The 114,461-nt window shown below is 71.5% G+C and carries 99 protein-coding genes, 1 tRNA gene and 3 riboswitches (2 of these 103 only partly in view); of the genes, 38 read left to right on the top strand and 62 right to left on the bottom strand.

All coding sequences use genetic code 11. The annotated features are described in order from the left end of the window. The 9 genes from AB0I28_RS18615 to AB0I28_RS18655 form a co-directional block, all read right to left on the bottom strand. Positions 1–430, bottom strand: partial view of a lactonase family protein gene (locus AB0I28_RS18615; RefSeq protein ID WP_357494753.1) — the start only. Its footprint begins 539 nt before the window's first position; the window shows 430 of its 969 coding nt (coding positions 1–430); the start codon lies at positions 428–430; its stop codon lies beyond the left edge, outside the window. A gap of 28 nt (positions 431–458) precedes the next feature. After that, positions 459–1,184, bottom strand: a complete 726-nt coding sequence (locus AB0I28_RS18620) for a hypothetical protein (protein WP_357494755.1) — start codon at positions 1,182–1,184, stop codon at positions 459–461. Continuing rightward, positions 1,181–2,803 carry a serine/threonine-protein kinase gene (locus AB0I28_RS18625; protein WP_357494757.1) on the bottom strand — a complete coding sequence of 541 codons (1,623 nt, stop codon included), beginning with the start codon at positions 2,801–2,803 and terminating at the stop codon, positions 1,181–1,183. The genes AB0I28_RS18620 and AB0I28_RS18625 overlap by 4 nt, the downstream gene beginning before the upstream one ends. 444 nt (positions 2,804–3,247) lie before the next feature. Next, positions 3,248–3,332, bottom strand: a tRNA-Leu gene (locus AB0I28_RS18630). A gap of 159 nt (positions 3,333–3,491) precedes the next feature. Further along, on the bottom strand, positions 3,492–5,186 hold the full coding sequence (gene aspT, locus AB0I28_RS18635) for an aspartate-alanine antiporter (protein WP_357494759.1): 1,695 nt from the start codon (positions 5,184–5,186) through the stop codon (positions 3,492–3,494). Between the two features lies 1 nt (position 5,187). Then, positions 5,188–6,837, bottom strand: a complete 1,650-nt coding sequence (locus tag AB0I28_RS18640; RefSeq protein ID WP_357494761.1) for a bifunctional aspartate transaminase/aspartate 4-decarboxylase — start codon at positions 6,835–6,837, stop codon at positions 5,188–5,190. Between the two features lie 431 nt (positions 6,838–7,268). Continuing rightward, positions 7,269–7,418, bottom strand: coding sequence for a hypothetical protein (locus tag AB0I28_RS18645; protein ID WP_357494762.1), 150 nt, complete (start codon positions 7,416–7,418; stop codon positions 7,269–7,271). Positions 7,419–7,615: 197 nt separating this feature from the next. Further along, positions 7,616–8,140 carry a hypothetical protein gene (locus AB0I28_RS18650; protein ID WP_357494764.1) on the bottom strand — a complete coding sequence of 175 codons (525 nt, stop codon included), beginning with the start codon at positions 8,138–8,140 and terminating at the stop codon, positions 7,616–7,618. 22 nt (positions 8,141–8,162) lie between these two features. Continuing rightward, a complete protein-coding gene (locus AB0I28_RS18655) occupies positions 8,163–8,768 on the bottom strand; it encodes a hypothetical protein (RefSeq protein ID WP_357494766.1) in 606 nt (201 codons plus the stop codon). Positions 8,769–8,848: 80 nt separating this feature from the next. Between AB0I28_RS18655 and AB0I28_RS18660 the strand changes: the two genes are divergently transcribed. Beyond that, on the top strand, positions 8,849–9,757 hold the full coding sequence (locus tag AB0I28_RS18660; protein WP_357494768.1) for an NAD-dependent epimerase/dehydratase family protein: 909 nt from the start codon (positions 8,849–8,851) through the stop codon (positions 9,755–9,757). Positions 9,758–9,780: 23 nt separating this feature from the next. Further along, a complete protein-coding gene (locus tag AB0I28_RS18665; RefSeq protein WP_357494770.1) occupies positions 9,781–11,037 on the top strand; it encodes an erythromycin esterase family protein in 1,257 nt (418 codons plus the stop codon). A gap of 28 nt (positions 11,038–11,065) precedes the next feature. Here AB0I28_RS18665 and AB0I28_RS18670 read toward each other — a convergent pair whose 3' ends face one another. From AB0I28_RS18670 to AB0I28_RS18685, 4 genes are all read right to left on the bottom strand, one after another. Beyond that, on the bottom strand, positions 11,066–12,859 hold the full coding sequence (locus AB0I28_RS18670; protein WP_357494772.1) for a bifunctional UDP-sugar hydrolase/5'-nucleotidase: 1,794 nt from the start codon (positions 12,857–12,859) through the stop codon (positions 11,066–11,068). Between the two features lie 93 nt (positions 12,860–12,952). Further along, the gene (locus AB0I28_RS18675) at positions 12,953–14,122 is read right to left on the bottom strand and encodes an ROK family protein (protein ID WP_357494774.1); all 1,170 of its coding nucleotides are present in this window, start codon (positions 14,120–14,122) and stop codon (positions 12,953–12,955) included. A 62-nt stretch (positions 14,123–14,184) separates the two neighbouring features. After that, positions 14,185–16,557: a polysaccharide lyase 8 family protein gene (locus AB0I28_RS18680; protein ID WP_357494776.1), complete on the bottom strand. Its 2,373-nt coding sequence runs from the start codon at positions 16,555–16,557 to the stop codon at positions 14,185–14,187. Positions 16,558–16,654: 97 nt separating this feature from the next. Next, positions 16,655–17,770, bottom strand: coding sequence for an ionic transporter y4hA (locus AB0I28_RS18685; RefSeq protein WP_357494778.1), 1,116 nt, complete (start codon positions 17,768–17,770; stop codon positions 16,655–16,657). A 127-nt stretch (positions 17,771–17,897) separates the two neighbouring features. On the opposite strand from AB0I28_RS18685, the gene AB0I28_RS18690 reads away from it, so the two are divergent. The 3 genes from AB0I28_RS18690 to AB0I28_RS18700 all read left to right on the top strand — a co-directional run bounded on the left by AB0I28_RS18690 (position 17,898) and on the right by AB0I28_RS18700 (position 20,541). Then, positions 17,898–19,145, top strand: coding sequence for an AI-2E family transporter (locus tag AB0I28_RS18690; RefSeq protein ID WP_357494780.1), 1,248 nt, complete (start codon positions 17,898–17,900; stop codon positions 19,143–19,145). Next, positions 19,037–20,041 carry an ATP-dependent DNA ligase gene (locus tag AB0I28_RS18695; RefSeq protein ID WP_357495139.1) on the top strand — a complete coding sequence of 335 codons (1,005 nt, stop codon included), beginning with the start codon at positions 19,037–19,039 and terminating at the stop codon, positions 20,039–20,041. The genes AB0I28_RS18690 and AB0I28_RS18695 overlap by 109 nt, the downstream gene beginning before the upstream one ends. A 110-nt stretch (positions 20,042–20,151) precedes the next feature. Then, a complete protein-coding gene (locus AB0I28_RS18700) occupies positions 20,152–20,541 on the top strand; it encodes a VOC family protein (RefSeq protein WP_357494782.1) in 390 nt (129 codons plus the stop codon). A 178-nt stretch (positions 20,542–20,719) separates the two neighbouring features. On the opposite strand, the gene AB0I28_RS18705 is transcribed toward AB0I28_RS18700, so the two are convergent. The 5 genes from AB0I28_RS18705 to AB0I28_RS18725 all read right to left on the bottom strand — a co-directional run bounded on the left by AB0I28_RS18705 (position 20,720) and on the right by AB0I28_RS18725 (position 25,825). Further along, positions 20,720–21,223 (bottom strand): flavin reductase family protein, encoded by a 504-nt coding sequence (locus AB0I28_RS18705; protein WP_357494784.1) that lies wholly within the window; start codon positions 21,221–21,223, stop codon positions 20,720–20,722. Further along, a complete protein-coding gene (locus tag AB0I28_RS18710; RefSeq protein WP_357494786.1) occupies positions 21,220–23,289 on the bottom strand; it encodes a tetratricopeptide repeat protein in 2,070 nt (689 codons plus the stop codon). Before AB0I28_RS18710 ends, AB0I28_RS18705 begins: the two co-directional genes overlap by 4 nt. Beyond that, on the bottom strand, positions 23,286–24,458 hold the full coding sequence (locus tag AB0I28_RS18715) for a hypothetical protein (protein ID WP_357494788.1): 1,173 nt from the start codon (positions 24,456–24,458) through the stop codon (positions 23,286–23,288). The genes AB0I28_RS18710 and AB0I28_RS18715 overlap by 4 nt, the downstream gene beginning before the upstream one ends. A gap of 699 nt (positions 24,459–25,157) precedes the next feature. After that, positions 25,158–25,280 carry a hypothetical protein gene (locus AB0I28_RS18720; protein ID WP_357494790.1) on the bottom strand — a complete coding sequence of 41 codons (123 nt, stop codon included), beginning with the start codon at positions 25,278–25,280 and terminating at the stop codon, positions 25,158–25,160. Between the two features lie 416 nt (positions 25,281–25,696). Next, positions 25,697–25,825: a hypothetical protein gene (locus tag AB0I28_RS18725; protein ID WP_357494792.1), complete on the bottom strand. Its 129-nt coding sequence runs from the start codon at positions 25,823–25,825 to the stop codon at positions 25,697–25,699. A gap of 299 nt (positions 25,826–26,124) precedes the next feature. On the opposite strand from AB0I28_RS18725, the gene AB0I28_RS18730 reads away from it, so the two are divergent. From AB0I28_RS18730 to AB0I28_RS18745, 4 genes are all read left to right on the top strand, one after another. Beyond that, positions 26,125–28,890 carry a BTAD domain-containing putative transcriptional regulator gene (locus AB0I28_RS18730; RefSeq protein ID WP_357494794.1) on the top strand — a complete coding sequence of 922 codons (2,766 nt, stop codon included), beginning with the start codon at positions 26,125–26,127 and terminating at the stop codon, positions 28,888–28,890. 142 nt (positions 28,891–29,032) lie between these two features. Continuing rightward, the gene (locus AB0I28_RS18735; RefSeq protein ID WP_357494795.1) at positions 29,033–30,280 is read left to right on the top strand and encodes an MFS transporter; all 1,248 of its coding nucleotides are present in this window, start codon (positions 29,033–29,035) and stop codon (positions 30,278–30,280) included. Positions 30,281–30,341: 61 nt separating this feature from the next. Next, positions 30,342–40,820, top strand: a complete 10,479-nt coding sequence (locus tag AB0I28_RS18740) for a MupA/Atu3671 family FMN-dependent luciferase-like monooxygenase (protein WP_357494797.1) — start codon at positions 30,342–30,344, stop codon at positions 40,818–40,820. 32 nt (positions 40,821–40,852) lie between these two features. Continuing rightward, a complete protein-coding gene (locus AB0I28_RS18745) occupies positions 40,853–41,569 on the top strand; it encodes a GNAT family N-acetyltransferase (RefSeq protein WP_357494799.1) in 717 nt (238 codons plus the stop codon). On the opposite strand, the gene AB0I28_RS18750 is transcribed toward AB0I28_RS18745, so the two are convergent. The 3 genes from AB0I28_RS18750 to AB0I28_RS18760 all read right to left on the bottom strand — a co-directional run bounded on the left by AB0I28_RS18750 (position 41,566) and on the right by AB0I28_RS18760 (position 43,394). Continuing rightward, entirely contained in the window at positions 41,566–41,844 is a 279-nt protein-coding gene (locus tag AB0I28_RS18750) for a DUF2277 domain-containing protein (protein ID WP_357494801.1), read from the bottom strand. The genes AB0I28_RS18745 and AB0I28_RS18750 overlap by 4 nt on opposite strands. Positions 41,845–41,908: 64 nt before the next feature. Then, positions 41,909–42,382 (bottom strand): hypothetical protein, encoded by a 474-nt coding sequence (locus tag AB0I28_RS18755; protein WP_357494803.1) that lies wholly within the window; start codon positions 42,380–42,382, stop codon positions 41,909–41,911. A gap of 46 nt (positions 42,383–42,428) precedes the next feature. Next, entirely contained in the window at positions 42,429–43,394 is a 966-nt protein-coding gene (locus AB0I28_RS18760; protein WP_357494805.1) for an acetylxylan esterase, read from the bottom strand. Positions 43,395–43,531: 137 nt separating this feature from the next. Between AB0I28_RS18760 and AB0I28_RS18765 the strand changes: the two genes are divergently transcribed. After that, complete coding sequence (locus AB0I28_RS18765; protein WP_357494807.1) at positions 43,532–44,776, top strand: helix-turn-helix domain-containing protein; 1,245 nt, start codon at positions 43,532–43,534, stop codon at positions 44,774–44,776. Positions 44,777–44,782: 6 nt separating this feature from the next. On the opposite strand, the gene AB0I28_RS18770 is transcribed toward AB0I28_RS18765, so the two are convergent. The 6 genes from AB0I28_RS18770 to AB0I28_RS18795 form a co-directional block, all read right to left on the bottom strand. Then, positions 44,783–45,667, bottom strand: coding sequence for an SGNH/GDSL hydrolase family protein (locus AB0I28_RS18770; RefSeq protein ID WP_357494809.1), 885 nt, complete (start codon positions 45,665–45,667; stop codon positions 44,783–44,785). A 92-nt stretch (positions 45,668–45,759) separates the two neighbouring features. Next, positions 45,760–46,896 carry an alkaline phosphatase PhoX gene (locus AB0I28_RS18775; protein ID WP_357494811.1) on the bottom strand — a complete coding sequence of 379 codons (1,137 nt, stop codon included), beginning with the start codon at positions 46,894–46,896 and terminating at the stop codon, positions 45,760–45,762. A gap of 107 nt (positions 46,897–47,003) precedes the next feature. Next, positions 47,004–47,279 carry an Ada metal-binding domain-containing protein gene (locus AB0I28_RS18780; protein WP_357494813.1) on the bottom strand — a complete coding sequence of 92 codons (276 nt, stop codon included), beginning with the start codon at positions 47,277–47,279 and terminating at the stop codon, positions 47,004–47,006. Then, the gene (locus AB0I28_RS18785; RefSeq protein WP_357494815.1) at positions 47,266–47,997 is read right to left on the bottom strand and encodes a 2OG-Fe(II) oxygenase; all 732 of its coding nucleotides are present in this window, start codon (positions 47,995–47,997) and stop codon (positions 47,266–47,268) included. The genes AB0I28_RS18780 and AB0I28_RS18785 overlap by 14 nt, the downstream gene beginning before the upstream one ends. Before the next feature lie 15 nt (positions 47,998–48,012). After that, a complete protein-coding gene (locus AB0I28_RS18790; protein WP_357494816.1) occupies positions 48,013–48,471 on the bottom strand; it encodes a methylated-DNA--[protein]-cysteine S-methyltransferase in 459 nt (152 codons plus the stop codon). A 119-nt stretch (positions 48,472–48,590) separates the two neighbouring features. Continuing rightward, positions 48,591–49,979: an AlkA N-terminal domain-containing protein gene (locus AB0I28_RS18795; RefSeq protein ID WP_357495141.1), complete on the bottom strand. Its 1,389-nt coding sequence runs from the start codon at positions 49,977–49,979 to the stop codon at positions 48,591–48,593. A 145-nt stretch (positions 49,980–50,124) separates the two neighbouring features. Here AB0I28_RS18795 and AB0I28_RS18800 point away from each other — a divergent pair, with 145 nt between their 5' ends. Further along, positions 50,125–50,748 (top strand): FMN-binding negative transcriptional regulator, encoded by a 624-nt coding sequence (locus AB0I28_RS18800; RefSeq protein WP_357494818.1) that lies wholly within the window; start codon positions 50,125–50,127, stop codon positions 50,746–50,748. Position 50,749: 1 nt separating this feature from the next. On the opposite strand, the gene AB0I28_RS18805 is transcribed toward AB0I28_RS18800, so the two are convergent. The 3 genes from AB0I28_RS18805 to AB0I28_RS18815 form a co-directional block, all read right to left on the bottom strand. Further along, entirely contained in the window at positions 50,750–51,883 is a 1,134-nt protein-coding gene (locus AB0I28_RS18805; RefSeq protein ID WP_357494820.1) for a winged helix DNA-binding domain-containing protein, read from the bottom strand. 44 nt (positions 51,884–51,927) lie between these two features. Continuing rightward, a complete protein-coding gene (locus AB0I28_RS18810) occupies positions 51,928–53,412 on the bottom strand; it encodes an MFS transporter (protein WP_357494822.1) in 1,485 nt (494 codons plus the stop codon). Between the two features lie 157 nt (positions 53,413–53,569). Next, positions 53,570–54,856 (bottom strand): Gfo/Idh/MocA family oxidoreductase, encoded by a 1,287-nt coding sequence (locus tag AB0I28_RS18815; RefSeq protein WP_357494824.1) that lies wholly within the window; start codon positions 54,854–54,856, stop codon positions 53,570–53,572. Between the two features lie 82 nt (positions 54,857–54,938). Between AB0I28_RS18815 and AB0I28_RS18820 the strand changes: the two genes are divergently transcribed. Then, positions 54,939–55,994 carry an ROK family transcriptional regulator gene (locus AB0I28_RS18820; protein ID WP_357494826.1) on the top strand — a complete coding sequence of 352 codons (1,056 nt, stop codon included), beginning with the start codon at positions 54,939–54,941 and terminating at the stop codon, positions 55,992–55,994. Between the two features lie 33 nt (positions 55,995–56,027). Here AB0I28_RS18820 and AB0I28_RS18825 read toward each other — a convergent pair whose 3' ends face one another. Then, complete coding sequence (locus tag AB0I28_RS18825; protein WP_357494828.1) at positions 56,028–56,687, bottom strand: hypothetical protein; 660 nt, start codon at positions 56,685–56,687, stop codon at positions 56,028–56,030. Positions 56,688–56,757: 70 nt separating this feature from the next. Further along, positions 56,758–58,062: an amidase gene (locus AB0I28_RS18830; RefSeq protein ID WP_357494830.1), complete on the bottom strand. Its 1,305-nt coding sequence runs from the start codon at positions 58,060–58,062 to the stop codon at positions 56,758–56,760. Positions 58,063–58,180: 118 nt separating this feature from the next. Between AB0I28_RS18830 and AB0I28_RS18835 the strand changes: the two genes are divergently transcribed. Further along, entirely contained in the window at positions 58,181–59,389 is a 1,209-nt protein-coding gene (locus AB0I28_RS18835) for an MFS transporter (RefSeq protein WP_357494832.1), read from the top strand. On the opposite strand, the gene AB0I28_RS18840 is transcribed toward AB0I28_RS18835, so the two are convergent. Further along, positions 59,386–60,336: an EamA family transporter gene (locus tag AB0I28_RS18840; protein WP_357494834.1), complete on the bottom strand. Its 951-nt coding sequence runs from the start codon at positions 60,334–60,336 to the stop codon at positions 59,386–59,388. The genes AB0I28_RS18835 and AB0I28_RS18840 overlap by 4 nt on opposite strands. Positions 60,337–60,488: 152 nt before the next feature. On the opposite strand from AB0I28_RS18840, the gene AB0I28_RS18845 reads away from it, so the two are divergent. The 3 genes from AB0I28_RS18845 (at position 60,489) to proC (ending at position 62,644) form a co-directional block, all read left to right on the top strand. Next, on the top strand, positions 60,489–61,130 hold the full coding sequence (locus AB0I28_RS18845; protein WP_357494836.1) for a hypothetical protein: 642 nt from the start codon (positions 60,489–60,491) through the stop codon (positions 61,128–61,130). A 78-nt stretch (positions 61,131–61,208) separates the two neighbouring features. After that, entirely contained in the window at positions 61,209–61,739 is a 531-nt protein-coding gene (gene def / locus AB0I28_RS18850) for a peptide deformylase (protein WP_357494838.1), read from the top strand. Positions 61,740–61,837: 98 nt separating this feature from the next. Beyond that, positions 61,838–62,644 carry a pyrroline-5-carboxylate reductase gene (proC, locus tag AB0I28_RS18855; protein ID WP_357494840.1) on the top strand — a complete coding sequence of 269 codons (807 nt, stop codon included), beginning with the start codon at positions 61,838–61,840 and terminating at the stop codon, positions 62,642–62,644. 160 nt (positions 62,645–62,804) lie between these two features. Here proC and AB0I28_RS18860 read toward each other — a convergent pair whose 3' ends face one another. Further along, positions 62,805–63,317 (bottom strand): GNAT family N-acetyltransferase, encoded by a 513-nt coding sequence (locus AB0I28_RS18860; RefSeq protein ID WP_357494842.1) that lies wholly within the window; start codon positions 63,315–63,317, stop codon positions 62,805–62,807. A gap of 328 nt (positions 63,318–63,645) precedes the next feature. Here AB0I28_RS18860 and AB0I28_RS18865 point away from each other — a divergent pair, with 328 nt between their 5' ends. Further along, positions 63,646–64,374, top strand: coding sequence for a hypothetical protein (locus AB0I28_RS18865; RefSeq protein WP_357494844.1), 729 nt, complete (start codon positions 63,646–63,648; stop codon positions 64,372–64,374). Between the two features lie 1,835 nt (positions 64,375–66,209). Next, positions 66,210–66,365, top strand: a complete 156-nt coding sequence (locus tag AB0I28_RS18870) for a hypothetical protein (protein WP_357494846.1) — start codon at positions 66,210–66,212, stop codon at positions 66,363–66,365. Between the two features lie 116 nt (positions 66,366–66,481). Here AB0I28_RS18870 and cydB read toward each other — a convergent pair whose 3' ends face one another. Then, positions 66,482–67,480, bottom strand: coding sequence for a cytochrome d ubiquinol oxidase subunit II (gene cydB, locus AB0I28_RS18875; protein WP_357494847.1), 999 nt, complete (start codon positions 67,478–67,480; stop codon positions 66,482–66,484). 11 nt (positions 67,481–67,491) lie between these two features. Continuing rightward, on the bottom strand, positions 67,492–68,910 hold the full coding sequence (locus tag AB0I28_RS18880) for a cytochrome ubiquinol oxidase subunit I (protein ID WP_357494849.1): 1,419 nt from the start codon (positions 68,908–68,910) through the stop codon (positions 67,492–67,494). On the opposite strand from AB0I28_RS18880, the gene AB0I28_RS18885 reads away from it, so the two are divergent. After that, on the top strand, positions 68,909–69,751 hold the full coding sequence (locus AB0I28_RS18885) for a lysophospholipid acyltransferase family protein (protein ID WP_357494851.1): 843 nt from the start codon (positions 68,909–68,911) through the stop codon (positions 69,749–69,751). The genes AB0I28_RS18880 and AB0I28_RS18885 overlap by 2 nt on opposite strands. A 48-nt stretch (positions 69,752–69,799) precedes the next feature. Next, positions 69,800–70,447 (top strand): hypothetical protein, encoded by a 648-nt coding sequence (locus AB0I28_RS18890; RefSeq protein WP_357494853.1) that lies wholly within the window; start codon positions 69,800–69,802, stop codon positions 70,445–70,447. Positions 70,448–70,501: 54 nt separating this feature from the next. On the opposite strand, the gene AB0I28_RS18895 is transcribed toward AB0I28_RS18890, so the two are convergent. Then, positions 70,502–71,032 carry a LuxR family transcriptional regulator gene (locus AB0I28_RS18895; RefSeq protein WP_357494855.1) on the bottom strand — a complete coding sequence of 177 codons (531 nt, stop codon included), beginning with the start codon at positions 71,030–71,032 and terminating at the stop codon, positions 70,502–70,504. Beyond that, positions 71,029–73,554: a LuxR C-terminal-related transcriptional regulator gene (locus tag AB0I28_RS18900; protein ID WP_357494856.1), complete on the bottom strand. Its 2,526-nt coding sequence runs from the start codon at positions 73,552–73,554 to the stop codon at positions 71,029–71,031. Before AB0I28_RS18900 ends, AB0I28_RS18895 begins: the two co-directional genes overlap by 4 nt. Before the next feature lie 280 nt (positions 73,555–73,834). Here AB0I28_RS18900 and AB0I28_RS18905 point away from each other — a divergent pair, with 280 nt between their 5' ends. The 10 genes from AB0I28_RS18905 (at position 73,835) to AB0I28_RS18950 (ending at position 86,914) form a co-directional block, all read left to right on the top strand. Further along, entirely contained in the window at positions 73,835–75,343 is a 1,509-nt protein-coding gene (locus AB0I28_RS18905; RefSeq protein WP_357494858.1) for a dynamin family protein, read from the top strand. Positions 75,344–75,373: 30 nt separating this feature from the next. Next, positions 75,374–75,949: a nucleotide exchange factor GrpE gene (gene grpE / locus AB0I28_RS18910; protein WP_357494860.1), complete on the top strand. Its 576-nt coding sequence runs from the start codon at positions 75,374–75,376 to the stop codon at positions 75,947–75,949. Between the two features lie 3 nt (positions 75,950–75,952). Next, on the top strand, positions 75,953–77,860 hold the full coding sequence (locus AB0I28_RS18915) for a dynamin family protein (RefSeq protein WP_357494862.1): 1,908 nt from the start codon (positions 75,953–75,955) through the stop codon (positions 77,858–77,860). A gap of 3 nt (positions 77,861–77,863) precedes the next feature. Further along, positions 77,864–78,523 carry a hypothetical protein gene (locus tag AB0I28_RS18920; protein ID WP_357494864.1) on the top strand — a complete coding sequence of 220 codons (660 nt, stop codon included), beginning with the start codon at positions 77,864–77,866 and terminating at the stop codon, positions 78,521–78,523. 20 nt (positions 78,524–78,543) lie between these two features. Then, complete coding sequence (locus tag AB0I28_RS18925; protein ID WP_357494866.1) at positions 78,544–78,957, top strand: hypothetical protein; 414 nt, start codon at positions 78,544–78,546, stop codon at positions 78,955–78,957. Positions 78,958–79,096: 139 nt separating this feature from the next. Then, positions 79,097–80,386 (top strand): DnaJ domain-containing protein, encoded by a 1,290-nt coding sequence (locus tag AB0I28_RS18930; protein WP_357494868.1) that lies wholly within the window; start codon positions 79,097–79,099, stop codon positions 80,384–80,386. An 85-nt stretch (positions 80,387–80,471) separates the two neighbouring features. Beyond that, a complete protein-coding gene (locus AB0I28_RS18935) occupies positions 80,472–81,908 on the top strand; it encodes an IucA/IucC family protein (protein WP_357494869.1) in 1,437 nt (478 codons plus the stop codon). Then, positions 81,905–83,689, top strand: a complete 1,785-nt coding sequence (locus AB0I28_RS18940; RefSeq protein WP_357494871.1) for an IucA/IucC family protein — start codon at positions 81,905–81,907, stop codon at positions 83,687–83,689. The genes AB0I28_RS18935 and AB0I28_RS18940 overlap by 4 nt, the downstream gene beginning before the upstream one ends. Before the next feature lie 73 nt (positions 83,690–83,762). Then, positions 83,763–84,968, top strand: a complete 1,206-nt coding sequence (locus tag AB0I28_RS18945) for an alanine racemase (RefSeq protein ID WP_357494873.1) — start codon at positions 83,763–83,765, stop codon at positions 84,966–84,968. 251 nt (positions 84,969–85,219) lie between these two features. Continuing rightward, positions 85,220–86,914 (top strand): substrate-binding and VWA domain-containing protein, encoded by a 1,695-nt coding sequence (locus AB0I28_RS18950; RefSeq protein ID WP_357494875.1) that lies wholly within the window; start codon positions 85,220–85,222, stop codon positions 86,912–86,914. A 93-nt stretch (positions 86,915–87,007) separates the two neighbouring features. On the opposite strand, the gene AB0I28_RS18955 is transcribed toward AB0I28_RS18950, so the two are convergent. Further along, on the bottom strand, positions 87,008–87,211 hold the full coding sequence (locus AB0I28_RS18955) for a DUF5999 family protein (RefSeq protein WP_203687042.1): 204 nt from the start codon (positions 87,209–87,211) through the stop codon (positions 87,008–87,010). A 122-nt stretch (positions 87,212–87,333) separates the two neighbouring features. Between AB0I28_RS18955 and AB0I28_RS18960 the strand changes: the two genes are divergently transcribed. Next, the gene (locus AB0I28_RS18960) at positions 87,334–88,503 is read left to right on the top strand and encodes a chorismate-binding protein (RefSeq protein WP_357494877.1); all 1,170 of its coding nucleotides are present in this window, start codon (positions 87,334–87,336) and stop codon (positions 88,501–88,503) included. Between the two features lie 169 nt (positions 88,504–88,672). Here AB0I28_RS18960 and gcvP read toward each other — a convergent pair whose 3' ends face one another. The 18 genes from gcvP to AB0I28_RS19050 form a co-directional block, all read right to left on the bottom strand. Then, the gene (gcvP, locus tag AB0I28_RS18965; RefSeq protein ID WP_357494879.1) at positions 88,673–91,534 is read right to left on the bottom strand and encodes an aminomethyl-transferring glycine dehydrogenase; all 2,862 of its coding nucleotides are present in this window, start codon (positions 91,532–91,534) and stop codon (positions 88,673–88,675) included. Between the two features lie 49 nt (positions 91,535–91,583). Then, a riboswitch (glycine riboswitch) is annotated at positions 91,584–91,674 on the bottom strand. Next, positions 91,675–91,772: riboswitch (glycine riboswitch) on the bottom strand. A gap of 92 nt (positions 91,773–91,864) precedes the next feature. After that, complete coding sequence (locus AB0I28_RS18970) at positions 91,865–92,458, bottom strand: HhH-GPD-type base excision DNA repair protein (protein ID WP_357494881.1); 594 nt, start codon at positions 92,456–92,458, stop codon at positions 91,865–91,867. 2 nt (positions 92,459–92,460) lie between these two features. Next, the gene (locus AB0I28_RS18975; protein ID WP_357495143.1) at positions 92,461–92,952 is read right to left on the bottom strand and encodes a MerR family transcriptional regulator; all 492 of its coding nucleotides are present in this window, start codon (positions 92,950–92,952) and stop codon (positions 92,461–92,463) included. 249 nt (positions 92,953–93,201) lie between these two features. Beyond that, entirely contained in the window at positions 93,202–93,666 is a 465-nt protein-coding gene (locus tag AB0I28_RS18980) for a bifunctional nuclease family protein (RefSeq protein WP_357494882.1), read from the bottom strand. Between the two features lie 64 nt (positions 93,667–93,730). After that, positions 93,731–94,351: a MerR family transcriptional regulator gene (locus AB0I28_RS18985; protein ID WP_357495145.1), complete on the bottom strand. Its 621-nt coding sequence runs from the start codon at positions 94,349–94,351 to the stop codon at positions 93,731–93,733. Positions 94,352–94,410: 59 nt separating this feature from the next. After that, entirely contained in the window at positions 94,411–94,851 is a 441-nt protein-coding gene (locus AB0I28_RS18990; protein WP_357494884.1) for an FHA domain-containing protein, read from the bottom strand. Positions 94,852–95,041: 190 nt separating this feature from the next. Beyond that, positions 95,042–95,422, bottom strand: coding sequence for a glycine cleavage system protein GcvH (gene gcvH, locus AB0I28_RS18995; protein WP_357494886.1), 381 nt, complete (start codon positions 95,420–95,422; stop codon positions 95,042–95,044). 32 nt (positions 95,423–95,454) lie between these two features. Next, positions 95,455–96,294, bottom strand: coding sequence for a DUF881 domain-containing protein (locus AB0I28_RS19000; RefSeq protein WP_357494888.1), 840 nt, complete (start codon positions 96,292–96,294; stop codon positions 95,455–95,457). Positions 96,295–96,345: 51 nt separating this feature from the next. Beyond that, positions 96,346–96,678 (bottom strand): small basic family protein, encoded by a 333-nt coding sequence (locus tag AB0I28_RS19005; RefSeq protein WP_357494890.1) that lies wholly within the window; start codon positions 96,676–96,678, stop codon positions 96,346–96,348. After that, positions 96,675–97,544, bottom strand: coding sequence for a DUF881 domain-containing protein (locus tag AB0I28_RS19010; protein ID WP_357494892.1), 870 nt, complete (start codon positions 97,542–97,544; stop codon positions 96,675–96,677). Before AB0I28_RS19010 ends, AB0I28_RS19005 begins: the two co-directional genes overlap by 4 nt. Next, entirely contained in the window at positions 97,541–98,173 is a 633-nt protein-coding gene (locus AB0I28_RS19015) for a CDP-alcohol phosphatidyltransferase family protein (protein WP_357494894.1), read from the bottom strand. The genes AB0I28_RS19010 and AB0I28_RS19015 overlap by 4 nt, the downstream gene beginning before the upstream one ends. A 76-nt stretch (positions 98,174–98,249) precedes the next feature. Next, on the bottom strand, positions 98,250–98,930 hold the full coding sequence (locus tag AB0I28_RS19020; protein WP_357494896.1) for a GntR family transcriptional regulator: 681 nt from the start codon (positions 98,928–98,930) through the stop codon (positions 98,250–98,252). Between the two features lie 74 nt (positions 98,931–99,004). After that, positions 99,005–100,006: a proline racemase family protein gene (locus tag AB0I28_RS19025; protein WP_357494898.1), complete on the bottom strand. Its 1,002-nt coding sequence runs from the start codon at positions 100,004–100,006 to the stop codon at positions 99,005–99,007. Then, complete coding sequence (locus tag AB0I28_RS19030) at positions 100,006–100,977, bottom strand: dihydrodipicolinate synthase family protein (protein ID WP_357494900.1); 972 nt, start codon at positions 100,975–100,977, stop codon at positions 100,006–100,008. The genes AB0I28_RS19025 and AB0I28_RS19030 overlap by 1 nt, the downstream gene beginning before the upstream one ends. Then, a complete protein-coding gene (locus AB0I28_RS19035) occupies positions 100,974–102,320 on the bottom strand; it encodes an NAD(P)/FAD-dependent oxidoreductase (RefSeq protein WP_357494902.1) in 1,347 nt (448 codons plus the stop codon). The genes AB0I28_RS19030 and AB0I28_RS19035 overlap by 4 nt, the downstream gene beginning before the upstream one ends. Then, positions 102,317–102,562, bottom strand: a complete 246-nt coding sequence (locus AB0I28_RS19040) for a (2Fe-2S)-binding protein (RefSeq protein WP_357494904.1) — start codon at positions 102,560–102,562, stop codon at positions 102,317–102,319. Before AB0I28_RS19040 ends, AB0I28_RS19035 begins: the two co-directional genes overlap by 4 nt. Beyond that, positions 102,559–103,707, bottom strand: a complete 1,149-nt coding sequence (locus AB0I28_RS19045) for an FAD-binding oxidoreductase (RefSeq protein WP_357494906.1) — start codon at positions 103,705–103,707, stop codon at positions 102,559–102,561. Before AB0I28_RS19045 ends, AB0I28_RS19040 begins: the two co-directional genes overlap by 4 nt. A 19-nt stretch (positions 103,708–103,726) precedes the next feature. Continuing rightward, positions 103,727–104,482 carry a 2-phosphosulfolactate phosphatase gene (locus tag AB0I28_RS19050; RefSeq protein ID WP_357494908.1) on the bottom strand — a complete coding sequence of 252 codons (756 nt, stop codon included), beginning with the start codon at positions 104,480–104,482 and terminating at the stop codon, positions 103,727–103,729. 63 nt (positions 104,483–104,545) lie between these two features. On the opposite strand from AB0I28_RS19050, the gene AB0I28_RS19055 reads away from it, so the two are divergent. From AB0I28_RS19055 to AB0I28_RS19065, 3 genes are read left to right on the top strand one after another with little or no spacing between them, the layout of a single operon-like run. After that, entirely contained in the window at positions 104,546–105,457 is a 912-nt protein-coding gene (locus AB0I28_RS19055) for an aminoglycoside phosphotransferase family protein (RefSeq protein WP_357494910.1), read from the top strand. 9 nt (positions 105,458–105,466) lie between these two features. Further along, the gene (locus AB0I28_RS19060; RefSeq protein ID WP_357494912.1) at positions 105,467–105,955 is read left to right on the top strand and encodes a glutathione peroxidase; all 489 of its coding nucleotides are present in this window, start codon (positions 105,467–105,469) and stop codon (positions 105,953–105,955) included. A 43-nt stretch (positions 105,956–105,998) separates the two neighbouring features. After that, a complete protein-coding gene (locus tag AB0I28_RS19065; protein ID WP_357494914.1) occupies positions 105,999–106,589 on the top strand; it encodes a 3'-5' exonuclease in 591 nt (196 codons plus the stop codon). 21 nt (positions 106,590–106,610) lie between these two features. On the opposite strand, the gene AB0I28_RS19070 is transcribed toward AB0I28_RS19065, so the two are convergent. The 4 genes from AB0I28_RS19070 to AB0I28_RS19085 form a co-directional block, all read right to left on the bottom strand. Continuing rightward, on the bottom strand, positions 106,611–107,372 hold the full coding sequence (locus AB0I28_RS19070) for a dienelactone hydrolase family protein (protein WP_357494917.1): 762 nt from the start codon (positions 107,370–107,372) through the stop codon (positions 106,611–106,613). Positions 107,373–107,492: 120 nt separating this feature from the next. After that, the gene (locus tag AB0I28_RS19075) at positions 107,493–108,098 is read right to left on the bottom strand and encodes a DUF305 domain-containing protein (RefSeq protein WP_357494919.1); all 606 of its coding nucleotides are present in this window, start codon (positions 108,096–108,098) and stop codon (positions 107,493–107,495) included. Positions 108,099–108,165: 67 nt separating this feature from the next. Beyond that, positions 108,166–108,534: a hypothetical protein gene (locus tag AB0I28_RS19080; protein ID WP_357494921.1), complete on the bottom strand. Its 369-nt coding sequence runs from the start codon at positions 108,532–108,534 to the stop codon at positions 108,166–108,168. A gap of 96 nt (positions 108,535–108,630) precedes the next feature. Then, positions 108,631–109,632, bottom strand: coding sequence for a hypothetical protein (locus AB0I28_RS19085; protein ID WP_357494923.1), 1,002 nt, complete (start codon positions 109,630–109,632; stop codon positions 108,631–108,633). Between the two features lie 7 nt (positions 109,633–109,639). Next, positions 109,640–109,786, bottom strand: a riboswitch (cyclic di-AMP (ydaO/yuaA leader). A gap of 189 nt (positions 109,787–109,975) precedes the next feature. Between AB0I28_RS19085 and AB0I28_RS19090 the strand changes: the two genes are divergently transcribed. Next, a complete protein-coding gene (locus AB0I28_RS19090) occupies positions 109,976–111,088 on the top strand; it encodes an MBL fold metallo-hydrolase (protein WP_357494925.1) in 1,113 nt (370 codons plus the stop codon). A gap of 19 nt (positions 111,089–111,107) precedes the next feature. Further along, complete coding sequence (locus tag AB0I28_RS19095) at positions 111,108–111,968, top strand: DNA-formamidopyrimidine glycosylase family protein (RefSeq protein WP_357494927.1); 861 nt, start codon at positions 111,108–111,110, stop codon at positions 111,966–111,968. Here the strand turns inward: AB0I28_RS19095 and AB0I28_RS19100 are convergent. Next, on the bottom strand, positions 111,961–112,638 hold the full coding sequence (locus tag AB0I28_RS19100; protein ID WP_357494929.1) for a hypothetical protein: 678 nt from the start codon (positions 112,636–112,638) through the stop codon (positions 111,961–111,963). The genes AB0I28_RS19095 and AB0I28_RS19100 overlap by 8 nt on opposite strands. A gap of 109 nt (positions 112,639–112,747) precedes the next feature. Between AB0I28_RS19100 and AB0I28_RS19105 the strand changes: the two genes are divergently transcribed. Together AB0I28_RS19105 and AB0I28_RS19110 are read left to right on the top strand one after the other, a co-directional pair. Continuing rightward, the gene (locus AB0I28_RS19105) at positions 112,748–113,395 is read left to right on the top strand and encodes a flavin reductase family protein (protein WP_357494931.1); all 648 of its coding nucleotides are present in this window, start codon (positions 112,748–112,750) and stop codon (positions 113,393–113,395) included. A 165-nt stretch (positions 113,396–113,560) separates the two neighbouring features. Beyond that, positions 113,561–114,461, top strand: partial view of a hypothetical protein gene (locus AB0I28_RS19110; protein WP_357494933.1) — the 5' portion only. Its footprint extends 353 nt past the window's final position; 901 of the gene's 1,254 nt are visible here — the first part of the coding sequence; its start codon is at positions 113,561–113,563; its stop codon lies off the right edge, out of view.

Consider the following 114,461-nt stretch of genomic DNA (forward strand, 5'->3'; position numbering starts at 1 on the left):
CGGCCAGTACCCAGCGGCCGGAGGGATCGACGACGATCTGGTGGACGTGCGGGCCCTCCTGCCGGTCGGCGTTCGGGCCGGAGCCGATGTGCGCGATCGCCTCGTGCAGGGCGCCCAGGCCGCCGTCCTCGTAGACCGGCAGGACGCCGACGGTTCCGCTGCCGTAGTTCGCGGTGAACAGCCAGTGCCCGCCGGGATGCAGCGCGAGGTGGCACGGGGCCACTCCCCCGCTGGACTCCTCGCCCAGGACGGTCCCGTCGGGATGCAGGGCGAGGACGCCGCCGGTCACGTCGTCGCGTTCGAGGGCCGCGTACAGGACGCGCCCGCCGGAGCCTGAGACCACGTAGGACGGACGGTCGGCCGCGACCACCCGGACGGCACCGTCTTCGACGAGGCCGACGCCTTCGCCGTAACCACCAAGAACGAGCATGCGCAGATCGTACGGGACGTGCGGCCTCTCACGACCGGTCCTGCGCGGCCCGGCGGACCTTGAGCCACTCAAGGTCGCCGGGGGTGAGGACACGGGTGGCCAGCAGCCACTCGCACAGGGCACGGCGGGCGTCGAGCTCCTTCTCCAGTCCGAGGACGCCCGCCTCGACCAGGTCGAGACGGACCTGTTCGATGCGTTTGACCACCGTGGACTTCGCCAGCCGAAGCTCGTCGGCGATCTCCTGGTAGGTCCGTGGCCTGGGGTCGTAGTACGGGTAGGGGCGCAGGTAGCCGGCGGTCATCGCGACGAGCACCTCGCGGCGCCGGTCGGTCAGCTGCGGAAGCTGCGTGCGGGTGCGGTTCTCGTCGATGGGCGCGAAGATGTCGCCGGTCGGGTCGCCGGGATCCAGCCGCAGCACCAGCGCGTAGGTCCACGCCTCCCCCACCACCAGCACCGTCAGCGGCGAGGCGTCCACGGAACGGCGGCTCGGCGAGCCGTGCTCGGGAGCCACCGGCAGTGGCACGCCGAACCCGGCCGGGTCGACGATGTGCAGCGGCCGCTTGCGGCTGAGGTTGGTCACGGCCCAGCCGCTCCCGGTGGCCGACAGGCGCCCGGCGATCCGGCTGACGCCGAGGTCGGCGCTGTCCAGGCACAGGTCGCAGGAGGCGTCGCGGCCGAAGGTGAGCGCCTCGGCGGAGGTGAGCACCCGGCTGGTCCCGTCGTACTCGACGATCAGGTCGGCGAGACCGCTCATGACAGATAGCCGTCCACGATCCCGCAGGTGCCGCCGGTCGCCTTGGTGACCTCGACGCGCAGCGTGTTGGCCTCCCGCAGGCGCAGGTGCCAGTCGAAGCGCTCGCCGGCGCCGACGGTGGTGCTGGCGACCTCCTCGCCGTCGAGGAACACGGTGAACAGCGCCGTCGAGCCGCTCGGCGAGTCGTCGCCCATGGCGATGACCAGGTCGACCCACTCGTAGTCGCCGACGAGGGAGAAGTCGCGGCTGGGCAGGGTGGTGCAGGCGGCGGCGACGAAGGTGTCGAAGTTCTGGCCGGAAACGACGAGCGGGTCCGACTCGGCGACCGACTGGGACGGGTCGGGGACCAGCCCGGTCGGCGGCGGGTCGTCGGGGCGCCGTTCGCCGTTGCCGTCCTCGTTGTTCACGTAGTAGGGGTCACCGGAGTAAGGGGCGTCGCTGTCGCTGTTCAGCGCCACGGTGAGCAGACCGATGAATCCGCAGATGAGCAGGACGGCCATGATGCCGACGACCCACTGCCAGCTGTCGATACGCCGTCGCCTCTTCGGGGCCTTCCCGAGCGGGAGCGGGCCGCCGGGACCGGGTCCGACCGGGCGCACCGGCGCGGGACCGACAGCCGGGCGCGCGGTGACGGGGTCGCGCCACATGGTCGGGCGCTGCACCGGCGGGATGGGGCCCAGACGCGGCGGCTTCGGCGGCGGGAGGGCCTGCCCGGGCGCCTGCGCGGGCATCGGCGCGGCGTGCGGGGCGACCGTCGAGGAGTGCTGGCGCAGCAGCCGGATCCACTCCCCCGCCGAGGGGCGCAGCGCGGGCTCGTCGGCGAAGATCAGCGCGAGCCGGTCGGCGTCGGCGACGCCCCCCGGGTCGATCGCCTCGGCGACCTCCAGGCGCAGAGTCTCGGCGTCGGCGGGCGGCGACTGCCCGGTGAGGACGAAGTAGGCGAACGCACCGAAGGCGTAGCGGTCGGAGGCGGGGCTGTACTCGCCGGCGATGAGGATCTCGGGGGCGCTGTAGCCCTGTGTGCCGGCCGAGGGGTGGGTCTGGGCGGTGGCCATGCGGAAGAGGCCGAAGTCGACGAGGACGGCTTGGCCGTCGCTGTTGACGATGACGTTGCCGGGGCTGATGTCGCCGTGGACGACCGGCCGGCCGGAGGGGGTGGCGCGGCCTTCGTGGAGCCAGTCGAGGACGTCGGCGACCTGGATGAGGTGGCGCAGGGCCGCGTGGCGGTCGCCGGCGTTCTCAGTGACCCACTGGCGCAGGTCCAGGCCCTCGACCCAGTTCATGACGAGGTAGTGGGTGCGGCCCTCGGCCTCGTGCGGGGTCTCGCCGGCGAGGTGCATGCGGGCGCCCTCGAAGTACGTGTGGACGCCGACGACGCCCGGGTGGCGCATGAGACGGAGCAGTTCGGTCTGCTCGGCCCAGCGCTCGCGCCAGGTCTCGATGTTGACGGCGTGCTGGTCGCGCAGGATCTTCACCGCGACGCGCTCGGCCTCGCCGGAGACGGTGAGCTCGGCCTCCCAGAGTTCCGCTTCCCCGCCTCCGCCGACCTGGCGGCGCAGGCGGTACTTGTCCGGCGCGTCGTCGGGTCCGACGACGTACGGACGGGTCTCGGCGCTCATCGGTCTCCCCATTGCTCGTGCCGGGCACATAATCTTCCATCACCAGAATGGTGCGATCCGGGCGGTCCGTCCATGGGGAGGTCTCCCCTGCCCTGCCCGGGCGGGTTCGCGTTGCCGGTCGCGAGGATTTCGGGGCGGCGGCGCGCCCTGTCGGATGGAATGCGCCACCCATGATCCCGCTTCGGTCGGGTCCTGTTCCCGCGCCCCGTTCGGCGGGCTTCGGGCACTGCGGACGGGGCGGGCGGCAAACGGCCGCGAGGCGGCACTTGGACCCGCCGCGGCTGTTCGAGTCGCGACCGAGCTACCGCCACCTCGGCGGCTCGCTGACCGACGGCCGGCCCGACCTCGGCCTCAAGGCGAACAACGGGAGAGCGGGAAGGCCCCGAACAAGAGAAAACCCCTGGTCGGCCGGGGTTTCTCCCGGTCGGCCAGGGGTTCGCAGAGTGTCGAAGGGGGGACTTGAACCCCCACGTCCGATAAAGGACACTAGCACCTCAAGCTAGCGCGTCTGCCATTCCGCCACTTCGACTCGCACGACCCACTTTACCTGGTCCACCGGCCGCTTTCGCGACCCGTTTTCCGGGTGACTCGCACGAGGCATGACAGTACACGATGGTCGTCGGGGGCTCGTTCGGGAGGGTCCGTGCCGGAGGGGCGACCGTCGTCGGCCACCCCTCCCCGGGTGCGGTCATCCGAGGGCGCGGGCCATGGCGACCACGACGGGTCCCATGAGCGGGAGCGCGACGTTGGACAGCGCGTAGACGATCGTGTACGCCATCGTCGGGGTGGAGTTGCCGGCGGCTTGCTGGACGGCGGTGATGCCCGGCGTGCTGCACTGCTGGCCGGTGATGGCGCCCAGGGTGAGGGGAGCTGGCAGCTTCATGAGCTTCCACGCCACGAACAGCGAGACGGTGGCCGGCAGGAGGGTCATCAGGATGCCGGCGACGGGGAGCCCGAAGCCGAACTCCTCGACGAGTTCGACCGCCTGCGGCCCCGACGAGAGTCCGACGGCGCAGATGAAGGTGGCCAGGCCGAGGGTCTTGATGACCTCGGCGGCGGCCGGGTGGTACTGCCCTACCTTCGGGTCGCGGGCCCGGAACCAGCCGAAGGCGAGCCCCGACAGGAGGCAGCCGCCGCCGGTCCCGAGCGACAGCGGCACGTCCCCGAGCTGGAGGACGAGCTTGCCGATCAGGAAGCCCAGCACGACGCCGATGGAGATGAACACGAAGTCGAACTTCACGCCCGGGTCGATCCGGAACCCGACCTTCGGCGTGAACGCCGCCAGGTCGGCCTTGGTGCCCGTGAACCGCACCGTGTCGCCCTTGTGGATCTCCGTGCCGTTCTGGACCGGCAGCTCGTGATCCATACGGGTGATCGCCGACAAGAACACCCCGTGCCGCTGCTGCGGCGGGATCTGCGCGCGCAGCTCGCCGAGGGTCCCGTTGCGGAAGCCCTTGGTGTTGACGATGACGTCGGCCACGTCGAGGTCGAGGTCGGCGGTTCCCCGTGTCGGGGCGACCTCGGGTCCGATGAGCTTGTCGCCGGCGAGGACTGCCTCACGCGGGCCGACGAGCATCACGATGTCGCCCAGCAGGAGCCGGGTGTCACCGGTACCGCCGACGGTGTCCCCGCCGCGCAGGACACGCTCGACGGTGGCGCCCCTGCCCAGAGCGGTCTCAAGCTGGTCGACGGTCTTGCCGTCGGCGGCCACGACCTGGTGGGCGCGGCCGACGAGACCGGGCAGCGCGGGGCTGGCGTTGTCGTCGGTGGTCCCGCCGCCGAGCTTGCGCCACAGCTTCTCGGCCTCGGCCCGCAGGTCGATGCGCATGATCAGCGGGAACACCTGGCTCGACATCAGCACGATCGTGATCAGGCCGCAGATGTAGGAGATCGAGTACGCGGTGCCGACGTTGGCCTGCAGCGTGGCGATCTGGTCGGCCGGCAGCGGCAGTTTCGCGATCGAGTCGGTGGCGGTGCCGACCACCGCCGACTCGGTCGCACCGCCCGCCATCAGGCCGGCCGCGGTGCCGACGTCGAGGCCCATGATCAGCACGGCGAGCGCCGTGATGCCCAGGACCATGACGATCTCGATCAGGGTGAACACGCCGTACTTGAGACTCGCCCGGTTGAGGCTGGCGAAGAACGACGGTCCCGACAGGTACCCGAGGGTGAAGATGAACAGCGCGAAGGCGATGTTCTTCACCTGGTCGTCGAGCTGCACGTCGGCGAACATCCCGACCACGATCGCCACGATCAGCGTCCCGGCGACACCGCCGAGCGAGAGCTTCCACACTTTGACCGAGCCCAGCGCGAAACCCAGTGCCAGGCACAGGAACAGCGCGATCTCGGGTGTGGACTGGATGATGTTCTTCGCCCAGTCCATCTCAGCCGCCGTTGACCTTGTCGAACTCGTCCTTGTACTCCCGGCCGATCTCCCACAGCCAGGTGCCGATCTTCTCGTAGGCTTCCATGCGCAGGTTCGCCAGTGAGACGCGCACCGACCAGTCCGGCCCGTCGAAGCCGCCGCCGTTGAGCAGCACGACCGAGCCCTTCTCGGCGAGGCGGAAGATCGGGTCGACGGGCTCGAAGTTCGCCTTCATCCAGGTGGCGAACTCCGCGCCCCAGTGGTGCTCGGCCCACGACAGGAGGTCGAGTTCGACGTAGTAGTGGGCGGCGAGCGGATCGGCCGGCAGCGGGACCCCCAGGCCCTTGCTGAGGGCGTCGAGCCGGCGGGCGATGATCGACTGGCAGATCTTCTTGTAGGAGTCGTCCTCGTCGAGCAGAGCGAAGAGGCTGAACAGCGCCATCTGGGTCTGCTGCGGCGGGGAGAGGCCGGCGGTGTGGTTGAGCGCGACCTGCCGGGAGTCGGCGACGAGGCGGTCGATGAAGCGCAGTTTCTCCGGTTCGAGGGTGATCGTGCCGTAGCGGCGGTCGAGCAGTTCCTTGGTCCCGGCGTCGAGGGAGGCGAGTTTCTCCTCGAAGATGTTGTCGCTGTGCACGGCGATGACGCCCAGGCGCCAGCCGGTCGCGCCGAAGTACTTCGAGAAGGAGTACACGCCGATGGTGTTGCGGGGGACGGCCGACATCAGTGAGCGGAACCCGTTGACGAAGGTGCCGTAGACGTCGTCGGTGATGACGGTCAGGCCCGGGTTCTTCTCGGCGACGATCGAGGAGATGCGTTCAAGGGTCTCCGGGGCCAGCATCACCGAGGGCGGGTTGCTGGGGTTGACGCAGAACAGCGCCTTGACCGACGGGTCGGCGAGCCTGTCGATCTCGGCGTCGGGGTACTGCCAGGTGTGGAAGCCGTTCTCGCCGACCTTGGAGGCCCGGAGTTCGACGACCTCGAAGTCGTAGCGTTCGAGGTGCGGGATCTCCAGGTAGGGCGTGAAGATCGGGGTCATGATGGCGATCTTGTCGCCGGGGATGAGCAGCCGGTTGATGACGGCGCTGTCGAAGATGTAGCACATGGCGGCGGTGCCGCCCTCGGTGGCGAAGAGGTCGTAGTTGCCGCCTTCGGGCTCCTGGCCTGCGCACATCTCCTTGATGACGTACTCGTGGACGACCTTCTCGACGTGCGTCAGCATCCGGTCGGGGACCGGGTAGTTGTCGCCGATGACGGCGTCGGTGAGTTCGTGGACCCACGCGTCGGCGTCGAAGCCGAGCCGGTCGACGCCGTAGGCGACGCCGTCGTGCAGCAGCTCGGCGCCGGCGTTGTCGCCCTGCTCGTCGAGGAAGGTCGCGAAGCGGCCGGCGATGCCGGGTTTTGCGGGCATCCCGCCGACGGTGTCCCATTCGCTCCAGTCGCGCTTGGACTCCTCGATGCCGAAGTTCAGCAGCATCGCGAAGGCCTGCCGGGGGACCGTGGCGATCCAGTTCGGGTTGCCGCGCCCGGCGTTGAGCATCTGCTCGGCGCCCGCGGTGACGTTGTCGTCGGCGAGGTCGATCAGCTTGTTCTTGATCTCGAACGGGCTGAGCTGGAGGAGCCGGTGCTCCTCGTCCCTCGACGTGTGCGGTCGCGGTTCGATCGTGGTCATGATCATTTCCCCCGTGAGTTCACGCCGGCGACGCGACGATGATCGTTCCCCGGACGGTGAGCAAGGTGTTGCCGGATCGCGTACGGCACCGTGTGGCCGATCACCGGGATCTGGCTCTTGGTCGCGTCGGTGATGGCGCCGATGCCGGAGAAGCCGTCGCGTCGGAGCCCCGGTCGGGGTGGCCGGGGGCGCGGGTGGCGGACAGGTTGTTGACGCAGACGCGCGGGGCGCGCTCGGCGTGGTCCGCCAGGGCGTCCTTGAGCCGGCCCATCCATCCCCCCGTGTCGGCAGCCATGCAGCGTCAACTTATAACGGCCTAAAACGGCAGTTCTCGGGCTTTGCGGAATTGACTCCGCTCACGCTCGGCTCTTCGCCCCGCAGCCCGTTCCTCGGTGAGCTGCAACGTGATCGGACGGAGGTGGGCCGGTTCGTCAGGCACCCGCGACGGCGAGGCGATTAACGGCCTGGGGGATCCGGTGGGCCGCCAGATAGAGGTCGGCGGCCGGCTGCCCGAGCACGGCGGCGAAGTTGCGGCGGTGCTCGAACGAGACCAGGGGTTTCTTTCGTTCCCGTGCCGCCATCACCGCGTCGTCGGCGCACCCACCCCAAAAAAGCCTCCCCGCGCGGGGTTAAGCCGCCGCGAATCCGGGAATGGTCCATGAACGTCTCCTTTCTCTTGGGTGATTCGGCGCCGCCGGGATTGGGCCCCCGGCGGCGCCGATGTGTCACCCGACCCCCGCCGCTCCTCTCGCCGTTTCGCTCCCGCTTGCCGCCGGCGTCAGCCGCCGATCGTGGTGAGGGCCGCTTCGAGAACCGCGACGATCTCGCCGGAGACGTCGACCTCCCCCCGGAAGATGCACCGGGCGTGGACGATGACGTTGCCGTCGCGCGCGAGTCCCTCACCGGCGGTGCCGACAGTGGCCAGGGCCGCCTCGTCGCCCAGGCCGGGTACCTCTGTGGAGTCGGCGAGTTCGGCCTCGTTCTCGGCGGCGCCGGGGCCGTCGGCCCAGTATTCGACGCGCAGCTGAACCACCGTGCCGTCGGCGCCGTTCCAGTCGCAGACGAGGGTGCTGCCCGGCCGGTCCTCGCCGGTGAGGCGGCCGGCCCCGGCGAAGGCGAAGGTCCTCTCCCTGACCTCGGGGTCGGTGACGTGGCCTTGGGGGACGGCGGCGAGTTCGTCGCAGGTGGCCGGCACCGCCTCGGCGGAGTGTGCGGTGTCCGACCACGGCTTCCAGAAGAGGACGGCGGCGCCGGCGACGATGACGGCGAAGGCACAGGCGGCGATGATGAGGGGACGCTTCACAGCGGGTGACTCTAGCCGCCGGTCAGCACTGCCAGAGGAACGCGGCCCGCTCGCATCCCGCGCAGGTGAAGACGTACCCCCACCCGTCGCCGCCGAAGTTCATTCCCGACCGGTAGTCGCGGCCGGCTTCGAGCATGAGCGCGAAATCCATGGTCCGGCCACAGCCGGGGCACGCGGGGTCCTCGTCGGCCTGGAGCCGGCAGGGCTCCCCGCCGAGTTGGCCGAGGGCGTCGCGCCGCTCGTTGCCGGCCTCGGACCAGGCGGTGACGGCGTCGGGGTACTCGTCGGCGGCCGACTCGGTCGGGCGAAGGCCGTTGACGACGGGGAGGAGCGTGGGGCCGTCGGGGTGCGCCGAGACAGGGGGCAGGGCCGCGTCGGCGGGATAGAGGTGGGCGCGGTTGGAGCCGGCGGCGGGGTCCCATTCCTCGCAGAGGCCGGGCTGGTTCTGGCACATGAAGACCGACACGACGCCGGCGTCGACGGGAAGGTGGGCGAGGAACATCATCGGGCCCCCGCACTTGGCGCAGTGCGGCCACTCGAAACCGGCCGGGGCGAGGGGAACGCCTCCGGTGCGAAGGACGGGGGCGTTAGCGGGGACGTCGCCCGCGTAGGTCAGCAGAGTCACCACGGGGCCAAGATATCCGCTTCGCCCCACGCGGTGACCGCTCCTCAATAGACTGCGGGCGTACGCGGCCACGGGGAGGGTGCATGGACGTCTTCGTCACGGGCGCCACCGGGTTCATCGGCGGCTCGGTCGCCGTGCGGCTCGTCGAGGCCGGACACCGGGTGCGGGGCCTGGCGCGCAGCGCCGAGAAAGGCGAGGCGCTGCGCGGGATCGGCGTCGAGGCGGTCATCGGCTCCCTCGACGACGAGGACACCCTCACCGCCGCGGCCCGGGAGTCCGACGCCGTGATCAACGCCGCCGACAGCGACCACCGCGGCGCCGTCGACACGTTCGTCGAAGCGCTCGCGGGCACCGGCAAGGTCCTCCTGCACACCAGCGGCTCCAGCATCGTCGGCGACGACTCGCGCGGCGAGGCCTCCGACCGTGTCCACACCGAGGCCGAGGTCCTCGGCGATTGGGAGCCGGCCCCCGACAAGGCCGCGCGCGTCGCCATCGACCGCTCGGTGCTCGCCGCGGCCGACCGGGGCGTGCGCTCGGCTGTCCTGTGCAACACGCTCATCTACGGGCACGGGCGCGGTCTCGCGCGCGACAGCGTCCAGATTCCCCGGCTGGTCGCCCAGGCCGAGAAGAGCGGCGTCGTGCGGCACGTCGGACCGGGCCGCAACATCTGGTCCAACGCGCACGTCGACGACGTCGCCGGCCTCTACGTGAAGGCCCTCGACGGCATCGCCCCCGGGACCTTCCACTTCGTCGAGAGCGGCGAGGCGTCCTTCCTCGACATCACCGGCGCGATCGCCGATGCCCTCGGCCTCGGCCCGCCCCAGGCCTGGGACATCGACTCCGCGATCGCCGAGTGGGGCTATGAACCGGCCGTCTTCGCCCTCGGCTCCAACAGTCGGGTGCGCGGTACGGCCCGCGAGGTCCTCGGCTGGCGACCCCGGCACGACTCGGTGACGTCCTGGATCCGCGGCGGGCTCGCCGAAGGCCGGTGAACACGCCCGGGTAGCTTCGGCGGGTGCCCACGGCAGCGCGCGAGTCCGCCTCCCCGGAAGTCATCACATGGTTGCGACGCAACGCCGTCGCGCTCGACGGCCTGTCGGCGGGCACCGGTTTCGCCGACCTCGCGGGTTTCGCCGGGGCCTTCGAGGGGGTGCGGATCGCCGGGCTGGGCGAGTCCACACACGGCACCGCGGAGTTCTTCCGGCTCAAGCACCGGCTCGTCGAGTACCTGGTCACCGAGCTCGGCTTCACCGTGATCGCGATGGAGGCGAGCGCGTCGGCGGGTCCGGCGGTGGACGCCTACATCCGTTACGGGGTGGGGGAAGCGGCGGATGTGCTGGCGGGGCTGGGGTTCTGGACGTGGCGGACGCGTGAGGTGCTGGAGCTGTTCGAGTGGCTGCGGGGGTACAACCTGGCGTTGCCGGAGGAGCGGCGGGTGCGTTTCGTGGGTGTCGATCCGCAGCGTTGCGGGGCTTCGGTGGCATCGGTCGGGGGTTTCCTGCGGGAGTCGGCGCCCGGTGAGCTGGAGCGGGAGCTGGCGGCCTTGAGCGTCCTGTCCGAGGCCGATCCGGGTTCGCGGCCGGATCCGTCGCGGGCGCTCGTGCGCGACGCCGAGGCGGTGCTCGCGGTGCTCTCCTCGCGGTTCGCGGCCGAGACCGATGTCGTCGAACACGCCCGGATCCTGGTGCGGGCGGCGGATCTGGTGACGCGGGAGCGGCGCCACGCCGACTTCGCCGAGACGGTCTTCGCCGCGCGCGACCGGTACATGGCCGAGGCGGTGGCCGAGATCGTCGACGCCGATCCTTCGGCCAGGGTCGCGCTGTGGGGCCACAACGGGCACATCGCGAAGGCGCGCTACGGCGGCGGGATCGTCTCGCTCGGTTCGCGTCTGCGGGAGCGTTTCGGGGCGGAGTACTACGCGCTCGGCCTGCTGTTCGGGGAGGGCGTGTTCCGGGCGCGGCGGATGTGGCCGTGGGGGTCGCGGCCGGGGCGCGTCGTCGGTAACAGGGTCGGGCCGGCGCCCGCCGGGACGGTCGAGGCCGACCTCGCATGTGCGGCGCCGGGGCCGCGGTTGCTGGATCTGAGGGACGCCGACGGGTCGGCCGTCATGAGCGAGTGGCTGTCGGCGACGCGCATGACGCGCACTTACGGCGCCGTGGTGCCGCGGTTTGTGTACCGGCTGAACCTCGCGCCCACGGTCGTCGGGGAGGAGTTCGACGGACTCGCCCATGTCCCCGTCTCGACGGGATCGGTGCCGCTGCCCGCGCGCTGACGGATCCGCGCGCGGGCAGCGGTCCGGATCAGGCGACGGGTGTCGCGCGGCCGAGCGGCGCGGGCGTCAGCACCGGGTGGGCGCGCAGGTAGGAGATGAAGCCCTCGCGGTCCCGTTCGCCCCGGAAGGGGTCGGTGAACTCGGTCAGCGCCGTGTATCCGTCGGCGCCGATGAGGGTGTAGGCGAGTGCCGCGACGCGGTACTGGGCCGTCAGGTCGAGTGGCTCACCGGAGATGGTGACGCTCGCCGGGTCGACGCGCGAGCCGACCGGCTTTGCCAGGTCGAAGCGGTAGCGGACGTTCTCCGAGACCGCGAAGGGCGCGAACACGACCGTCCCGTCCGACCGGGTCTGCCACTGCTGCTCGATGGCGCGGTGGACGGTCTCGCCGCTCATGGTGACGGTGAGGACGGGGTTGCCGTAGCCGACGGCGTTCCACGCTTCGCCGAACAGGATCTGGCCGTCGCTGTCGGAGGGGTTGGTCCCTTTGGCGTGGAGCAGGTCGGCGGCGATGGCGACCGAGCCCTTGACGGGCTTGGTGGCGATCAGGGCGAAGTCGGCGCGGCCGGCGGATTTGCGGCCGGCGCTCCACAGGAGGTAGTCGGCGGCGAGGTTTCCCATGGTGCTCTCGCCGGAGGCGTCGGCGGCACGGGTGAAGTCGGCGGTGACGCGGGCCAGGGGCGTGGCGTAGCGGCGCTTGCCTCGCGCGCTCCAGTAGTCGGCGATGTACTGGGCCTCGGGATCGAGGGGCACGTCGCGGGTGACGGCGTGGTTGGTCGAGCGGGTCAGTTCGCGCACGACACGTCCCGAGCGGTCCAGTTTGAGGTTGATCTCGCTGATGACCTGGCCGTGGTTTCCCGCCTCGACGACGGGTCGCAGCACGCCTTCTGGGTCGGGCAGCATCATGTTGAAGCGGCAGTGCCAGTGCCCGGCGACGATCGCGGCGATGTCGGGCGAGGCCTGCGCGGCGAGCTCGAAGATCGGGCCGGTGGGGTTGGACCCGGCGTTGTAGTCGTCGCCGGCGTAGCCGCCGTCGTGGATGTTGACGATGATGGCGTGCACGCCTTTGCGCTTGAGTTCGGCGGCGTAGCGGTTGGCGGTGGCGACGATGCCGAGGCTTTTCATGCTCGGCTGGTAGGAGGTCGATCCGGTCGGGGTGTCCTCGACGGTGAGGTGGATGAAGCCGATCGGGAGGCGCCGTCCGCGTCCTGCGTCGACCCATTCGATGTTGTACGGGGGCACGATGGGGCGTTCGTCCTCGGTCCAGACGACGTTTCCGTTGTAGAAGCGGAAGTTCGCGCCGGCGAAGCGCTGTCCGGTCGAGTCGAGGAAGCTGGTGTCGCGGCCGACGGTCGGGTAGGGCTTACCGCGCTCGATGTGGTCGACGAGGAAACTGCGCGACTTGTCGAGCTCGTGGTTGCCGACGGTGCTGAAGTCGAGGCCGAGGGCGTTGAGGATCTCGATGGTCGGCTCGTTGTCGTGGGCGTCGACCTCGAAGGGCCAGCCGGCGAAGTTGTCGCCGGAGGAGAAGAAGATCGTGTTCGGCCGGCCTTCTCTGAGTCTCTTGAGGTGCGTCGCCAGGTAACCTGCGCCGCCGACGGTGATCTTGACACCGTCCGCGCCGGTGATCACACCGCCCTGCCCGGGTGTCGGGGGCTGCATGTAGCCGTGGAAGTCGGTGATGTTGAGCAGTTGCACGTCAACGTACTCGGGAGCGCTCTCGGCGGCGGCCGGTGTGGCGACGGCGAGGTCGCCGACGGCGGTCGCGGTGGCGGCCGCTCCGGCGGCGGTGAGGAATGTGCGGCGGCGGAACCGGGTGTCCATGGCGGGGGTACCTCCGGGGGCGAGGAGACGAATTTCGTCGGGCTCCGACGTTATTGGAGTGATGATCACCCCGTCAATGCCTCGCGGTGAGGTTCAGAGGCTGTTCACGCCGAGATCAGGGAGCCGACCCCGGGAATCCGCCAGCAGGCGGCGATCCAGGCGGTCGAGCGCCAGCGCGGCGCCGCCGAGCGCGGCGCATTCGGCGCCCAGGGTGGAGGCGCGGATCTCCGGGACCGAGGAGCACATCGTGGACAGCTCGTCGGCGAGCGGCTCGCAGATGAGGTCGGCGGAGCGCGAGAAGGCCCCGCCGACCACGAGCAGGGCCGGGTCGACGACGGCGATCGCCGTGGCGGCGGCGACGGCCATCGCGCGGACGTAGCGGCGCACGGCGGTGCGTGCGCTTCGGCGGCCGTCGCGGGCTTCGGCGAAGGCGCGTTCGGCGCGGTCGGCGGCGGGCACGTCGTCGGGGACGTCGGGGCAGCTGTGGAGGTGCTCGATGGCGGCTTCCCAGGCGACACCGCGCAGGAGGGACAGGTCACCGGCTGCGCCATGGGTTCCTCGGCGCAGCCGGCCGTCGAGCATCATCGCCAGGCCGGTGCGCAGGCCGGCCTGCATGAGGACGAAGTCGCCGACGCCTCTCGCCGCGCCCCAGCGGTGTTCCGCGGCGGCGGCGAGCTGGCTGTCGTTGTCGACGACGAGCAGTTTGGGTTCGGCGGGCGAGCGGAAGCGGGCAGCCAGGTCGAGGCCGTTCCAGTCGGGGATGGCGTTGCAGTGGGTGACGCGGCCCTCGGCGTCGACCTGGCCGGTGGTGCCCACGCCGAGGGCCCAGACACCGTCGGCGGGCAGGCCGGCCTCGGTAAGGCAGGAGGCCAGGGCGGTGCGGGCCGTGCGCAGCCGTGCCCGGCGCAGGAGCTCGGGCGTGGTGCGTTTGTGGACGGTGGCCAGGACGCGTCCGGCGAGGTCGGCGACGACGGCGCGGACGCCGTGGGCGCCGATGTCGAGGCCCGCGACGTGGCCGGCCTCGGCTCGGTAGCGGTAGGTGCGGGCCGGGCGGCCGCGTCCGGTGACGGCCGCAGGTTCCTCGACGAGCCACCCGCGGGCGGTCAGGCTCTGGAGGACCTCCTCGACCGCGGTGCGGCCGAGTCCGCCGGCGGCGACGATCTCCGCGACACGGGAGGACCCGGTGCGGCGGACCGCGTCGAGTACCGCCCGCTCGTTGAGCTGACGCAAACGCGCCAGGTCGCCACCGCCGGGACCACGCATCGCTCAACGGTAGAGCACGGGGAGGGAGGGGAGAACCCCAACGGGGCGCCCCTCCCCCGTTCTCACCAAGCCCGCAGCACCGCCCGGTGCGTGTGGCCGCGCGTCCCGCCGACGGCGACGGCGATCCGGACGCGCTCGCCCGGCGTGACCGTGACGGCCGGGTCGGCGCTGATGACGGACTTCGCGCCGCAGGGCAGGTCGAGGGTCACGGTGGCGGCCGTGCGGCTGGGGTCGGAGACGGCGATCTCGACCCGGCCCTGGTGGCGGCGGACCAGCAGGGACGCCGGCCCGTCGCAGGCGAGTTCGCCGAGGGTCGCGGCCTGCCGGAAGTTGGCGCCGAGGAGACCGTCGCGGGTGGTCACGGCCTGTACGGCGGCGGTGTTGGCCAGGACGCGGATCGGGCGGGTGAGGGCGTGCCGGCGGGTCTCGTCGGCGTCGGCGCCGGGAAGGAGGATGTAGGCGTAGTCGGCGGCGGCGGGGTCGGCGCCGTGGTCGAGCCAGAGGGTGACATAGCGGCGGGTGATCGGGTCAGGGCTGCCACCTGTGTCGGCGCCGTCGTTGATGTCGCGCCAGCTTCCGGTGCGCTCCTCGCGCAGCGCGCGCAGGTCGGCGCCTCCGGGGAAGACGTAACCGCCGACACCGGCGAGGTGGGCGTGGGAGACGTCGGTGAACTCCTCCGACCAGCCCTGCTCGCCGGGCTGGCGGCGGCCGCCGACGGTCAGGCGGTTGTCGCCCTCGGCGTGCAGGTTGCGGTTCTCCACGATCGTCTCGATGGCGCGGCCGTCGGTGCTGGTGATGCCCGCGCCGAGGGCCACGACGGCGTCGCCGAGGCTGAACCAGGACTTCTTCGCCCGCAGCGTGCAGCCCCAGGCGGCGAGGTCCATGCCGGCTGCTCCCGCGCCGCCGAGTTCGGTGCCGCCCGCCCACGAGGTCGCCGGACGGCTCAGAGAGCCGGAGAAGCGCACGCGCGGGAGCGTGTCGACGGTGGTCCCGGGTAGGCGCTGAGCATCAACGGTCGGCCAGTACGCGTCGCTGTAGTGGGTCTGGTCGCGGTCGTGCACATAGGTCATGCCGTCGCCGGTGAACCAGCCGCGCGGGTGCTCGCCGTTGCCCGACTCGTAGGTCGCGATCCGCTTCGACGACAGGCTCAGCGCGAAGGTCCACTCCGGACGCCGGTGCAGGACGCGGTCCATGTCGGCGAAGACGAAGTGGCCGCCGAGGCGCTCGGCCGGCTCGATCGCGTCGTCCCCGACGACGGCGAGCGCGCGCGGGAGGACGGCGAGGGAGGCGGCGGCGAGGTAGGGGGTCGCGGTGCGCCGCTCGATCCAGCTCTTGGCCAGCGCGCGGAAGCGGGAGGCGTAGGGTTCGGGCGCGCTCTCGGCGAGCAGCAGACTGCCGGTGATGGTGTCGTTGCCCCAGGCGTGGTCGCCGGCGGTCTGGCGGGAGACGGCGCGGCCGGCGACGCAGTCGAGCATGAGGCCGTCGTGCATGAGAGGGCTGAAGCTGCGCTCGACGGCGTCGAAGATGACCGTTCGTTTGGGGTCGGTGATCTCCCAGGCGGAGGCGGTCAGCAGTCGCAGGATGAACGACAGGCTCGACAAGAGCACGTTGCCGTAGGTGCCGGTGTAGGCGATGGACGTGTGCTGGACGAAGGAGCCGTCCTCGTAGAAGCCGTCGCCGGCGGTCTCGTAGTCCAGCAGGGTGTTGCGGCCGGCGTCGCGGACGTCGGAGACGGCGTCGCGGGCGAGGACGAGCTTGGCCGGGTCGGAGCCGGCGATGCCGCGCAGGGCGACGATGACGGCCTTGTCGGCGCGGTTGGCGCCGGTCTCCGACAGGCTCGGGGAGTTGGTGCGGCGGTCGGCGTCGGGGCAGAAGCGGTCGACGGCGCGGGTGGCGGCCGCGAGGCGGTCGGCGCCGAGGTGGTCGTGGACGAGGACGCAGATGTCCATGAGGGCGCGGGGGTTGCCGATCTCCCAGAACCACCAGTTGCCGGTCTCCGGCTTGGTCTCGTTGTAGCCCTTGGCGTAGAGGAGGTCGAGCCCGGCGAGGACGTCGGCCAGCGCGGTCTCGTCGCCGGTGAAGCGGGTGCCGGGGGTCGCCCAGGCGACGGCGAGGGTGCGCAGGCGGCGGTAGCTGAGGGAGACGTTGGCGATGGTGGTCGCGAGGTTGGGCAGGTCGGCGAAGAGGACCTCGCGGGCCGGGTCGCGAACGAGGGTCTCCGACACGGTCGCGGCGGCGGTCTCCAGCGCCGCCAGGGGCGCGGTGTAGGCCGGGTCGGCGGGGTCGAAGGCGCCGCCGGTGAGGAGTTCGGCGGCGCGGGCGCGCAGGGCGGCGAAGTCGCCGGCGGCTTGCGCGCCGGTGGCGGGTACCGCGGCGGAGAGGGCGGCGCCACCGAGGGCGGCTCCGCTGACGGTGAGGAGGGTACGACGGCGCATTGGCTCTCTCCAAGGGGATGGTAAGCGCTTACCAATGAGCCTGGAGTGTGGCGGAACCCGTGGAGGGCGTCAAGGGTTCACGGTGGAATCTGTGGGTTTACGGGCTCGTCGCGAGGAAGACGAAGGCGGCGAAGATCGACAGGTGCACGCCCGCGTGGAGGAGGGTCGCGCGGCCGGGGACGATCGTGATGATGCCGGTGACCACGGTCAGCCCGAGCAGGACCATCTGGGTGGCGCCGAGACCCAGCACCAGCGGCCCGGTCATCCAGATCGAGGCGATCGCGATGGCCGGGATCGTCAGGCCGATGCTCGCCATCGCCGAGCCGTAGGCGAGGTTGAGGCTGGTCTGCGTCCGGTCGCGGCGGGCGGCGCGCACGGCCGCGAGGGTTTCGGGCGCCAGGACTAGCATGGCGATGATGACACCGACCACCGAGTGCGGCATGCCCGCGTCCTGGACGGCGGTCTCGATCGTCGGGGAGACGGCCTTGGCGTCGCCGACGACCGCGATCAGCGCCACCAGCAGCAGGCTGAGGCTGAGCACCACGGCCTTGTTGCTCGGCGGGGCGGCGTGGTGCTCCTCGGTCTCCACGACCTCGCCGGCGCCTTCGTCGGAGGTGGTGATCGGCAGGAAGTAGTCGCGGTGCCGGACGGTCTGGACGGCGACGAACAGGCCGTAGAGGGCCAGGGAGGCCAGCGCGGCGAAGGTCAGCTGCCCCGCGGAGAACTGCGGCCCCGGATGGCTGGTGGTGAAGGTCGGCAGAACGAGGCTCAGGGTCGCCAGGGTCGCCACCGTGGCCAGGGCCGCGCCGGTGCCCTCGGGGTTGAAGATCGCCACACGCCGCCGGATCGCCGCCGAGAGCAGGCAGAGTCCGACGATGCCGTTACAGGTGATCATCACCGCCGCGAAAACGGTGTCGCGGGCCAGCGTCGCCGACTTCTCGTCGCCCCCGGCCATCACCGACACGATCAGCGCCACCTCGATGATGGTGACCGCGACGGCCAGCACGAGCGACCCGAAGGGCTCGCCGACCCGGTGCGCGATGACCTCGGCGTGGTGCACGGAGGCCAGGACGGCGCCGCCGAGGAGGATCGCCACGATCGTCACCCCCCAGCCGGGAAGGTCTCGACCGAATGTGGCCAGGAAGGCCAGGAAGGCCCCGACCGGGAGCAGAGTCGTCCAGTGGAGGGCGGTTCGGCGGAAGGCTCCCGTCATGATCGACAGGCTACACGTGTGACCGGGCGCATTCGGGTGGTGATGATATGTCCGACGCCGCTACCGGGAAACCCGGACTAATCAGTCTAATGTGGGCGACACGATGCCGTCGAGCCCGGGAGCCCGCATGACCACGCCGAAGCCCGAGGGACCTCCACTGTGGCGGTACGCGCTCATCACCGGCATGGTGCTGCTCACCATCGGCGTGGCCTATCTGGCGATCCAGGCGATCGGCGTACTGGTGCTCATCTTCCTCAGCTTCCTGCTCGCCGCCGGGCTCGAACCGCTGGTCTCCCTGCTCACCAGGCGCCGCGTGCGGCGAGGCCTGGCCGTCGCCATCGTCTGCGTGACCCTGACCCTCGCCGTCACGGGCCTCGTCTTCGTCGGGCTCCTGCCGGCGATCCGGCAGTTCGGCGAGCTCATCGAGGCGGTCCCGGATGTGCTCACGCGCCTTGGCGACGAGCTGTCCGACGAGAACTCGCCACTCGGGAAGTACCTGCGCGAAGACGAGGTGCAGGAGGGCCTGAAGAAGGGCATGTCGAACCTCCCGACGGTGCTCGGCACCTCCTTCGGGGTGCTGTTCGGCGTGATCAGCAAGATCGGCGCGGGGCTGTTCAGCGTGCTGACCGTCGCGGCGCTGACGGTGTACTTCATGCTCGCGCTCCCCCGGATCGTCGACGGCGTGGCCTCGCTGCTGGGAAACCCCGAGTGGGCGAACGTGATGCGCGAGGCGCTGGGCAAGGTCGGCGGCTACGTGTCGGGGCAGATCGTGATCTGCGCGGCGGCCGGCGGCTGCGCCTACGTCTTCTTCCTGATCGCCGGAGTCCCCTACCCGGCGCTGCTGGCGCTGGGCGTCGCCGCCCTCGACCTCGTCCCGCAGGTCGGCGCGACGCTCGGCGCGATCCTCGGGGTCGGCATGGCGCTGACGGTGAGCCTGCCGACCACGATAGCGACGGTCGTGTTCTTCAGCGCCTACCAGCTGTTCGAGAACTACCTGCTCGCCCCGCGCGTGTTCGCCACGGCGACCTCGCTGACGCCGCTGTCGGCCTTCGCCGCCGCGCTCATCGGCGGCGCCGCGGCCGGACTCGTCGGCGCGGTGGCGGCCCTTCCGGTCGCCGCGGCGGGCCAGGTGGTCGTGCGCTACGTCTTCGCGTCGAGGTTCCCCAAGAAGTTACTGACATCCACACCGCGCGGCGGGACAATGAGCCCATGCGACTACCCGTCATGCCGCCCGTCGCCCCCATGCTGGCCAAGGCGACCGCCAGCATCCCGCCGGAAGGGCACGGCTACGAACCCAAGTGGGACGGGTTCCGCGCGATCGTGTTCCGCGACGGCGACGAGGTCGAGATCGGCAGCCGCAACGAGCGGCCGATGACCCGCTACTTCCCCGAGATGGTCGAGGCCGTCAAGAAGCAGCTCCCGCCGCGCTGCGTCGTCGACGGCGAGATCGTCGTCATCAACGGCGACCGTCTCGACTTCGAAGCGCTCCAGCAGCGCATCCACCCCGCCGAGAGCCGCGTGAAGCTGCTCTCCGTGGAGACGCCGGCGCACTTCGTCGCCTTCGATCTGCTCGCCCTCGACGACGAGGACCTGACCGGCAGGCCCTTCTCCGAGCGCCGGGCGGCGCTGGAGCGCGCGCTCGCCTCGGCGAAGTCGCCGGTGCACCTGACCTCCATGTCGACCGACCCGGCGCTGGCCGGTGCCTGGTTCGACCAGTTCGAGGGCGCCGGACTCGACGGCGTCGTCGCCAAGCCGCTCGACGGGACCTACCGGCCGGGCGCGCGGGCGATGCTGAAGATCAAGCACGAGCGCACCGCCGACTGCGTCCTGGCCGGCTACCGGGTGCACAAGGACGGCGCCCACCTGGTCGGCTCGCTACTGCTCGGGCTCTACGACGAGTCCGGCGAGCTGCTCAACGTCGGCGCGGCCAGCGCCTTCACCATGACCCGCCGCGCCGAACTCGTCGCGGAACTGGCACCGCTGGTCACCGAGCTGGAAGGGCACCCCTGGGCGCCGGAGAAGCAGGAGGCCGGGACCCGCACGCCACGAAACGCCGAGGGCAGCCGGTGGAGCGGGAAGAAGAACTACGACTTCGTGCCGCTGCGGCCCGAACGCGTCGTCGAGGTGAAGTACGACCACCTGGAGGGGCAGCGGTTCAGGCACACGGCGCAGTTCAAGCGGTGGCGGCCCGACCGCGAGCCGGGCTCCTGCACGTACGAGCAGCTGGAGACACCGGTGAAGTACGACCTGGGGGACGTGTTGTCGGGTTGACATCGCCCCCACGGAAGACGGCCCCCGGGTAACATCCCTCACCTTTCTAGTACGCCGTACGTCGTACGATGTACCATGACCGCACGCCCTTCCCTATCCGAGGAGTCCGCATGCAGGTCACTTCCACCGCGGTGTCGCTCAACGTCGAGGACGTCACCGTCTCGGCCGCCTTCGCCCGCGACCACCTGGGCTACGCCGAGGCCATGGCCGCCGAGGGGTTCGTCTCACTGACCCGCCAGGACGCGGCGGTGGACCTGATCTTCCTGCGGCGGGGCATCGAGGTCCTCCCCGAGGGCCTTCGCGACCAGCACGCGGCCGGACTGATCGTGGCCTTCGTCGTCGACGACATCGCCGCCGAGTACGAGCGTCTCACCGCCGAGGGCGTCCCCGTCACGGTGCCGCTGCGGACCGAGGAGTGGGGCGAGCGGCTCTTCGTCGTCGCCGACCCCAATGGTGTCCACTACGAGTTCGTCCAGTGGGTCACGCCCGGCGCCCAGTGACCCGACGGCCCCGCGTCCCACTTCAAAGCGGGAGCGACCCGCCCCGGCTTCCGCCGAGGCCGGCCGCTCCCGCGCCGCCCTCCAGACCCCCGGGTCCGGTGAGGCGATCCCGTCGGCCGACGCTTCGGGCCCCATGCCCGCGCAGGCGACCCGTGCGCGCCGACGAGTCCGGTGAGTCCTAGGACTCCTCCCCCTGCAGCCGCCGGAAGCGGCTCTGCGCGAAGATCAGCGGCTCCCCGCCGTCGCCGTGGTGCCGCACGACCTCGCCGAACACGATCACGTGGTCGCCGGCCGACTGCGGCGCGCCCGTGCGACGGCACACCAGCCACGCCGACACGTCGTCGAGGACGGGGACTCCCCCGTAACCGGCGCGCCAGCCGACGGTGCCGAAGCGGTCGGGGTGGCGCGAGGCGAATACCCGCGCGGTCTCCCGCTGCGCCACCGACAGCACGTTCACGCCGAAGTACGCGCACGAGGCGAACACGTCCAGCGACGCCGACTCCTTCCGCAGGCACCACAGCATCAGCGGCGGCTCCAGCGAGACCGAGGCGACCGAGTTCACGGTCAGCCCCGCCGGCCCGTCGGGCCCCGGTGTGGTCACCACCGCGACACCCGTCGCGAAGTGGCCGAAGGTCCGGCGGAGCAGCGCACCGGCCGTCGGGGCCGCCTGCACGATGGTCACCGGGTCACCCCCGCGCCGAGGAGCTCGTCCAGCTTCTCCCTCACGTCGGGGTCGTCGGGCGCCTCGCGGGCCGCGGTCTCCAGGTCGGCCAGCGCCCGGGCCGCGAGGCCGAGGTCGAGCAGCACCACGGCCCGGTTGAACAGCACCGCCGGGTCCTCCGGGTGCAGCTCGGCGGCCCGGTCCAGGTCGGCGAGCGCGGCGCCGAGGATGCCCTCGCCGTAGGAGAGTTCGGCGCGGGCGGTGAGCGCGCCGACGAGGTCGGGGTCGATTTCGAGGGCGCGGTCGTAGGCGCGGCGGGCGGCGGCGGGGTCGGTCTCTGCGTTGAGGTGGCCGCGCAGGACGTGGAGTTCGGCGCGGGCCTCGTCGGTGGCCAGGCCGGTCTCGACGTCGGTGGCGGCCTCGTCGTAGCGGCCGCGCTCCATGAGGAGTTCGGCGCGGTTGACGCAGGCGTCGACGTTGTGCGGTTCGAGCGCGAGGGTCTCGGTGAGGTCGGCGAGGGATCCGTCGACGTCGCCGAGGGCCGCGCGGACCACGGCCCGGTTGAAGTAGGCCTCCGGGAAGGGCGGGCTGAGGCGGATGGCCTCGTCGTAGTCGGCGAGGGCCTCCTCCTCGCGGCCGAGGCGGCGCAGGAGAGCGGCGCGGTCGAAGTGGTATTCGGGGTAGTTCGGGTCGACGTCGATGACGGCGTTGTAGTCGGTGAGGGCTTCTTCGACGCGGCCGAGTCCGGCGAGGACCTGCGCGCGGTTGTAGCGCAGGACGGAGCGGTGGAGGCGGTGCTCGTCCTCGGTGAGGGTGGTGTCGAGCAGGCGGAGGCCTTCGTCGACGAGGTCGAGGGCCTTGCCGGGTTCGCCGAGGTGGAGCTCGATGAGGGCGAGGCCGTTGCGGTAGAAGGCGGAGTTGAAGGCCCGGTCGGCGGAGTCGGGCAGGAGCGAGGCGAAGGCGATGGCCTGGTTGATCCACGCCTTGGCGCGCTGGTGGTCGCGGTCCTCGGGCTCGTGGTGGCGGGTGTAGAGCATGGCCGTGGCGTAGGCGGCCTGCTGGTGGACGGCGACCCGGTTGCTGGTGGCGCGGGCGTCGTCGTAGAGGGCTTCGGCCTCTTTCGGGCGGGCCAGCGCGGCCAGCGAGGTGGTCATCTTGGTGGTGAAGGCCCACCAGTTCTCGGGGTCGTTGTCGGCGTCGACGAACTCGCGGCCGCGCCGTCCGAAGTCGACGGTGGCGTCGTAGTAGCCCATGTCGATGCAGTGGTCGAGGGCGACGCGCAGCGCCCGTACGCCTTCGTCGTGTCCGACGCGTTCGGCGTGGAAGGGGATGGCGCCCAGGCGAAGCGTCGATTCGCCGGCGGCCTGCAAGGCGGCGAGCCGGGTGGCGTGCAGGGCGGCGCGTTCGGTGTCGGCGAGTGATTCGTAGGCCTCGCGCAGGCGGGCGTCGCCGTGGAGGCAGTCGGCCTCGACGTAGGCGATGGCGCGGGCCTCGGTGGTGCCGTAGGGCACGGGTCCGGGGTCGCCGGCCGGGACGTCGACGGCGGCGGCGAACTCGTCGACGGCCTCGGCGAGGGTCTCCGGCAAGGGCTCGCCGGCGGTGGAGCAGACCACGATCCTGAGGTTGTCAGGGTCGACGCGGCGCAGCAGGACGGCGAGCAGTTCGGCGTCGGTGGGGTCGGCCTCCTCGGCGTCGCGCACGATGAGGACGCGGCGGCCGCCTTCGGCGGCGACGGTGTCGCGGACCAGTTCGGTCATGGCGTGGGCGAGGCGGAGTGTGCGCAAGCGGGAGTAGAACCTGGTGCGCTCTTTCGGGACGGCCAGGGAGGTCAGCGTCTCCTTGGTGGCCGAGACGATCTCGCGCAGTTCGGGGGCCATGGACAGCACCGCGACCTCGTGCAGGCGGACCAGGTCGGGTCGCGCCTCAAGGGCGCGGGGCACGATCGCGCGGGTGAGGGCGCCGCCGAAGGTGTAGGGCCCGCGCAGCCGCCGGTGGGCGCTCAGAGGGCTCGGTGTCAGCGTTTCGGCGCCGTCGGTGTCCGGGACGTGTTCGCGGTCGGCCGTGCGCAGCCAAAGGTGTCCGGTCATGACGCACTCTCCAATTTAGATAGACGACGTTCCCGCAGGGAGAGGTATCCCGCGACGACGAACTGGGAAAGGATCAGCACCGCCACGACGACGCTGTCGACGATCAGTCCGGCCGGGGCCTTCTCGGCGATCCGGTCGACGACCTCGACGACGACGTAGACGACGCTGGGGATCACGATCGTCACGACGCTGAAGAGCATGGCCGCGTAGCCGACCAGAAGGAGCCAGGAGTACCAGCGGGCGGTCTTGTGGTCGGCCGCCGAGCCGGGCGCGGTCGGCGGGACGCGCAGCCGCAGGAGGCGCGCGAATCGCTGCCGCAGCAGGTTTCTGGCCACCGCGTGGAGGTTCGTGCAGCCGAGCACGGTGACCACGAGGTAGTAGAGGTCGGTTCGCAGGAAGAAGTAGCACTGCCAGAGCAGCCGCAGGAGCGTGGTCAGCGCGAAGGCGAGGCAGATGGCGGCGATGAGGCCGGAGGTGAAGGCCGCGACGAGGGTCAGCACGGCGGTCACGACGAGGTCGGTGATGGCGCCGGCCAGGATCGGCAGGAAGCGCTTCTTGCGCGGGACGGTGACCAGGCCGTCCATCGAGGTCTCCAGCACGATGAAGTAGAGGCGTCGGCTGATGCGCAGCTTCGAGTTGAGTCCGAGGCGCCGGCCGGCCAGCGCGTGCGCGCCTTCGTGCATGAGCAGGAACGGGAACTGGCCGATGAACAGCGACAGCGACACGATCAGCAGCGACTCGGTGAAGAAGCTGTGGCGGTAGTCGGGCATCAGTTCCGGGCGCATGACGGTGGCGACGACCGCGCCGGCGACGAGCAGTCCGTAGACCACGAACGCCGGCGGCGAGAACAGCGCGCGCGCCAGCCGCTGGAGGCCGACCGGCTCGGCCTCGGCGAGTTCCTCGCCCTCGGCGGCGACGAAGCCGAGTTCGGTGATGGCCTCGATGAAGTCGGTCATGTCGACGGTCTCGCCGTACTCGGCGGCGTACCACTCGGCGGCCGCGGCCGGGGTGTCCCCTTCGGACAGACGGCGCAGCAGGGCGGCGCCGTCGGCGGGGAGGTGGATGTAGGTGTCGGCGTCGGGCCGCCCGACGGTGACCTCCTCGCCTTCGTCGAGGAAGGTCAGGCGGTGCATCCGAAGTGGACGGTTGAGGGTGTCGGTGGCGACCATGGCGACTCTCAAGGCTCGGTGGGGCCGCGGGCGGGCCGAAGCCCGCCCGCGACCGTGGATCTGACGGGGTTTGAGGCAGGCCGTTGCGTCTGCCTCGTTCGAAGGTCCCCGCCGCTAGACGACGACCGGTCCGCGACCGCCGGGGTAGAACGCTTGGGCGGCGCTGGTGAGTCGGACCGTGTCGGTCTCGCGGATGATGATCTTCCTCGTCACAGGTCCTCTGTCACGGAGAGAACCGCACACTCCCGGCCCACCGTGAAGGCGGCCGTGCAGCGGCGATCGGTCGGGACCGTCTCCGTGCGGCGAACCCCGGCCCGGTCAGGGCCGGCCCGTCACTCAGGCGAGGACGGGGTTGTTCGGGAGGACTCCGCCACCGCAGCCACCCGCGTAGAGCGGCTGGGCTGCGCTGGTGAGGCGCACCGTCTCGGTCTTGCGCATCGAGATCTTCTTCATGACGCTCCCTAGGCCAGCACGGGGGTGGCCGGGCCACCGGTACAGCCGCCGGCGTAGAGCGGCTGGGCCGCGCTCGTCAGACGGACCGTCTCGGTCTTCCGGATGGCGATCTTCTTCATGCTCTGCTTCTCCCTAGGCGGGTCGGACGACCACGCAACCGCCGGCGTACAGCGGCTGAGCGGCGCTCGTCAGACGGACCGTCTCCGTCATGCGGATGGCGATCTTCTTCACGTCGGCCTCCGGCTATCAGGCGAGGACGGGCTCGGTGGGAACGAGCGGGCCACCGCCGCCGCAACCGCCGGCGTACAGCGGCTGAGCGGCGCTCGTGAGGCGGACCGTCTCGGTCTTGCGCATGGCGATCTTCTTCACGTCGGTCTCCCCCGTTACGCGGCGACGTCGCAGCAGCCCGAGTACAGCGGCTGAGCGGCACTGGTCAGGCGCACGATCTCGGTCTTGCGGATGGCGATCTTCTTCATCTCAGGTCTCCTCAGGAATCGACTCGGCCGGCCCGGGCCGACCGGTCCCGCCGCCACGGGGCGGCGGGCCGTCGAGCGTCGGGCGGCCGGCATCGGACGAACGGCCTCGATCCGGTCGGATCGAGATCTCTCACGGTCGAGCTCGGAAACAAGGTGGTGCCGGCGGGCTAGGCCAGCACACCGCCGCCGCAGCCGCCCGAGTAGAGCGGCTGCGCCGCGCTGGTCAGACGAACCGTGTCCGTCTTGCGGATCGAGATCTTCTTCATGGAATTCACCTCCGTCTCCGGCCGGATCCCCTACCGTCGACGTCTAGACCGAAGGGGGCTCGTGGAAGACCGGGTCGCAGCCCGGCCATCCCAGCGAGTCACCGTCGTAGATCGCCGCGGCGGTAGCGGGAAGTCGCACCGGACGCAACCTGCGGACTGAGATCCTCTTCATCTCTCACCCTCCTGAGTTGGCAGTCCGGCGTCACCGACCGAAATCACTGTCGGCGACGCCGGACTCAATTCAGGCTTGCGGCGTCCTCACCCCGTCCTCGGAACGTCCTTTCTCGGTCACGCCGTGAGGATCGCGGGGGCCGAACGGAAGTAAATCGACCGAAGACCCGAAGCGGCCGGCAGACCACTCCGCGTACACAGGAGTCAACACACCGCGGAGTTCGATGGACGGGGCCGAGCCGCCGCGACGACTTTCGCGCTGCACCTGGGGAGACAATGGAGTTTCGGATACTCGGTTCCGTGGAGGCACTCGGCGACGAGCGGGTCCCGTTGCGAGGCAGGCGAACCAGGACCGCGCTGGCGGCCTTCCTGCTCGACGCCGACCGGGTCGTCCCGATCAGCCAGCTCGTCGACGCGCTGTGGGACGACAGCCCACCGCCGACCAGCACGAGGCAGGTGCAGCATTGCATCTCGCTGCTGCGCCAGGCGTTCCAGGGCCGCCGCGACCAGCCGAAGATCGTCACCGAGGGCACCGGCTACCGGCTCAGCCTCGAAGGGTCCACTCTGGACTCGCGGGAGTTCGTGCGGCTGGCCGCCCAGGCCCGGTCGCTCACCGAGCGCGACCCGGCGCGGGCGGTCGACCTGATGCGCACGGCCCTCGAACTGTGGCGAGGGCCGGCGCTGGCCGACGTGTCGAGTTCCCGGCTGGCGCACCGGGCGACGTACTTCGACGAGCAGCGGTTGGTCGTGTGGGAGGAGTGCCTCGCGCTGGAATTGCACCTGGGGCGGCACGAGACGGTCATCAGCGAGGTCATCGCGCTCTCGGCGGCCCATCCGATGCGCGAGCGGCCCGCCGAGCTGGCCATGACGGCCCTCGGCCGCTGCGGCCGCCGCGCGGAGGCATTGGCCTTCTACCAGGGTTTCCGCTCCCATCTCGTCGACGAGATGGGCATCGACCCTGGTGCGCGTCTGCAGGCCCTGCACCAGTCCCTCCTGCGCGGCGACGACGGCGTCTCGCGCGGCGCTCCCGCACGCCCCGCCGCGTCGGCCACCGCCGTCGCCACGACGGTCGCGCCGAGTCAGACGCAAGCGCCCGCCGAACTGCCCGCCGGGATCTCCACCTTCACCGGCCGGGCCGGCGCCCTCGAAGTCCTCGACCGGCTGCTGAACAGCGCGCACGGTCCGGTGGTGAACATCAACGGCATCGCCGGAGCGGGCAAGACGACCCTCGCGGTGCACTGGGCGCACCAGATCGCCGAGCTGTTCCCCGACGGGCTCCTCTACGTCAACCTGCGCGGCCACGATCCCGGGCCGGCCCTCGACTCGACCGCCGCACTCTCCCAGCTGCTGCGCAGCCTCGGCGTTCCGGCGGCGGCGCTGCCGGGCCATCCCGACGAACTCGCCGGCCGCTTCCGGACGGTCACGGCCGCCAAGCGGTTGCTGATCCTGCTCGACGACGCCGCCGACGACGCCCAGGTCCTCCCGCTGCTGCCCGGATCGCCCGGATGCGCGGTCATCATCACCAGCCGAGGAGAGCTGCCGGGACTGACCGCCCGCACCGACAGCACGCCGATAACACTCGGGCCCTTCGACAACGACGAGTCGGTGTCGCTGCTGAAGCTGCTCGTGTCCGACGAGCGCGGCGCCGACGAGGACCGGCTGCGGCGCCTCTCGGAGCTGTGCGGCGGCCTGCCGGTCGCGTTGCGCCTCACCGGAGAGCGTCTGCGCCGGCGGCCGAAGCTGTCGCTGGACCTCGCCATCGACGAACTCACCGGCCCCGACCGCCTCGACCACATGCGACTGCCCGGCGACCCGGGAGTCCGCGCGACCTTCGACGCCTCGTATCGGGCTCAGCCGGTGTGGCTGCGCGGACTGTGGCGCAGCATGGCGATCTCCCCGCTGGACACCTTCACCGTGCACAGCGCGGCCGCGCTCGCCGACGTGCCGGCCGGCGAGGCGCGCTCGGGGCTGGAGCAGCTGGCCGCCTCGCATCTGCTGGAGTCCCTGGAGAGCGGGCGATACCGCTTCCATGAACTGCTGCGGATCTACGCCGCCGAGCGCCACACCGAGGAGGACGGCGCCGAGGCCGAGCAGCTCACCGTCGACCGGCTCCTCGACTGGCTGGCGGCCAAAGTGGACGGTGCGCACCGGACCCTGCGGCCCGAGCACCCGGTCATCGACGTCGACCGGACCGGCGTGGAGCGCTTCGCCGACGCCCGCACCGCTCTCGAGTGGATCGACGCCGAGGCGGTCAACATCACCCGCTGCTCGCGGCACGCCGCCGAACTGCGGCCTCGTCGCTGCTGGCAGCTGGCCGCCGGGATGCACGGCTGGCTGGCCGTACGGGGCAACCGGCGCGACTGGATCACGCTCTACCGCACCGCCCTCGACGCCGCCCGCCGCGCCGGGGACCTGCGCGGTCAGCGCCTCATCCAGCACGGGCTCGCGGTGGCGTACTCATCGCTCGACCAGTTCGCCAAGGCGCGCACCTCCTTCCGGATCGCCATCTCCATCGCCGGCGCCACCGGGCAGACCCAGGACGCGCTGTGGTCGTATGCGATCCTCACCGGTCTCGAACTGGAGAACGGCCGCTACGACGACGCCGCGCAGACCGTCGCCGATGCCCTGCGCAACGTCCCGCCGAGCGGCCGGCTCCCCCAGCTGGAGGCCACTCTCCTGCGGCACCAGGGAAACCTGTTCCTGCACACCGGCCGCCTCGACGCCGCCATCGCGCCCCTGCACCAGGCCCGGACCCTGCTCACCGGGATCGGCGCCGACCTCTGCCGGTCCTATGTGGAGATCGCACTGGGACAGGTGCACGAGGCCCGCCATGAACTCGACCTGGCGAGACGCCACTACCTTCAGGCGCTGCGACTGGTGCACACCCGCAACGACAACCGGCTGATCGCCACGGCCCGGCTGCGCATGGGAGCCTTCCTCTCCCGGCACGGACCCGCCGAAGAGGCCCGCGAGCACCTGCTCATCGCGGCGGAGAAGTCGCGGCTGCTCGACGACACCCAGACCGCCGAGGCGCAGCGCCTGCTGGAGTCGCTCGACGCGCGCTGAGTGAGCCGAGCACCGGGAGAATGGCCACCTGTTTCCGAGCGAACGCACAGCGTACGGACACTTTCGCGACGGCCACGGGTGTGGCATTCTGTTGATCTCCACCGTCCACAATGCCCGGTGCTCCTTCATAACTGGAGAACGCATGCCCGAACGCGCGTCGACCGCTACGTGCGTCACGCCACAGTGGACGCAGCTACGTCTGCTGGCGGCGGCCTCGGGGATCTCGGCCTTCGGCAGTTTTCTCAACATGGTGGTCCTTGGGCTCTATGCCCTCGAAGTCACCGGTTCGGCGCTGATGACGGGCCTGTTCATGGCCCTTCGGCTGGGCTCGGGTTTCCTCGCCGGCCCCTTGGCCGGCGTGCTCGCCGCCCGCCTGCCGCGCCGGACGCTCATGATGGCCTGCGACCTGGCCTCGGCGGCGGGTCTCCTCGTCATCGTGCTGGCGCCGGCGGACTGGGGCGGTGCACTGCTCTACGTGCTGGCGGTGCTGCTCGGCGCTGGTCCGACCGTGTGGAACGTCGCCGCGCGCTCGGCGGTGCCCGACCTCGTCGGGCAGGAGAACCGGGTCCGCGCCAACGGCATCATGGTCTCCTTCCGCTCCGGCGCGACACTCCTGGGCTTCGCCGCCTCGGGAGTCGTGCTGCTGCTGTGGGACTCCCGGGCGGCGTTCGCCATCGACGCCGCGACCTTCACGCTGTCGGCGCTGCTGGTCTCCCGTGTCGCGCTGGGGCGCGTCGGCGCCGGTGACGGCGAAGCGCCCGCCGTGACCACGCCCTGGGGATCGACGCGGGTCGCGCTGCTGGCCTTGGGAGCGGCACCGGTTCTCGCCTGGATGGTCTCGGTGCGGACCCTCGACGCCTTCGGCTCGGCGGCGCACAACGTGGGGCTGCCGATCTACGCGACCCTCACCGCCCCCGAGAACCCCGCCGCCTTCGCGTCGGTCTTCACCACCGCCTGGGCGGTCGGCACCCTCGCCGCCGGGCGGATGCCGGGGCGCTTGCGCGACGTCATCGCCTCCCGCCCCGAACCGCTCTTCGCCATCGGCACGTGCGCCATGTCCGCGTTCTTCGTGCTGGCCTTCACCGGCCTGCCGACCGCCGTGCTGATCCCGGTCGCGGTGGCCGCGGGTCTCGCCGACGGTGTCACCGAGATCGCCTACACCTCAAGGCTTCAAGCCGCCGACGCCGGCCGGCGCACGCACCTGCTCGGCTTCGCCGCGATGACCCAGTACGCGGGCATGGGCCTCGGCTCGGTGCTCGCCGCCGCCGCGATGGAGTCCTTCCACCCCCTACCGGTGATCGCCGCCGGACACGTCGTGCCCGCCGCCGCGGCGGTGTTCTTCCTGCTCCTGATCATCCACCGGGTCCGCGCGGCCCGAACCGCCCGCTGATCCCCCACTGATCCGCCCGCCGTTCCTGTCAACGCTCCGCCTCACCGATCGGATCCCCGTCATGATCCCTTCCGTCCGGCCCGCGCTCAGCCAAGGCCGCCACGTTCCACTAGCGACCGGGGAGGCGCCCACCCTCGCCGACGCCCTGATCCTCGCCGCCGAAAGGCATCCCGGCAACGGGCTGCGGATCATCGGGGAGGCCGCCACCACCCGGCGCACCTACCCCGAACTGCTGGAGGCGGCGCGGAGGACGCTGACCGCCCTGCGCGCGGCCGGGCTCGGCCCCGGTGACCGGCTGATCTGCGTGGTCCCGCCGGCCGCGGATTTCTTCCCGGTGTTCTGGGGCTGCCTCCTCGGCGGGATCGTGCCCACCGTGGTCGCCCGCCCGATCCTCTGGGAGGAAGGCGATCCCGGTTTCGAGAAACTCGTGCACACCTCCGCCAAGCTCGGCGGGCCACCAGTCGTCGGCGCCGAGGGCACCCCGCTCCACCGGCTGCGCCCGGACTGGGAACTGCTCGACACCGCCGCACTCCTGGCAGGCGAGCCCGCCATGGAGTTGCACCGGCCGCGACCGTCCGATGTGGCCCTCTACCAGCTCTCCTCGGGCAGCACCGCGAAGGCGAAGGTCATCCCGCTCACCCACAAGGGACTGGTCCAGCTCGCCGTCGGCGTTCGCGAGGACCTCGGTGTGGACTCCGAGAGCGCACTGCTCAACTGGATGCCACTCGACCACTCCGGAGGCCTGCTGCTGTATCCGGTCGCCGGGCTCTGGAACGGCGCCGACGTGACGCACGTCCACACCGAGCTGGTCATCGGCTCGCCGGCGCGCTGGCTCGACCTCCTCGACGAGTACGCGGTCACGCACTCGTGGGCACCGAACTTCGCCTATCGTCAGGTCACCGAGGCCGTCGCGGCGCTCGGCGAGCCCCGATGGCGGCTCGATCGCCTTCGATCCCTGGTCAGCGGCGGGGAGCAGGTCTCCCCGGCGACGATGCGCGACTTCTTCGCGGCCACCGCGCCCTCGGGGCTGCGCGAGGACGCCTTCACCACCGCCTGGGGCATGGCCGAGACGACGACGGCCATTAGTTTCGCCGCCGTGCGCCCGGACCGAATCCATCGTGTTCGCCGCGAAAGCCTCGGCGGGCGACTGGAACGGGTCAACGAGGACGGACCCGATGTCGCCACCCTGCTCAGCGTCGGGCCGCCCTCACCCGGCGCGTCCTTCCGCATCGTCGGACCGGACGGCACGGTGCTGTCCGAGGACCACGTCGGCCGCCTCCAGCTTCGGTCGGAGCGGATCACCACCGGCTATCTCGACGATCCGGCCGCCGATGCCGAGGTGTTCAGCGAGGACGGCTGGTTCGACACCGGCGACCTCGCCTTCATGGCGAACGGCGAGATCACCATCGCCGGGCGGGCCAAGGATCTGCTCATCCTCAACGGGAACAACCACTACTGCCACGACATCGAGCAGGCCGCGACCGTGCCCGGGGTACTGGCCGGTCACGTCGTGGCCTGCGGGATCCCCAACGACGGCACCGGCACCGAGGACCTGGTCGTCTTCTGCACGCCAGAGCCCGGGTACGACCCCGCCGACGTCGCCGCGCGCGTCAGGGCGACGGTCGGCGAGCGCCTGCGGCTGCTGGTCGCGCGCGTCGTCGCCGTCGCGGAGGCGGAGTTCCCACGAACGAGTTCAGGGAAGTTGCAGCGCCTCAAGCTGCGTGAACGATTCGTCGCCGGTGGTTTCGACGAGCCCGGTGTCCCCGTGGCCGAGGCGGTGTCGGCGGTGCTGTCGGAGTTCGTGCCGCCGCCGTTCGAGCGCGGCCGACCGTTCCACGAGCTCGGTCTGGGGTCGCTGCAGCTCGCACGGGTCCGGGTTCGGCTCACCGAGGTGCTGGGCCGCGAGGTGCCGATCACCGCTTTGTACGCCCATCCGACGGCCGAGGCGTTGGCCTCCCATCTGGCCGGCGGTCCTGTCCCCAAGGCGATCGTGGAGCCGGAACCGGTCGGCGCGCCCGACTCGCGCATCGCCGTGATCGGGATGGCGGCTCGGTTCCCGGGCGCGCGTGACGTCGGCGAGTTCTGGGCGAACCTGCTCGCCGGGGTCGACAGTGTCATCACCTATGCCGACGGTGAACTCGCCGCGAATGGCGTTCCCCGTGGTCCTGGCCGGGTCGGGGCGACCGGCGCGCTCGACGGTGTCGAGGCCTTCGACCACCGCTTCTTCGGCATGAGCGCCAAGGAGGCCGCGCTCACCGACCCGCAGCAGCGGCTGTTCGCCGAGTGCGCCCATCACGCGCTCGAACACGCCGGGTACGCCGGTGGTGAGAGGCGGATCGGCCTGTTCGCGGGCAGTGGCATGAACCTGTACCCGCACCACACGTACCTGCGCAACAACCTCTCCGGTGCCGTCGACGAGGCCGACCCGCTCGACGCGGTCGCGATCGCCGTCGGCAACCAGCCGGACTTCCTGGCCACGAGAGCCGCCTACCGGCTCGGGTTGACCGGACCCGCGGTGAACGTCCAGACGGCGTGCTCCACATCGCTTGTCGCGGTGCACATGGCGGTGCGCTCACTGCTGTCGGGCGAGTCCGAGATCGCCGTCGCGGGGGCCTCGGCGGTGCACGTCCCGCAGCTGACGGCCTACCGCCACGCCGAGGGGTCGATCCTGTCGGCGGCAGGCCGCTGCCGTCCCTTCGACGCCGACGCCGACGGGACCGTCGGCGGGAACGGGGTCGCGGCGGTCGTCCTGAAGCCCTACGCGAAAGCGCTCGCCGACGGCGACACGATTCACGGGATCATCGTCGGCACGGCGGTCAACAACGACGGTGCCGGGAAGGTCGGGTTCACCGCGCCGAGTGAGTCCGGGCAGGTCGAAGTGATGCGGGCTGCCCTGAGCGCCGCCGGGATCGAGGCGACCGGGGTCGGGTACGTCGAGGCGCACGGTACGGGCACCCTGGTCGGGGACCCGATCGAGGTCGGGGCGCTGGCGAAGGTCTACGGGGCCGGAACGGTTCTGGGGTCGGTGAAGGCCAATATCGGTCATCTCGACAGCTGCTCGGGGATGGCGGGACTGATCAAGGCGCTGCTGGTGGTCCGGGACGGCGAGATCCCGCCGCAGATCAACTACCGGCGGCCGAATCCCGCGCTCGGGTTGGAGCCGGCCGGTTTCCGGATTCCGACGGCTCCCGAGCCGTGGCGGGGAACGGGTCCGCGCCGGGCGGCGGTGACCGCGCTGGGCGTCGGCGGCACGAACGCGCACGTGATCGTCGAGGAGCCCGGCGCTCTTCCTCCCGGCGCGGCCGAAGCCGGACCGGTGGTGCTTCCCCTGTCCGCGGCCGATGCCGAGTCCCTCGCCGACCTCGCCGTGAGCACGCGCGACTTCCTGAGAGCCGGGCCCGGCGCTGTCCTCGGCGATGTCGCCGCCACCGCGGCTCTCGGCCGACGCCACCTGCGCCACCGGCTCGCGGTGACCGGATCCGACGCCGCCGGGCTGGCGGCCGAACTCGACCGGCATCTCGCGGGGAGGAGCGGGCCCCGGCTGGCCGCCGGTCACGAGCAGGCGGGCGCGCTCGTCTTCACCTTCACCGGGCAGGGCGCCGACCCCGAGCCTGTCGACGCGCTGTCGGAGCGCTTCCCCGCCTTCGCGGAGGTCTTCGACCGCGCGGCCGAGGCGGCGCGGTCGGCGGGTGCCGACATCCGCGCCGCCATGGTGGACCCGAACACCGAGTGGACCACCGAGTTGGCGCAGCCGGCGATCGTGGCCGTGCAGTGCGCGATGACCGCGCTGTGGACGGCGGCCGGGTTGCGGCCGGGTCATGTCTGCGGGCACAGCGTCGGCGAGTTCGCCGCGCTCGTCGCGGCGGGGGCCTTGACGGTGGAGGACGCCGTCCGGCTCGCCGCCGGTCGTGGGCGGCTCATGCGGCGCTCGGGCGCCGAAGGCGCGATGCTGGCGGTGCTGGCCGAGCGCGCGGTGGTCGACTCGCTGCTGGAGAGCCTGCCCGGCCTGGAGCTGGCGGTCGTCAACGGGGCCGAGCAGTTCACCCTGGGCGGTCCGTCGAAGGCCGTCGACGACGCCGAGAAGCTCTGCGCGGGCCTCGACGTGTCGTACCGGCGGCTGGCGGTGACCCGCGCGTTCCACACGCGGCTCGTCGAGCCGGTGCTCGGCGATCTCGCCGAACTCGCCGCGTCGGTCGTGTTCAAACCGGTCGCGGTGCCATTCGTGAGCAGCGTCGACGGGAAGGTCCGCGCCCCGGGATGGGCCCCCGACGCCGCCTATGTGCGCGCTCAGGCGCGGGCGACGGTCCGTTTCGACGCGGCCCTGGACACTCTCGCGGGTACCGATCGCGCGTGCTTCCTTGAGGTCGGCTCCGATGCGGTGCTGACCGGCATCGGCCGCCGTCACGACGCCTCCGCCCGGTGGATCGCCACGCAGCGGCGGGGTGTGGAGCAGGTCGACGCGGTCATGCGCGCGGCGGCCGGGCTCTACGCGGCCGGCGCGGACCTCGACTGGACGGCGCTCCAGCGGGGCCGTCGCGTTCCGCTACCGGCTTACCCGTTCCGTCCCCACCGGCACTGGGTCGAGCCCGCGGCAAAGGAAGCGGAGCACGCTGTGGCGGTGCCGGTCGCAACCGCGCCGGGGCCGGTGCTGGACCGGATCGTCGAGGTCACCGCCGAACTTCTCGGCGCCGAGCCGGGCGGGGTCGCGGCCGGCGACGACTTCGTCGAACTGGGCGCCGACTCGTTGTCGCTGATCAACCTCACCCGCCGGGTCGGCGACGAGTACGGCGTGCGGATCCCGATGCGGGAACTGTTCGGTGAGCTGAACACGCCCGGGAAACTGGCCGGGGCCGTGGCGAGCCGTATGGAACCGGTCGGTGTTCCGCCGGTCTCCGCATCGGTCGCGGTGGCGGAGCCGGTGGTGAGCGGGGTCCCGGCGCCCGTCGCAGGGCCCGCCGGTGACGGGGTCGAGGGGATCATCCATCGGCAGCTCGCCTTGATGGAGGAGCAGCTGCGACTACTCGGCGGGCCGGTACGGCCGGAGTCGGTCGTCGCACCGGTCATCGAGACGGTCCCGGAGCCCACCGCGGTGCCGGTGACGAGGGCAGCACCGGCCACCGGAGAGGCCCTGATCGACTTCGGCCTCTACTTCTTCGGCGACTATCCCGAAGGACGCGCCGGCGCCTACCGGCACATCCTCGACGCGGCCCGCTTCGCCGATACCGAAGGCTTCCACTCGGTGTGGATGCCCGAGCGGCACTTCCACTCTTTCGGCGGGATCTTCCCCAACCCGTCGGTGCTCGCCTCGGCGATCGCCGCGCAGACGACGCGCATCCGGCTCAACGCCGGTTCGGTGGTGCTGCCCCTGCACAACCCGATCCGGGTCGCCGAGGAATGGTCCATGGTGGACAACCTCTCGGGCGGGCGCGTCGGCATCGGCGTGGCCCCAGGGTGGAGCGCGCAGGACTTCGTCCTCGCACCGGAGAACTTCGGTCGCCACAAGGCGGTGATGTACGAGAACCTGGCCACCGTCCGGGAGCTGTGGGCGGGCGGGTCGGTGACCGGCCGCTCGGGGACGGGAGAGGACATCGAGGTCCGCCTGTTCCCCAGGCCGGTACAGGAACGGCCGCCGATGTTCACCGCGATCGTCGGCAACCCCGACAGCTACCGGCAGGCCGCCGCGGCCGACCTCGGTGTGATCACCAACCTCATGACCCAGGACGTCGACGCGCTGGCCGCCAACATCGCGCTCTACCGCGCGACCCGCGCCGAGAACGGCCTCGACCCGGACGCCGGACGTGTCGTCGTGCTGCTCCACACTCACCTCGGACCCGACGACGCCGAGGCGAGGCGCGCGGCGTTCGAACCGTTCTGCGCTTACCTGAAGTCCTCCCTCTCACTGCTCGGGCAGGTCGCCAACAGCCTCGGCATGAGCATCGACTTCGAGAACACTCCCGCCGACGACCTGCGCTTCATGCTGGAGCGCGCCTACGAGCGGTACTGCGCCGAACGCGCGCTGATCGGCAGCCCCGAGCGGGCCGAGGCGATCGTCCGGGCCGTCAAGGACGCCGGCGCCGACGAGATCGCCGCCTTCATCGACTTCGGCCTCACCGCCGCCGAGGTGGCCGCGGGACTGCCGCACCTCGACGCGCTCCGCCGTTCGTTCCTCGTGGAGGCGCAGGCCGCCACGGAGGTGGCGCCCATGTCGCCCGGACAGCGTCGCTTGTGGACGGTGGACCGGATCTCCCCCGGTGGCACCGGCTACAACGAGGCCGCGGCCGTCCGACTGGACGGTCCCCTCGACGCCGGGGCGCTGCGAAACGCGCTCCAGCGCTTCACCGACCGCCACGCGACCCTGCGGACGGTCTACGGCGAAGCCGACGGGGAACCGCGCCAGTTCGTGCGCCCCCGGACGACCGTCGACCTCACGGTGACCGAACACGCGGCCGACACCGAGGCCGGCGCCGTCGAAGGGGTCATGTCGGCCGAGAGCCGCAGGGTCTTCGACCTCGCCGAAGGGCCCGTGTCGGCTTTCCGGCTCCTGCGTTTCGGACCGGAGCGGCACGTGTTCGTCTGCGTGTTCCACCACATCACCGCCGACGGCTGGTCCTACGGGATCTTCGCCCGCGAACTCGGCGAGCTCTACCGCGCGGAGGTCACCGGGAGTGCGGCCGCGCTGCCAACGCCCGACACGACCTATGCCGATCTCGCCCGCGAGCGCGATGGCGAGCCGACCGCTCCCGGCGCGCTCGCGTACTGGCGGGAACGTCTCGGCGATGCGCCTCCTCCGCTCGACCTGCCCACCGGTCGCGCGCGGCCGGAGTCGCCGTCGGACTCGGGCCGCAGTCTCTTCCTCGACCTCTCATCCGCCGCCACGGAGCGGGTCATCGCCTACGGGCGCCGCAACCGCGTCACGCTGTTCACCGTTCTGATCACCGGCCTCGCCGCCGCGCTGCGACAGCGAACCGGCCGGGAGGACTTCGTCCTGGGCACCGGCGTCGCCGGCCGCGACGAGCGGTCGGAGGCGGTGTTCGGCTTCATGGTCGAGACCGTCCCACTGCGGCTCGACCTGCGCGGAGCGACGTCGTTTCGGGACCTCACGGCCCGCGTCGCCGACCTCACCGCCGAAGCCGTCGACCACGCCGTGCCCTTCGACGAGATCGTGCGCGCGGTGAACCCGCCGCGCCGGCCCGGTCGCGGAGCCCTGTTCGACATCGCCGTCGAGTACTCCAACAGCGCGACCTTCGGCTTCGACTTCCCCGGAGTCACGGCGACCCGGCTACCGGTCGGCCTCAGCAAGGCGCCCGCGGACCTGACGGTCTACGTCTCCTGTGACGAGACCGTGCGCTGGCACGTCGAGTACCGCACGGACGTCTACGACGAGGAGACCGTGCGCGGGCTGTTCGCCGCGTTCGAGGAGACGCTGGCGGCGGGTGTGGAGGATCCGGACGGGGACTTGGGGCGCCGTAGTGACGCAGAGCTCGTTCCCGTCCTCGAAGGTCCGCCCGCCATCGTGGACGGGGCGACCCTGCACGGCCTGGTCGCGCGCAGCATCGCCGAGCACGGCGACCGCATCGCGGTCGCCGACGATGAGGTCCGCTGGACCTATCGTGAACTGGGCGAGCGCGCCGACGCCATCGCCTCGATGCTCCATGCCGAGGGCGTCGGCGCGGGTGACATCGTCGCGGTCTGCCTGGAGCGGAGTCCGGTCCTCGTCGCCGCACAGCTCGCGGTGATGCGGCGGGGCGCGGCGTTCCTGCCTCTCGATCCGCAGTCGCCGCCGGAGCGGCTCCGCATGCTCGTCGCGGCCTGCGGCGCGCGGGGAGTCATCGGCGCCGATCTGGGTGCGGCCTTCGCGCTGGACGTCGAAGGCCCTCTCCCGCAAGCGCCTGTGGAGGCGGTCGAGGTCGATGCCGAGGCGGCCGCCTACTGCATCTTCACCTCGGGTTCGAGCGGCCGACCGAAAGCGGTACTGGTGCCGCACCGGGCGGTGGCCAACACCGTCCGGTGGCGTGCGGCCACGACTGAACTGAGCGTCACCGACGTCGTGGGTCACCATCTGGGTCTGGGCTTCGACGCCAACCTGGCCGAGATCTACCCGACCTTGGTGTCCGGCGCCACGTTGCGCCAGGCGCCCGATCATCTCCGCACGGACCCTCGTGGACTCGCCCGGTGGTGGCGCGCTGAGGGGGTCACGGTGGCGACACTGCCGACGGCTCTCATGGAGGAGCTGTTCACCGAGGAGTTGCCGCAGGGGCACCGTGTCCGATGCCTCGTCACGGGTGGAAGCCGACTGCTGCGACGCCCGCCGGCGTCCTCTCCCACCGTGGTGAACGAGTACGGTCCGACGGAGAACGCGATCGTCACCACAGCTGGAGTCGTGTCGCCTCACGGGTCCAAGGCTCCCGATATCGGCCGGCCCATCGACGGGAACCGGTTGTACGTGGTCGATCGCGCCGGCCGGTCCGTTCCGCGCGGTGCCGAGGGCGAGCTCTGGGTCGCCGGGACGGGCGTCGCGCTGGGATACCTCGGCGACGAGGAGGCCACGGCGGTGTCCTTCACCCCCGACCCTGCCGGCGACGGGCTCGTTTACCGAACCGGTGACCTGGTCGCGGTCACTCCCGATGGTGCCGTGGACTTCCGCGGCCGCGTGGACGGGCAGGTCTCCATTCGCGGCAACCGCGTCGAGCCGGGAGAGGTCGAGGCCGCGCTGGCGGCGGTCGACGGCGTTCGGCAGGTCGCGGTGGTCGACGTCGAGGAGCGTGGTGAGACGCGGCTCGCCGCGTACGTGGTCGGCGAGCGAGGGCTCACCGCCGAAGCCCTGGCGGAGACGCTGGCCGAGCGGTTGCCGTCGTATCTGGTTCCCGAGCTGTGGTCTTTCCCCGAGGAGATCGCGCTGAGCGCGAACGGAAAGGTAGACCGCGACCGGCTTCCGGCGCCGACGGCGGCGGCCGTGGTGGCCCGGCCGGCATCGAGGCCGGCGAGCAAGCTGGAGGAGGCGATCGGCGAGATCTGGTGCGCCGAACTGGGACTGCCCGAGATCCCGGTGGACGTGTCGTTCTTCGATCTGGGCGGGCATTCACTGGGGGCCATTCGCACGGCCAACCGGATCCAGGACGAACTCGGCATCGAGGTCCCGGTGGTGAAGATCTTCGACACGCCGACCGTGCGGGGACTGGCGGCCGCGCTGGGCGGTGGGGTCGAGGAGGCCGACGAGGTCGAGGACAGCGCGCCGCTGAGTTTCCAGCAGGAGCAGATGTGGGCGGCCATGGCGCTGAGGGACAATCCGGCATCCACGCAGATCGCGTTGCGGGTCGACATCGAAGGCCCGCTTGACACCGTCGCGCTGGAGACCGCCATCGACGGCGTCATCGCCGGGCATGGCGCTCTTCGCACACGAATCGTCGAACGGGACGGTGTGGGCCGCCAGGAAGTCCTACGTCACCGGCGCTTCTCACTGCCGATCGAGGAGGTCCCACCGGACTCTGTCGACGCCTGGTGCGTGAGGTGGGGACGGGAACCGCACGACCTACTGTCCCCGCCCTTGCTCCGCGCCAGGCTCGCGAAGACGGCCGAGAACAAGCGGGTATTGCTACTCGCCGCCCAGCATCTCGTCATTGACGGGTGGTCGGTACTGAACGTGGCCCGGGAGATCGGCGAACGGTACCGGGCGGCCATCGAAGGCCGCACAGAGGACGAGCGCGAACCGATGGCCACGTACGCGGCTTACGCGCGTGACCAGCGAGCGGGGGAGGCACTCGCGGCGCCACTGCTCGACTACTGGCGCCGAGAGCTCGCCGGTGCGCCCGCGCGGCTCCTGCACCCGACCGACCATCCGCGCTCGGCTCTCGTGAGCACGGCCGGCGACGAGTACACCTTCGCATTCCCCACCGAGGTCGTCGATCGGATCGGCGAGCTGGCCTCGGCACTGCGGACAACAACGCACCCGGTCTTGTCCGCAGGATTCGCGCTGCTCACCGCCGCCCTCACCGGGGAACGCGACATCGTGCTCGCCGGGCCGTACGCGCACCGTGAGAGGCGGGAGCACGAGGCGCTCGTGGGCTTTTTCGCCAGCTTGATGCCGACACGCGTCGATGTATCCGCCGTCGACTCGTTCGGCGAGCTGGTCACCGCGGTGCACAGGTCGTTCCTCTCAGGTCTCGGGCATCAGCCAGTGCCCTTTCCGCAGATCCTCGGCGCGCTCGACGCGAACTGGACCTTCGGCGCTCCTGCACCGGTCGCCACGGCGCTGCTGACGGTCAACCCCCCGGTTCCGGCGCTCGAGCTGCCGGGGTTGCGCACGCAGGTCATAGACCTCGCGCTGGAGACGGCGCGACGTGATTTCGTGTTCCTGGTCGCTCCGGAGGCGGGAAGGATCGGCGGCGCGGTCGAGTTCTCCACCGATCTCTACGATCGCGACACCATGGTCAGATGGTGCGACGCCTTCGTTCGTGTCGTCGACCGCGGCTCGTCCGATCCGGCCACGTCGGTGTCGACCTTGCTCGGCGAATTGGAGGACCTCCTGCGGCCAAGCGGCTGATCTTCGATCCGCCCGCGTCTAATGTCCGCTTCATGAGACTCATCGATCTCGACGGCCCCGGCCCTCTGCTCGACGCCGTCCACCGCGATGTCCTGAGCCCGAGTTTTCCGCCCGCGGAGCTGGAGCCGCTGGACTCGTTGCGCGCCGAGGTCGCCGAGGGCCGGACCGTGGTGTCGGCGGTGCTCGACGCCGGGAAGCGGCCGGTGGCCGCGGCGGTCGGGCATTGGTCGCCGCAGGCGCGGGTGCAGTTGCTGAGCCATCTCGCGGTGCTGTCCTCGCAGCGTGGCACGGGCGTGGGGCGGCAGCTGCTGGGCCATGTCCTCGACGACTGGCGCGTGTCGCACCGGCCGTGCCTGATCCTCGCCGAGGTCGAGCATCCCGAGGCGCATGGTGGCAGCGACGCGCACGGGGACCCGCTGGCGCGGCTGCGCTTCTACGCGCGCTTCGGGGCGATGGCGCTCGACCTGCCGTACTTCCAGCCGGCGCTCGCGCCGGGGGGCGAACGGATGTTCGGGATGCTCCTGCTGGTCCTGCACATCGACCCCGAGCTCATGGGCGAGGGCGCGGGGACGGTCTCGGCGGTGCCGCTGCGCGCGTTCATGATCGAGTATCTGGCGCACACGGAGGGCACGCGACCGGAGTCGGACCCTTCGACGGTCGCGTTGTTCGGCGCGATCGACCAGCCCGGCGGGGTGCCGGTGCTGCCCGTCGACGACCCGAAGCGGCTGCCCGTCTCGACTCCCGGCTAGCTCGCCGGTGCCCCGAATCTGCGCTCGGAGCGAGCCTTGGCCTTGGCTGCCATCTCCTCGCGCGACAGCGGCGGGGCGGGGCTGACCAGGGCGGCGAGCAGGGCCGACGTGGCTTCGGCGACGGCCGTGACCGCCTGCTCGAAGGCCTCCTGGTTGGCGGCGGAGGGTTTGCTCGAGCCGCTCACCTTGCGGACGTACTGGAGGGCCGCGTCATGGACCTCCTCGTCGGTGACCGGCGGGTCGATGTTGTAGAGGCGGTGGATGTTTCTGCACATGCGATCAAGGTACGTCGTGGGTACGACGGTCGGGCGGCACGCGGCGAAACGTCGAGGGCCGACCTCATCGGTCGGGTCCGGTCGGCACGGGAGCGAAGTGGACCGGCACCTCGTGCACGGCCGCTTCGGCGAGGAGCGCCCCGAGGGCGAGGGCCGCCGTCGAACCGCCGAGCCAGGGAGCCATGCGGCGAGCGGTGCCGAAATGGGTTCGGACCACGATCATGCGGCGGGTGACGGTCACGGAGGCGATGTCCTGCCAGAGGATCGTTGCAGCACCGAATGTACCGACTTGGGCGAATCGGAGATCCCAGGTGGTGACTTCCAGCAGTCGCCATCCGCGAAGGAGGATCGGCCCGCCGGCGACCGCGGCGAGGGCGATCAGGATGTCTCCCCACCAGATGCCGCCGGCGTCGTTCGTCATGTGCCCGGCGATGAGGGCGGCGAGGGCCAGCACGAACATCGCCGTCGGCACGGTGCCCGGTCGAAGGGTGGCCAGCACTTTGAGCGGGCGGGGGTCTGCGGGGTCTTCTGCGGGCACGGGTGCTCCTGGGTGGCGACGAGGCGGTCAGGCGAAGTATCCCCGTCTACTCCCCCATCACGCTCGCGAAGAACTCCCGCTGTGCGGCGAAGAGGGCCTCCCCCGCCTCGGCCTCGCCCTTGTGGGGGAAGTGCCCGGCGGGCAGCACGTGGAGTCGTTTGTCCCCGCCGAGGGCGTTGTACACGGCGAACTGTCCCGGCGGTGGCACGGCGGGATCGAACAGGGCCGCGCCGACCTGCACCGGCATGGTGATCCGGGAAGCGGCGGTGGCCGCGTCGAAGTAGGCGAGCACGTCGAGCACTTCGGGGTGTCGCCGGTGGCGGGCGGTGACGGCGTCGCCGCTGCCGACGCAGGGCAGCGTGACGCGCAGGGGATGGTTGCCGAAGCTCGGCACGTCGAGGTGAGCCGCGGCGAAGCGCCGGTCCCACGGCAGGGCGAGGGCGCCGATCCCGCCGCCGAAACTGCTCCCGAGGTAGCCGAGGGATCCGGCGGTCTCGGGGATCAGCGTGGTGAGGGCGGTCGCGGCGCACCACACGTCGGCGGCGCAGCCACCGTGCACGTAGGTCTCCCGCGACTCGATCCCGTGCAGGACGTGCTCGGCCGCGACCTCGGGGATGCCCGGGACCCGGCCGCGGCGCCACATCCCGCGCAGGCAGGGGAAGATCGCCGCCACGCGGTCGAGCGGCAGGCGGATGTCCGGTTCACCGCGACCGCCGTATCCGTGCCCGACGACAAGGCCGTGCTCGACCACCCCGTCGGCCGGCAGGGTCAGCCACCCGCCGATCCGCACGCCGCCCAGGCTCGTGAACCCCACCGAGTGGATCCGCACTCCCCCGACCTCGCCCTCCACCGGTCCCAGTTCGGCGGCGACGTCGACCTGGGCCGCGGCGCCGGCGAGGCCGCGCCAGAACTCGTCGAAGTCGGGCGGCCCGGCGGGCGCGCCGACCTCCAGCAGCCGTTCCACGTCGTGGCCGTAGGCGGGATCGAAGGGGAAGTCGTGGGCGAAGGCCATGGGCGCTCCTGACGCGGTGACGGGCGGCCGCGTCCTTGCGACCGGGAGTGGCGGGAGGCAGAATACGGGCAGGTCGACGCCGGGCGGGTCAGTGATGATCGACGAGGGTAGCTCGTACCCTCAGAACGGAGCACCTCATGCCCCAACGCTCCGCGGACGTGCGTCCGCTCTCGCTGGGAAACCGGCCCCTCCACCTGCTCGTCGAACGGCAACGGCTGTCCCTGGCACGCAGCCTCGTCGCCGGCTTCGTCGAGGAGATCCCGATGTACCGCCAGCTCCCGCACGAGGAGATAACCGGCGACATCACCCGCATCACCGCGCACAACCTGTCCATGATCGCCGGCGTCTTTCGCGACCGCCGCGCCCCGACGGAGGCCGAACTCGCCCCACTGCGCAGCTCGGCCGCCCGGCGGGCGCAGGAGGGTGTTCCGCTCAACGCGTTACTGACCGCCTACCACGTGGGCGCCCGGCGCGTCTGGGACCACCTCTTCGGCGATCCCGCACCCGGTGACCTCGAGGACGTGACCGCCGCCAGCAGTCTCATCCTGGTCTACACCCAGGCGGTGACCTCGGCGGTGTGCGACGCCTACCTGGAGGAGCGCGAGCGGATGCTCAGCCAGGAGCAGCACGCCCGGCACGCCGTCCTGACCGCGCTGCTCAACGGCGACGACCCGGCGACGGCGGGCCCGTCGGCGGGTGTGCGGATCTCCTCGCGCTACCTGGTCCTGACCGTCGAGATCGCCCCGCATCCCGACGAGGACCGGCCGGGCACCGCCTCGGCCGTCGCCGGAAGGCGCAAGCTGCACCGGGCGACCGCGACCCTCGACGCCTTCGCGTCCGAACCCGCGCTGACCGCCTTCGACGCGACCGGTGGTCTGGCGCTCGTGCCGCTAGGTGACTGCGCGGTGGACTGGGACGCCGCCGGTGAGCTGGTGCGCGACATGTCGCGGGCGGCCGGCGCCGACGTCCGCTCCGCCGCCGAGACCGCCGCGCCCGCAGGGATCCCGGCCGCGGTCACGCTCACACAGGAGATCCTCGACGTGGCCCGCTCCTTCGCGCGACCACCCGGGCTGTACCGGCTGTCCGATGTGCTGCTGGAGTACCAGCTCACCCGCCCGAGCGTGGCGACCGGTGAGCTCGCCGGCCTGCTCGACCCGCTCGCCGGCAGTCCGGGGCTGCTTCGGACCGTCGAGGTGCACCTGGGCAACGGCCTCGACCGCCGTCGCACCGCCGCGGCCCTGCACGTCCATCCCAACACCGTCGACTACCGGCTGCGGCGCGTGGCGTGCCTGACGGGCCTCGACGCGGCCGATCCGGCCGACCTACAGCGGATCGGGGCCGCGCTGGCCGCCCGCCGGGTCCTGGCCGGCGGGCGGCGCTGAGGCGCGTCAGGCGATGGTCGCGAGCACGGCCCGGGAGTAGTTCTCCATGCCGACCCGGTTGGGGTGGAAGGGCGCGGCGATCGAGCCGGGGATGTAGGGCTCGACCCAGCGGGTCCCGGGCGGCTTGCAGGCGTCGTGGCCTTCACTGGGGGTCTGGAGGTCGACGTATCCGGCGCCGGACTCGCTCGCGGCCGAGCGGAGCATGGCGTTGAAGTAGGTGAGGGTGGTGCGGATGTAGTTGGCGTCGCCGCCCTGTACGGGGACGGTGGGATAGCAGCCGTTCTTGGGCATGTAGGTGGCGTATCCCACGAGGAAGATGCGCGCCTGCGGTGCCCGGGCGCGCACGTCGGCGACGACCTGGCGGATCGTGGGCTTGAGGCCGTCGGTGGCGGTGCGCCAGCCGTCCTGGCCGCCCTCGTTGTAGTCGTCGGCACAGGGGTCGCCGAAGGGCGCGGGGAGCCAGTTGAAGCAGTCGGTGGCCAGGTCGAGCAGGTCGATGTCGTTGGCTCCGATGTGCACGGTGACCAGGGTGGTGTCCGCCGACAGCGCGTCGAGCTGCGGCGGAACGTCGCCGAGGTCGGTGCCCTGCGGGGAGTAGAAGTCGGTGGTGTCGGCGCCCGAGCAGGTCACGTCCTTGAAGGCCGCGACGCCGAGGGCGCGGGCGACGTAGCCGGCGTAGTTGTTCCCCGAGCGGGTGCAGCCGAGATGCGTCTGGGGAAGGACGAGCGGTCCGGAGGCCGCCGAGTCGCCGAGGGCGACGTACCGCTCGGCGGATGCGGCGCCGGCGCCCGATGCCGTCGCGGTGACGCCGGCGGCCGCGAGGAGGAGCACGGCGGCGGCGCGGGCGATTAAGCCGAGGCGGGACGGGCCGCGAACAGGTCGTGGCTGCATGGTCGGTCTCCTTCATTGGAGGGTTGGGCGGTAAGGGCGGCGGGCGTCCGTTCGATGGGAGGGGTGCGCGGAGCCCGCCGTGGAAGGGCCTGTCAGTGCCGGAACGGGCCGGTGACCTCGTACGTGATGCCGCCGGTGCCGGCCATCTCGCCGCTCGTGCCGCGCTGGGACGAGAAGTAGAGGCGGGTGCCGTCGGGAGAGAAGGCGGGTCCGGTGATCTCCGACTCGCTCTGCCCGTCGATGCGAATGACCGGTGCGACGGTCCCGTCGGGGGTGATGATGTTGATCTCCATGTTGCCGCCGTCCTCGGCGACGTAGAGGTCGCCGCCGGCGGTGCCGGTGATGTTGTCGATCCCGTCGAGGGTCCCGCCGCCCTGGTAGACGGCGCGAACGGTCTCGGCCTCGGCGTCGTAGGCCCAGACGCTGCGGTCGCCCTTGGCGGTGAAGTAGCAGACGCCGTCGGCGTAGTGGCAGCCCTCGCCACCGTCGAAGTGGAGCGCGGCGGAGACCTGGTGGCGGGTCTGCTTCTCGAAGACGGCGGGTTCCGGATCGGGCACCGGCTGCCAGGTGACGCCGGAACCGGCGCCGCAGAGCACGTCCAGGCGGCCGGAGGACAGATCGCCCCAGGTGTTCGGGCGGAAGCGGTAGAGGCAGCCGTCCGACTCGTCCTCGGTCAGGTAGATGACCTGCCGGACGGGGTCGCAGGCGGCGGCCTCGTGCTTGAAGCGGCCCATCTTCTTGCGCTCGACGGCGCCGCGATTGCCGTAGGGGTCGGTCTCGAAGACACGGCCGCGAAAGATCTCCTCGCAGGAAAGCCACGTGTTCCACGGGGTCGCGCCGCCGGCGCAGTTGAGGTGGGTGCCGCTGAGGATGCGGTAGGCGCGGTCGATCGAGCCGTCGGCGCGGAACTTCACCGCCGAGGCTCCGCCGATGAGGGGAACCTCCGAGTTGGACACGTAGATCCAGCCGGCCCCGTCGGCGAAGCAGGCGCCGCCGTCGGGCGCGGGATGCCAGATGGTCCCGCCGACGGAGTGCGAGGAGCGGGCGATGACACGGCTGGTGAAACCCGACGGGAGCGCGACGCCGTTGGCGTCGGCCGGGCCGAGAGGCCCGTAGGGACCGGCGAGCGCCGCCGGTTCGGCTCCGGCGGCGTCCTGCCAGAGGGATCCGGCGAAGGCGACGGCGCCTACTCCGGCGGTGACGGTGCGAAGGAACACGCGACGTTGCATTGATCTCTCCTGCCGATTACCAGCGGTGGCAGGACAATGATGGTGGGCAGGCTACCGGGAAGTAAATGGGACGGATTCGCAAATCCGGGCGACCTTTTGGTGACCGGTCACAAATTCCCCTCGGCGCGCCGGCGCGCGTACTTCTCCGGAAGGCACACCGCGCACGGCCGGAATCCGGCGGCCACCGCGGTGGCCTCGTCGGCGAAGAAGACGCGGTGGCGAACGTAGCCGCCTCTGTCGATGGCGCGTGCCGCCGACGGGCAGTCGAGCCGGCCGTAGAGGCGGCCGCGCCGGTGGCCGCCGAGAGTCCCCGGCGCGGGGCTCTCGTACGGCCTCCGGTCGGCGCCGAGCAGGGTGTACGTGCGCGGTTCAGGCCGCGTCATGGAACACCAGGCCGAGCGTGTGCCGCAGGCCCGAGCGGACGGCGCTGACGCCGTGGCGGACGGGTGCGGCCGACCAGCCGCGCGCCGAGCGGACCGGGCGGTCGCGGGTGGTGAAGACCAGTCCGTGTCCCTGCCGCAGGGTCCGCGAGGTGCCTCGCGACTGGGCGCGGGGCCGCTGCTCGACGAGCAGGAACTCGCCCCCCTCGTAGTCGGCGCCGGGCACGTCGAGGCCGATGACGACCTGGAGGGGGAAGACCAGGTCGCCGTAGAGGTCGCGGTGCAGGGCGTTCCAGTCGTCCTCGCGGTAGCGAAGCAGGATCCCCGTCGGCCGGGTCTGGCCCGCCTCGTGGCACTGGTCGAGCCATTCGGCGAGCGTGTCGGGCCAGGGCGCGGGCCTGGTGAGGCGGGCCGCCCAGTCGCGGGCGATGGGCAGCAATCGCGGGTAGAGGGCCTCGCGCAGCCACTGGAGCGGCTCGGGGAAGGGGTAGCGGAAGTAGCGGTACTCCCCCGAGCCAAAGCGGTGGCGGGCCATGTCGACCGTCGCGCGGAAGCGCTGGTCGTCTTCGTACATGGCGGTGATCTCGCGGCACTCATCCGGGGTGAGGAGGGGGCCGGTGGGCGCGCAGCCGTGCGCGTCGGTCTCCTGTTTCACGGCGGCCCAGTCGGTGGCCGCGACGCGGTCCTCGAAGGTCGCCGGGGTTTCGACGGCGGTTGTCATCGGTTCTCCTTGCGGTCAGATGAGGGTCGGCGCGAGGGCGCCTTCGAGGGTGAGCAGCGCGACCTTGCGGTCGATCCCGGCGGCGTAGCCGCGCATGGAGCCGTCGGCGCCGATGACGCGGTGGCAGGGGCGGACCAGCAGCAGCGGGTTGGCGCCGATCGCGGCTCCGAGCGCGCGGACGTCGGCGCGCGGGACGCCGAGGGTCTCGGCGAGGGCGCCGTAGGTCGTCGTCGTGCCGTACGGGATGTCCTCCAGCGAGCGCCAGACGCGCTGCTGGAACGCGGTGCCGACGGCGTTGTAGTCGAAGTCGAACTCGACGGCCTCGCCGGCGAAGTAGGCCTCGACGCGCTCGGTCACGGCGGCGAACGCGGCCGGCGCCTCGCGCGATCGGGGGCTGCGCGCGGAGGGATTGCGCTGCCCTGGCATCGACAGCGAGGACAGGGTGATCCCGTATTTCGCACCGGATGATTTCACGCCGGTCAGCTGCAGTTCACCGAGTGGACCAGAAATTGTCGTGTGGACGTTCACGGCACCGTTCCTTACCTATTTCGCAACGGGTTGACGGGTGCAATTCTGTGCCGTCGAGGCGCCTATTACCGGCGGGATTCGGACGTCGCGATCCGGGCCTCGTGGAGCGCCGCGTAAGTGCGCCAGGGACTCAGCTCGGCGCGGCCCTCGGGCCACACGTCGGGGTCTCCGAGCGCGCGCATGCGAATGTAGGCGGCGGTGTCCTGGCCGACGCCGGGCACGGCGAGGAGTTCGCTCTCGGCCTGGTCACGGTCGGCTCCGGCGTCGAGCCGGACGTCACCGGCGGCGAGCGCGGAGCTCAGGGCGGCCACGGCGGGCCGCGTTGGTTCGGCGAGTTCGGCGAGTCCGGCCCCGGCGAGGACGGCGGGTTCGGGGAAGAGGTGGGTGAGCGTGCCCTTGGGAGTGGGCAGGGGTCTCCCGTATGCCGCGACCAGGGCCGCCGCGGCTTCGCGGGCGGTGCCCGTGGCCTCACCGAGCAGGGCGCGGACGGCGAGTTCGGCGGGGTCGGCGGCGCCGGGTGCGCGCAGGCCCGGCCGGGCGGCGACCGAAGGGCCGAGTCGCGGGTCGCCGGAGAGCCGTTCGGCGACGGTGAACGGGTCGGCGTCGAGGTCGAGGAGGCGGCGCAGGCGGTGCGCGGCGGTGGTGAGGTCGCGCAGCTCGTCGAGGTGGAGACGGGACTCCAGCCAGGAGCGGCCGGCCTTCTCGTCGACTTCGACGATCCCCGACCCCAGGGGCAGGCGCATGGTGCGGCGGTAGACGCGGTGGCCCCGCACTCCGGTGACCTCCTCGACGCCGGGGACTGCGCGGTCGGCGAGGAAGTCGAACATCTCGGCGGCCGCGTACTCGCCGCGGAAGGCGAGCCGCAGTGGGATCCCGCCGCCCGGAGCGACGCGGTCGCGGAGGTGGGCGGCACGCAGTTCGCTGGGTGTCGCGGCGTAGATCTCGCGGATGGTGTCGTTGAACTGGCGGACGCTGCTGAACCCGGCGGCGAAGGCCACGCGGGCGGTCTGCAGGCCGGTGGTCTGGAGGAGGACCCGGGCGGTGTGGGCGCGCTGGGCTCGGGCCAGCGCGACCGGTCCGGCGCCCAGTTCGGCGTTGAGCTGGCGCTGGACCTGCCGGGCGCTGTAGCCCAGGCGGGAGGCCAGTCCGGCGACGCCTTCGCGGTCGACGACGCCGTCGCCGATCAGCCGGACGGCGCGGCCGACGACGTCGGCGCGGTTGTCCCAGGCCGCCGAGCCGGGCGCGGTGTCGGGGCGGCAGCGGCGGCAGGCGCGGAAGCCGTCGGCCTGCGCGGCGGCCGAGCTGGGGAAGAAGCGCACGTTCTGGCGCTTCGGCGTGGTGGCCGGGCAGCTCGGGCGGCAGTAGATGCCGGTGGTGGAGACGGCGAAGAAGAACTCGCCGTCGAAGCGCGCGTCGCGGCTGCGGACGGCCTCGTACCTGCTGTCGCCGGTCATCACATGGTCAACTGTGGCTCGCCGCGAGCGCCTCGACCGGCGGTTTTCGGACTTCGCGTTCGGCTCGTGGCCCGGCTCACTCGCGGTTGCCCGCCGTCGCGGGATTGGTGCAGACTTCCGCCGCAGCCCACGTGAGGAGTCCGCGATGTACGTGCCGGCACATTTCGCCCCGGGTGGGGCCGAGGTCGCCGACCTCCTCACCAACCACGGCGCCGCCGACCTGGTCACCTCGACGGCCCGGGGGATGATCGCGACCCTGCTCCCCTTCGTGCACGACCCCGGCGCAGGCGAGCGCGGGTCGCTGTTGGGCCACGTCGCCCGCAACAACGACCAGTGGCGCGAACCGGCCATCGGCGACGCGCTGGTGATCGTGCGGGGACCGGACTTCTACGTGTCCCCCACCTGGTATCCGTCGAAGGCCGAGCACGGGCGCGCGGTGCCGACCTGGAACTACGTGACCGCGCACGTCTACGGCCGCCTCGTGGTCCACGACGATCCGGCGTGGCTGGCGTCGCTGGTGCGGCGGCTCACGGAGAAGCACGAGGGCCGCCGGGCGAAGCCCTGGACGGTCGAGGACGCTCCGGCGAGGTTCGTCGAGGGCCAGTTGCGCGCGATCGTCGGTGTCGAGGTCGTCATCGACCGGGTGGAGGCGAAGTTCAAGCTCAACCAGAATCGTTCGCGGGCCGACGTCGACGGGGTCGTCGCGGGACTGACCGCCGAGGGCGACGAGTCCGGCGTGCGGGCGATGCGCGAGGGCAACGGCGGCTGAGTCAGGCGTGGCCGCCGACGTTGATCTCGCCGAAGGTCAGGGTCGCCGTGCCGCCGTGGAACTCAGCGTTGCGCTCGACCTGCTCCTCGACGCCCTTGACCTGCCGTGCGGTCAGTTCCCCGAGTGCCTCGACGGTGACGGCCGCCTTGCGTCCCGAACGCTTCTGGTGCCACACGCCGGCGACCGCGCCGTCGATGAGCAGGATCGGGAAGTTCCCCGCCTGGCCGCGTGCCAGCGCACGTTCGAAGGCTCGCCCCGGGAAGAGCCGTTCGCGCGGCTGACAGGCGATGCCGTAGGCGTCGAAGTAGGGCAGCAGGCGTACACCTTCGGGCGCGGTGTCGGCGAAGTCGGTGTCACCGGCGTTGACCCACATGGTCTCGCCGTCGAGTTCGACGGCTTCGATGCGGCTGGCGAGCGTGGTGAAGAGTTCGGCGGCCCAGCGGGCTTTGGCGCCGATCCAGCGCGCGAAGTGCTGCGGGGTGGCGGGGCCGTAGGCGTGCAGGTAGCGGGCGAGCAGTTCGGCGTGGGCATGTGCGGCGGGCATCGGCGTGAAGCCGGGGAGCCAGCGGTGCGGGTCGGTGTAGGTGACCTTGCGTCCCCGGTTGGGGCCGAAGCACAGGGCGCCTCGCGCGCCGGCGACGGAGAGGGCCTGGCGCCAGCGCGGCCACATCGTGTTGAAGCCGGGCATGACGAGATCCCCGGCCCAGGGTCCGGTCTCGGCGACGACGGCCGCGTCGAGTTCGTCGATGGTGAGCTCGGTGTCGGCGAGAACGCGGCCGACGGCGGCGACGATCTCGTCGACCTGCCCGGGTGCGAGGCCCGCGTTCACCCGGCCATCGGGGATGCCCGCCAGTGCCCCGATCCACATGGGCAACTCGGCCGAGGGCAGGAGATGGACGGTACCCCGCGGGCCGTGTGTCTTCACCAGGGCCCGCTCGTCCCAGATCGCCGATCGGACCTCGGCCCGCACGCTTCCGGGGAGGCGCAGGCCGATCGAGTGCTCCCCCGCCGAGAGGACCTGCGCGTGCGCGCCGCACATGGCGGCCACGACCGAGGCGGGGTCGGAACCAGGCGTGGGCCCAAGGCCGTTACGGTCGAGTCGGCGTGCGCTGATGGCGGACCAGGTGAGCGTCATGTCGGCAACGCTACGAGGCATCTAGGTCGGTTTCGGTCCTAGGTCTATCCGGCCAGCATCGCCGGACTGTCGATGCCGGGCTCGTGCTTGCCGCGACGCAGCAGGAGGCCGCACGCGATCGCGCCGGCGGCGAAGATGACCGCAGACCACCAGAAGGCGGTCGTGTAGCTCTTCAGCGCCGCCTCGGCGAGCAGTTGCGGGGTCGGCTGCTTCCCGGCGATGAAGGCGGTGGCGGCGTTGTTGGCCAGGGTGCTCAGCAGCGCGGTGCCGATGGAGCCGCCGACCTGCTGGGAGGTGTTCACCATCGCCGAGGCGACCCCGGCGTCGAGCTCGGCGACGCCCGCCGTGGCGACGTTCATGGCCGGCGCGATGATCAGGCCCATGCCCAGACCGCAGACGATCAGCTGCGGCATCACATGGGTGACGTAGACGCTGTCGAGCTGGATCGTGGTCAGCCAGACCAGCCCGATCGCCGCGAGGACCATGCCCGCCGCGATCGGGATCTTGGCGCCGATGCGCGGCAGCAGCACGATCGTGGAGACCTGGGCGGTGATCATGATGCCGGCGACCATGGGCAGGAACGCCAGGCCCGTCTTGACCGGCGTGTAACCCAGGGTGGTCTGCATGTAGTAGGTGAGGAACAGGAAGATCCCGAACATGCCGGCACCGGCGATGAAGACCGCCAGGTAGGCGCCTCCGCGGTCGCGGTCGCGGACGATCCGCATGGGCAGCAGGGGGTGGGCGACCTTCCGTTCGATCATCACGAACAACACCAGCAGGACCGCGCCCGCGACGAGGAAGCCCCACACCGAAGGCGAGCCCCAAGACCGTGTCTCGGCACGTGAGAGGCCGAACACGACACAGAAGAGACCGGCGGTCACCACGACCGTGCCGGGGATGTCGAGGGTGGGCCGGTCGGCGTGGCGTCCGGGCACGAGGAACATGAGCGCGCCGACGAGGGCGACGGCCGCGAAGACGAGGTTGACGTAGAGGCACCAGCGCCAGTTGAGGTACTCGGTGAGGACACCGCCGAGGAGGAGGCCGATGGCGCCGCCGGCACCGGCGATCGCGCCGAAGATGCCGAAGGCCTTGCCGCGTTCCTTGGGGTCGTTGAAGGTCGTCGTCAGCAGCGACAGCGCCGCCGGTGCCAGGAGGGCGCCGAAGACGCCCTGCAGCGCGCGGGCGAGGACCAGCATCTCGAAGTTGCCGGCCGCGCCGCCGAGCGCCGAGGCGAGCGCGAAGCCGAGGAGGCCGACGATGAAGGTGAGCTTGCGGCCGAAGAGGTCCGAGAGGCGCCCGCCGAGGAGCAGGAGGCTGCCGAAGGCGAGCGAGTAGGCGGTGACGATCCACTGGCGGGAGTCGTTGGAGAAGCCCAGTTCGGCCTGCGCGGAGGGCAGCGCGATGTTCATGACGGTCGCGTCGAGCACGATCATGAGCTGCGCCAGGCCGATGACGGCGAGGATCAGCCACCGGTGCGGCGCCACTTCACCGGCCCGCCGGGCGCCTCCACCGCTGCTCGCTGAGGCCATGAGATTCCCCCCGTCGGCCGTGCCCGTCGGCGGCGGCCGGACTCGCACGCGGGCGAGGACCGGACCTTCCGGACAGAGTCGACAATAAGGGCTCAGTGGTGGCACGTACGGGCGAAACTCCGGATGGAGGCGGCGGGCCGCGGGAGCGGCCCGCTCGTCACAGCTTCACGACGCTTCCGGCCAGTCGCGCCTCCTCGGCGGCGAAGACGACGCGGTGACTGGCGACGCTGGCGTCGGCGTTCGAGGTGATCAGCTCCGGCCGGCCCTCGCTCAGCCCCCGGCAGAAGTCCTCGATGAGACCGCGGTCGCCGCCGCCGTGCCCGTCGGCGGCCGATGCCCCGTCGGCGTCGGTGTCGTAGGAGACGACCTCGTTGGTGGTGAAGTCGAGGACCTCGATGCGGCGGCCGTCGCCGGTGAGCTGCCCGCCGCTGCCGAAGACCTTCGTGTGGCGGTTCTCCTGCGGCGTGAACGCGGTGACGGTGAACGACGCGGTCACGCCGCCCTCGTACTCGATGTTGACGACCTGGTTGTCGCACACGTCGTTGTCGTGGTCGTAGACGCAGCGACCGTAGGGGCCCTCGCGCAGAGCGCGCTGCACGGAGTCGTCGTCGAGCGCGTCGGCGGCCACGAGGGTGAAGTACTCGCGGACCCCTTCGCCGTAGCGGCCTTCGAGGTAGAGCTTCTGGGCGGAGTAGGCGCACGAGTCGGACAGTTTGCAGTCCAGACAGCGCGCGGCGGCTCCCTCCGGGCGGCGGTCGTGCCGGAAGTGGGTCAGCGACCCGAAGGACGACACGCGCAGCGCCCGGCGGCCGACGACATGGGCGAGCCAGTCGATGTCGTGCGAGGACTTCGCCAGCAGCATCGGCGACCCCTGGCGGATGGAGTTCCAGTTCCCCCGAACGTAGGAGTGCGCGAAGTGCCACCAGCCGATCGGTTCGAGGTGCTGCACCCCGATCACGTCGCCGACGGCCCCTTCGGCGATCAGTGAGACGAGCTTCTTCGTGTAGCGCGTGTACCGCATGACGTGGCAGACGGCGAGGGTCACGTCGTTGGCGCGGACCGCCTCGCCGATGCGGAGGCAGTCGGCGGCGGACAGCGCGAGGGGCTTCTCCAGCAGGATGTCGTAGCCGAGCGCGGCGAAGATCAGGGCCGGTTCGACGTGGTCGGCGTCCTGGGTGGCGATGATGACGGCGTCGGCGACTCGTCCGGCGGCGGCCAAGTCGCGCCAGTCCGCGTGGCAGTCCTGCGGCTCCAGGCCGTGCTCGGCGGCGATCTGCTCGCGCTGCCGGTCGCGCGGCTCCGCCACCGCGACGATGGCCGCTCCCGACGGCGCCTGCGCGACGAGCGAGGCGTACGCGGCACCTCTCGCGCCCGCCCCCACGAGTGCGACGCGCAGGGGCCGGTCAAGCGTGTGGCCGGGCCGGAGGTTGTGGTGGGTGTTCATGGGCACCATCCATTACTTAACCTGTTTTCATAATTGCTGTGCCAGACTCTCCACCGGGTGGGCCTGACTGTCAAGGGACCGAATGAGAAGAAACAGCGGGGGCGACGCGAGCCTGCTCCGACGACTCAACACCGTTGCCGTGCTGCGCGTCCTGCACACGGCCGGTCAGCTCACCCTCACCGAGGTCGCCTCCAGGGCGAAGGTGTCGCGGCCGACGGCCGAGGACGCCGTCGCCGACCTCCTCGGTCGCGGCCTCGTGCGGGAGAGCCCGCCGCAGGACGGACCGCGCGTCGTCGGGCGGCCCGCCCGGCGCTACGAGTTCAACGTCGACGCAGGCTACGTGCTCGGCGTCGATGTCGGCGCACACAAGATCCTGGCGGTCGCCGCCGACCTGGGCGGCGGTGAACGGGCCGCGCACCGCGTCGAGATCGAACCCGAACTGCCCGCCGCCGACCGGCTCGCCGAGATGCGCGGCGCGCTGCGGACCGTCGCCGCCGAAGCCGGCGTGAAGCTGTCCGACGTGCGCGCGCTCGGCGTCGGCACCAGCGGCATCGTCGACACCGGCGGGAAGGTGACGCTTTCGGGGCACCTCCCGGGCTGGACCGGGACGCACCTGCCGACCGAGCTCTCCGGCCTGATCGCCGGGAAGGTCCTGGTCGGCAACGACTCCAACCTCGCCGCGCTGGGCGAGCACTGGCGCGGAGTCGCGCGCGGAGTCGACGACGTGGTCTACATCCTCGCCGGGCGGCGGATCTCGGCCGGGATCCTGCTGGGCGGCCGGGTCCACACCGGGCGGCACGGGGCTGCCGGCGAGATCGGCATCATGCGCAGCATGGGCTGGTACGACACCGCGAGACTGCTGCGCGACGGGCACGCCTCCAGCGTCGAACTGGTCAACCGCCTGGCCGCGGGCGTCGCGGCGACGGTGCTGACCATCGACCCAGAGGTGGTCATCATCGGCGGTGGCCTCTCGCAGGCCGGCGACGCGCTCATCGAGCCCCTGCGGACCAAGCTCGCCGACCTCTGTCTCTACCCGGTGCAGGTGGAGGCGTCGACCCTGGCCGACCGCTCGGTGGCGCTGGGCGCGGTGCGGCTCGCGCTCGACGAGGTCGAGGGGCAGCTGTTCGACCTCGGCTGACGGCCCGCGCGGGCCGTCAGCCGCGTCGTGGGTTCAGGGGCGCCCGCCGAGCGTCCGCTGGGCGAACCAGCGCGAAACCGGGCGGGCGACGGCGATGGCGATCACCACGATCGAACCGGCCACCAGGAGCAGCGCGAACACGAACGCGAGGATGCCCTGGAAGTGAGCGTTCCCGTAGTCGAAGAAGGCGAGGGAAAGGTTGACCACCGTGCCTATCGCGCCCTGTAGGACGGTCCCGGCGACGAAGGCGCCGAAGACCCGGGCACCGTCCTTTCCGCCGGCGACCATGACGCCGGCGAGGATCAGGCAGACGACCCTCGCGCCGTCGAGGGCGAGGTCGAAGTACCAGCCCAGGGCCAGTAGCGAGTCTTCCGGATACCGGTAGCGCTCGTAGTCGACGTATTCGATGATCACGAAGATCAGCCGTCCCAGCTGGAGGCCGGCCAGGACGAAGAACAGTGCCATCAGGCCGCCGACTCCGCCGGGGCGGTGGCCGGTCACCGGTGGCGCGAAGCCCGGTTGCGGCGCGGCGAAAGCCGGGGGCGGAAGCTGCCCGCCGGGTTGGAACTGGCCGTAGGGCCCGGGCTGCTGCCGGCCGTAGTCGGGAGCGGATTGCTGCTGACCGTAGTCAGGGACCTGCTGCGGGTGTTGCTGCCCGTAATCGGGGTCGTATGGGGGCTGCTGGTTGACCATGGGACCTCATTCGGCTCGCGGAGGCACGGGCGGTGACAAGGTAGCAATCCCCCGCCGGATAAGTCACCGGTCAGCGACGCTGAACGTCCAACGTGGCCTCGACCTCCGCGGCGAAGGCGAGCAGTTCCTCGTCGGCGCCGAACGCCCCCACGAGCTGGAGCCCGAGGGGAAGGCTCCCCTCGGGGCGGGCGGTGGGCAGCGTCAGAGCGGGCATGCCGAGGAAGCTCCACGGGAGGCACATGACGGCGCTGCCGGTCGTGGCGATGCCCTCCGGCGCCGTCCCGGGCGCCGGAGGCGCGATCCACACGTCGACCCCGGAGGCGGCGAAGCGCTCGCCGAACTCGGCGCGGATCGCCTCCCGCGCGGCCAGGGCGGACTCGTACTCGGCGACGTCGATCTCAAGGCCCTCACCGATCGCCTTGACGGTCTGCTCGCGATATCCCTCAGGGTGCGCGGCGTACCAGACGGCGTGAGCGGCGGCGAGTTCGTGGCGGTTGACGCGGAACTGGGTGGCACGGACGTGCTCGAAGTCGTCGAGGACATCGACGCGGCGGACGTCGAAGCCGGCGGCTTCGAGCAGGCCGACGTGGCCGGCGAACGCCTCGGTCGCCTCGGGGCCCGCTTCGGCGAGGTAGGGGCCCTCGGGGACGCCGAGGACGGGCCTGCCCGCCTCAGGGAGACCCGCGCGCCAGCCGTCGCACAGCAGCGGCGCGGCGAGGGCGATCCCGGCCAGGTCGGCGGCGTAGAGGCCGAGGGTGTCGAAGCTCTTGGCGTTGGGGATGACGCCGTCGACGGGAATGCGGCCGAAGGTCGGCTTGAAGGCCGCGACGCCGCAGAAGGCGCCGGGACGGATCACCGAGCCGACGGTCTGGGTGCCGATCGCCAGGGGGACCATGCCCGCCGCGACGGCCGCCGCCGAGCCGCTGCTGGAGCCGCCGGGGGTGTGCCCGGTGTCGTGCGGGTTGCGGGTCGGACCGGGGGCGAGGACGGCGAACTCGGCGGTGACGGTCTTGCCTGCGACGAGGGCGCCGGCGTCGCGCAGGCGGTCGACGACGGTGGCCTGCGGCCCGGCGAGCGCCTCCGCCGGGACGCCGGAACCGGCGAGGGTGGGCAGGCCGTCGACGTGGACGATGTCCTTGATCCCGACCGGGATCCCGTACAGGGCCGGGCGGGCGGTGGGGTCGGGCCAGCGGGACGCGGCCGCCTCGGCCTCGGCGAGGAGTCGTTCGCGGCGGCCCGGTTCGGACACGAAGGCCTCGATCTCTCCGTCGACGGCCTCGACCCGGTCGCAGGTGCGGGCGATGTTCTCCCGCACCTGCGCGTCGTCGCGGGAAAGTTCGGCGGCGAGGGGCCGATGCCCTACGAGTTTCTCCATGCGCGCCAGCGTACGAGCCATGATCGTGTCCCGCCACGCGGGAAATTAGCGAGCAAGACTCGTGAAACCGGCCACAATGGCTCGTGCGGAAGATCGCCTTGCGACACGATGTCAGCTGATGACCGAGACCGCCCCAGCCCCCGCTCCCGTGACCCTGCGCGCTCTCGCCGCCCCGGTCTTCCTCCCCTCACTCCTCTTCGGGATCGGACAGGGCGCGATCGCGCCGGTGGTGGTGGTCTCGGCCCGCGACCTGGGCGCCTCGATCGCCGTCGCGGGCCTGATCGCCGCCCTCGCCGGCTTCGGGAACATCATCGCCGACGTCCCCGCCGGAGCGCTCGCCGCGCGTCTCGGCGAGCGCCGCACGATGATCGCCGCGACGGCGGCGCTGTCCGTCGCGCTGGTCATGTGCGCGATGGCGGACTCGCTGCTGCTGCTCGGGGCGGGGATCATGATGACGGGCTTCGCGCGGGCGGCGTGGGGCCTGGCGCGGCACACCTACGTCACCGAGGCGGTGCCCTACGAACTGCGCGCGCGTGCGCTGTCGACGCTGGGCGGCACGCAGCGGATCGGGATGTTCATCGGCCCGTTCGTCGGTGCGGCGGCGATGACCTGGAGCGGGACGCAGGGCGCCTACTGGGTGCACCTGGTGACGGCGCTGGCCGCGGTGGGCGTGCTGCTGGCCGTGCCGACGCCCCCGGGCGCGGCCGACGCCGACCGGCCGAAGAAGAAGGGCGAGGGCGGTCACGGCGGGACGCTCAAGGTCCTGCGCGAGCACCTGCCGGTGTTCCGGACGCTGGGCGTCGGGGCGATGCTGCTCGGGGCGCTGCGCGCGGCCCGGCCGGTCGTGATCCCGCTGTGGGCGGAGTATCTGGGCCTCGATCCGGCCGCCACCAGCATCATCTTCGGGCTGGCCGGCGCGATCGACATGGCGATGTTCTACCCGGCGGGGAAGGTCATGGACCGCTTCGGCCGGGTGTGGGTCGGTGTCCCGTGCATGCTCGTGATGGCGACCTCGCTGCTGCTGCTCCCCTTGACGCACAACGCCGGGACGCTGCTGGCGGTGGCGTTGCTGATGGGCTTCGGGAACGGCATCGGCAGCGGGATCATCATGACCCTGGGGGCCGACGCCTCACCCGACGTCGGCCGCGCGAACTTCCTCGGCGGCTGGCGGCTGTGCGCCGACCTCGGCAACGCGGGCGGACCGCTGCTGGTCAGCGGTATCGCCGCAGTGGCGACGCTCGGCCCGGCGATCCTCGCGATGGGCGTGATCGGGCTGCTCGGCGCCGGCGCCCTGGCGAAGTGGATCCCGCGCCGAGACGAGCCTTAGTCGCGAGCCTCGGCTCTCTCCGGCACCACGAGGTCGACCTCCTGCCGTCCGCCGACGGCCCGCTGCGCGGTCAGGACACCGGCGAGGACGATCAGGCCGCCGATGATCTGCGCGGTCGACAGGCTCTCCCCAAGCAGCAGCCAGGCGGCGAGGGAGGCCACGACGACCTCCAGGTACGCCATGCCCCCGGCGATGGCAGCCGAGAGCAGCTTGAGTCCGGCGATCCCGGCGAGGTAGGCCAGGAAGGTGCTGCCGACGAGTGCTACGGCCACGACCACGCCGGAGGTCTCGAACCCGAGCAGTGACACCTCGGTGTCGAGTCGGCCCCACTCGACGTCCCAGGGCCGCGCGAAGGGCGTCAGCGCGGCGCCGCCGATGAGGAAGCCGACGGCAAGGAGCACGCGCGTGTCGACACTCTCGGTCAGCTTCTCACCGCCGAGGAAGTAGGCGGCCTGGCACAGCGCGGCGGCGGCGCCGGCGAGCAGGCCGAGGGCGTCGAGCCGCAGGCCGGACCAGATCTCCACGACGACGGCCAGCCCGGCGAGGCTGACGAGGGTGCCGATGACGGCCGCGCGGGGCAGCCGGGTCCGCCGGACGAACCGGATCCAGGCCACCACCAGGATCGGCCCGGTGAACTCCAGGAGCAGCGCGATGCCGACCGGCAGCCGTGAGACGGCCAGGAAGTAGAAGACCTGGACCCCGGCGACTCCGGCCAGACCGAAGGCCACGAGCCCGGTCCAGGGCAGCTTCGGCCGCCGCAGCAGGGCCGGAAGCGCGACCAGCGCCAGCGCGACACCCGACCCGACGACGCGCAGCCACGTCACCGGGACCGGGTCGAGGCCCGCGTTGATGATCGTCTTGGCGAGCGGTCCGGACACCCCGAAGCACAGCGAGGCCCACAGGATCAGGGCGAGGCCGGTGGTCGAGGCGCTGGCACGTCTGGGCACGGGGCACTCCCAGGGAGGGGGTCGGGGTGATCGAGACGGACAGTACGTCGGCGCGGCGGCCCGCGTCCACGTCGCACATCACGGGCATTGATCGCATTCCGCCGGGCGTTTCGGCGCCGCGGGAGCAGGTGGCGTCCATAAAATGCGGAATCATGCGCTGGTCGACCATCGCGGCGGTCGCCGCGCCCCCACTGATCCTCGCCGCCATCGGCGTCTCCCACCCGCACGAGCTGACCGCCGAGTCGGCCGAGTGGTGGACGAACATGCACATCCTCCTGGTGCCCCTGTTCCCGTTGCTCGCGGTGTGCCACTGGATCCTGCTGCGCGGCATGGGCGGCGTCTTGGCGTGGGCCGCCCGCGTGGCCGCCTTCGTCTACATCGGCTTCTACGGAGCCCTCGACGCGCTCGCCGGGATCGCCACGGGAACGCTCGTGCAGGCCGGGCTCGACGCCGGCGGCGGGCATCACGACCCGTCGGCCGGGCGGGACCCGGCGATCACGCGGCTGTTCGAGATCGGCAACGATCTCGGCTACATCGGCGCCTACAGTTTCGTCGCGGCCGGCGCGCTGACCGGTTTCGTGATGTTCCGCGCGGCAGGACCCCGGGCGCTGCCGGGCGGATTGATCCTGGTCGCCGCGAGCGCGGTCTTCTCGCAGAAGCACATCTACTGGCCGGTCGGGGTGTTCGCGATGCTGGGCCTGGCCCTCGGTTTCGGGCTGCTGGCCTGGTCCTCGCGGCCGGTGCCCGCCGCGCGCGCCGAGGAGCCCGTACTGGAGGTGTCCGCGGCGGTGTAGGCGCGGCGGGCTCCGTATGCTTGTTGCCATTAGTTTGCAACAAGCCCCGCACGGGCGGGGAGAACGGGGAAGCCTGCGATGACCGACGTACCGTCCGGAACCGCGCGCCCGATCGTCTACTACGGGACGGCGCCGCTGCACCAGGCGTGTGCGCCCGTGGAGAAGTTCGACGAGGACCTTGCCGCGCTGGTCGCCGACATGTTCGCCAGCATGTACGCCGCCGACGGTGTCGGCCTCGCCGCCAACCAGATCGGCGTCGACGCCCGCGTGTTCGTGGTCGACTGCCCCGACGCCTCCGGCGAGCACCTCGTCGCGCACATCGTCAACCCCGTCCTCGACCCGGCGCCGATCCCGCGCGAGCTGGAGACCGACCTGGAGGGCTGCCTGTCGGTGCCCGGTCAGTACCACGAGTTGGCGAGGACGGCGACGGCCACGGTGCGCGGCTTCGACATGCACGGCGAGCCGGTCGTCTACACCGGCGACGGGACCCTCGCGCGCTGCTTCCAGCACGAGACCGACCACCTCGACGGGACCCTGTACGTCGACCGCCTGCCGCGCAAGGTCCGCGTCTCCCTGCTCACCGAGGCGGGGCTGTCCGAGCGCCCTTAGTGTCGCGCCTGACACTCTTCGCAGGCCGCTGCGGTTACAGTGCGAAGCCGTACGCCGTCAGCGTCGACGGCCGGATACTCGGCATTTGAGGAGACTCCATGACGACGGTGGCGGTACTCGGGGCGGGAAAGATCGGGCACACGGTGCTCTCCGGGCTGCGGCGGGCGGGAAGGCCCGCCGGCACCCTGCTGGCGACGGTCCGCCGGCCCGAACGGGCGGCGGAGCTGTCGGAGGCGCTCGGCGTCGAGGTGGTCGGCAACATCGAGGCCGTCGAGCGCGCGGACGTGGTCGTCATCGCGGTCAAGCCGCAGGACGCCGCCGCGCTGCTGGGCGAACTGGCCGGGCACTTCACCGCGGAGCACGTCGTCGTCTCACTGTGCGCGGGGCTGCCGACGTCGTTCTTCGGCAAGCGGCTGCCCGACGGCACGCCCGTCGTGCGCGCGATGACCAACACGCCGGCGCTCGTCGACGAGGCCATGACGGTCGTCTCGGCCGGTGAGCACGCCACCGACGAGCACCTGGAGGTCGCCGAGGGGCTGTTTCGGCCCCTCGGCCGCACGCTTCGGCTGCCCGAGGCGCACCAGGACGCGGTGACCGCGCTGTCGGGTTCGGGGCCGGCCTACATGTACTACCTCGTCGAGGCGATGACCGACGCGGCGATCCTGCTGGGGCTGCCTCGCGCGGTCGCGCACGACCTGATCGTGCAGACGGCGGTTGGCGCCGCGGCGATGCTGCGCGACACCGGCGAGCACCCGGTCAAGCTGCGCGAGGCGGTGACCTCCCCCGCCGGGACGACGATCAACGCCGTCCGCGAACTGGAGCGCCACCGGGTGCGCGCGGCCGTCGCCGACGCGGTCGAGGCGGCCCGCGACCGCGCCCGCGAGATCGCCGAGGAGCAGGGCTAGGGCGTGTCCTGGTGGTCTTGTGGGTGCGAGGCGAGGCTCGTTTTTCTTCTGGCAAGCCGTTCTTGCGCCCTGGTACCGGTGTTGTACCTGGGAGAAAGAACGGTGCCGCCAGGGGGAGAACGAGTCCGCCGCAGCCCCGCAGTGATCACCCGGACACGCCCTAGCGCTTCACCAGGCGCGCCTCGGCTACGTCGGGCGCGTCCTCGTCGCCTTCGCCGAGGCGGGTGACACCGTCTCGGACGAAGCCGGCGCGTTCGTAGAACCTCAGCGCGCTCTCGTTGGGCAGGTAGGCGTAGACGCAGAGCGGCCGCAGAGCGCGCGCTTCGAGGTCGGCGACGGCGTGGCCGAACAACCGCCGTCCCAGGCCGGTGCCGATCAGGCCGGGCTCGACGTAGAGGCCGTAGATCTCGGCCGCGACGGCTCCCAGATCCGGGTCGTCGGCGGCCGGGCCGGTGCGGCAGAAGCCGAGCACCCGGCCGGGTTCGCCGGCGATCCACAGGCGGTGGTCCGCGGGGAGTTCGGCCAGGTAGGAGGCCCAGTCGGCGGTCTCTTCGGCGGGGTCGAGCGCGTCGAGGAGGGCGGGCTCCATGAACCCGGCGTAGGCGGCCCGCCAGGCCCGGACCTTGACCTCCGCGACACCACGGGCGTCGGCGGGTACTGCGTCGCGGATCACCGGCGCAGTCTACGAGCGCCCGGCCGGCCGGGCGACGGGATTGCGCGCACACGGACCGTCGGCGTCTACAAAGGACGGTTTCGGAAACACGGGTTCGGTGGTAACGCTGGGGTTGCGGGCCGGTCCACTTCGAGGTCACGCCTTCGCGGCCCGACTCCGGCGGCGTGTAACGTGCGGTCGTCCTCGGGCGTCTCGCGGCGGGCGCCGGCCGGTGTGGCCGGAGCTCGCCGAGGTCACGTGATCCGCGGGACACGGTGGGGCGAGGGGTCGGGTTGTCGGAGGTACTTGGTACAACTGTGCGAAGCGCAGTGAAAGGTGGTGTCCGGAGATGGGTCTGTCCACTGCGGATGTTCAGGTCATCGAGGAGAGCCTCGCGTCCGGTAAACATCCGAAGGTGGTGTTCACCGACACGGCAGGCCAGATCGCCGGTCGGGTCGGGAAGGTAATGCGTCTTGATGAGCCCGCCGAAGGCGAGTTCGTGACGGTGCGGTTCGGCAACGACGAACTGCCGTTCTCCGCCGCCGACGTTCGCATCCCCGAACGCGGAGAACTCAGCCGTACGGCGCGTAAGGCGCCGGTCGAGCCGGAGGAACCGGCGGTGACCCCACCTCGGGGCGCCCCCCTCCTGGCCGAGCGTCACAATAACGACGATAACGGCACGAACGAGCTTAGGAACAGGGGTGCGATGAGCGATCAGGAGTCGGGTGCGGCCGTGCCGCGTCAGGCCGGTGGCGGGGACGCGGACGCCGCGGCCAAGCCGGCGCCGCGCCGCAAGGCGGCGGCCAAGCCGAAGGGCGGCCCGGAGCTGACCGTGTCCTTGGTGTTCAAGGACGACGAGTGGTCGGTTTCGGCGGCCAAGGGCACCAAGGTCATCTCCCGGCCGGTGCCCGTGAAGGCGTCCATGGCGGTGGAGATGATCCGGTCGCTCGAGTCCCCGGCGGTCGCGGCCGTCGTGGAGGAGATCGTGGAGCAGTCCAGGGTCGCCGCCTCCGAGGAGGCCGATCGGCTCCGCCAGCAGCTCGCCGACGTCGAGGCGCGGCTGGCGGAACTGAGCTAGCCGCCACCTCGCGGGACCGGTGCTCCGGCAGTCCCGCGAGGCCGGTCCGTCCGAGCCGCAGCGGCAGCGTGTCGCGGCGGAGGCAGGACGGCGAAGACCACCGTGCGTGCGGGACCCGGTCGCTTGCGGCCGGGTCCTTGTGCTGGGTGGGTGGGGCGCGGGTGGTGTGGTGGCAGGGGCGGCGGTTGGTGTGGCGGCCGGCGGGGTGGGGCGGGCGGCGCGGATGGATGCCGCGCTGACGAGCACTGTGGGAACGGCGGTGACGCGGCCGGGATGCCGCGACTGATGAGGGGGCCGCATGCGCGGCGAGCGCTGACGGCGGTGTCGGCAAGCGCCACGGCAGCGGGCGAACGGTCAGAGTCGGCGGTTGGAGACCGCGGGGTGGGAAACACCCGGCGGACCTGGGTCACCGAACGCTTTTGGGCAAGCGACGCGACCAGCTGGGGAGGCGCAACGCGATCCGATGCGCCGCCCCGAGCAAGGTGCAAACACCGCTCCCCGGCCACTCACGCGATACATCCGTGAGTGGCCGGGGCCACTCACGCGATACATCCGTGCCGGGGCGAGGATCCGCCGCACACAACGACATCCTCCCCGTCAGGAGCGAACACTCTCGACCGGCGCCGCCACGGCACTGCGCCTTGGCTCTGACGTGAGGGTTCGCCACCCAACGCGACCTGACTGCTTTGGTAGGCAATGCTCCCCCGGACATCCAGGCGATACGCCGGCACCGAAGGGGAGTTCGGCACCGGCACCATCGTGACGCTCCCGCCGGGTCGCGGCGGCGATGCTCCTACCGCCGACGGGAAGGTTCGGCCCCAGGGCGGCAAAGGTGGATGGTGCGAGGTGGGCTGCGGCGCGGCGAACATGGGAGCAAGGCAGGGAGCGGCGTGAGCAGCGGGCTGCGGGTGGCAGGTGGCGGTGTGTGTGGGCGGGCTGAGGGTGGCAGGTGGCAGGTGGCAGGCAGGGTGCGGCGAGCAGCGAGCGGTAGGCGGCAACGCAATGGGTGTCCAGCGTGCGCGGCGGACGGGTAGCGGCGGACGGCGGGGGCGGCGCTGTAAGCGGCGGGCAACGCGGAACGGCGCTCTTGGCGGCGAGCGCAGGTGACAGGCAGGGTGCGGCGGGAGCTGAGCACCGCTCGAGCGGCGGGCGGCCGCTGCCGGCTGCGATCGGCCGCGCGGTAAGTGCGATACCAAGCAGCAGCTGGCGTGGCAGCAGGCTGCGCCTCGGCGGGTGGCGGCACCACTCCGCCGTGACCGCTTGGCGGCGAGCGGCGGGGCGCAACACGGTAGGCGTGCGACGGGCACACAGGCTTAGCGTGAGCGGCGGGCACGGCAGGGGCGTTGACGGTGGCGGTGTCGGCACATCCGTACCGTCGCCTGCTCGCTCCTCGGCTGCCTCCCACTCACGCGCTGGCCCGCTGACCCATCACCCAACTCCCGGCGCCCACCGCGCTCGCCGCGTTCCCCGCGCCCACCGCGTTCCCCGCGTTCACCGCGCTCGCCGCGCTCGCCGCGTTCACCGCGCTCGGTTGACTCGCCGCGCTCGGTTGACTCGCCGGGATACGCGGTGGCTGACCTACCGATATGTCGGACCGGCAGAACTGAGAACAACCGTCCGGCTCGGCGGCGGTGGTGGGCGGCGGATCGGGTCGGGTCGGCGGGCGGCTTCGGTGACTGGGTCGCTGACCGTTCGGCGGAAGAGTTGGCCGAGCCGTTCACCTTCGTGATCGGCCTGGACGGTGTGCTGCGGTTGGGACCACGGCGAAGTGAACACGTCGCCTGTGCGACGTCGCCTGTGCGATGGGGCCGGAAGACGCCCGTGCCCTGGACCGCGTGAGCCTTGGGCGCCCGTCCGGTGTCACCCACGAGGCGGTGTTCCGGCGGTGCCCCGGCTGCGGGCAGCACAACATCGTCCGCGAGGGCGACTTCGTCTGCGTCTTCTGCGGCGACGACCTGCCTGCGGAGTGGAACGTGGATCCTGCTGGGTGAGGGCGGTGGGTATCAATCACTCATTGACGACCGCAGAGGGGCGACCGTTTGCGGCGGCCGCCCCGTCCTCTCCCGATCACCCGTCGACCAAGGCTCCAGGGCTCCAGGCCAGATCCCTACCCCTTCGGGATGCTCGCCGTCGAGATGCGCTTGCGGAACACCCAGTACGTCCACCCCTGGTACAGCAGCACCAGCGGCGTGAACACCGCCGCGACGATCGTCATGATCTTCAGCGTGTACGGCGTGGAGGAGGCGTTGTCCACGTTGAGGCTGTAGGCGGGGTCGAGGCTGGAGGGCATCACGTCGGGGAAGAGGGCCACGAACAGGGCGATGACGGCGAGGCCGATGGCGGCGGCCGTTCCGGCGAAGGCCCAGCCGTCGCGGCCGACCTTCGTCGCCAGGAGTCCTCCGATGAGGGCGAGGGCGGCGACGATCGAGATGGCGATGGAGGGACCGCTCTTGTGCAGGAGGCCGGTCCAGACGAGGAAGGCCGCGGCGAGCACGGTGGCGACGAGGCCGAACCGGAGCGCGAACTTGCGCGCGTCGGCGCGCACGTCGCCGGCCGTCTTGAGGCCGATGAACACCGCGCCGTGGAGGGTGAACAGGGCCAGGGTCGTCAGGCCGCCCAGCAGCGCGTAGGGGTTGAGCAGGTTCCAGAGGCCGCCGACGTACTCCCCCGCCGCGTCGATGGGGACGCCCTTGGTGATGTTGGCGAAGGCGACTCCCCACAGGAACGCCGGAACCAGTGACCCCGCGATGATGCAGGCGTCCCATCGCCGCTTCCACGAAGCCTCGGGCCGCTTGCCCCGGTATTCGAAGGCGACACCGCGGATGATCAGGGCGATCAGGATGAGCAGCAGCGGGATGTAGAACCCCGAGAACAGGGTCGCGTACCACTCGGGGAAGGCGGCGAAGGTGGCGCCGCCGGCGACGATCACCCACACCTCGTTGCCGTCCCAGACGGGCCCGATGGTGTTGATGAGGACGCGGCGGCGGGTGTCGTCGCGGCCGAGCACGGGGAGCAGCACTCCGACGCCGAAGTCGAAGCCCTCCAGGATGAAGTAGCCGGTCCACAGGATCGCGATCAGGATGAACCAGACGTTGACGAGTTCCATGACGGATTCCCTCAGTACGCGAAGGCGAGCGGCTTTTCGCCGTCGGCGTCGGAGTCGGAGTCGGTGTCGGCGGGGGGCAGGTCGGGAAGCCCGGCGCGGGCGTACTTGAGGAGCAGCCCGACCTCGACGACGGCGAGGATGCTGTAGAGGATCGTGAAGGCCGCGAAGGACAGCAGGACCTCGGTGATGCTGACGCTGGGCGACACGCCGTCGGCGGTCTTGAGCAGGCTGAACACGATCCAGGGCTGCCGCCCGGTCTCGGTGAAGATCCACCCGAGGCTGTTGCCGACCAGCGGGAACAGCGGGACGAAGGGCACCGCGAACTTCAGCAACCGGCTGGTGGGTTCGCGGCCCTTGCGAATCGACCACAGTGCCCACAGGGCGATGAGGGCGGCCAGGGCACCGAAACCGATCATGCCCCGGAAGCTCCAGTAGGCCAGTGGGATGTTGGGCCGGTAGTCGCCGGGACCGTACAGCTCCTCGTACTGGGCCTGCACGTCGTTGATGCCCAGCACCTCACCGTCGAGGGTCCCGGTGGCCAGGAAGGACAGGAGGTTGGGCACCTTGAGCGCGTAGACCTCCTCGGTGCCGTCGAGGGTGCCGATGGTGAACAGCGAGAAGGCGGCGGGCTGCTCGGTCTCGTAGAGAGCCTCGGCGGCGGCCATCTTCATCGGCTGCGTCTCGGTCATGATCTTGCCCTGGATGTCGCCGCTGACGAACATTCCGGCCATGGCGATCAGGGTGGTGATCGCGCCCATCTTCACCGCCGACCGGAAGGCCGCGCGGTCCTCCTTGGGCGTCTTGCTCCGGTAGAGGTGCCACAGGGCGACGGCCATGACGAGCGCACCGGCGGTCAGGAAGCAGCCGAAGAGGGTGTGCGGGAAGGTGATCAGGGCGACCTTGTTGGTCATCGTCGCCCAGAAGTCGGTGAGTTCGGCGCGGCCGGTCGTGGCGTTGACCCGGTAACCTACCGGCCATTGCATGAAGGAGTTGGCCGCCAGGATGAAGTAGGCCGACAGCGCGGTGCCCGCCGCGGCTATCCAGATGCAGGCGAGGTGGATCCTCTTGGACAGCTTGTCCCAGCCGAAGATCCACAGGCCCAGGAAGGTGGACTCCAGGAAGAAGGCCAGCAAGCCCTCGATCGCCAGCGGGGCGCCGAAGATGTCACCCACATAGCGCGAGTAGGCCGACCAGTTCATCCCGAACTGGAACTCCTGGACGATGCCGGTGACCACGCCCATGGCGAAGTTGATCAGGAAGAGTTTGCCGTAGAACTTCGTCAGCTTGAGCCACTTCTCGTTACCGGTGCGCACCCAGGCGGTCTGGAAACCGGCGACGAGGAAGGACAGGCCGATGGTCAGCGGCACGAACAGGAAGTGGTAGACGGTGGTGACCGCGAACTGCCAACGCGAGGCGTCGAGTACTTCCATGGAAGGGCCTCCTCAGAATCTTCTACCTGATGTAGAAGCCTCTACAAATCGTAGAACTTGGCGGCCGCCCCGTCTCTGGCGGGCCCTGTTGCGCCTGTCACGCGTTCTGGTCGCCGGCTTCTGCCGCGTCCGCGTTACAGGTGACATACCGGACAAACTACGCCAAGGTCCACTGATTCTCGCCGGAAACCACATCGGCACCTTCGATCCCTTCGTGCTCATCTCCGCCTGCGCGCGGCAGCGGCTCGCACCGCGGGTCATGGCCTCTCGCGGCCTGTTCACCACCCCGGTCTTCGGCACGCTCATGCGGCGAAGCGGCCACATCCGCGTCGACCGGGGCGCGCACACCGTCGTCGAGGCCCTTCACTTCGCCACCGAGGCACTGGAGCAGGGCTCGACGATCGCCGCCTACCCCGAGGGACGGATCACCCTCGACCCGCTGATGTGGCCCGAGCGCGGCAAGACCGGCGTCGCCCGCCTGGCGCTGCTCACCGGCTCGCCGGTGCTGATCGTCGCGCAGTGGGGCGCGCACGAGGTGACGACCTGGGACCGGCCCGGCACGATGGTCGCCCGGCTCGTCTCGGCGCTGTGGCGGCGCCCGGTGGCCCGCGTCCACTTCGGCGCCACGGTCGACCTCACCGGGCTCACCTTCGACGGGGAGGGCCACGTGCGCGAGGCCGCCGACCGGATCACCGCGGCCACCGTCGCCGAGCTCAGGGCCCTGCGCACCGACGAGCCCGGGCTCCCCCGCTACATCGATCCGGTCCGTCCACTGTCGACGGCACGTTCGTTCGGGCGGTACGGCCGCGAAACGACGTATGATGCCCACAATGGCCGGTAGGAGACTTCGGTCACACCCTTAATCACCAATGACTGCAACGGTGACCGCGTGGTTCCTCTCAACACACCCTTCGACCCGTGGCCCTGGCGCCGGCGGGTGCTCGCCACCGCCGCGGCGGCCGCGGCCCTCACCGTGGTGATCGCCGCGCTCGTGACCGCCCCGCCCGACTCCCCGCAGGGCATGGCCGCCCCGCCGGGCACGACCTCGGCCTCCCAGACGCAGCTGCCGGGGACCGACGGCACCGGCGCGGACAAACCCGCCCCGTCCGGCGACCCGACCTCGCCCGAGGACGACGACGAGAAGACCGACCCGGCGAAGACCGGTGACGGTGACGACGACAAGGACGACGATGACGATCCACCGCCTCCCCCGCCCGCCCACGTCACGAAGGTGAGCGTCCCGAGCGTCGGACAGACCTGCTCGGGGCTGCCCGACTGCCTCATCACCGCGACGGTGAACGTCTCGGCCTACGACAAGCGGCAGGTCACCGTGAGCGTGACGATCGCGAACGCGAACGGCTCGGGCGGCCGCACGTACACGTACAACCTGAGCGGCAGCAAGAGCTACACCGTCAGCGTGCCGGGCGGGCAAGGGTCGTACAAGACGGACTGGGCCTGCGGCTCGGGAAACGTCGTCGTGACCGCCGGCGGCGACGGAAAGAGCGGCAGCAACGACGCATTCAGGTGCCCACGGTAAGTGCGCTGAGGAAGCACCGCTCGCCGGTGTCACCGCATGTCAGGGGGTGGCGGCTCAGGCCTCGCCGTCCTTGCGCAGCCTGATGTAGGCCAGGACCGCCTCGCGGGTCGTGGCGACACCGAGCGCCTTCCTCGCCGAGGCGATGCGCCGGTTCGCCGTCCGCAGCGACAAGTACTCCGCCGAGGCCGCCGCCGCGATCGTCTCACCGTCGGCGAGCCGCGCCAGCAGGGCGGCCTGCTCGGTGCTGATCGGCGAGTCCGACTTCTCCTCGGCGGACTCGCCGTCCTCGGCGCCCAGCGGGCCGATGCGCGCGAGGTCGTCGCGCAGGGCCCGGCCGACCTCGCCGCGCGGGTCGCAGATGGCGACCACCCCGGCGCCGCGCGCGGCGGCGTACACGGCGAGTTTGGCGGTCTCGAGGTCGGCGACGCGGCCGAAGAGGACGAGTTGCCGGGAGCTGACGTCCCAGGCGGGCTCGGGCAGCGCGAAGCCCTCGCGCGTTCGCCAGCCGCCCCTGGCCAGCTTGCGGAGCACCCCGGTGGCGTCGGTGGAGTTCGCCACCACGTGCAGGGGCAGGACCATCGTCATTCGATCACCTTCAACGCCCGGGCCGCCGCTTCGGTGCGGGTCCGGGCCCCCAGTTTGCGCATCCCCGCGCGGATGTGGGTCTCCACTGTCTCAGCGGAGATGCCCAGTTGGCCGGCTATCCGCCGGGTGGGCTCCCCTTCGGCGACCAAACGGAGGACCTCGCGCTCCCGATCGGTCAGGTCGTCTCCGGCCCGCGCGCCTCGCCGGTCGCGGCGGACGTGGTGGCGCCGCAGCGCCCGCCGGGCGCGTCCGGCCAGGACGACCAGGCCGGAGGCGTCGGCGAGTTCCTCGGCGGCCAGCAGCGGGGGTGTGGCGGCCTCGGCGGTCGAGGCGTGGAGGCCGGCGGCGAGCAGGCAGCGGACGCGTTCGCGGAGGGCGAGGTCCTGCCAGGCGCCGGCGGCGGCGGTGAAGTCCTCGGCGGAGGCGCTGCGCCATGCCGAGAGCGTCGCGCGGACGGCCGGCGGGAACGGTGGTTCGGCGTCGGCGGCGAGGGCGGTGGCGCCGTCGAAGGCGGCCCATTGCGCCGTGATGCGGGCGAGTCCGTCGACGATGGGCACCGCCGCGGTCGGGCCGTTGGATCCGGCGCGTTCGGGCTGGTTGTCGAGCCAGGCGGTCTCGCGGGCGACCCATTCGACGACGGCGGCGGCCGAAGGAGGCACGGCGGGCACTCCCGCGAGGCGGGAGCGGGCCGAGCGCAGGGCTCCGGTGTCGGCGTCGGCGAGCGCGGCCGCCGCGGCGGCGTAGCCGTGCGCGGCGGCCGGCAGGGTGCGGTCGATGAGGTCTCCGGCGAGGTGGGTGACCTCGTCGAGTCCGCTGCCGTGCAGGGCGCGGCACCACAGTTCGGCGGCGAGGAAGCGGGTCTGCCAGCTGTAGGCGAGATCACCGGCGCAGGCCGCGGCGGCGCGTTCGGCGACGACGGCGGCTTCGGCGAGGCGGCCGTCGGCGACGAGGGTCTCGACCAGGAGCCAGCCGCTCCAGCGGGCCGACAGGTCGTCCCCGGCGCGTCCGGCGGTGGCCGCGGCGGTCGCCAGGGCGCTCTCCCAGCCGGGGCGGCGGGTGTGCGCGTGAGCGGCGGCCGTGGCGGCGCGCAGGCCGGGGTGTTCGGGTTCGGCGCCGTGGCGCGCGTTGACCTCGGCGACGAGCGCGGCGAGAGTCTCGGGGTCTGCGTCGCGCGGGGCCAGGGCGGCGAGGAGGCCGATGCGGTCGGCTCCGGCGGCGTGGGGCTCGGCGAGTCCGGTGATCTCGGCCTGGGCGGCGGTGACGTCGCCGAGGTGGACGTGCGCCTCGGCGCGCAGGAGAAGCGCCTCGTCGCCGTCGCGCCAGTCGCCCAGCGCGCGCAGGGCGGCTCTGGGGCGTCCGACAGTGAGGGCGATGCGCGCGGCCGCCTGGCGGACCTGTGGCGCCGGGACGACGCCGGGCAGCCCGCAGGCCAGCAGTAGCAGATCCGCGCGCTCTCCGGCGGTCGTGGCGGCCTTGGCGGCGACCAGGGCGCGCTGGTGGGCGGCGGTGTCGTCGCCTGCGGCGGCGAGGTGCCGGGCGGCGGCCGCGTCGTCGCTGGAGAGTTCGGCGAGGCGGCGGTGGAGTCCGGCGCGCTCCTCGCCGGAGAGCATCCCGGAGGCGACCTCGGCGACATAGGGCGAGACGGGCGCCAGAAGACCCTCGGTCTCGGTGACCAGGCCCGCCTCGACGAGCGTCGGCGCGCCGGGGCCGAGCAGCGCGGTGGGCGCCGGCCGGCCGAGGAGGCCGAGGGCTGCCATGGCGGTGCGGGCCGGGCGGGGCAGGTCGGCGAGCGCGGTGGCGATGTGGTGGGCGACGCTCTGCGCGTCGGGGCCGGACTCGGCGGTCGCCTCGGCGCCGGGGCTCGCCTGGGCGTGGCGGGCGAGCGCGATGACGGCCAGGGGGTTGCCGCCGGAGCGTTCGACGATGGCGCGCACGGTGACGCGGTCGATGCCGGGCGCGGTGGTCGCGGCGAGCGCCTCGGCCTGCTCGGCGGGCAGGGCGGGGACTGGCAGGAAGAGGGCGCCGCCCAGGCGGGTGAGCGCCTCTTCGGGCAGGCGGTGGGGTGTGCGCAGGGCCGCGATGACGCGGCAGTGGGCGGCCAGCAGCGGCAGCACGGCGAGGGTCACCGGGTCGGCCCACTGGAGGTCGTCGACGACCAGCAGGCCGCCGCGCACGCGCGAGCGAACCGCCTCGGCGCACAGGGCGATGTCGTCGACGGGCAGTTTGGCCCGGACGGCGCGCGCGAGCGCCAGCCCCGGGCTGGTGTGCAGGATGGCGAGCCCTCCCCCGAGGTGCACCGGCCCCCGGAAACCGGCGGCGACGCGCCGGAGCATGGTCGTGCGGCCGGCGCCCGGGGCGCCGGTGACGATCACCAGACCGGGCTTGGCCAGCGTGGCGGCGACGGACGCGAGCAGGCCCGCGTCCTCAGTTGTGGACATACTCGCGGAGCCGTCCTCGACGGCCGACACCGGTGGCATCGGCTGGTCCAAGACCGGCTGGTCGGCTCCTGGTACGTGCGGCACGTGGCTCCTCCCCCGCAAGGTGGCACGATTCAGGGATCCTGCGCGGGCAGGATATTCGTACTGTGAGGCCCTGGGCCATGGGGTGTGCGGTCGAAGTCGGGTCGGTTACAGGGTTGAACACGGCGGAAGGGCTGGAAGACATGATTGTCGACGGCGGGTGTGACGGCAACTTGTGGACCGCCGTTACGATCAGATGTGCGACACCGGTGGCTGCCTGGTCGTCGGCAGCAGTGGTGTGCGCACGCCCCCTGTCGCGTCCTACCCGGTGAGTTGGCATTCGATGAATTCTGGTCCTCTCTCAAGTCGCGTCGCCGAGCTGTGCGCCGAAGTCGGTCCCCGGGTGGCCGGGGGCGCGCAGGCACAGCTCGCCGACATCAGCTCGCGCATCAGTCAGCCCCTCCGGGTGGCGATCGCGGGCCGTCTCAAGGCCGGCAAGTCGACGCTGGTCAACTCCCTCATCGGCCGGCGGGTAGCACCCACGGAGGTCGGTGAGTGCACGCGACTCGTCACCCAATTCCGGTACGGTACCTCCGATCGTGTTGACGTGGTAAGACGCGACGGCTCGCGGCACAGCCTGCCCCTCGACGAAGCGGGCATGATCCCGCAGCGACTGCAGGTCCCGCGCGACCAGATCTCCTACGTCGACGTCACGCTGACCTCGGACCGCCTGCGCGACCTGACCGTGGTCGACACGCCAGGTCTGTCCTCGACGAACGAGTCGATCTCCGACGAGACCCGCAAGTTCCTCTTCGAGGCCCCCGTCGCCGACGACATCGACGACGACTCCCAGGGCGCGCTGTCGGGCGCCGACGCGATCATCTACGTCTTCACGCAGTCCGTGCGCGAGGACGACGTGAAGGTCCTCGAGTCGTTCCGGACGATGTCCTCGCGGCTGTCGAGCAACCCGATCAACTCCCTCGGGCTGTTCAACAAGATCGACAAGCTCGCGCCGACGCCCAACGGCGACCCCTGGCCCGTCGCCGAGCCGCTCTCGCGCAGCCAGGCGAAGGTCATGCGCCGCGTCGTCTCCGACGTCGTCCCGGTCGTCGGCCTGCTCGCCGAGACCACCGAGGCCGGCCGCCTCACCGCCCAGGACTGCGAGGCGCTGCGCCAGCTGGCCAACATGCCCATCACCGAGCGGCAGGTCCTCCTGGCCGCCGCGGGCCTGTTCGTCAGCCGCGACTGCCCGGTCTCCAAGGAGCAGCGCGAGCGCCTGCTGCGCCTGCTCGACCTCTACGGCATCAACTTCGCCGTGGCGCACCTGGCCGGAAACCCGACGATGGCCACCGGCGACCTGGTGCGGATGCTCTTCGCCGCCTCGGGCTTCCCACGCCTGCGCCAGACCCTCGACCAGGCCTTCGCCCTGCGCACCGACGCCATCAAGGCCGGTGGCGCGCTCGCCCGGATCGAGCAGATCGCCGGAGCGGCCGAGCGCATGCAGGACCGCGAGATGCTCCGCGACGCCATCGAGCGCGTCGTGCAGCAGCCGGCCTACCACCGGCTGCGCCTGCTCGAAGTGGCGCAGCAGGTCACCACGGGCGCGGTGGAGCTCCCCGAGAAGATGGAGGCCGAGATGACCCGGCTGGCCCTCTCGGAGAACTCCGGCTGGATTCTCGGCATGGCCGACGCCGCCCCTGAGATGCAGCGCAAGGCCGCCATCGAGGCCGCCACCCGTTGGCGCGCCTACGCCGTTGGCGGCGCGAGTCCCGCCCAGTCCCGCGTGGCCCACGTCGTCCACAAGGGGTTCCACCTGCTCGCCCAGCGCCTCAGCGGCCAGACCGCCTACTGACGTCCCCCCGACCTGTACAGGAGCAGTTTCATGTCGACAGCGCATCTGCGGCTCATCGCGATAGCCGTGACCGCGATCGCCGCCGCTATCACCGGTGTAGCCGCCGGCCTCGTGGCCCCCGGAGACGACGGGAGCTTCGGAGTCAACGCCGCCATGGCCGGATTCGGCGGTGCCGCCGTCACCGGTGTCCTGCTGGTGATCCTGCTGGTCGCCGCGACCAAGAAGGCCGCCGCCCCCGCCCAGTCCCTCGAAGTCCCCGCCGACGCCGAAACGCAGGCGACGATCGCGAACCTCTCGGCGCACGTCGAGCAGCTCAACGCCGAGCGCGCGGCCCTGGTCAACACCTGCGTCTACGTCCGCGACCGCGCCACCAGCCAGGCCATCGCCGACCGGATCGGCGCCGCCCTGCACGAGATCGGCGTCGTCACCCTCGCCCCGACCGGTATCCCCTTCGACCCCGCCCACCACGAGGCCGGCGGCGCCGCGCCCTCCCCCGATCCCTCCAAGGTCGGGACCATCGCCGCCGTCGAGGTGCCCGGATACGTCGACCGCGGCTCGCTCCTGCGCGCCCCGGTCGTGACCGTGTTCCGCCAGAAGGAGGCGTAGTCCATGACAGCCCCGGCAGCCAAGCAGGCCGCACCCGCGGCCGCGGCGGCCCCGAAGGCGGACCCGACCGCGGCCGTCGACAAGATGTGCCGCACGGCGGTCACCAACGCGCTGGCCACACTGCGCAAGCTCGACGCGGACGCCGCCAACGACATCGACGCGCTGCGCCGCAAGGACGCCGGCCATCCGGCGATCGTGGTCGTCGGTGAGACCAAGCGCGGCAAGAGCTCCCTCACCAACGCCCTGGTCGGCGTACCCGGTCTGTCCCCTGTTGACGCCGCGGTCGCCACCAGCGCGTACATGGAGTTCATCCACGCCCCTCACCCCGGGGTGCGCGCCTACATCCCCGGCCAGGAAGTCCCGACGCCGATCCAGTTCCACGACATCCGCAACTGGGGAACCGTGCTCGGCCAGCTCCCCCCGGGGACGCGGCCGCCGCGGCGGCTGGAGATCTCCCATCCGGCGCCGCTGCTCCAGTACCTCTCGCTGGTCGACACGCCCGGCGTCGGCGGTCTCGACCCGGCGCACGCCGAGGTCGCCCTCGACGCCGTGGAACGCGCCACCGCGCTGCTGTACGTCGTCGACGCCTCGGCGCCGTTCTCCAAGCCCGAACTGGACTTCCTCATCGAGGCCAGCAAGCGCGTCAACTTCGTGCTCTTCGCGATGACGAAGGTCGACGCCTACCCGGGCTGGAAGACGATCCTCGAAGACGACATGTCCCTGCTGGCCACGCACGCGCCCCGCTTCGCCAAGGCACCCTGGTACCCCGTTTCGGCGCGGCTGGCCGAGATGGCGATCTCGATGCCGCCCGACGCCCGCCAGGCGCTGGTCACCGAGTCGCGGATCAGCGAGCTACAGCACGCGCTGATCAAGCTGGCCAGCAAGGGCACGGTCCTCCAGCAGACGAACGTCCTGCGGGCGCTGCGCAGCGAGTACATCCGGCTGCGCATCAACGTCATGGAGGAGATGAAGTCGGCCGACCCCGACCCGAAACTCACCGAGAAGCTCAAGGAAGACCGCAAGCGCGTCATGGGCATGAAGCGCAGCGAGACCAAGCACACCAACCTCGCGCTGCGCACCGAGATCCAGCGGGCCCGCGTCGAGGCGAACAGCCGGCTGCGCTCCTACGTCCAGAAGCTTCAAGAAGAGCTGCTCAACAAGGTCGACAAGGCCGACCGCGGCGACATCAAGAAGATGCCCGAGGAGGTCGACCGCGCCCTGCACGCGCTGTCGGTCCGGTTGAGCCAGGAGCTGGAGTACCGCTTCAAGGTCCTCGCCGAGCGGGTCCTCTCCCAGATCTTCGAACCGCAGGAACTCCAGCAGGTCGTCGGCCGCATCAACGCCCAGCTCCGCATGGGCGTCGGCGCCAAGCCGCGCCGTGAGGGCAACGCCGACAACCTCATGCTCGTCACCGGCGTCGCCGGCACGGGCATGATGGCCGGCCGCGCGGTCATCGGCGGCGCGAGCGCCGGCGCGGCCGCGATCGGCATCGGCGGGGCCGCCGCGATCGCGATTCCGGTGATCGGCATCGGTCTCGGTCTGGCGGCCGGTGCGTTCATGCTCTACAAGCGCAAGGTGCAGGGTGACCGGCAGGCCGCGCGCGTGTGGGTCAAGGAGGTGCTCGGGGAGACCCGGGCGTCGCTGATGGACGAACTCCAGCACCGGTTCGCCGAGCTCGACTACGTCTTCAACATCGCCCTCGACGAGGCTCTCGAAAAGCGCGGCAACCAGCTCGACAAGCAGATCGCCGACACCGAGAAGGCCCTCCTCCAGGACAAGGAGACCCGGGGCAAGAAGAAGGCCGCGCTCACCAAGAAGAGCGAGGCCCTCCAGCTGAAGGTCAAGCAGCTCGAAGAGGTCCTGCTGAAGGCCCGGGCCGTGCTGCCCGCGGCCCCGGTGGCGAAGGGGTAGATCATGAGCGACGACACCTGGCCCGACGGGGAGTCATCCTTCGAGGCCGAGAACGGCGACGACGGATCGGCGTGGCTCGACGGCGCCGAGGAGAGCGAGTTCTCCTCGGAGCCGGCCGACATCGACACCGTCGACCTGCAGCTCGGTGAGGACGACGAGGAGCCGGGTGCCGCCGACGTCGGGGACGACGAGGTCGGTCTCGGGGAGGAACTCGACCCGATCGACGCCGACCTCGGCCCCGAGGACGAGGGCGACGGCTCGCCCGGCGAGGAGACCTCGCCGGACGAGCCGGCCGCCGAGGAGACCACCTGGTTCGCGCCGGACCTGGCCGCCGAACCGAGCCTGGGCGCCGATCCCGACCACGACGACCTCGTCGACTCCGAGGGCTGGGGCGCCGACGCGTTCCCGCCCGAACTCGACTTCGACAACCCGCCGGAACCCGTCGATGGTCTACCGTGGAGTGACCCGGCGATGCTGGGCGACATCAACGACGGGCTCATCGACACCGATCAGACCGAGTACGTCACGCCGGATGTCGGTGATCTGCTCGACTACTCCGGTGGCGAGGCTCCCGGAGTAGGGAGCGACGTCTGGGCGGAGCTGCTCGGCAGCCGCGACCCGGCGACGTCCGGTCTCGCGCGCTGGTGGGCCCCGAGCCACTGACATCCACCCAGGGGGGCTGTGTGGGAGATCCGGCGACTCCGCTCGTCATCGTGGACGCGGCCAATGTGGTCGGTTCGGTGCCGGACGGCTGGTGGCGCGACAGACTCGGCGCCACCACGAGGCTGCGGGACCGGATCGCCGGTCTCGCCGACTACGGTCTTCCCGACCCGTCGGTGCCCGAGTGGGCCGCCCACGGGCCTGTCGAGGTGGTCATGGTCGTCGAGGGCAAGGCGCGCGGCGTCGAACCGAGCGACACCGTCGGCGTGGTGTCGGCCGACGGGAGCGGGGACGACGCGATCGTCGCGCTCGTCGCCGAGGCGGCTCCCCGGCACACGCTCGTGGTGACCGCCGATCGTGCGCTGCGTGATCGTGTCACAGCCTTGGGTGCGGCGATAACCGGTCCGCGGAGTATCAGCCGTATCGGTAATAACTAGGCGGTTCGGCTTGCCTATCGTGGCAGGTGCACGGCATTGTGGTAACTGACGTCGATCTGACAGACCGTCTGTCACATTGGACGATCCTGAAGAAAGAGTGGGGCGCACGTCTCTCACCGTCTCCTCCGTGGAGGTTCGGGTGTCCGAACCCGACTACTACCAGCTCATGGGCGTCAGCCCGACGGCCGGGACCAGCGAGATCCGGCGTGCCTGGCGCCGCCGTGTCCGCGACGCCCATCCCGACGCCGGCGGCGATCCGGGTGAGTTCCACCTGCTCCAGCAGGCCCTCACCACGCTGACCGACCCCCAGCTGCGCATGGAGTACGACACCGCCCGCACCGGAAAGCGTCCCGCATGGCTTCCCGCCTCGCGTTCGGGTCGCCACGCGAAAGGCCGCCGGGTCCGCGGCTGGCGCGTCGACCGCCGGACTCCGGCCGCGCCCGCCCAGGAGTCCTCCGGCGACGTCCTCCCGCGCCCCTGGTACGCCGACATCAAGTCGACGCGGCGGGTGCGGACGAGCCCGTCGGCGGGTCTGCACGCGCTGGTCACCGGCGTGGTCGTGACACTGTGGACCGCGGTGGGGCTGCTGGCGGCGCTGCGCGCGCTGTCGGCGCTGCGGGCCGACCCGGGATTCTTCGAGATGGTCGTCTACACCGCGGTCATCCCGTGGGTGCTGCTGAGCGTGATCCTGGCGGCGGTGTGGAGCGCGCGGCAGACGCCGGGCGGGTCACGCCGCGTCCAGATCACCCTCGGCTTCTGCGCCGTCGGCGCGGTCGTGATCGCGTGGACCTCGGGATTCACCACCGGCGGGCTCCTGCTCGCCGCGCAGCTGCTGGGACTGGCGCTGGTGCCGTGGACGGTCGGCCGCCTGCGCGCGGCGATGCGCCTGCGCGCGGTGACGCTGGCCGCCATCAAGGAGTTCAACGCCTTCGGCCCGGCCGGGGCGAAACCGCGCGCCGACCGACAGACCGGCGCCGTCCTGCGGGAGCTGCTGGCGCAGCTGCCGGCCGCGCGCCTGTTCGTGCGCGTACCGGTAGGGGCGCTGCGGGTCGAGTACACCGTCACGTGCGGCAACCGCGTCGCGCTGATCAGCCACCCGCAGCCGCGCAGTCCGCGCGACACCGGTGCCGACACGTTGTCCGAAGTGGTCGGCGACGTCGCCGAGCTGCTGGGCGGTGCCACCGTGCGGGGCTTCGTGGTCTGGTCGCACCTACCGCCCGACCATCCCGGCGGCGACGAGGCCGTCCGGCACATCACCGCCCCCGACGCCACCTCCGAGATCGGCCGCTGGCTGGCCGCCGAGCCCTACACCCTTCACCTGCCGACGATCCGGCGCCTGCGCGACCGGCTGGCCGCGGGTCCGCCGGCCGAGCCCGCGCCCGAGCCCTCGGCGCACAACGGCACCAAGGACACCGTCGGCGTCCACTGAAGCCACCCGCGGACCCGGTTGTTAAGGTGAGCCTTCCCTAACTCGGATCTTCATCGTGGGGGTTCCACTGACACCGTCGGCCACCGTGCCCGCGCGCCTTCGCGCGGCCCGCGAGTCCGCTCTCCCCGGCGCCTCGGCGGCCGTCGCCGACGCCCTCCGCCGGGCCTCCGCGATCGAACCGCTCCCCCCGATCGCACCCGCCCTCACGTCTCCCGGTGACATCGCCGCCGCCCTGTCGGCGGGCTCGCCGCACGCCGCCGAGTTCGTCGCCGACGTCGCCGAGTCGGTGCGCAACCTGGCCCTCTCCCGGGCCGGCGCGGCCGAGGTGTGGCCCGAGGTCACCGGCAACGTCTTCGAGTGGGCCGCCGCGCTGCCCGACCCCCTGGTCTTCTTCGAGCAGTCCATCGTGGACGGGCACCCCAAGCACCCCCTGAAGCGGACCCGGCGCGGTATGAGCGACGACGAGCAGCTCTCCTACGCGCCCGAGCACCGGCCCGAGGTCGGCCTCGTATGGCAGCGGGTGCCCTACGACCGCCAGAACGGGGACGGCTGGACCTTCACCGGCGACGGCCACGTCCTGGTACCGATGCACCCCTGGCAGCACGCGCGCCTGCCGGCGTCCTTCGGCCTCCCGCCCGCCCTGCCCGAGACCGAGCGCGCGCGTCCGCTGATGTCCCTGCGGACCTTCGCGATGCCGCGACGGCCCGGCGTCCACGTCAAGACCTCCATCGACGTGCAGATGACCAGCGCCGTCCGCCGGGTCTCCCACGCGGCGAGGCACAACGGCCCGATCCTGTCGAGCGCCCTGCCGAACCGCTACGGCGGTCGCGGCTTCGCCGTCCTGCGGGAGCGGGCCTCGGTGGCCGCGCTCGACCTCGACGGCGCCCCTTCGGCGAGCCTGTCGGCCCTGGTCCGGCAGATGCCCGCCCTGCCCGCCGGGCAGATCGCGCTCCCCCTCGCGGCCCTGACGGCACCGACGCCCCACCCCCGGCTGTTCCTCGCCGAGGCCGTCGCGATCTCCGGACTGCGACCGGACCAGTGGTGGGCGAGGCTCACCGAAACCCTGCTACCCGGGCCGTTGCGGCTCGCCGCGGAAGGCATCGGCCTGGAAGCGCACGGACAGAACCTGCTGCTCGTCGTCGAGGCGGGGGTGCCGGCCGGCGTCCTGTATCGCGACTTCGGTGGCGTCCGCGTGCATGGAGGCGAGCTCGCGCGGCGCCTGACCGGGGACATCCCCACCGCCGATCTCGGCGAGGTTCACCGCACCGTCATCGGTTCCCTGTTCTCCGTCGTCCTCACCGATCTGGCCGAGGCCTTCGGCGAGAACCACGGCATCGCCCCCTCCCGGTTGTGGCGAGCCGTGTCCGATGTGGTCGGCCGGCTCGGGCTCCCCCGGCCGCTCCTCGACGCCCTGTACGCCGAGACGGCACCGGTGAAGGCGCTGACCGCGATGCGCCTTGCCGAAGACCAGCTCGAACCCGTGTGGGCGCAGGTCGCCAACCCGATGGCGGAACACCGGTGAGCATCGACGTCGAGCGTCTTCCCGACGGCCTGCGCGATTCCTACCGCGAACACCTTCCCGCCGCTGCCGAGCATGTGCGCGGCAGCGTCCTGGCCGCCGCGTGGCGCGAGGACATCGGCGGGCTGCGCACCTCGGCGAGCGCCGACGGCGAGAAGGTCGCCGTCGAGCTGCCGGCGGGCGGGCTGTCGTTCACGGCGAGCGGGCACGCCTTCGACCAGGTGGCGCCGTACGGGCCGATCGAGCTCACGACGGCGGCGGGCACCCGCGAGGTGACCGACCCGGTGGAGCTGCTGGACCTGCTCGGGCAGGGTGCGCCGGCGACCGCCGAGGTCGCCGACGCCGCCGCCAATCTGGCGCTGGGTCTGGCGCGGCGGGCGCAAGCCGACCCCAGGCTGCGTTCGGCCGCGCGGGATCTGGGCGCGTCGAGCGCCGTGGGGCTGGCGGGGAGGCTGCGCGACTCCTCGGCGGACTTCGAGCCCTGCCTGTTCTTCGAGCGGCTGGCGACCTTCGGGCACCACTTGCATCCGTGCGCGCGCACGCGGCTGGGCATGGACACCGCCGACCTGCTCGCGCACGATCTGGAGGGCCCGGGGGCGCCGCTGCGGTTCGTCGCCGTGCGGGCCGACAGGGTGCGGGTCAGCGGTGGCGTCGACCCGGTGTCGCGGTTGCGCGAGACCCATCCGCTGCTCGACGACGCGCTGAACTCGGCGGCGGTGCTGCCCGGCGAGGTGATCATCCCGATCCACCCGTGGCAGTACGAGTCGGTGATCCGGCGCCGGTACTCGTGGATGTTCGCCGCGGCGACGATTCGCGACCTGCCCGACGTCCGGCTCGCCGCGGCGCCGACGATCTCGCTGCGGACCCTGGTGACCGGGCCCGGCGACGGGGGCCGTCGCTGGCAGGTCAAGTGCGCCCTTGACGTGCAGATCACCTCGACCCGGCGGACGATCTCGGCGGCGACCGCCCACAACGGACCCTCGGTCTCGGCCGAGCTGAGCCGGATCGTCGAGGGTGATCCGCTGCTGGCCGGGAAGGTCGGCGTGCTGCCCGAGGTCGCCGGGGTGAGCATGATCGGCGAGGGGAGCATCGGCCGCGACTTCACGTCGGTGCTGCGCGCCGGGATCGGCGACGTGACCGGTCCGGGCGAGCTGCCGGTGCCCGGCTGCGCGCTGTCGGCTCGTTCGCCGATCGGCGGGCGCAGCGTTCTCGGTGAACTGGTCGGCGCGCACGGCGCCGGGCACATGCTGTCGCCCCGGGAGGCCGCCGCCGACTTCCTGGAGCGCTACGCGGCCCTGCTGGTGCCGCCCGTGCTGCGACTGGCCGCGCTGGGAGTCGGCCTGGAGGCACATCTGCAGAACACCATCCCGGTCTTCGTCGACGGGACCCCGGTGCGGATGCTCTTTCGGGATTGGGGCGGGGCACGGCTGCACGTTCCCCGTATGCGTGCCGCAGGGCATGTGCTCGACCTGTTCCCCGGGTCGGTCGTGGCCACCGACGACCTCGACACGATGCGCGCGAAGGTGGCCTACACGACCTTCCAGAGCCATCTCGCCGAGCTGATCCGGCTCCTGGCCGCCGAGTTCGGGCTTCCCGAGACCGCCGGGTGGGGCCTGGTGCGCCGGATCGTCGCCGGATCGCCCGCCGAGCGCTCCGACCTGAGGTTCCTGACCGCGGTCACGCAGCCCCACAAGGCGCTCCTGACGATGCGGACCGTCGGGGACGGCGACCGGTACATTCCGGTGGCCAATCCGCTGTACGAGCCCGCCGAAGGGCCGGGATGACGGTTCCCATGCGTGCCTTTCGCGCAGGGGGGTACGTTCCGTTACCCGGTCACTCACCCCGAACGGAGCCGGCATGACAGTCCCCGACGGCGTCCTGGCCGCCATCGCCGAGGCCGTTCGCCCGGTGTGCGCCTATATATACGACCTCGATGCCTTCTCCGCGCGGATCGAGGCGACGCGGGCGGCGTTTCCCGCCCGTACGCGGCTGATGTACGCGATGAAGGCCAATCCCTTCCCGGCGATCGTGGCCAGGGCGGCGCGCGACTGCGACGGGATCGAGGTCGCCTCCGGCGGGGAGCTGTCGATCGCGCTGGCCATGGGCGCGCGGTCGATCGTGTTCGGCGGGCCGGGGAAGACCGACGAGGAGCTGGCCGCCGCCGTCGCGGCCTCCGAGCGGATGCCGGTGACGGTCAACGTGGAGAGCGTCCACGAGGCAAGGCGTCTCGACCGCATCGCGCGGAAGGCGGGACGGCGGATCACGGTGGCGCTGCGGGTCAACCGGCGTGCGGCCGTGCCCGACGGCACTCACCGCATGACCGGTGCGCCGACCCCCTTCGGGATCGACGTCGCCGAACTCCCGGCAGCCGTGGAGACCGTCCGCGGACTCAAGGCGCTCGACCTGGACGGCTGGCACCTGCACGCGATGTCGAACAACCTCGACGCCGACGCGCACGCCGACTTCGTGCTCGGTGCGCTGCGCTTCGCGCGGCGGGCGAAGGCACGGCTGGGTGTCGAGGCGCGCACGCTCAACGTCGGCGGCGGGATCGGCGTCGACCCGACCGGTGCCCGTGACTTCGACCTGGAGCGGTTCGCCGCCCGCACCCGCCGGCTGGGACGCGGCGGTCCTCTCCTGGTCGCCGAGCCCGGCCGCTATCTGGTCGGCGAGGCCGGCTGGTACGCCGCGCAGGTCCTCGACCTCAAGCGCAACCACGGCCGCACCTTCGCCGTCCTTCGCGGTGGGACACACCATCTGCGCCTTCCGGCTGCGTGGGGATACAGCCATCCGGCGACCGTGGTGCCCGTCGAGGAGTGGCCGTACGAATGGCCGCGACCTGAGGCGTCCGGCACGGTAGTGGACGTCACCGGGGAACTCTGCACACCACGCGACGTACTGTCGCGGGACCTGTCCGTCGAGCGTCTGCGAGTCGGCGACGTACTGGTGTTCGGGCGGGTGGGAGCGTACGGGTGGTCCATTTCGCACCATGACTTCCTCAGCCACCCGCATCCCGAAATGCGCGTTGTCGTTGACCAGTCGGGGGATGGGACCTCATCCGAGTGAGGCCCTACACTAGGCCGGTCCGTGCGCGCCGGAGAGGTCACCGCAGGTGAACGGCCTATCACCGAAGGCCGCGCGGCTCCCCGGATTCGCACCGTTACCGGTTCGGGCCACCCCCGTCCCCGTGGCAGGAGACACCACAGATGACCTTCAGCGCCAGCGGCCCAGGTGTTCGCACGCATCGACGCGGCGGCAAAGGGACCCGCAGACCACGGCGCCGCAAGATCATCGCTCCGTGGATCATCGTCACGGCCGTGTCCGCGCTCGTCCTCTCCCTGCTGACGGCCGGTTTCGTCTACCTCATCGCCGGGGCCTGCTCCGGCAAGCCCGAGCAGGTCACCGTGCTGGCCTCGACCAGCATCGCGGGCTCGCTGAAGAGCCTCGCCCGCTCATGGCAGGACTCCGAGCCCTCCGTCAACGGGCAGTGCGTGGCCATCGAGGTGCAGGAGAAGGACTCCGCCGACGTCCAGCAGGCCCTCTCCCCCGACTGGGACACCAAGCGCAACGGCAACGCCCCCGACGTGTGGATCCCCGAGTCGGCGGCGTGGGCCAGGATGGCCGCCGATCGCGAGGCGACGGCCCGGCTCATCCCCGACATCCAGCCCAGCATCGCGCGGTCGAGCGCGGTGATCGCCATGCCGAAGGTCATGGCCGAGGCGGTCGGCTGGCCGGAGAAGAAGCTGAGCTGGCCCGACCTGATCGCCATGGCCAAGGACCCCGAGGGCTGGGCCTCCGACGGCCACCCCGAATGGGGTGACGTGCGCATCGGAATGAGCAACCCCCTGAAGTCCACCGCCAGCCTCCTGGCGCTCCTGGCGATGATCGACGCCAACGGCGACACCGACATCACCCAGGAAGAACTCGACGCCGTCGTGCTGCTGAAGAACACGATGGACACCTACGAACCGGACGACGCCACCGCGCTGATGACGAAGATGGGCGAGGCCGACGCCGCCGGCGGCGCGCTCGCCCACCTGTCGGCGTTCCCCGCGCTCGAACGCGACGTGCTGATGTACAACTCGCGCAACCCGAAGGAGCCGCTGGCCGCGGTCTATCCCTCCGACGGCGCGCCCGAGGCCGACAACCCGTTCCTGGTCATCCAGAACGCGCCCTGGGTCTCGGCGGTCAAGCAGGACGCGGCCACCCAGTTCCGCGACTTCGTGCGGGACAAGGAGGGGCGCGAGGTGCTGCTCGCCGACGGCTTCCGCGACTCCAACGGCAACGGCGGGCCGAGCGTGAGCGTCGACAACGGACTCTCGCCGCAGATCACCGAACCGCCGGCCGAGACCGTCCAGCCGGCCGCGGTGACCAACACCCTGGCCACCTGGACCGCCCTCAACCGCACCACGAACCTGCTGTTCGTCATGGACACCTCCGACGCGATGGGGGCCGCGACCACCGTCGACGGGGAGGACACCACGCTGCTGGAGGTCGCGCAGGACGCCGTGCGCATCGCGCTGAACATGATCGGCTCGGAGAAGTCGCAGGTCGGACTGTGGCAGTTCTCCGGGGCCGACGCCGGAGGTGTGCCCTACCAGTCCCTCGTCCCGCTGGAAAGGCTCGACGAGGGCAACCGCGCCTCGATCTCCGAGAACATCGACTTCATGCAGGCCGGCGGGCCCAGCGCCCTGTACGACACGGCCGCCGCCGCCTACCAGCACGTCACGGAGAACTACCTGGCCGAGGCGACCAACATGGTGGTGGTGCTGACCGCGGGCGCCAACAACAACCCCAACGGCGGTCTGTCCCTGGAGGACCTGACCACCCAGCTGACCGGAACGCGGGACCCGAACCGTCCGGTGTCCCTGATGACGATCGGCTACGGGGAAGGCGCCGACGAGACGGCGATGCAGGAGATCTCGACCGCGACGAAGGGCCAGTACTTCGCCTCGAAGTGGCCCGGGGAGATCAGCAAGACACTGCTGAACGCGTTGTTCAACGCGCAGTGAGAAAGATTCACGAGCGTGTCCCGGCGCTCCCACCGGCGCCGGGCACGCCGACCGGCCGTGACTCTCACGGCCGGCTGTCGTTTCAGTGGGCGGTCACGCCGCGGCGTTCGCGTGCGGTACCGGGCCGCGGTGCGGACTCACCAGGGATCCGTCCGGCAACAGCTCCCCGGTGTCCTCGAAGAGGATCACTCCGTTGCAAAGCAGGCTCCAACCCTGTTCGGGGTGGCTCACCAGGACGCGCGCGGCCTCCCGGTCGATGGCCTCCGCCGTGGGACAGGGTGGTTCGTGTTGACACATCGTCGGCTCCGGTTCCTTGACCGTGTGGGGTGGATCACTATCAACAGTGAGCCACACTAGCCGCATCCTCGTGAGTTCTCCGCATCATTAGCGGCACGTTTCCGGGAGTATCAGCCGAACAGATGATCACATTGCCCACCTCCGTACAAGTCCCCGCGGTCCCTTCGGGCTGCCGAGGGCGGTTGCGCGAACGCGCCACATGGACCTGGCGACTCGCAGACGGCGCAGACCCCGCCGAGCTGGTCACAGCGCTACTGAACGAACACGGCCTCGGCACACTGCCCTTTCCGGACGGACGCTCCGTGCACGATCCACGCGCCGGGACTTTGTGCGGCGCGGCTTTGGTGATTTCCGCCACAGCCGGCGCCGTGATGGTCGGTGGAACGACCGGAAAGCCCTCCCCCGCGCCCGCGGTTCCCGACATCGCCGTCGTCGTCTACGAGCACGGCCCACCTGCCCCTCGACCCCCCGTGAGCGGCCCTGAGTTCTCGCTGGGGGTCTGGCGGGACTCCTGGGACCCCGCGGAGCACGCCGGCGCCGTTTCGGCCGTCAGAGAGGCCATCGGCGCCGGGGACGTCTATCAGGTCAACCTCGTCGGCCACGCCCGCGCCCGCTACACCGGCGACCCCTCGGCCGCGCTCGCGCGCGTCGCCTCCGTTCCCGAGGCCCGCTACGCCGGCGGCCTCGCCGTCGACGGCTGGGCGCTCGCGTGCGCCTCGCCCGAGCAGCTCATCACCGTCGAGGGCGACCTGCTGGAGACCGGACCGATCAAGGGCACCAGGCCCGGCACCGAGGCCGGCCGCGCCGAACTGCTCGCCTCGGTCAAGGAGCGCGCCGAGCACGTGATGATCGTCGACCTGGAACGCAACGACCTCGCCCACGTCGCCCGCCCCGGCAGCATCGAGGTCGCCGAGCTGTTCGCCGTGCGGCGCTGGCGAAACACCTGGCACGCCGAGTCGACGATCCGCGCCAGGCTCGACGAGGGCGCGACCTTCGCCGGGCTGCTGCGGGCGGTGTGCCCGGGGGGCTCGGTGACCGGGACGCCGAAACTGTCCGCACTGGACACGATCGCCGCGCTGGAACCGGTCGGACGCGGACCGGCGATGGGCGCCTTCGGCTATCTGACGCCTCAGCGGCTCGACCTCGGCCTGACGATCCGCACCGTGGCCGCCGACGGCGAGCACCTGCACCTCTGGGCCGGCGGGGGCATCACCTGGCGCTCGGACCCCGACGCCGAGGTCGCCGAGGCGGCCGCGAAGGCCGCGCCGCTGCGAGCGCTGCTGGCCGGCTGAGCCGTCCGGGCTCGAACGCGCCGTCCGCATTGGACGCGCGGCCGGCCCGACACCGCTCACCAGGGCCGATGGATGAAGTGACTCCACCGCCTCTCGCGAGGCGATGGAGCCACTTCTGACCGTCGAATAAGGTCTTCGATCCCCCTAGCGATCGCCCACCGGGCAAGCTCTAAGACCCGAACGCCTCGGGCGGCGGGCAGGAACAGGTCAGGTTGCGGTCGCCGAAGGCGCCGTCGATGCGCCGGACCGGTGCCCAGTACTTGCCCGCGTCCCGGCCGGCCGGGTATGCCGCCAGGCTGCGCGGGTACGGGTGCGTCCACTCGTCGCCGGACACCATCGCCGCGGTGTGCGGGGCGTTGCTCAGCGGGCTGTCGCCGACGGGCCAGGCGCCCTCGCCGACCCGGGTGATCTCACCGCGGATGCTGATCATCGCGTCGCAGAAGCGGTCCAGCTCGCCGAGGTCCTCCGACTCGGTCGGCTCGACCATGAGCGTGCCGGCGACCGGGAAGGACATCGTCGGGGCGTGGAAGCCGTAGTCGATGAGCCGCTTGGCCACGTCGTCGACGGTAACGCCCGTGTCCTTGGTGATCTGCCGCAGGTCGAGGATGCACTCGTGCGCGACGAGGCCCTTGTTGCCCGTGTACAGCACCGGGTAGTGCGGCGACAGCCGCGCGGCGACGTAGTTCGCGGCGAGCACGGCCACGGCGGTGGCCTCGGTCAGCCCGGGTCCGCCCATGAGCCGCAGGTACACCCACGGGATCGGCAGGATCCCCGCCGAGCCGTAGGGTGCCGCGGCGACCGGTCCGACCTTCGCCTCGGGAGCGAGCGGGTGGCCGGGCAGGTAGTCGGCGAGGTGGGCGCGGACGGCCACCGGGCCGATGCCCGGACCGCCGCCGCCGTGCGGGATGCAGAAGGTCTTGTGCAGGTTCAGGTGCGACACGTCGGCGCCGAACTTGCCCGGCTTGGCGAAGCCGAGCAGCGCGTTGAGGTTGGCGCCGTCGACGTAGACCTGGCCGCCGGCGTCGTGAACCTTGGCGCACACCGAGGCGATGCCGGTCTCGTAGACGCCGTGCGTCGACGGGTAAGTCACCATGATCGCGGCGAGGTTGTCGGCGTTGGCCTCGATCTTGCGGTCGAGGTCGGCCAGGTCGATGTTGCCGTCCTCGTCGCAGCCCACGACGACCACGCGCATCCCGGCCATGACCGCGCTCGCGGCGTTCGTGCCGTGCGCGCTCGACGGGATCAGGCACACGTCACGGTGCGACTCGCCCCGGTCGGCGTGGTAGGCGTGAATGGCCAGCAGGCCGGCGAACTCGCCCTGCGAGCCGGCGTTGGGCTGGAGGCTCACCGCGTCGTAACCGGTGACCTCGCTCAGCCAGCTCTCCAGGTCGTCGATGAGCTGCCGGTAGCCGCGGGTCTGGTCCTGCGGCGCGTACGGGTGGATGTCGGTGAAGTCCGGCCAGGAGATGGGCTCCATCTCGGTGGTGGCGTTGAGCTTCATCGTGCACGAGCCGAGCGGGATCATGCCCCGGTCGAGGGCGTAGTCCATGTCGGACAGCCGGCGCAGGTAGCGCAGCATGGCCGTCTCGGAGCGGTGCTGGTGGAAGACCGGGTGGGTCAGGTACTCGCCGGTGCGCAGCAGGTCGGCGGGAAGCGCGTCGGGGGCGTCCTCCAGCTCGGTGAAGCCCTCCTGCTCGGCGCCGAACGCCCGCCACACCGACAGCACGTCGCCGACGGTGGTGGTCTCGTCGCAGGTGATGCCGACGTGGTCGGCGTCGGCGAGGCGCAGGTTCACGCCGAGGTCGGCGGCGGCGCCCACGATCTCGGCGGCCTGGCCGGGGACGTGCGCGACGACGGTGTCGAAGAAGTGCTCGCCGACCAGGGTGATCCCGCGCTGGGCGAGACCTTCGGCGAGGAGCACGGCGCGGCGGTGCACGCGGTGGGCGATGCCGCGCAGGCCGTCAGGGCCGTGGTAGACGGCGTAGCAGGCGGCGATCACGGCGAGCAGGACCTGCGCGGTGCAGATGTTGCTGGTCGCCTTCTCGCGGCGGATGTGCTGCTCGCGGGTCTGGAGGGCGAGCCGGTAGGCGCGGTTGCCGTCGGCGTCCTTGGAAACGCCGACCAGGCGGCCGGGGAGCATCCGTTCGAGGCCCTTGCGGACCGACATGAAGCCGGCGTGCGGGCCGCCGAAGGCCATCGGGACGCCGAAGCGCTGCGCGGAGCCGACGGCGATGTCGGCGCCCATCTCGCCGGGCGAACGCAGCAGCGTCAGCGCGAGGAGGTCGGCGGCGACGGCGACCTGGGCGCCGCGCTCGTGGGCGGCCTCGATGACGGCGGTGAGGTCGACGATCCGTCCGGAGGTGCCCGGGTATTGGAGGAGGGCGCCGTAGAGCTCGTCGGGGAGGTTCGCGGGGTCACTGAGGTCGGCGACGTGGATCTCGATGCCGAGCGGGATCGCTCGCGTCCGCAGCACCGCCAGCGTCTGCGGGAGCACCTCGCTGTCCACGGCGAAGACCGGGGACTTGGTCTTCGTCGCGCGGCGGGCGAGGGTCATGGCCTCGGCGGCGGCCGTGGCCTCGTCGAGGAGGGAGGCGCCGGCCACGTCGAGACCGGTGAGGTCGGCGACGACCGTCTGGAAGTTGAGGAGGGCCTCCAGGCGGCCCTGGCTGATCTCGGGCTGGTACGGCGTGTAGGCGGTGTACCAGGCGGGACTCTCCAGGACGTTTCGGCGGATCACGGCGGGTGTGTCGGTGCCGTGGTAGCCGAGACCGATCATCTGGCGCATGCGCCGGTTCTGGGCGGCCAGGGAGCGAAGTTCGGCGATGACCTCCGTCTCGGAGGCCGCGGGGCGGAGATTGAGGCCGTCGTGTGCGCCGATCGTCTCGGGGATCGCCGCACGCAGGAGTTCGTCGGTGTGGGTGTAGCCGACGGTGTCGAGCATCCGCCGCTGCTCATCGGGCGACGGCCCGACGTGCCGCCGTACGAACGGCGTGGCCTCGGGCGCTCGGTCGTCACTGGACCGGTGGGTCATGCCAGGTACTCCGCTGGGAGGTACGGCGCGGGCACGTCACCCGCGACGGTCCTCCCCCTCTGTCGTGGGAACCTGAGAGCTTCACCCTCGCGGGTTTGCCCCTTCGGTGAGACGGATCGGCCGTCTGCTCTCCAGAGGTGCCAGTCCGAGCGGTCCTTCTGCCTGAGAGGTTCCGGGGAGGATTTGCTCCTTCGGCGCCACCGCATCGTGCCCTGGTGGTCTCTCCCGCTCGGGTTTACCGGCTTTCGGTCCCCAAAGTACCAGCGTTGGATCACCTTGCACTGTGCGACAGGTGGGCATGTGTCGAAGGACCCGAAACACTGATCGCGGTCAGGCCTGCGCGGCCTTGGCCGCCGCGGCGGCCTTCGCCTTGGTCTCCTTCTTGAAGGCGCGGACCTTGGCGAGGCTGCCGGCGTCGACGATGTCGGCGACCGAGCGGTAGGAGCGTTGCGCGCCGTAGTCGCCGGCGGCCTTGCGCCAGCCGGCCGGGCGGATCTCGAAGCGCTTGCCGAGCAGGGCGATGAAGATCTGCGCCTTCTGCTTCCCGAAGCCGGGGAGCGCGCCGAGGCGCTTGGCGAGGTCGTCACCGTTCTTCGCGCCCGTCCAGACGGCGGCGGCGTCACCGTCGTACTCGTCGGCGACCGCCCGGGCGAGCTTCTGCGTGCGCTCGGCCATCGAGCCGGGGAAGCGGTGGATCGCGGGGACCGTCGCGAAGATCCTGGCGAAGTCCTCCGGGTCGTGCTCGGCGACGGCGACCGGATCGAGCCGCTCGACGCCCAGGCGCTCGGCCAGGCGGTATGGGCCCACGAAGGCCTTCTCCAGCGGGATCTGCTGGTCGAGGAGCATGCCCGTGAGCAGCGCGAACGGGTCGCGTGCGAGCAGTTCGTCGGCGGCCTTCTCCTGGGCGAGCCACAGCTCCGGCATCGTCAGCCCGCCTGGCGGCGCGCGCGGCGCAGCGACAGCTCGTCGAGCATGGCGGCCGTGGCGTCCTCGCCGACGTTCGCGCGCTCGGCGGGCAGCGAGGCCAGGGACCCTTGGATCTCCTTGAAGGCGCCCGAGATGGCGATCCCGAAGACGCCCTGACCGCCCTGGAGGAGGTCGACGACCTCTTCGGGCGAACGACACTCGTAGACGGTCGTGCCGTCGGAGATGAGGGTGATCTCGGCAAGGTCGTCGACCCCGCGGGCGCGCAGGGCGTCGATGGCCTTGCGGATGTTCTGGAGCGAGACGCCGGCGTCGAGGAGGCGCTTGACGACCTTCAGGACGACGATGTCGCGGAACGAGTAGAGGCGCTGGCTGCCCGAGCCGCTGGCGCTGCGGACACTGGGCACGACCAGGTCGGTGCGGGCCCAGTAGTCGAGCTGGCGGTAGGAGATGCCGGCGGCGGCGCAGGCGGTCGGCCCACGGTAGCCGGTCAGTTCCTCTGCGTCATCACGCGTGGCCGCGGGTGCGGCACCGGTCTGGTTGCTCCCCTCGGTCACAACGTCCTCCCCATGTCCGCAGGATTTCGCCGGCCCCGGCCGCGCGATGAGTCCGCTCAGTTGGGGTGCCGGCACAGCGGTCGCACCCCACGCCAGGAGCCTATACCCCCGGGCACCGCGGGACCGGGATTCGAGTGGTACGACACGCCGCGCACGGGGGTCGTCACGAGACGGCGGGCGATCGGCCTATCCCGCGAAGTCCTCCGGGCTCACCGTGTCCAGGAACTCCCGGAACTTCTCGACCTCGTCCTCCTGCTCGTCCGGGATGACGATCCCGGACTCATCGATCACCGCGTCGGTGCATCGCACCGGCGAACCGGTCCGCAGCGCCAGCGCGATGCCGTCGGAAGAGCGGGCCGACACGCGCACGCCGCCTTCGAAGACGAGCTCGGCGTAGAAGATGTTGTCCTTTATCTCCACGATCTCCACCGCTTCGAGGTTCACCTCCAGCTTGGCGAGGATGTCGCGCATCAGGTCGTGGGTGAGCGGCCGCGGCGGGGTCATCCCCTGCTGCTGATAGGCGATGGCGGTGGCCTCGACGGCGCCGATCCAGATGGGCAGGTAGCGCTCGCCGTCGGTCTCCTTGAGCAACACGATCGGGTTGTTGCTCGGCAGTTCGACCCGGACACCCACCACGGTCAGTTCGCGCACCAGATCCTCCGTCGCGCCCTAAGGTACGGCCCTTGCTCTGCACTTTGCACGGTACACGCACCGCTCAGGGACGGGCAGCGTCGCGGCTGAGTCCCTTCGCCACCAGCGCCGACCGCAGAGCGGCCGACAGTTCGGCGAGCTCGGCGGCCACCACTTCGGCCTCGACGTCCCTGCGATGCCGCAGTGGCGCCGTGATCTGCCCGATGAGGGCGAGGTCACGGTCGGCCGCCTGCCGATGGCCCCGCAGGTGCCTCGGTTCGATTCCATACCCCGAAAGCGCCGCGGCCAAAGACGCCACGCCGAGATCGTGGTCGTCGAGTTCCGGACCGACGAGTCCGAGCGCCTCCAGTTCGCGCAGGCGCTCCTCGCTCAAGCCACTGCGGGCGATGATCTCGCCGCGCGAGTAGCGGGTCGGGGAGGGCACCGCTCGAACCGGCTTGGCCGGCGCCGCGTGCTCCTGCGGCGCCGAGAGGCGCTCCTTGATCACCCTCAGCGGGAGGAACTCGTCGCGCTGAGCGCTGAGCACCTCGCGCAGCCGGGTGACGTCGGCCCAGGAGTAGCGGCGGTAACCCGACGGGCGCCGGGTGGGGCTGACCAGCCCCTCGGACTCGAGGTACCTGATCTTCGACACGGACAGGCCGGTGAACTCGACCCGGAGGTGGGCCAAGACCTCGCCGATGGTCATCGTCGGGAGGTCGGGCTCGCCCTCGGGCGGTGTCACCGGCCGTGGCCGTGTCGTCGGGTCTACTGCGGGCGGGGCCCGGCGATGAAGACGAGGCGGAACTTGCCGATCTGCACCTCGTCGCCGTTGCCGAGGGTCGCGTTCTCGACGCGCTCCCGGTTGACGTAGGTCCCGTTGAGGCTGCCGACGTCGCGGACGGTGAAGGTCACGCCTTCGCGGTGGAACTCGGCGTGACGACGGGACACGGTCACGTCGTCGAGGAAGATGTCGCTGTCCGGGTGGCGGCCACTGGTGGTCACCTCCAGGTCGAGCAGGAAGCGGGCTCCGGCGTTCGGTCCGCGGCGCACCACCAGCAGGGCGGTGCCGGGCGGCAGAGACTCGGCGAGCCGTCCGGCGTTGACATCGGTGTCAGAACCTTCCAGCACCTCATCGAGGGCGCCGAGGTTCATCGTCGATGTGACGTCGAGCGGAGGGTACTCGTCGTCAGGGCGGGGGCGCGTCATCAGACCACCTCACGTCTGGTCGACCTCCCCAGCTGAAAAAACGGGGCGGTCGACGGTTTACTCACAGGACTTGACTGACACAACTTAACCACGTCAGTGACTGAGCGAGCCTAGCCACCCGCTGAGCGGCGGGTCAACCGCAACGCGCAGGAGTGGCCGGGCCGATCCTTCCACAAGGGATATTCGTGCTTTATCCCTGCGTGAGCTTGGTGTACGCGTCGGCGTCGAGCAGTGCCGCGACGTCGGCCACCTCGTCGGGTTCGAGCTCGAAGAGCCAGCCTTCACCGTAGGGCTCGTCGTTGATCTGCTCCGGGGTGTCGGACAGCGCGTCGTTGCGAGCGGTGACCGTGCCCGACAGCGGCGCGTAGATGTCCGAGACGCTCTTGGTCGACTCGACCTCGCCGACGGCTTCGCCCGCGGTGATCTTCGCGCCGACCTCGGGGAGCTGTACGTAGACGATGTCGCCGAGTGAGTCCTGCGCGAAATGTGTGATGCCGATCCGGACCGCCGCGGTCTCGGTGGACTTGATCCACTCGTGTTCGGCGGTGTAACGCAGCTCTGCTGGGATCACCCTCGCAGCCTTTCTGGGCTCAGACCGGATGGTCAGTCGACTGGCTTGGCGTACTTCGGTTCGGACGGTGCCACGATGGTGGTCACCTGCACCTCCCCGGGCTCGTTGACCACGACGGTACCGCCGTCTTTGCCGACGTTGTCGACCACCCCACCGGGGATGCGCAACGCCGTGTCCATGGTGGCCGGGTCGCCGATCACGGTGATCCGGTAGACGCCGGTGATGGCGACGTCGTCGACGATGAGGCCGTCGGGACCGTCGAGGAAGAAGGTGGACGCGACGATCCGGACCGAGGCTCCGTTGGCACCGTCGATCTGTCCGGCCTCCATGCCCGCGCCGCGCAGCTCCTCGACCGCGTCGAGGATCGTGGCGGCCCGGATGGGCGTGGCGCCCGACTGGAACTCCAGGATGAGGCCGGTGCCCTTGGCGCCGATGGTCCCGGCGAGGATGCCCAGCTCATCGGCCAGCCCACGGGCCTCCTCAAGGGCCGCGGCACCCCCTTCGGCCCCCGAGGTGAGCTGGCGCTTGCTCTCCTCCAGGCCGGCGATCTCGTCGGCGAGACGGGTCTGCCGGGCGTCGAGGTCGGCGAGGATGCGGACCAGGTCCTCCTGGCGCGCCCCGGCCAGCTCGGGGTCTTCGTGGTGGCTGCGGAGCTGGACGGCGGCGGCGAAGCCGAGCAGGGCCACGAGCACCCCGATGGCGATGCCGGTACGGCGCTTGCGGCGTACCTCCCCAGGGTCCTCAGCGGACTCGCCGGGGGCCTCCTCGACGGTGTCGGCGGCGTCCTCGTCGACCTCGGGAGTGAGATCGGCGTCACCGTCCCCGTTCACGGAATCGTCGTCTCGTCCCGGTTCGGGTGTGGCGTTGATCATGGTCGCTCCTCCTGCCTGGGACTCGTTTCGCGGGTCTGGTGCACCGGGGCGCTAAGCCGAGAACAGATGCCGCCGGATGGCGGCGGCGTTGGAGAAGATCCTGATGCCCAGCACGACGACCACGCCCGTCGACAGCTGGCTGCCCACGCCGAGCTGGTCGCCGAGGTAGACGATCAGGGCGGCGATGAGCACGTTGGAGATGAAGGAGACGACGAACTGCTTGTCGTCGAACTTCTTGTCGAGCCGGGCGCGCACTCCCCCGAAGACCGAGTCGAGCGCGGCGATGACCGCGATCGGCAGGTAGGGCTGGAGCCACAGCGGCACGTCGGGATCGAGGAACACACCGAGGACGACGCCGACCAGCAGCGCGAACGCGGCGATCACCGGCCGCTCTCCGAACCGCTCGGGTCGGGCACCGTTCCCGGCGGTGTCAGCGGTGCCGCGTTGTCCAGCGGCGGCGCCGGCGCCGCCGGAAGCGTCAGGTCGTCGGTGGCTTTCACCGTGAATCCCATTCCGTAGTCGTTCCCGTAATTCTCGAAGGTCCGCGCGGTGGGGGTGGCGTTGAACTCGCGGGCGAGGTCGGGCGGTCCGATCGCGGTGATCTTGTAGGGGTTGGTGACAGGCCGGAAGTCGACGAGGATGGCGGCGCCGGCGGCGCGAATGGCCGAGGTGGCGGTCAGGCGCTGCTCGTCGATGGCGATGGCCTCGGCTCCCAGGGACCACAGGGTGTTGACGATGGTCTGGATGTCGCGGTCGATGACGCGGCCGAGGTTCTGAGCGGAAGGGTCTTCAGGTTTGGGTCCGTCGCTGACGGTCACTGTCACGCCGTCGCCCTCGACCGCCGCGAGTCCCGCAAGGGCCGCCTCGTTCCCGAGCGCCTCGGCCTCGGCGTCGTTGCCGAGGAGCTGGTCGCGCAGGTTCTCGACGTCCTCGCTGAGCTGCTCGGCGTCGTCCTGCATGCGGTCGGTCTCGGCCTGCCGGGCGTTGATGTCGGCGATGAGCTGCTCGCGGATCTCGGCGTTGGCCGGCGCGGCGGCGATCGTGTGCTGGTAGGCCACGACCAGCAGGAAGCCGATCACGGCGGCCGTGACGGCGGTCAGCGCGCGGGTGAGGCGGGTGCGGCGGATGGGGCGTTTGGCCGCGTCGGTGTCGTAGTCGAGGGGGTTGTGCCAGAAACTGGCGAGCAGGTCTACCGCGACCGGCCCGAAACCGCGTTGCTTGTCGGGTTCGTCCTCGTAACGACGCCTCATGTGGACTGGCGCCTCACCACATCCGGGGTGTCGGCGCGACTTGCGCGGATGAGACCCGCGACCTGGATGACGTAGAGCAGCGCCGAGATCCAGTACAGCACGATCCCCCACCACGCCAGCGCCCATCCGGTGGGACGGGCCCACGCCTCGACGCCACCGCCCTGACCGGCCAGGACGAGCACCGGGAAGGCCGCGAAGACGATGAAGGTGGCGGCCTTGCCGAGGTAGTGGACTTCGAGGGGTCCGTAACCGTGGCGGCGGAGCATGACGAGACCGGCGAGGAGGACCAGTTCGCGGGCGAGGAGCGCGGCGGTGAACTGCCAGGGCACGAACTCGCGGACCGTGAGGGCCACGACGGCGGAGAGGATGTAGAGGCGGTCGACGAGCGGGTCGAAGAGCTGCCCGAAGCGGCTCACCTGACCGAGGCGCCGGGCCAGGAACCCGTCGACCCAGTCGGTGCCGCCACCGACGGCGAGGACGACGAGCCCGGCGACGTCGTCGTGCGTGCCGAGAAGCAGGTAGAGAAAGACGCCGATGCCGAGGAAGCGGATGAAACTGATGAGGTTCGGCCAGGTCCACACGCGCCAAGGTGCGGGGTCGGCCTGGACGTGCTGCTCCGTGCTCGTCACGACGCCCCTCCCTATATATGCGCGTGCATCGCGGCGGTGATTCTACCCAGCGTGTCCGGACCGATCCGCGCGGCGGTTAGTCCCCGGGCGCGGCGGCCCAGATCGTGCGGACGTGATCGAGGTGCCGGTGCATGAGCGCCTCGGCGCCTGCGGCGTCCCCGTCGAGCATGAGGTCGAGCAGTTCGATGTGCTCGTGGGCCGAGGGCACCAGCCGGTCCGCGGCCGCCAACGCGGGCACCCCGTACAGGCGCGAGCGGTAGCGCAGTTCGGCGACGACGCTGACCAGCCGGCGGTTGCCCGACAGTGCCAGCAGGGCCGAGTGGAAGCGGTGGTCGGCGTCGATGTAGCCGGTCAGGTCGGCCTTCGTCGCGGCGGTCACGATGAGCTCGGCGACCGGCCGCAGAGCCTCCAGGTCCTCCTTGCCGGCCGTGCGGGTGATGGCCGCGACCGTCGCCGGTTCGATGAGCCGGCGCAGGGCGGTGCACTCGTCGAGTTCGCGCTCGTCGATGTCGACGACGCGGAAGCCCTTGTTGCGGACCGCCTCGACGAGGCCTTCCTTGGCGAGGTCGAGCATCGCCTCGCGCACCGGGGTCGGGGACACGCCGAAGGTCGAGGCGAGCTTCGGCGCGGAGTAGATGACCCCGGGGCGCAGGCGTCCGGTGATCAGCGCGGCGCGGAGTTCGGTGCCGACCTTCTCACGCAGGTTCTGGCGCGGCGGGAGGGCGGGGAGGTCGAATGCGGCGTCCGCAGCGTCCACGGCGATTTCTCCGGTTCGTCAGGTGGCGTGCGACAGATACTGCCATGGAGTGACGATCGCCACGAAGGTCGGTGTCACAGCTCGAAACCGTTCGGGAACGGGTCGTCGGGGTCGAGGAGGTACTGGGCGGTCCCGGTGATCCAGGCCCGGCCGGTGATGGACGGGATGATCGCCGCCCGCCCGGCGACGGTGGTCTCGCCGACCGCCCGGGCGGTGAAGCGGGTCCCGATGAAGGACTCGTTCACGATCTCCTCGCCGACGGCGAGTTCGCCGCGGGCGTGGAGCTGAGCGAGGCGCGCGGAGGTGCCGGTTCCGCAGGGTGAGCGATCGAACCACCCCGGATGGATGACCATGGCGTGGCGGGTGTGCGCGGGTGTGGACTCGGGAGCGAGCACGGCGACGTGTTTGAGGCCGCCGATGGCAGGGTCCTGGGGGTGCTGGGGCCGGGCTCGCTCGTTGACGGCGTCCATGACGGCGAGCCCGGCGCGCATGATGTCGTCCTTGTTCGCGCGGTCGAAGGCGACGCCGAGGTCCTCGGCTCGGACGAAGGCGTAGAAGTTGCCGCCGAAGGCGAGGTCGTAGGGCACGGTGCCGTGGCCGGGGACCTCGACGGAGGCGTCGAGCGCGGCGGCGAAGGAGGGAACGTTCTCGAGGGTCACCGACTCGGCGCGTCCGTCGCGTACGGCGACGGTGGCGGTGACGAGGCCGGCGGGTGTGTCGAGGCGGATGGTCGTCTCGGGTTCGGTCGCCTCGACAACGCCGGTCTCGACGAGGACGGTCGCCACGCCGATCGTGCCGTGGCCGCACATGGGCAGCCAGCCGGAGACCTCGATGAACAGGACGCCGACGTCGGCGTCGGGCCTGGTCGGCGGCTGGAGGATGGCGCCGCTCATGGCGGAGTGGCCGCGGGGTTCGTGGACGAAGAAGGTGCGCAGGTCGTCGCGCTCCTTCATCAGGATCTCGCGGCGTTCGGCCATGGTGGTGCCGGGCAGGGGGCCGACACCACCGGTGATGACGCGCGTCGGCATGCCCTCGGTGTGGGAGTCGACGGCGTGGAACACGTGGCGGCTGCGCATCAGATCACGGCCGGTTCTTCGCCGCCGATCGGGAGTCCGGCTGCGGCCGGCCGCTCGCTCGACCCGGCGGACCGCAGCGCGCTCTTCTCCACGGTCGCGAGGGCCTTCTCGGTCACGGCGCGCACCACCCGCTCCTGCTTTGCGGTGAGCGGCCCGCGCGGGGGACGGCAGTCGCCGCCCTTGCGTCCGGCGATGTCCATGGACAGCTTGATCGCCTGCACGAACTCGGTCTTGGAGTCCCAGCGCAGCAGTGGGTGCAGCGCCCGGTAGAGGGGCAGCGCGGTGTCGAGGTCCTTGGCCACGGCGGCCTTGTACAGCGCCACACTCGACGCGGGCAGTGCGTTGGGGTAGCCCGCGACCCAGCCGACGGCGCCGGCGATGGCGAGTTCGAGGAGCACGTCGTCGGAGCCGATGAGCAGGTCGAGGTCCGGGGCGAGCTCGCGGATCTCGTAGGCGCGGCGGACGTCGCCGGTGAACTCCTTGACGGCGACGATGAGTCCCTCGTCGTGGAGCTTGGCGAGCAGTCCTGGCGTGAGGTCGACCTTGGTGTCGAGGGGGTTGTTGTAGGCGATGATCGGCAGGCCGGCCTTGGCGACCTCGGCGTAGTGGTCGACGACCGCGCGGGTGTCGGCGCGGTAGGAGTTGGGCGGCAGGAGCATGACCGCGCCGCAGCCGGCCTCGGCGGCCTCCTCGGCCCAGTAGCGCGCCTCGCCGGAGCCGTAGGCGGCGACGCCCGGGATGACGTGCTCACCGCCGAGGACCTCGACGGCGGTCGTCATCACCCGGTGGCGTTCCTTCTCGGTGAGGGTCTGGTACTCCCCCAGGGATCCGTTGGGGACGACGCCGTCGCAGCCCTGCTCCTTCAGCCACGCGACGTGCGCCGCGTAGGCGTCGTAGTCGACGTGGAGGTCGTCGAGGAACGGCAGGGCGGTGGCGACCTGTACTCCGTGCCAGGGCTTGGTGTCGGTCATGTGTCGGCTCCTTGGGGTGGATGGGTGTCGAGGCCGGCGAGGTCGCCGAGCCGTACGGGTTGCGCGAGTGGCCGGTTGACGTGTTCGGCGACGCCGAGGATGCGGGCGGCGGCGTAGCCGCAGACGCGTCCCTGGCAGTGGCCCATTCCGGTGCGGCTGAGGAGTTTGAGGCCGCGGGTGTCGCGGGCGCCGTCGGCGACGGCTTCGCGGACGCGGGCGTAGGTGACTTCTTCGCAGCGGCAGACGAGGGTGTCGTCGGTGAGCCAGGAGCGCCAGCCGTCGCGGACGGGCCAGGCGGCGGCGAGCGCGGCGGCGAGCCGTCGCTGGCGTGTGCGGCGGCGCAGTAGTCCGGTGGGGGGTGTGGTGTCGGTGGCGGCGTGTCCGGCGAGGGCGCCGGTGGTCATGGCCAGGATCGCTCCGCCGACTCCGCAGGTCTCGCCGGCGGCCCAGACGCGGGCGGCGGTGGTCGCCTGTGCGGCGTCGACGACGGCGACGGGGGTGCCGTCGAAGCCGGGCGTGAGTTCGCAGCCGAGGTGGACGGCGAGTTCGAGTTGCGGTGTGAAGCCGTATCCGGCGGCGAGGGTGTCGCAGGGGATGGTGCGGTGGGTGCCGTCGACGGGTCGCCAGTCGCGGTCGAGGCGGGCGACGGTGACCTCTTCGAGGCGGTCGTGGCCATGGGCGGCGATGACGGCGTGCCCGGTGCGGTAGGGAATGCGGTGGCGGGCGAGGGCGGCGGCGTATCCGGCGGCCTCGGCGGCGCGGGAGAGGTCGGTGGCGAGGGGTAGTGCGTGCCGGTTGGGGCGGTTGGCCTCGAAGACGCCGTGGACGGTGGCGCCGGCTGCGGCGAGGCCGGTGGCGACAGGGAGGAGGAAGGGTCCGGTGCCGGTGACGACGACGTTGTTTCCGGCGGGCAGTCCCTGCCCCTTCCACAGTGCCTGCGCTCCCCCGGCGGTCATGACGCCGGGCAGGTCCCATCCGGGAAAGGGCAGGGACCTGTCGTGGGCGCCGGTGGCCAGGACGACGCGGCGGGCGCGGACGGTCGCCGGGCGCTCGTCGGCGTGTCCGACGAGGCAGTGGAGGACGTGGGGTTCGCCGGGTTCGGCGTGCCAGACGCGGTGGCCGGCGAGGTGGGCGACGCCGTCGAGGCGGTCGCGGAGGCGGGTGAAGGCGCGCCAGTGGTGGTGGCGGGCGCCGTCGTCGCCGTGCTGGTGGCGGTAGTACTGGCCGCCGGAGCGTTCGGCGGCGTCGATGACGGCGACGGCGGCGCCGTTGCCGGCGGCGGTCGCGGCCGCGGCGAGGCCGGCGGGTCCGGCGCCGATGACGGCGATGTCGTACACGGTCATTCCGCGGCTCCGGTGGTGATGACGTCGCCGTCGCGGGCGGGCGCGAGGCAGGCGCGGATGGAGGTGCGGCCGTTGACGGTGACGAGGCAGTCGAAGCAGACGCCGATACCGCAGAAGAGCCCGCGCGGGCGTCCTCCGAAGCGGGTGGTGCGCCAGGAGCGCATTCCGGCGGCGTGCAGGGCCGCGCCTATGGTCTGGCCTTCCTCGGCGGGGACGGCGCGGCCGTCGACGGTGATGTTCACGTGCTCGCTCCCTGGTCGAAGCGGCCGGGGCGGAAGGCCGCGATGTCGATGGCGGGCGCCCGTCCGGTCAGGCCCTGGGAGATGAGCATGCCGGTCCCGGCGGCGAGGCCGACACCGGCGCCCTCGTGTCCGCAGGCATGCCAGAGGCCGGGGACGCGCTCGTCGGCGCCGATCACGGGCAGATGGTCGGGGGTATAGGGGCGAAAGCCCCGGTAGGCGCGCATGACCTGGACGTCGGCGAGGACGGGGAACAGCTCGGCGGCCTGCGCGGCGAGGCGGCGCAACACGGGGATGGAGAAGCGGGTGTCGAAGCCGACGCGTTCGCGGCTGGCGCCGATCAGGACCGGACCGGCGGCGGTTCCCTCGACGACGGGCGAGGTCTCGAGCCCGGCGGTGGCGGCGGCGACGTTGGCGACGTAGTCGGCGGAGTAGACCTTGTGCCGGATCAGGCGGGGCAGCGGTTCGGTGACCAGCACGAAGCCCCGGCGCGGCGCGACGGGCAGTTCCCCGCCGCAGCGGGAGGCGACCTCGGCGGCCCAGGTGCCGGCGGCGTTGACGACGGCACTGGTGGGGACGGGGCCGGCGTCGGTGCGGGCGGCGGTGACCTTCCCTGCGACGCGGTCGACGCCGGTGCAGGTGAGTCCGGTGTGGACGGTGACGGCGGGGTGGCGCAAAAGCGCGGCGGCGGCCAGAGCCGGCATGACCTGCGCGTCCTGCGGATAGAAGACGGCACCGGCCGTGCCGTCGCGCAGGTGCGGCTCGTAGTCGTGGGCGTCGGCGACGGCGACGGCTTCGACGCCGCTCGACCGCTGTCCGGCGGCGAGTTCGGTGAGGGCGGCGAGGGCCGGGGCGTTCGGGGCGACGACGAGGCCGCCTTTCGGTTCGTACTCGATGTCGGCGTCGAGGACGCCCGACCATTCGCGCCAGCGGCGCAGGGAGAGCATCGCCAGGTCGAGTTCGGGCCCCGGCGGCTTGTCGGACACGAGGAGGTTGCCCTCACCCGCGCCAGTGGTGCCTCCGGCAACCTGGTCGCGTTCGACGACGGCGACGGTCATGCCCGCCATCGCGCACTCGTGGGCGATGGCGGCTCCGACGATTCCGGCACCGACGATGACGACGTCGGCGCCGCCCAGGGACGTTGCCACGTCAGTAGTATGTCACACGTTAGTGTTCGGCGGCATCGGTGAACACGCCCTTCTCCAGCACCGGGACGACCGCGCTGGAGTCCGCCTCGACCGCGATGTCCACATCGCCCCCGAAGCCCTGCGAACCGAGCTCCACTCCCCCACCGCAGCGGCGAATCGCGCCGGCGACGTCGGCGGTCACCTCGTAGGTCCGCGCGGCCGCCTCGGCCTCCGGGGAGAATCCCTCCCCCGTCGCGAGCGCGGCGAGCACGGCACCGGCGCCGAGCTGGTCTTCGAGGCAGGGGCGCAGGCTGCCGTCCGGCCAGCGCTCGCCCGAGGCGATGACCACGACGGGACGTTCGGCCGTGCCGTAGCCCCGCGCCCCGATCCAGCCGGCGACCGCCCGGGCGTTGCGCAGGCACGCGGCCACGACCGTGCCCTCCCCCGCCGCGGCGGCGATGGTGGAACCGTTGGGGGACGGTAGGACCAGCCGTCCGGGTGCGGGCGCGGCCCGCAACGCGGCGGGCGACAGCGTCCACGGGGACTCCTCTGTCGCCTGCCTCCTGCCGACGGCGAGCTTCGCGCCGTGCTCGTCGGCGTGGGCGCGCGCCGACTCGTCGCGCCAGCGATAAGGGAGGACGAGGCCCCCGCCTTCGACCACCACCGAAACGGCCGTGGTGAAGGAGAGGACGTCGACGACCACGAGGCAGCCGCCGGGGGAGGCGAGCTCGGCGGCCTCGACGGGGCCCCAGCCGAAGCGGACGGCGAAGCCGCGCTGTGCGAAGAAGTCGGTCATCGGGCGATGATGGCACGGCCGTCGCCCCGTGCCCGAGGCCCGCCGTCCTGCTACTTTCCCGCCGTGGAGACCATTCCCGACGGCGTACTCGACCGACTCACCGGCATGGACGGCTCCGAGCTGACCGCCTGCGCCGCCACACCGCTCGGCGGAGGGCTCGGCGTCGCCACCGCCGGTGTCGCGCGGCTGGACGCGGCCTACCGGGCGGGTCGAGCCGAGGGGACCTTCAGCGTCATCCGCAAGACTTTCCGGCCGGTGAGCTCCGGACGCCACGCCGAGGCGGCCCGCGACCCCCGCCACTGGGCGTTCTGGCGCCGGGAAGTACTCGCCTACGCCTCCGGTGTGCTCCCCTCCGGGCCGGGCCTGCGCGCTCCGGTGTGCTTCGGCCACGGCGACGACGTCGTCTACCTCGAAGACGTCGAGGGGACGACCGAGTCGCCGGTCCTGGCCGCCGCGCGGCTCGGGCGCTGGCAGGCCGCGGCGGCGGCGCCGTCGGCGCCGTGGCTGTCCGGCCACCAGCTCGCACAGCGCGTGGCCGCCGGTGGGCTCGACTGGTCGGCCGTCGACGCCGACCCTCGCATGCCGGCGCTATGGGAGCGGCGCGCCGAACTCCTCGAAGCGCTCGCCGGACTCCCCCAAGTGCTGTCGCACGGTGACTTCCACCACGCGAACATAATCGCGACGGCAGGCGACACCGTCGTGCTCGACTGGGGCACGCTCGGCCTCGCGCCCACCGGCGCCGACCTCGCGCACTACCTGCTCGGCCATCCCGACGGCACCGATCCCGCCCATGTCGCCGACCTGGTGGACGCCTACCTCGACGGCTCGCGCGGGCGATTCACCCGGGCCGATGCGCAGACCGGGCTATGCGCCACCGCCGCACTGACCGGCGCGAGCCGCGTGCACTGGCGACTCGCCCAAGGGCTGCCGGTCCCCGACGGGTACGTCGACCTCGTGTCGGCGATGGCGCCGTAGGGTGGCCGGATGGACCTCTACGACATCCCGCTGCGGACCCTCGACGGCGAGGCGGCCTCGCTCGCCGACCACAAGGGCAAGGCACTGCTGATCGTCAACGTCGCCTCCCGGTGCGGACTCACGCCGCAGTACGGGGGTCTCGAACGTCTCCAGGAGCGCTACGCCGAGCGCGGTTTCAGCGTCCTGGGCTTCCCGTGCAACCAGTTCGGCGGGCAGGAGCCGGGAAGCGCCGAGGAGATCGCGGAGTTCTGCTCGGCGACCTACGGCGTCACCTTCCCCATGTTCGCCAAGGGCGACGTGAACGGCGACGACCGCCAGCCGCTCTACACCGAGCTGACCGCGACCACCGACGCCGACGGCGCCGCCGGGGACGTCCAGTGGAACTTCGAGAAGTTCCTCATCTCGCCCGAAGGGGAGATCGTCGGGCGGTTCCGGCCCACCGTGTCGCCGGAGTCGGACGAACTCGTCGCCGCGATCGAGGCGCGCCTGCCCGGGTAAATCCGGTGCGCCGGCGGGCCGGGAGCCCCTAGTCTGCGCCACCATGGAGGACCCGAGGCGATACCTCAACGTCGTCGACGTCGAGGCGACCTGCTGGCAGGGCCAGGCCCCACCGGGGCAGGTCAACGAGATCATCGAGATCGGCCTGTGCGTGGTCGACCTCGGCACCCGCGAGCGCGTCGCCAAGCACCGGATCCTGGTGCGACCGGCGCGGTCGACGGTCAGCGAGTTCTGCGCCGAGCTGACCGGCCTGACCCAGGAGGACGTCGAATCCGGCGTCTCCTTCGAGGAGGCGTGCCGGGTCCTGGACTCCGAGCACCGGGCCCGTTCACGGGCGTGGGCGAGCTGGGGCGACTACGACCGCAAGCAGTTCGAGCGGCAGTGCGGGCGCGGCCCGGCGGTGTACCCCTTCTCCTCGCGGCACACCAACGCCAAGGCCGTCTTCGGCGAGTCCTACGAACTGCGCAGGCGGCCGGGCATGGCGCAGGCGCTGAACGTGGCAGGTCTGCCGCTGGAGGGCCGGCACCACAGTGGAGCCGACGACGCGTGGAACATCGGCGCACTGGTGCTGCGGCTCGTCGAGCGCGGTGCCTGGGCGGGGGCGCCGGACCGGAACGGCCCGGCGGAGGCCTAGACGCCGCGGCCGGTGGGCCCTTCAGGCCAGGTGCCGCTCGATGAACGCGTGCCAGAGGTCCGGTGCGTGCTCCGGAGTGCGGCCGTGGCGTCCTGCGAAGGCGTGCAGTTCTTTGGCGGGGTTCGGGAAGGCGTCGAACAGTTCCAGCTGGCCGGTGCGCGGGAAGAGCTCGTCGTCCCACTGCAGGTGGAAGAGCACCGGAGCGGCGATACCGGAGGCGTCGTCCAAGGCGCGGACCGGAGCTCGCAGGCCGGGGTCGAGCCCGGCTGCCGACCGCGTGCCGAACTTCCCGAACACCGCGCACTTCAGATCCGGTGCGAGCGCGGCCGCGGCGGCCAGGCCCAGTCGAGTGCCCATGGACAGTCCGAAGTAGGCCTGGCGCGTCCGGTCGGCGATCCCTGCGTCGACCAGGAGGTCGCGCGTGGCGACCCACTCCTCGGCGACGCGGTCCAGCACCCGGCCGATGCCCTCGGCGACGATCCGCGCCTGGTACTCCGCCGGCGTGAGTGAAGACGGCACCCGATCCCCGTGGTAGGGCCCGTCGATCGCGGCGGCCGCAAAGCCGGCCTGTGCGAACCGCTCCGCCATCGACGAGACGCGGTCACTGTGCCGGTGCCCGCTGCCGCCGTGGCCGAGCAGGACTAGCGGAACCGGCCCCGGCCGCGCGACGGGGGTCCAGACGGTGCCGGGGACCCGGGGACCCGCCCGGTGGATCACGAACGAGCGCTGCTCGGAAGGCTTCGACGTCCGCCGGCGAACGCCCCACTCCGTGCGATGCCTCATCGCGCCATCCAAGCACCGGACCACTTCGAAGGGGAACACCCGGTGGCAACCGCTGCGTCGAACCGCTCCGACCCGTGGGGCCCGGCGGAACTCCGGCGGGCCCCACGGTCATCGGCCGCGCTACAGGCGGGCGAGGATCGCGCGCATCTGCTCGATCTCGGCGGTCTGCGCGGTGGCGATGGTCCCGGCCAGTGCGACGGCGTCGGGGTTCTGCCCCTTGGCCCTCTCCTCCTCGGCCATCGTGATCGCGCCCTCGTGGTGGGCGATCATCAGCTCCGAGAAGGCCCTGTCGAAGGCGGTGCCCGAAGCCGCGGCGAGGTTCTCCATGTCCTCGGCGGACAGGATCCCCGGCATGGAGCCGTGTCCGGTCGGGGCTTCGAGCGGCTGCCCCCAGGCGGTGAGCCAGCCGGTGAGGGTGGCGATCTCGGGGTCCTGCGCGCCCTTGATGGCCGCGGCGAGCGCCTTGACCTCGGGGTCCTGGGCGCGGGTCTCGGCGAGGACGGCCATCTCCACGGCCTGGCGGTGGTGCGGGATCATCATCTGGGCGAACATGACGTCGGCGCTGTTGAAGGCGGCCGAGGTGCTCGGGGCGGGCTCCTCGTGACCGCCGCCGTGGTCCATCCCCTCCATGCCGTCGCTCTTGGCGCCGCAGGCGGCCAGTGCGAGGACGGCGATCGCGGCGCTCGCCGTCATGAGGGCACGACGGAGCGTGATGAGGCGGTTCATGTCGTTTCTCCTGTTCGGTGTTCGGATCGAGGCGTGACTCGTGGCCGCGTGCGGCCCGGTCGCCGGCCTATATGCGAAGCACCGTCAGTTCGGCGATGACCAGCCCCCGGGGGATGAGACGGGGTGGTCCGTGTCCGGCGGCGGCCGGGGTGCGGCGTCGCCGGGCGGCGAGGTCGGCGCGCCGGACGCGGACGGCGAGCAGTGCCACCACCAGGACGGCGGCGGTGAGCACGGCGAGGCACATTTCGACGGAGACGGCGGGGCTGGGGGCGGGCGCGGCGAGCGTCGGCGAAGCGCCGGTCGGCTCGGCCGGCTCGTGGACGACGTGATCGGCGCCGCCGTGCGCGACAGGGGCATGCCCGCCGCCGTGGTGGCCGATGGTGTGCATCCAGCCGAGTCCGAGAACGACGGCGATCAGGAGGAGCAGTCTCGGCACCGTCGTCACCCCTCTCACAGCACCTGGAGCCATACCCCTAGCGGGTATGGCTCCAGACTATACCCCCCACGCGTATATGTCGCGGGGAGGGAGGGGTCAGATCATCGAGAGGTGGACGTGGTTGGTGTGCGCCGAGGCCGGATCGCCGCCGCCGCTGTAGGGCCCCCAGCCGAAGCCGCGCTCCCAGATCTGGCGGTACCAGATCACGTACTTCACGCCCAGACGGTCGGCGTGCTTGACGAACCACCCGGCAAGGCTGTCGCCGTACTCCTTGTCGCCACCGCCGGCGTCCTCCGACTTGAAACCGCCCGGGGCGGCCGAGAAGTCGCAGGCCTTCCCCAGCGGATGGTCACCGCCACCACCTCCCCGGAAGCACGAGACGTAGCGCTGGAACCCGGCGATGGTGGCCTGGTCGCGCGCGTGCTTCAGCCGAGGGCTGATGCAGGAGTCGGTCGTGGAGTCGTTGACCGAGCAGCCTTCGTCCGGGTAGGACCCGTCGGGGTTGCGCGGCGCCGGGTCGGGCACGCGCGCGTTGTCGGTCGACGGACCCTGCGCGTTGTTGCCGCCGCTGCCGGCCAGTTGGTCGGCGGCGGCGTTGCGCGCGTCCTCCATCTTGCCGAGGGCCTTGGTCTGGTTCTCGATCTCCTCCTTGAGGAGCTCCTCCTCGGCGGCCAGCTCCTCGCGCGTCTCGACGAGCCGGTTGACCGTCTTGGCGCTCTCGTCGCCGAGGTAGTTGACGATCATGGCCCGGTCGATGGCCAGATCGAGTGACTCGGCACCGAGGACGGCCGTCACCGAGCTGAGGTTGCCGCCCGCATAGGCGGCCGCGGCGATCTGCTCGACCTGCGCGCTCAGCTCGGTCACCTTGGTCTTGTTCTTCTTGATCTGCTTCTCGACGGTCTTCTCGCGCTTCTCGGCGGCCTTGAGCTCTTCCTCGGCCTCGATGTAGTCCGAGATCGCCTTTTCCAGGGTGGAGTCGAGATCGCCCTCGTCGGGGTCGGCCAGCGCCGTGCCGGGGATCGCGGTCGAAAGAAGCACCAGCGCCACGGCGAACAGCGTCAACGGCAGCCACCGGCGCCGGACGGACAGTGGGGTCACGTGTAGTCCTTCTACTCGGCACCGCCTACCGGGTTAGCTGACGGGTTCGGGCCGAAGGTCGCCCTACCGCTCGCGCGGATTCACCCCGGTTCCCCGTGGGACGAGGAGGTGGTTCCCCGGTTCGCCCCGGGAGGCGATTCGGCGGCGGCCACCGTCGACGCCCTGCGTGGCGTCGGGTCGCCGGCGGCCTGGCAGCCACCGTACCGGAAGCGCACCGCCGTCTACTAGGCGAGTTCGTAGAGGTCACGGTGACGCAACGTGCGATCGGCGCGATCCTCAGCCCGGTCTCAGCGAAGTCAATAAGGTTTGAACAACCGTTCCCGACTACGAAGGCGAGCCGCCCATGGCGAGCACCCGACGCACCGCCCGGATCATCGCGCTGGCGGCCGCCGCCGCAGCGGCAGGTGCCGCGGCATGGCGATTCCGCGACATTCCCGCCGCCCTCGGCCGGCGGCCGAGCGGCGAACGCCTCGCGCGCATCGAGTCGTCACCGCAGTTCCGCGACGGCGCCTTCCACAACGCCGGCGGGCTCGGCGCGGCCACGATCACCGGCATCCGCTCGGTCATCCGCGACCGCCGCGCCAACAAGGCCCCGACGAAGCCGCTGCTGCCGGTGCCGCTCGCGACGCCCGATCCCGCTCCGGGGCCAGGCGCGCACGTCACCTGGTACGGGCACGCCTCGGCGCTCGTCGACCTCGACGGCACCCGCGTCCTGCTCGACCCCGTCTGGGGCGACCGCTGCTCCCCCAGCCTGGTGACCGGGCCACGCCGCCTCCACCCCTCGCCGGCCGCGCTCGAAGACCTCCCGCACATCGACGCCGTGCTCATCTCCCACGACCATTACGACCACCTCGACATGCCCACGATCAAGGCGATCGCGCGCGACCGGACCGCGCCCTTCCTGGTCCCGCTGGGCATCGGCGCGCACCTGGAGAGCTGGGGCGTGCCGGCCGAGCGGATCGTCGAGATGGACTGGGACGACGCGCACGCCGTCGGCGACGTGACACTGACGCTCACCGCCGCGCAGCATTTCTCCGGGCGCGGACTCAAGCGCAACACGAGCCTGTGGGGCTCCTGGGTGATCGCCGGACCCCGCCACCGGGTGTTCTACACCGGCGACTCCGGCTACTTCGACGGCTACCGGGCGATCGGCGCCGCTCACGGCCCCTTCGACGCCACCCTCGTCCAGATCGGCGCCTACAGCCCGGCCTGGCCGGACATCCACATGACGCCCGAGGACGCCGCCCGGGCCCACCTCGACCTCAACGGCGGGCTGCTCATCCCCGTCCACTGGTGCACTTTCGACCTCGCGTTCCACGCGTGGGGCGAGCCCGTCGACCGCCTGTGGCGCGAGGCGAAGGCACGCGGGATCTCCCTCACGGTGCCCCGGCCGGGCCAGACCGTCGACGTGGCGAACGCGCCCGAACCTGACGGATGGTGGCAGGGGCTGGCCTGATCGGTGCCAGACTGGACGCATGCCGGAGCTGCCCGAGGTCGAGGCGCTCGCGCGGTTCCTCGCCGCGCGCACGCGCGGGTATGAGGTCGTGCGGGTCGACGTCGCGTCGATCTCGGTGCTCAAGACCTACGACCCGCCGCCCACGGCACTGCACGGGCGCACTGTCGAGGCCGTCGGCAGGCACGGGAAGTTCCTCGACCTCGACCTGGGAGGAGCGCACCTGATCGTCCACCTGGCCCGGGCCGGCTGGCTGCACTGGCGCGACAAGCTCCCACCCCGGCCACTGGGGCCGGGCAAGGGGCCGGTCGCGCTGCGCGTCGTGCTGGAGGACGGTTCGGGCTTCGACCTGACCGAGCAGGGCACGAAGAAGCGCCTGGCGGTCTACATAGTCGACGACCCCGCCAAGGTGCCCGGCATCGCCGCGCTCGGTCCCGACCCCCTCGCCGAGGGCTTCACCGTCGAGAGGTTCGCCGCCCTGCTGAAAGGAAAGCGCACGCAGATCAAGGGCCTCCTGCGCGACCAGAAGGTCATCGCCGGGATCGGCAACGCCTACTCCGACGAGATCCTGCACGTGGCGAAGATGTCGCCGTTCAAGACCGCGAACACGCTCACCGAGAACGACGTGCGAAACCTCTACGACGCCATGGTCGGCACGCTGCGCGAGGCGACCGCCGACGCCGGTGACCTCGCCGCGGGCGACCTCAAGGCGCACAAGAAGGAGACGATGCGGGTCCACGGGCGCACCGGGCAGCCCTGTCCGGTCTGCGGCGACACGATCCGCGAGGTCTCCTTCGCCGACTCCTCGCTCCAGTACTGCCCGACCTGCCAGACGGGCGGGAAACCGCTCGCCGACCGCCGGATGTCGAAACTGCTCAAGTGATCGCGGCGACCAGCCCGGCGACGTGGCCGGCGACCACGCGTGGACGGGTGAACACCGCGAGGTGGTCGGCGTCCTCCCGCACGACCGGCCAGGACGAGGCCTCCGCCGCCGCGGCCTGCTCCTCGTACCCATCGCTCAGCCGCAGGTAGGCGCCCGGGAAGGGCGCGTCGTGCTCCGGCGCGGTCTCGCCGAAGTAGGACAGCGGCAAGCGGGGCAACTCGGCCAGGAAGTCGGCGCGCGGGCCCGCGTCGGGCAGCAGCCCGTCGACCGCGCCCGGCGGGAACCACTCGTTCCACGGCGGCAGCAGGCCGTCCTCGGCCAACTCCCGCAGATGCGCGCCCAGCTCGGATGGCGCGGTGTCGAACCAGGTACGGCCGGGGTGCGGGAGCAGCGCGTCGACGTAGACGGCACCGGTCACCCTCCCCTCCGCCGCGGCCGCGATCGCCGGGACCAGCGCGCCCGCGCCGCTGTGCACCACGAGCACCGCGCCGTCGGGCGTCTCACCGGCGACCGCGCGGGCGAACGCGGCGTGCAGCGGCGGCCCGTCGGCGAGCCCGCCGAGAGGCGAGGCGATGACGACGCCGAATCCCCGCGCCGCGAGCGATTCCCCGGCCGGCCGCCACGCCGACGGCCCCACGAGAGGGCTGTGCACGAGCACGAGAGTCCGCATCGCACCACGCTAACCCTTCGAGCGCGACGTCCGATCGCCGCCAGCCGGAGACCTCGCCCGGTGCCAGAGTCGAACACCGAACCCCTTGATCACTATCGAAGGACACGCAGTGCACAGGACAGTCGACCTCAAGGTCCACTACTACGGAACGCCCGTCGTGCTGCTGAGCACCCGCAACCCCGACGGCACCGCCAACCTCGCGCCGATGTCCTCGGCGTGGTGGCTCGGGCAGACGGCGGTACTGGGGCTGGGCAACAGCGGCCACACCACCGCCAACCTCCTGCGCGAACGCGAGGTCGTCGTCAACCTCGTGCCCTCGACCCTCGCCGACGCCGTCGACCGCCTGGCGATGACCACCGGCTCCGAGCACGTCCCGGCCGGCAAGGCGGCCAAGGGATACCGCTTCGAGCCCGACAAGTTCGGCGTCGCCGGACTCACCCCGCAAGAGTCCGGACTGATCGCTCCCCCGCGCGTCGCCGAGTGCCCGATCCAGCTGGAGTGCGTGCTCCAGCAGGCGCACACGATCGGCGTGCCCGAGCCGAGCTGCACGACCTTCGTGGTCGACGTGGTGCGCGCGCACGTCGCCGAGGAACTGATCATCCCCGGCACCGAGTACGTCGACCCGGTCGGCTGGGACCCGCTGATCATGAAGTTCTGCGAGTTCTTCGGCGGCGGCCGGAACCTGCGCCCGTCGGCGCTCGCCGAGGGATGGAACATGCCGCACGAGCGCTCCGTGCCGGCACCCGCGAAGGTCTGACCGAGCCGCGCCGTCCGTCAACTGAGGACGGACGGCGCTCGCCGCCTCGGGTGTTTGCGCCACGGGACTAGTCTCACGGCACAATCCATTCGCGACCGGTCCGGCCGACCCCAGCGGCTCCGACCGCACGACCGGCTCACCCCCGCGCGGCCAAGGAGTAGACCGGTGACAGATCACGGTTCGGACATCAGCAGCTACCCCACTGTGGACACGCCCGGCACCGGCGAGTCGATCGCCAAGGGAACGCCGGTCGCCAAGGGGACCTACAACCTGGCCGAGGACATCATCGCCGCCATCAACGGCGACGACCGGCTCAAGTCGGCCGCCGCCATCCCGATGGACATCAAGATGCTGGCCATGGAGGGCCTGCTGGCCATGCGCGACCCGATCTACGCGCTGGCCAACGCGGGCCTGAGCATCGTCATCGAACTCGTCCAGCCATTCGAGGACGTCATCGAGATGGTCTCGGGCGACCCCGACGAGATGGGCCGCCAGCAGGAAGTGTGGGGCCAGGTCGGCTCGGCGCTCGAAGCGCTCAGCGGCGAGACCTCCAGCGCGGTCGGCAACGGCCTCAAGGGCTGGTCGGGACAGGACGCCGCGCTGGCCAACGACCAGCTCAGCGCGCTCGGCGCCGCCATCCTCGCCGCCTCCCACGAGGCGCACAGCGTGAAAACCCTCCTCGGCTGGGCCAAGGCGCTCGCCGAGGCGATCTTCATGGTGATCAAGTCGATCCTCGCCGAGCTGGTGTCCTGGCTGATCACCCGCGGCCTGATGGCGCTGGCCAACAGCACGTGGTCCTTCGGCGCCTCGGTGGCCGCGTTCATCCTGACCGCCTCGGTGAAGTCCTTCCAGATGTTCAACCGGGTCATGAACAAGTTCATGCAGGCCAGCAAGATCTTCAAGGCGATCGCCGGCCCGATGATGAAGTTCCTCGGCAAGAGCTCCTTTCGCGGCCTCACCGAGTACAAGCTGTGGAAGGCCGTGCTGACCAAGGCCGGCATCGGCCTCCTCGGCGGCCTGGGCACCGCGACGTCGACGGCGAAGGACTCGGTCATGGGCGGTCCGT

The organism is Phytomonospora sp. NPDC050363 (genome assembly GCF_040655735.1).
Taxonomy (GTDB): Bacteria; Actinomycetota; Actinomycetes; order Mycobacteriales; family Micromonosporaceae; genus Phytomonospora.

What these genes read in the sequence shown, in the direction of transcription:
- AB0I28_RS18620 (WP_357494755.1), bottom strand. Translation starts at nt 1,184, where the DNA reads ATGAGCGGTCTCGCCGACCTGATCGTCGAGTACGACGGGACCAGCCGG.
- AB0I28_RS18625 (WP_357494757.1), bottom strand. Translation starts at nt 2,803, where the DNA reads ATGAGCGCCGAGACCCGTCCGTACGTCGTCGGACCCGACGACGCGCCG.
- aspT (WP_357494759.1), bottom strand. Translation starts at nt 5,186, where the DNA reads ATGGACTGGGCGAAGAACATCATCCAGTCCACACCCGAGATCGCGCTG.
- AB0I28_RS18640 (WP_357494761.1), bottom strand. Translation starts at nt 6,837, where the DNA reads ATGACCACGATCGAACCGCGACCGCACACGTCGAGGGACGAGGAGCAC.
- AB0I28_RS18645 (WP_357494762.1), bottom strand. Translation starts at nt 7,418, where the DNA reads ATGGCGGCACGGGAACGAAAGAAACCCCTGGTCTCGTTCGAGCACCGC.
- AB0I28_RS18660 (WP_357494768.1), top strand. Translation starts at nt 8,849, where the DNA reads ATGGACGTCTTCGTCACGGGCGCCACCGGGTTCATCGGCGGCTCGGTC.
- AB0I28_RS18670 (WP_357494772.1), bottom strand. Translation starts at nt 12,859, where the DNA reads ATGGACACCCGGTTCCGCCGCCGCACATTCCTCACCGCCGCCGGAGCG.
- AB0I28_RS18675 (WP_357494774.1), bottom strand. Translation starts at nt 14,122, where the DNA reads ATGCGTGGTCCCGGCGGTGGCGACCTGGCGCGTTTGCGTCAGCTCAAC.
- AB0I28_RS18680 (WP_357494776.1), bottom strand. Translation starts at nt 16,557, where the DNA reads ATGCGCCGTCGTACCCTCCTCACCGTCAGCGGAGCCGCCCTCGGTGGC.
- AB0I28_RS18685 (WP_357494778.1), bottom strand. Translation starts at nt 17,770, where the DNA reads ATGACGGGAGCCTTCCGCCGAACCGCCCTCCACTGGACGACTCTGCTC.
- AB0I28_RS18690 (WP_357494780.1), top strand. Translation starts at nt 17,898, where the DNA reads ATGACCACGCCGAAGCCCGAGGGACCTCCACTGTGGCGGTACGCGCTC.
- AB0I28_RS18700 (WP_357494782.1), top strand. Translation starts at nt 20,152, where the DNA reads ATGCAGGTCACTTCCACCGCGGTGTCGCTCAACGTCGAGGACGTCACC.
- AB0I28_RS18710 (WP_357494786.1), bottom strand. Translation starts at nt 23,289, where the DNA reads ATGACCGGACACCTTTGGCTGCGCACGGCCGACCGCGAACACGTCCCG.
- AB0I28_RS18715 (WP_357494788.1), bottom strand. Translation starts at nt 24,458, where the DNA reads ATGGTCGCCACCGACACCCTCAACCGTCCACTTCGGATGCACCGCCTG.
- AB0I28_RS18725 (WP_357494792.1), bottom strand. Translation starts at nt 25,825, where the DNA reads ATGAAGAGGATCTCAGTCCGCAGGTTGCGTCCGGTGCGACTTCCCGCT.
- AB0I28_RS18735 (WP_357494795.1), top strand. Translation starts at nt 29,033, where the DNA reads ATGCCCGAACGCGCGTCGACCGCTACGTGCGTCACGCCACAGTGGACG.
- AB0I28_RS18740 (WP_357494797.1), top strand. Translation starts at nt 30,342, where the DNA reads ATGATCCCTTCCGTCCGGCCCGCGCTCAGCCAAGGCCGCCACGTTCCA.
- AB0I28_RS18745 (WP_357494799.1), top strand. Translation starts at nt 40,853, where the DNA reads ATGAGACTCATCGATCTCGACGGCCCCGGCCCTCTGCTCGACGCCGTC.
- AB0I28_RS18750 (WP_357494801.1), bottom strand. Translation starts at nt 41,844, where the DNA reads ATGTGCAGAAACATCCACCGCCTCTACAACATCGACCCGCCGGTCACC.
- AB0I28_RS18760 (WP_357494805.1), bottom strand. Translation starts at nt 43,394, where the DNA reads ATGGCCTTCGCCCACGACTTCCCCTTCGATCCCGCCTACGGCCACGAC.
- AB0I28_RS18765 (WP_357494807.1), top strand. Translation starts at nt 43,532, where the DNA reads ATGCCCCAACGCTCCGCGGACGTGCGTCCGCTCTCGCTGGGAAACCGG.
- AB0I28_RS18770 (WP_357494809.1), bottom strand. Translation starts at nt 45,667, where the DNA reads ATGCAGCCACGACCTGTTCGCGGCCCGTCCCGCCTCGGCTTAATCGCC.
- AB0I28_RS18775 (WP_357494811.1), bottom strand. Translation starts at nt 46,896, where the DNA reads ATGCAACGTCGCGTGTTCCTTCGCACCGTCACCGCCGGAGTAGGCGCC.
- AB0I28_RS18780 (WP_357494813.1), bottom strand. Translation starts at nt 47,279, where the DNA reads ATGACGCGGCCTGAACCGCGCACGTACACCCTGCTCGGCGCCGACCGG.
- AB0I28_RS18785 (WP_357494815.1), bottom strand. Translation starts at nt 47,997, where the DNA reads ATGACAACCGCCGTCGAAACCCCGGCGACCTTCGAGGACCGCGTCGCG.
- AB0I28_RS18795 (WP_357495141.1), bottom strand. Translation starts at nt 49,979, where the DNA reads ATGACCGGCGACAGCAGGTACGAGGCCGTCCGCAGCCGCGACGCGCGC.
- AB0I28_RS18800 (WP_357494818.1), top strand. Translation starts at nt 50,125, where the DNA reads ATGTACGTGCCGGCACATTTCGCCCCGGGTGGGGCCGAGGTCGCCGAC.
- AB0I28_RS18805 (WP_357494820.1), bottom strand. Translation starts at nt 51,883, where the DNA reads ATGACGCTCACCTGGTCCGCCATCAGCGCACGCCGACTCGACCGTAAC.
- AB0I28_RS18810 (WP_357494822.1), bottom strand. Translation starts at nt 53,412, where the DNA reads ATGGCCTCAGCGAGCAGCGGTGGAGGCGCCCGGCGGGCCGGTGAAGTG.
- AB0I28_RS18815 (WP_357494824.1), bottom strand. Translation starts at nt 54,856, where the DNA reads ATGAACACCCACCACAACCTCCGGCCCGGCCACACGCTTGACCGGCCC.
- AB0I28_RS18820 (WP_357494826.1), top strand. Translation starts at nt 54,939, where the DNA reads ATGAGAAGAAACAGCGGGGGCGACGCGAGCCTGCTCCGACGACTCAAC.
- AB0I28_RS18825 (WP_357494828.1), bottom strand. Translation starts at nt 56,687, where the DNA reads ATGGTCAACCAGCAGCCCCCATACGACCCCGATTACGGGCAGCAACAC.
- AB0I28_RS18830 (WP_357494830.1), bottom strand. Translation starts at nt 58,062, where the DNA reads ATGGAGAAACTCGTAGGGCATCGGCCCCTCGCCGCCGAACTTTCCCGC.
- AB0I28_RS18835 (WP_357494832.1), top strand. Translation starts at nt 58,181, where the DNA reads ATGACCGAGACCGCCCCAGCCCCCGCTCCCGTGACCCTGCGCGCTCTC.
- AB0I28_RS18845 (WP_357494836.1), top strand. Translation starts at nt 60,489, where the DNA reads ATGCGCTGGTCGACCATCGCGGCGGTCGCCGCGCCCCCACTGATCCTC.
- def (WP_357494838.1), top strand. Translation starts at nt 61,209, where the DNA reads ATGACCGACGTACCGTCCGGAACCGCGCGCCCGATCGTCTACTACGGG.
- proC (WP_357494840.1), top strand. Translation starts at nt 61,838, where the DNA reads ATGACGACGGTGGCGGTACTCGGGGCGGGAAAGATCGGGCACACGGTG.
- AB0I28_RS18865 (WP_357494844.1), top strand. Translation starts at nt 63,646, where the DNA reads ATGGGTCTGTCCACTGCGGATGTTCAGGTCATCGAGGAGAGCCTCGCG.
- cydB (WP_357494847.1), bottom strand. Translation starts at nt 67,480, where the DNA reads ATGGAACTCGTCAACGTCTGGTTCATCCTGATCGCGATCCTGTGGACC.
- AB0I28_RS18885 (WP_357494851.1), top strand. Translation starts at nt 68,909, where the DNA reads ATGGAAGGGCCTCCTCAGAATCTTCTACCTGATGTAGAAGCCTCTACA.
- AB0I28_RS18880 (WP_357494849.1), bottom strand. Translation starts at nt 68,910, where the DNA reads ATGGAAGTACTCGACGCCTCGCGTTGGCAGTTCGCGGTCACCACCGTC.
- AB0I28_RS18895 (WP_357494855.1), bottom strand. Translation starts at nt 71,032, where the DNA reads ATGACGATGGTCCTGCCCCTGCACGTGGTGGCGAACTCCACCGACGCC.
- AB0I28_RS18905 (WP_357494858.1), top strand. Translation starts at nt 73,835, where the DNA reads ATGAATTCTGGTCCTCTCTCAAGTCGCGTCGCCGAGCTGTGCGCCGAA.
- grpE (WP_357494860.1), top strand. Translation starts at nt 75,374, where the DNA reads ATGTCGACAGCGCATCTGCGGCTCATCGCGATAGCCGTGACCGCGATC.
- AB0I28_RS18915 (WP_357494862.1), top strand. Translation starts at nt 75,953, where the DNA reads ATGACAGCCCCGGCAGCCAAGCAGGCCGCACCCGCGGCCGCGGCGGCC.
- AB0I28_RS18920 (WP_357494864.1), top strand. Translation starts at nt 77,864, where the DNA reads ATGAGCGACGACACCTGGCCCGACGGGGAGTCATCCTTCGAGGCCGAG.
- AB0I28_RS18945 (WP_357494873.1), top strand. Translation starts at nt 83,763, where the DNA reads ATGACAGTCCCCGACGGCGTCCTGGCCGCCATCGCCGAGGCCGTTCGC.
- AB0I28_RS18955 (WP_203687042.1), bottom strand. Translation starts at nt 87,211, where the DNA reads ATGTGTCAACACGAACCACCCTGTCCCACGGCGGAGGCCATCGACCGG.
- AB0I28_RS18960 (WP_357494877.1), top strand. Translation starts at nt 87,334, where the DNA reads ATGATCACATTGCCCACCTCCGTACAAGTCCCCGCGGTCCCTTCGGGC.
- gcvP (WP_357494879.1), bottom strand. Translation starts at nt 91,534, where the DNA reads ATGACCCACCGGTCCAGTGACGACCGAGCGCCCGAGGCCACGCCGTTC.
- AB0I28_RS18970 (WP_357494881.1), bottom strand. Translation starts at nt 92,458, where the DNA reads ATGCCGGAGCTGTGGCTCGCCCAGGAGAAGGCCGCCGACGAACTGCTC.
- AB0I28_RS18985 (WP_357495145.1), bottom strand. Translation starts at nt 94,351, where the DNA reads ATGACCATCGGCGAGGTCTTGGCCCACCTCCGGGTCGAGTTCACCGGC.
- AB0I28_RS18990 (WP_357494884.1), bottom strand. Translation starts at nt 94,851, where the DNA reads ATGACGCGCCCCCGCCCTGACGACGAGTACCCTCCGCTCGACGTCACA.
- AB0I28_RS19000 (WP_357494888.1), bottom strand. Translation starts at nt 96,294, where the DNA reads ATGATCAACGCCACACCCGAACCGGGACGAGACGACGATTCCGTGAAC.
- AB0I28_RS19010 (WP_357494892.1), bottom strand. Translation starts at nt 97,544, where the DNA reads ATGAGGCGTCGTTACGAGGACGAACCCGACAAGCAACGCGGTTTCGGG.
- AB0I28_RS19025 (WP_357494898.1), bottom strand. Translation starts at nt 100,006, where the DNA reads ATGCGCAGCCGCCACGTGTTCCACGCCGTCGACTCCCACACCGAGGGC.
- AB0I28_RS19030 (WP_357494900.1), bottom strand. Translation starts at nt 100,977, where the DNA reads ATGACCGACACCAAGCCCTGGCACGGAGTACAGGTCGCCACCGCCCTG.
- AB0I28_RS19035 (WP_357494902.1), bottom strand. Translation starts at nt 102,320, where the DNA reads ATGACCGTGTACGACATCGCCGTCATCGGCGCCGGACCCGCCGGCCTC.
- AB0I28_RS19050 (WP_357494908.1), bottom strand. Translation starts at nt 104,482, where the DNA reads ATGACCGACTTCTTCGCACAGCGCGGCTTCGCCGTCCGCTTCGGCTGG.
- AB0I28_RS19060 (WP_357494912.1), top strand. Translation starts at nt 105,467, where the DNA reads ATGGACCTCTACGACATCCCGCTGCGGACCCTCGACGGCGAGGCGGCC.
- AB0I28_RS19065 (WP_357494914.1), top strand. Translation starts at nt 105,999, where the DNA reads ATGGAGGACCCGAGGCGATACCTCAACGTCGTCGACGTCGAGGCGACC.
- AB0I28_RS19070 (WP_357494917.1), bottom strand. Translation starts at nt 107,372, where the DNA reads ATGAGGCATCGCACGGAGTGGGGCGTTCGCCGGCGGACGTCGAAGCCT.
- AB0I28_RS19075 (WP_357494919.1), bottom strand. Translation starts at nt 108,098, where the DNA reads ATGAACCGCCTCATCACGCTCCGTCGTGCCCTCATGACGGCGAGCGCC.
- AB0I28_RS19090 (WP_357494925.1), top strand. Translation starts at nt 109,976, where the DNA reads ATGGCGAGCACCCGACGCACCGCCCGGATCATCGCGCTGGCGGCCGCC.
- AB0I28_RS19095 (WP_357494927.1), top strand. Translation starts at nt 111,108, where the DNA reads ATGCCGGAGCTGCCCGAGGTCGAGGCGCTCGCGCGGTTCCTCGCCGCG.
- AB0I28_RS19100 (WP_357494929.1), bottom strand. Translation starts at nt 112,638, where the DNA reads ATGCGGACTCTCGTGCTCGTGCACAGCCCTCTCGTGGGGCCGTCGGCG.